Here is a 112,566-nt window from a genome sequence, read left to right on the forward strand (position 1 = left end):
CAGGTCAAGAGCGGGAAGCGGGTGCCGGCCTGGAGCGGGCACCCCTACCCGCTGGGCGCCTCGTTCGACGGCGAGGGCACCAACTTCGCGCTGTTCAGCGAGGTCGCCGAGCGTGTCGAACTCGTGCTGGTCGACGAGCGGGGCGCCCACACCGGCGTCCCGCTGACCGAGGTCGACGGTTTCGTGTGGCACGGCTACGTGCCGGGCGTCGGGCCGGGGCAGCGGTACGGCTATCGGGTGCACGGCCCCTGGCACCCCTCGTTCGGCCACCGGTGCGATCCGGCGAAGCTGCTCCTCGACCCGTACGCCAAGGCGGTGGACGGGCAGGTGGACAGCCACCCCTCGCTGCACACCCCGGAAGCCGACAGCGCCGGGCACACGATGCTCGGCGTGGTCACCGACCCGGCCTTCGACTGGGGCGACGACCGGCCGCCCCGGCGGCCCTACGCCGACAGTGTGATCTACGAGGCCCATGTCCGCGGGCTCTCCCGCACCCACCCTGACGTCCCGCCGGAACTGCGCGGCACCTACGCCGGTCTCGCGCACCCCGCAGTGATCGACCACCTGACCTCGCTCGGCGTCACCGCAGTCGAGCTGATGCCGGTGCACCAGTTCGTGCAGGACGGGGTGCTCCAGGACCGCGGCCTCGCCAACTACTGGGGCTACAACACGATCGGCTTCTTCGCCCCGCACAACGCCTACGCCGCCCACGGCACCCGCGGCCAGCAGGTCACCGAGTTCAAGGCGATGGTGAAGGCGCTGCACGCGGCCGGCCTCGAAGTCATCCTCGACGTCGTCTACAACCACACCGCCGAGGGCAACGAGAAGGGGCCCACGCTCTCCTTCCGGGGCATCGACAACGCCTCGTACTACCGGCTGGTGGACGGCGACTGGGAGCACTACTACGACACCACCGGCACTGGGAACAGCCTGCTGATGCGGCACCCCTACGTGCTCCAGCTGATCATGGACTCGCTCAGGTACTGGGTGACCGAGATGCATGTCGACGGGTTCCGCTTCGACCTCGCGGCCACCCTGGCCCGGCAGTTCCACGAGGTGGACCGGCTGTCGGCGTTCTTCGACCTCATCCAGCAGGACCCGGTGATCAGCCGCGTCAAACTGATCGCCGAGCCGTGGGACGTGGGGGAGGGTGGCTACCAGGTCGGCAACTTCCCGCCGCTGTGGTCGGAGTGGAACGGCAAGTACCGGGACGCCGTACGGGACTTCTGGCGCGGCGAGCCGCACACGCTCGGGGAGTTCGCCTCCCGGCTGACCGGCTCCTCCGACCTGTACCAGCACAGCAGGCGGCGCCCGCGTGCCAGCGTCAACTTCGTGACCGCGCACGACGGTTTCACCCTGCGCGACCTGGTCTCGTACAACGACAAGCACAACGAGGCCAACGGGGAGGACGGTCAGGACGGCGAGAGCACCAACCGGTCCTGGAACTGCGGGGCCGAGGGCGAGACCGACGACCCCGCCGTCCTGGAGCTGCGCGCCCGCCAGCAGCGCAACTTCCTCGCCACCCTGCTGCTCTCCCAGGGCATTCCGATGCTCTGTCACGGCGACGAACTCGGCCGCACGCAGCGCGGGAACAACAACGCCTACTGCCAGGACAACGAAGTGTCCTGGATCGACTGGGAGTTGAGCGCGGAGCAGCGTGAACTGGCCGACTTCACACGGTACGTGATCGGTCTGCGCGCGGCCCATCCGGTGCTGCGCAGGCGCCGGTTCTTCCGGGGCGAGACCGTGACGCATGCGGGGCAGCCGCTGCCCGACCTGGTCTGGCTGCAACCGGACGCCCGCGAGATGGCCGAGGCGGACTGGCAGCGTTCCGACGCGCACGCGGTCGGTGTCTTCCTCAACGGCGACGCCATCGCCGAACCCGACCCGCGGGGAAACCGGGTGGTCGACGACTCGTTCCTGCTGCTGCTGAACGGTCACTGGGAGCCCGTCGACTTCCGGCTGCCGGAGCCGGCCTACGGCGAGCGCTGGACGACCGTGCTGGACACGGCCGAGCCCCAGGGCGCCGACGAGGCCGAACACAAGGCGGGCACGGAGATGACGGTCGAGGCGCGCAGCCTGGTCCTGCTGTCGAGGCCGTCGCGCGCGGGTGCGTGAGGAGGGGGAGTGCGTGAGGAGGGCTGGTGCGTGAGGAGGGCGGGGCTCCGGCCCTTCGCCCTCAGCGCGCGCGGCGCGAGGTCACCGTGAACTGGGCGCCGTCGGGGTCACGCAGCACGGCCTCGGCGGCGCCCTGCGAGAGCACGCTGCCACCGTGGACCTCCGCCGCCTTGGCGCAGGCCGCCACGTCCGCGACCGCGAAGTGGACCTGCCAGTGCGGCCGGATCGCGGGATCGGGGGCCGAGCCCAGCGCCCCCGACTCGATGCGCGCCACCACGTCGCCGCCGCTGCGCAGCACCACCTCGCCGCCCTCGTAGCGGACCTCGCAGCAGTCGGGGCGTTCCGTGGCCCAGTCGAGGACCTCGCCGTAGAAGATGGCCGCGTCGAACGCGTCGCGGGTGTGCAGTCGCACGAAGGCCGGCTGGGCCCGTCGCCACACCTCCCAGTTGGCGATGAGCTCGCCCTCCCAGACCCCGAAGGTCGCTCCGTCGCGGTCGGAGAGCAGGGCCGCCCGGCCGGGCGGGAAGGACAGCGGGCCGACCGCCAGGGTGCCGCCGCGTTCCTGTACCCGGGCCGCCGCCTCGTCCGCGCTGGGCACCGCGAAGTACGGCGTCCAGGCCACCGCCATCTGCCACATCGCCGCCACCGCGGCGATCCCGGCGACCGGCGTGCCGTCCGCCAGCGCGACCCGGAAGCGCTCGCCCAGTTTGAGGGGCTTCCACTCCCAGCCGAGGACGGCCCCGTAGAAGTCCTCCGTGGCCTCCTGGTCGCGACTGGTCAGGCTCACCCAGCAAGGGGCGCCGAACACATGGTGGCTGGAGACGACGTCCGCGGTCGCGGTGGGATGTCTGGAATCGTGGTTCATGGCAGTCGCGTCCTGCTCTCGTCGGCCGGCGGCCACCGGGCGGTCTTCCACCAGTGTCCGTCCGGAACCGCTTCAGGCGCCTGCCGAGTACCCCGGGGGTGACGCCGAAACGGTGGTCCGTTCGCCTCCGCCCGGTGGCGCGGACCCCTCCGGGTGACAGGATGGAGACGTGCCAGTCGTCCCGAACGAACCCGCCGACGAGTCGGACCGGATCTTCGCTCTCCAGGAGGAGATCGGCCAGCTCAAGGAAGCGGTCGCCTCCCACGCGGTCGTGGACCAGGCCATCGGCATGGTCGTCGCGCTCGGCAGGATCACCCCGGACGAGGGCTGGGAAGTCCTGAAGGAGGTCTCCCAGCACACGAACATCAAGCTGCGCTACGTCGCGGAGCTGATCCTTCTCTGGGGACGGTCCGGGGAGATCCCCCCGGAGATCCGTGTGGAGCTCGAGGAGGCCCTCGACCGGTACGGCCCGACGCAGATCCCGGGAGCGCCGCCCGATTGATTCGCCTCGGGGGCTCAGTCGGCCGCGTCGGCCAGAACCTCGTCGCGCAGCTGGGCGAAGCACGTGCTGAGCAGCCGGGAGACATGCATCTGTGAGATGCCGAGTTCCTCGGCTATGCAGCTCTGGGTCATGCCCCGGAAGAAGCGCAGGTACAGGATGGTCCGCTCGCGCTCGGGCAGGGCTTTGAGGCAGGGGCCGACGGCCACACGGTCGACGACCACGTCGTAGCCGGGGTCGGGAACGCCGAGCGCGTCGCCCAGGGCGTAGCCGTCGGTGCCGGGCATCTCCGCCTCCAGCGACAGCGCCGAGAAGCACTCCAGCGCCTCCGCACCGGCGCGCACCTCGTCCTCGGTCAGGTGCGCCCGCTCGGCGATCTCGGCGACGGTCGGCGCCCGGCCGGGGGTCTGCGACAGCTCCTTCGAGGCCTGCCGGACCCGGTTGCGCAGGTCCTGCACCCGGCGCGGCACGTGCAGCGTCCACATGTGGTCGCGGAAGTGCCGCTTGATCTCGCCGGTCACGGTAGGCACCGCGTACGCCTCGAATGCGCTGCCGCGGGCCGGGTCGTAGTGGTCGACGGCCTTGACGAGCCCGAGGGCGGCCACCTGGTAGAGGTCTTCGAGGGACTCCCCGCGGCCCCGGAAGCGGACGGCGATCCGCTCGGCCATGGGCAGCCACAGTTCCACGAGCTCGTCCCGCAGGGCCTTGCGCTCCGTACCGTCGGGCAGCTGCGCCAGGCGCTCGAACGCCGCGTTGGTGTCGGGGGCGTCGTCATGCGGATGCGGCTTCGTTCTGGTGGCGACGGACATGTCGCGCACCTCCCTGAGCGGGTGCTGGGTGGACAGACACCGTGGGAGACGCGAACTCGGGCCCAGGAGAGATCCGGAGCCCTGGCGGGGCTCCCACGGACGTGCCTCCTGTCCGAAGCACTCTGTGTGGATTCCCGCTTCCGGGTGAAATAAAACAAAAGCGCCAATCATCACGAATGTGTTTGACCGGCTCTTGAGTGAGATACCTCTTAAGCAGAGGTAATCTCGGTGGTGTGGACGAAGAGACCTTCCCCGAGGAGCTGGCCGACGCCCTCGTCGGCGTCCAGCGGCTGCTCAGGCGCAGACTGCGCGCCGGACTGACCGTGCCGCGGCTGCGCGGCGCCGAGGTCGAACTGCTGCGCCTGGTCGAGGCACGGCCCGGCATCGGTGTCTCCGAGGCCGCCAAGGAGCTGCACCTGGCCGGCAACTCCGTCTCGACCCTCGTCAACCAGCTGGTCAAGGAGGGGCACCTGGTCCGCGGCACCGACCCCGCCGACCGGCGTGCCGCCCGGCTGCTGCTCACCGAGAAGGCCGAGACCCGGCTCGCGGACTGGAAGCAGCGGCGGGTCGCGCTCGTGAGCCGGCACGTCACCCGGCTGGACGCGGCCGATCAGGAAGCCCTGCGCGCCGCGCTCCCCGCCCTGCGCGCGCTCGCCGTCAATCTGCACGAGGAGGCCGAGGACACATGACATCCGACGCTGTTTCCTGTACGGGGCTGACCTACGCCTTCGGCGACACGAAAGCCGTGGCCGGACTGGACCTGACCGTCGAGGAGGGCGAGGTCTTCGGGCTGCTCGGCCCCAACGGCGCCGGCAAGACCACCGCCATCCGCTGCATCACCACCCTGCTCCCCGTCCCGGCCGGCATGATCCACGTGTTCGGCCGCGACACCGCCGGCGACCCGATGGCCGTACGCCGTCTGCTCGGCTACGTCCCCCAGCAGCTGTCCGCCGACGCGAACCTGACCGGCCGGGAGAACGTCACCCTGTTCGCCCGCGTCTTCGACGTAGCCCGCAAGGAACGCGCCGAACGCGTCGGCCAGGCCCTGGCCGCCGTCGACCTGACCGACGCCGCCGACCGGCTCGCCGGCACCTACTCCGGCGGCATGGTCCGCCGACTGGAGCTGGCCCAGGCCCTGGTCAGCGCTCCCCGGCTGCTCATCCTCGACGAGCCGACCATCGGCCTCGACCCGATCGCGCGCACCGGAGTGTGGGAGCACATCAACGCCGTACGCGAGGCGACCGGCATGACCGTCCTCGTGACCACCCACTACATGGACGAGGCCGACCAGTACTGCGACCGGGTCGGCCTCATGCACCGCGGCCGCGTCCGCGCCCTCGGCACCCCCGGCGAACTGAGGCGGGGACTGGCCGAGCAGCGCGGCACCGGCACCCTGCCGACCCTGGAGGACGTCTTCCGTGACGTCGCCGGCAGCGGACTCGAAGACGAGGGAGGGGATTTCCGCGATGTCCGAAGCACCCGCCGCACCGCGAACCGTGTCGGCTGACATCAGTCTGTTGCTGAAGCCGCCGGAGCCCCGCGCGGGCTGGCGACTGCTGCCCGCCCGGGTCGTGGCGATGTGCGCCGTCGAGCTCCAGAAGCTCCGCCACGACCGCACCGAGCTGTACACCCGCGCCGTCCAGCCCGCCCTGTGGCTGCTGATCTTCGGCCAGACCTTCACCCGCATCAAGGCGATCCCCACCCACGGCATCCCCTACATCGACTACCTGGCGCCCGGCATCATCGCCCAGTCGGCGATGTTCATCGCGATCTTCTACGGCATCCAGATCATCTGGGAACGGGACGCGGGCATCCTCAACAAGCTCCTGGTCACGCCCACCCCGCGCTCGGCACTGACCACCGGGAAGGCCTTTGCGGCCGGAGTGAAGTCGCTGATCCAGGCCGTCGTCGTCATCGTCATCGCCGCCCTGCTCGGCGTGTCCCTGACCTGGAACCCGCTCAGGCTCCTCGGCGTCGGCGCGATCGTGATCCTCGGCTCGGCGTTCTTCTCCTGCCTCTCGATGACCATCGCCGGCATCGTGCTCAGCAGGGACCGCCTGATGGGCATCGGGCAGGCCATCACCATGCCGCTCTTCTTCGGCTCCAACGCCCTGTACCCGCTGTCCGTCATGCCGGGCTGGCTCCAGGCCGTCAGCAAGGTCAACCCGCTCAGCTACGAAGTCGACGCCCTGCGCGGCCTCCTCCTCGGCACGCCCGCCCATCTGGCGCTCGACTTCGCGGTACTCGCCGTGGCCGCCGTGCTCGGCATCACCGCGGCCTCCTCGCTCCTCGGCCGGCTGGCCCGTTGATCATGCGAGGGGAACGTGATGTGCGGCACGCCCGCGGAAGGGTTTTTCCGGCCGTTTGGCGGATTCTTCCTGCGCACGGCTTGATCAGCGATCAAAGGGGGTGAAGTACCTGGCCACAGCGCATTCTGCTCATTTGACAGTGCATTGAGCACACAGATAGGAAGCAGCTCTCTGAGGTCGAAGAGGTGCACTGTGTACGAGCCGAACGTGGTCGGGGACTGGCAGGAGTACGACGAGCATGCCGGTCTGCGTGTCCGCGTCCACCGTCTGGAGGCGGCCGAGCCGCCGCGTGGACGCGACGACGCCGCCGAAGGGCTCACCTATTTCAGCGTCCGTGTGACCGTCGAGAACCGCGGCGCCCTGCATCCGACGGTCCATCTCGAGGACGGTCAGATCGACGTGCGGATCGGCTCCGACGGCGAGAGCGCCTTCATCGACTGGCGCAACTCGCAGTTCATCGAGGGCTTCGACGTCTATCCGCTGCGCCGCGCCACCGCCGTGCTGTTCGCGGCGGGACCGGAGGCGAGCCTCGGCCAGATCGACGTGCAGATCCAGTTGCGGGTCGACGACGAGTGGGCCGACCGCCGACTGTGGGCGGGCGGCATCGGACTCGACGAGCGGGCCGCGCATCCGGGTGTGGGACGTGAGGGTCTGGCCTGTCAGATCAGCAACTTCTTGCGGGACCAGGCCGAAGAGGGCACTGCCTGATCCCGCGCCAGGGTTCAGTGCGGGATGCCGTCGATGATCTCGCGGGCCCCCTGACGCAGCAGCGCCACCGCGACCGAGGTGCCCAGCGTGGCCGGATCGAGCCGGCCCGCCCACTCGTGGGCGTTCAGCCGGGTCTTGCCGTCCGGGGTGAAGACACAGGCCCGCAGGGACAGTTCGTCCCCGTGGTCCACGCGCGCGTACCCCGCGATCGGGCTGTTGCAGTGGCCCTGGAGGACGTGCAGGAACATCCGCTCGGCGGTCGCCTCCCGGTATGTGTCCGGGTCGCCCAGCGCGCTGACCGCGTCGATCAGCTCGGTGTCGCCCTCCCGGCACTGCAGCCCGAGGATGCCCGCGCCGATCGGCGGCATCATCGTCTCGGGGGAGAGGACCTCGCTGATCACGTCCTGGCGGCCGATGCGTTCCAGGCCGGCGACGGCGAGCAGCAGCGCGTCCGCCTCACCCGCCTCCAGCTTCGCCAGCCGCCGGTTGGCGTTGCCGCGGAACGGCACGCACTCCAGGTGCGGGTGGGTGGCCGCCAGCTGGGCCACCCGGCGCACCGAGGAGGTGCCGACACGGGTCCCCTCCGGAAGCTCGTCCAGGGTCAGGCCGCCCGGGTGGATCAGGGCGTCGCGGATGTCGTCCCGCTTCAGGAACGCGGCGAACGTGGTGCCCGCCGGGAGCGGCCGGTCGGCGGGCACGTCCTTGACGCAGTGCACCGCGAGATCGGCCTCGCCGGCCAGCAGCGCGGCGTCGACCTCCTTGGTGAACGCGCCCTTCCCCTCGACCTTGGACAGGTCGCCCATCCACTTGTCACCGGTCGTCCTCACGGGCACGACCTCGGTGCGCACGCCGGGGTACAGGGCTGTCAACTCGCTTCTGACACGCTCCACTTGAGCCAGCGCCATCGGCGAGTCACGGGAGACGATGCGGATCAGTTCCGGGAGGGACATGCGGGACACGATAGACCCTGCGGAGGTTCGGTGTTTGACGCTCAGGGGGCAACGGGTAGGGAGTAGCGCACCTTTTGCCCGGCACGAGCGCCCAACCGGTCGTAGAACCGGATCGCACCGTCGTTCCAGGTGGGCGTCTGCCACTGCACCTCGCCGAGCCCCAGCGCACGGGCCTCGGCGAGCACGGCGTCCATGAGCAGCACGCCGAGTCCGAGACCGCGGTGCCCGGGCAGCAGGAACAGGCAGTCCATGTGCAGGTACTCGCGGCCCTCCCAGGTGGAGAGTTCGGGCGCGCAGGTGGCGTAGCCGACGAGGCGGCCGTCCGGGAGTTCGGCCACCAGGCAGCGCAGGCGGGGTGCGGGGGTGTCGAAGAGGAGCGCGGCCAGTCTGGCAGGCAGGTCGTCCGGAGGCGGTGCCGCCCGCTCGTACTCCGCGTGCCGGGCGGCGAGTTCGGCGACCGCGGGGAGATCGGCGCGCTCGGCGTGCCGGACGAGGGGAGCGTCGCTCATCGGACGTCGCCCGTCACCGTGTCCGCACCCCAGGCCGTGAGACGGTCGGTGAGCGACCCGGTGCCGTCCAGGACGTGCCGGGAGTACGCGTCCCGCTCGTGCGCGAGTACGGCGGCCTCCCACACGCAGGGCGAGAGCCCCGCCCGGCCGGGCCGCAGCGCGTCGGGCTCGCCCACCGGCCCGGCGAAGATCGCCAGGTCCGCCATGTCGCCCTCGATCCAGCTGTGCACCAGGACGTAGTCGCCGTCGCCGCCCGCGTGCACGATCAGGACGGCCAGCCCCAGGGAGCCCCGCAGCGGGCCGAGTTCGAGATGTCGCGCGGCGATCCGCAGCCCGGCCTCGGCCTCCTGGGCGGACACGGTACGGCCGGGCGCCTCCAGCGCGTAGACCTTCACCAGGTGACCGGCGGCCTCCTGGAGGCCCAACGGCCGGGCGGGGCGGGCGTGATGGGTGTCGGCGAGGGCGAGCAGCGCCTCGGTGTCGACCGCCGCGGGCAGTTCCTTGTGAAGATCCATCCGGCCATCATCGGACGCCCGGTTCCGGCCCGTCCACCGTCTCCCGCGCGACGACGGTGTCCGGCCGGGACAGCACCACCAGCGCCACCGCCGTGAGCACCCCGCCGGCCAGGAACGTCCCGGGTGTCCCGGTCAGGGGCAGCAGCACCCCACCGAGCAGGGCGCCGGCGGCCACGCCCACGTTGAACGCCGCCGAGTTGGCCGCCAGGGCCGTCTCGGTACGGCCCGGGGCGACCCGCAGCACCTGGCTCTGCGTCGCCATGAACGCCGGCGCCACCGAGGCACCCAGCAGCATGAGCAGCACGACGGTCGCCACCTGGCTGCCGCCCGCCGCGTACAGCCCGACCAGCGCCACGGCCTGGCCGGCTACCGGCACGGTCAGCGTGGCCCGCGGATACCGGTCCAGCAGCGGTCCGGCCACGGTGACCCCGGCCAGCCCCGCCGCCCCGAACGCCATGAGCACGGCGCTCACCGCGTCCTGGCCGAACCCGCTCACCTCGTCCAGGAAGGCCACCACGTAGGTGAACCCGGTGAACGCCCCCGTCACCGAGAGCGCGGTGGTGGCGAGCACGACCACGAACCGGCGCCGGTCCGGGGCGGCCCCGTACGCCGCATGCCCCTCCTGCGGACGCGAGGTCGGCAGCAGTACGGCCACCGCGACCAGCGATACGACGGCGAGGGCGCCCAGCACCGCGAAGGGCGTCCGCCAGCCGCTGTGGCCGCCCAGCCAGGTCCCCGCCGGCACGCCGGCCACCGTGGCCAGCGAACCGCCCACCGACAGCAGCCCGATGATCCGGCCGCGCCGTTCGGGCGGGAACAGGCCGACCGCGACCGGCCCCATCACCGCCCAGAACAGCGCCTGGGCCAGCGCGGTCGCCACCCGGGCGGCCAGCAGCAGACCGTACGACACGGCGGCGAGCGCCGAGACCCAGCTGGCCAGCGCGAGCACCGCGAGCAGACCGGTCATCAGATACCGGCGCGGCACGGACCGGCTGACGTGCGCCAGCGGCAGCGAGGCGACGGCCACCGCCAGGCCGTAGCCGGTGACCAGCGCGCCCACCGCAGTCAGTGAGACCCGCAGATCGTCCGCCATCAGGGACAGCAGACCCACCGGCAGGTTCTCGGTGGTGTTGAAGGTGAACGCCGCCAGCATCAGCGCCGCGACGACGGCGGCCCTGCGCCAGGGGGCCGGACGTACGCTGCCCATCCAACTGCCTTTCCGGGGTGGGGAAGAGGAACGGCAAGCGTGCTGCGCCGACGCGCCCGGCTCTACTCTTTCGTTCCAGGACGAATCACCGACCGCCCCGGGAGGCCGCCTTGCCGCTGACCCTGCGTCTCGGGACCGATGACCTCGGACGGTGCCGGTTCGCCGTCTCCCCGCTGTGCCAGACCCACGAGGCGCTGCGCATGCTGCGCCGCTCCGCCCGGCACGGCTACCACCGCGCCTGGCTGCGCCGCGCCGCGCCCGCCGTGGCCGGGCTCGACCTGTCCCCGCTGTGGCTGTTCATCCCGCCGGTCGGCGGCTACACCCCCGACTTCCTGGGGCCGCCGCCCGAGGAGCCGTACCCCCGCTTCGAGGACGAGCTGGCCCGCGTACGCGCCACCGACCCCGCCCTCGCCCGCACCGAGATGGCCCGTTCGCTCGCCTGCACGCCGGGGCTCGCCGAGTCGGCGCGGGGGCGGTCCGCGCTCGACGACCCGGCCGCCACCGTGCGGCGCCTCGCCGACCTCACCGAGCAGGCCTGGCGGGCGCTGGTCGCACCGGACTGGGCCCGCCATCGGGCCGTGCTGGAGGCCGACATCGCGCACCGGTCCCGGCAGGTGGCGGACGCCGGGCTCGACGCGTTGTTCACCGGTCTGCACCCGGACGTCGACTGGGCCGGCGGAAGCCTCACCCTTCCCGTGCGCGGCGACCTCAGGGACGCCCAACGCGCCGACGGGCGAGGCGTGCTGCTCATGCCGAGCGTCTTCGTGTGGCCTGACGTGGTGAGCGGCTTCGCCCGGCCCTGGCAGCCGACGGTCATCTATCCGGCGCGCGGCATGGGCGGACTGCACGGCGACGTGGTGCCGCGCCCGTCGGAGGCGCTCGCGCGGCTGCTGGGGCGGCAGCGTGCCGCAGTCCTGGCGGGGCTCGGGGACCCGGCCTCGACGACCGACCTGGCCCGCCGGCACGGCCTCGCCCCCTCGACCGTCTCCGCCCATCTGGCGGTCCTGCGCGAGGCGGGCCTGCTCCGCTCGCGTCGGCAGGGCCACCGGGTGCTGTACGGGCGGACAGCGCTCGGTGACGCGGTGGTGGCGGGCGCCTGAGCCTCCGACGGCCCGGGCCGGATCAGGTGAGCGGTTCGCTGAGTTCGACCGAGCGCAGGGCGGCCGCGAGGGCCTGCTCGTCGCCGATGTCCAGGGCCGTGTCGGTGAGCTTGATGACGTGTTCGTCGCCGTGGGCGAGGGCTCGTTCCACGACCTCCTCCGCGGTGAGGCGCGCGGGAGGGACGTAGGCGACCGGTGCCGGCGGCGCGTACATCGACGTGACCGCCGCGGACGCCGTCCACGCCGCGTGCAGGCTCGGTACCCACTGGTCGCGGGGCAGGGAGTCCAGGGTCCGCAGCACGGCGTTGGGGGCCGTGGCCGCGTGCACGAGCATGGTCGGCTCACCGTGACCGTGGGTGGCGTAGCGGTGAGTGGCGGCGCGCACGAGCTCGGTGAGCCGCTCCTTCGCGGTGTCCGGGTCGGTGACGTCGTGCGCCCACCCGGGCAGGCGGCGTACGGCGGCCAGACGGTTCCGGAACCCCACATGCCCCGGCTCGATGGCCGGTACCACTTCCAGGCTGTCCGCGGCGGTCGGCGCACCCGGCAGCTCCACGAGCCCGGTCACGGGCTGGTGCCGTGCCGCCCAGTAGCCCAGCGCGTGCGCGAGTTCGGTGAGCCTGGGCGCGTTCGCGTGGGCCTCCAGGGCGCGGACGGCGTGGCCGACCCGGATGACGGTGTGCGTGGCACCGCCGTACAGGCCGGGCAGCAGGCGCGGCCACCACTCGGCGAGGACGCTCTTCCAGGGGCGCTCGGCGAGGGAGCGGGAGAAATAGTCGGTCCAGTCCGCCATCCGGCGCGGATCACCCAGTGCCGAGGGCCAGTTGTCGTCCGTCACGGGGGCGATGCGGTCGGGGAAGTCCTCCAGCTTGTCCTGGTACAGGTCCAGCCACCGGTGCACCGAACCGGCCCGCCCGTGCGCCGTGAGCGCCTCGACCACCATGGGGGCGTGGTTGCTCAGCCAGCCCTCGCGCTCCGGGCCGGACGCGTGGACGCGGTCCAGGGCCTCTTCAAGGTGCCCGCTCGTGTAACTCGTATCGGTCGTGTCCATGCACAGGACGCTATGCGGGGGGAGTTCGGCGGGGATCGGGCGCGGGACGGAATCCGGCGGCGCCGGGAGTCCTAGGTCCCGCGCCCTACGGCGCCCGGGAGCGTTGCCGGGTCAGGCGTTGGGGTCGAAGGAGATCCCCGACGGCTTCGCCGACGAGAGGTGCGCGGCGAAGTTGGCGTCCTTGAGACCGAAGTTGGCGCTGCCGAAGTCGTACGCGCTCAGCTTGTCGCGCAGCCCCGACGGGTAGCCGTTCCAGCCGACCAGCGGCGGGTACTGCCAGGTGCCCTTGGCGTTCTCCGGCGGTTCGTCATTGGAGTTGGCCAGCCGGAAGCAGTGGGTGCTGATGCCGTCCTTGTGGTAGACGATCTTCGCGTGCGTGCCGTCGAAGCGGACGGCGGAGGCCGCGCTGACCGTGAACGAGCCGTGGTTGGACGTCGACACGTACTGGACCGCGCCGTTCTGCACCCAGATCACGACGTGCTCCCAGTCGTTGCGGTGCCCGCCGATGCTGCTGTTGGCCACCGCCTGGTCCTTCTCGAAGTACAGGCCGTACATGTAGGCGCACCAGCCGTTGTTGCACTTGTAGCGCGAGTACGTGTTGGTGTTGTCGAGGTCCGAGGCGTCATGGCAGTCGCCGCTGAGCGAACCCGTCGGCTTCAGACCGCCGTTGATGGTGCCGTCGGGGCCGATGGCGGGCGTCGAGTAGCAGCCGTCGGTGTCGTAGTCGAAGGCCGGCTGGTAGGTGTACTCGGCGCTCTCGGCGTTGGCGGGCAGCGCCTTGGGCGGCGCGGCGAACGCCGCGGAAGGAAAGGCGAGGACCAGCGCGGCGGCGCCGGCCAGGCCGGTGAACCACCTCGTGCGGTGCTTCTTGAACGACGGTGACGCCACTGCGTCCTCCTCGTGTTCCGGGCGCAGCCCAACGGCTGTGAGGTTACTGGGGAGTTCAGCTTCCCGACCTTTCATGTCCGTGCCAAGAGGTCGAAGGCGTCGTTCCGGTTACGGGCCGCCCAATTCTCGGATCATGACGGTGCGTCGGGGAGGTCCGCCGAGGAGTCCTCCGGCGCGAGATCCGGCCGCAGCCGCAGCCAGGACGGCTGGCGCAGCAACCCCGCCCGGGTACGGGTGCTGTAGCGGACCTCGCCCACCAGCCGGGGGAGCACCCAGTGCGCACCCGGGACGCGCGGCACGGGATCGAAAGGGCACACATCCGTCGCCGCGGCCGCCAACAGCGAGGCGAGCTCCGTCCGTTCCGACTCGCTCCAACCGGTGCCCACATTGCCGACGTAGCGCAGCCGCCCTCCGCCCCGCTGTCCGACCAGCACGGCGCCCGGCAGGCCTGTGAGCCGGCCCTTGCCGGGGAGCCAGCCGCCCACGACGACGTCCTCGCTGCGCATGTTGCGGATCTTGATCCAGGCTCGGGAGCGCACTCCGGGTTCGTACACCGAGTCGAGCCGCTTGCAGACCAGGCCTTCCAGGCCGTGTTCACGGGTGGCGCGCAGGGCCTGCTCGCCGTGACCGACGAGGGCGGCGGGCGTGGACCAGTGCGGCCCGGACAGCTCCAGGTCGTCCAGTCGCGCCCGCCGCTGCGTGTAGGGGAGGGTCAGGAGCGAGCGCCGCCCGAGGTGCATCAGGTCGAACAGCACGAGGTGGACGGGCGCCTCGGCCGCCCGGCGGGCAGCTCTGGCGGGGGCGTGTGCCAACTGCATGCGCGGTTGCAGCAACTGGAAGTCCGCGCGGCCCTGTTCGTCCAGCGCCAGGATCTCCCCGTCGAGCACCGCGGGTGTGGCGCCGAGCGCACCGCCCAGCGACCGCAGTTCGGGATAGGCGCCGGTGATCTCCTCTCCGGACCGGGCGCGCAGCACCACGTCGCCGTCCCCGGCGAGGTAGGCCACCACCCGCTGGCCGTCCTGCTTGGTCTCGTAGGCCCAGCGCGCGTCCTGGGAGGCGGGCGGCAGGGTGCCGGGGGTGGCGAGCATGGGCGGGATCAGCGGGAGGGTCACGGGTGAGTTGTCGACGCGCGGTGCTGTCGCCACGCGCCCCGCGCTCCGGTTTCCCCTGAACGGGCGGCGCTCGCGGGTCTCCTCGGCCCTCCTGGTGCACGAGCGCCTCCGCGAGCGGGAACTTCACCCTGGAGTTCCGGGTCACCGACGTGGACGCACGCCACGAACTGCTGACCGCCCAGGGCGTCGAGATCCTCAAGCCGCCGACCACCCAGCCGTGGGGCCGCCTGTCGGTGTGGCTGCGGGACCGCCCCAGGAACCTTCCGCCGGGTGGGAAGCAGGGCAGAACGCCACCGGGGACCGTGACCCGAGCGAAGGGCGGCGGTTCGGACAACGACGCTGGGGAGCGGACTCGGGGTCGGCGGGGTCAGATGATGCCGCCGTTGGCCCGCAGTACCTGGCCGTTGACCCAGTGACCGGCGGGGCTCACCAGGAACGACACGACGTTGGCGATGTCCTCGGGCGTGCCCAGCCGCTCCAGCGGGGGCTGGGCCGCCAGGCGGGCGACGGTCTCCTCGTCCTTGCCGTCGAGGAAGAGGTCGGTCGCCGTCGGGCCGGGGGCCACGGCGTTGACCGTGACGTCACGGCCGCGGAGCTCACGGGCGAGGATCAGGGTCACGGCCTCGACCGCGCCCTTGCTGGCCGCGTAGGCGCCGTACCCGGGGAAGGCGAGCCCGACGACCGAGCTGGAGAGGTTGACGAGCGCGCCGCCCGGCCGCAGTCGGCGGGCGGCCTGCTGGTCGACGACGAAGGTGCCGCGGATGTTGGTGCGGTACAGGGCGTCGAGCTCGGCGAGGTCGAGTTCCGCGATCGGGGCCAGTGGCATCCGGCCCGCGGAGTGGACCACCACGTCGACAGCGCCGTACGTGGCCTCCGCCAGGTCGAACACGGCGGCGACCTCGGTCTCGTCGGCGACGTCCGCGCGGGCGGCGCAGGCGGTGCCGCCCGCTTCCTCGATGGCGCGCACGGCGTCATCGGCCGCCTCCTTGTTGCCCGCGTAGCCGACGACGACCGCGAACCCGTCGGCGGCGAGCCGCTGGGCGATCTGCCGTCCGATGCCGCGCGATCCGCCGGTGACGATCGCGACGCGCTGTTCCGTCCGGGGCTGAGTGGTCATGACCGCATCCTCTGTTAGCGCTGCTACGTAAGCTTCGTATCGACGATAACACGAATCGTAGCGTTGGTAAACCATGGGTCGTATCGGCGCTACGAATGTCGTACGGTGGGGGCATGGATGCGAGGGAAAAGATCCTGGAAGCGGCCACCGAGCTGCTGGCCGGTGCGTCGGCCGCCGATGTCTCCACGCGTGCCGTGTGCGAGAAGGCCGGGGTGGGCGCGCCGATGCTCTACCGGCTCTTCGGTGACAAGGCCGGTCTGCTGGCCGCCGTGGTCGACCGGGGATTCGAGCGGTACCTCGCGTCCAAGCGGGCGGCGCGGCCGAGCGAGGATCCCGTCGAGGACCTGAAGAGCGGCTGGGACAACCACATACGCTTCGCGCTGGAGCACCCCAGCCACTACCGCCTGATGTACTCGCCCGAGCTCACCGTGCCCCCGGCAGCGGCCCAGGAGGCGCACGACCTGCTGCACGGCATTCTCGAACGCTGTGCGGCCGAAGGGCGGCTGACGGTGCCACCCGCGCTGGCGACGCAGATGATCATGTCCGCCAACGTCGGGGCGGCCCTGTCGATGCTGACCAGGCCCGAGCAGTACACGGACCCGACGTTCTCGCAGCGGCTGCGCGACGCGGTGCTGGACGCGGTGACCCGGCCCGCCGACACCGACCTACCACGCAAGGACCACTCGGTGCCGGTCGCGGCCGCCACCCTCGCGGCCCGCCTGCGTGCCGACCTGCCGCCCGCACTCACGACCGCGGAGTCGGCCCTGCTGCAGCAGTGGCTGGACAAGCTCTCCGAGAGGTGAGGGTCAGCGTTCCTCGGACGGCGGCGCCTGCACCAGACCCGACTGATAGGCCATCACGACGAGTTGGGCGCGGTCCCGCGCGCCCAGCTTGGTCATCGCACGGTGGACGTGGGTGCGCACGGTCAGGGGGCTGACGAAGAGCTTCTCGGCGATCTTCTCGTTGGAGTGCCCCTCGGCGACCCACGCCATCACCTCGCGTTCCCGGCCGGTGAGACCGGTCAGGTCGTCGGCGGCAGCGAGGCGGGTGCCGAGTCCCGGGGCCGCCAGGAACCGGGTGATCAGGGTGCGGGTGGCGCCGGGGGAGAGCAGGGAGTCGCCGGCCGCGACGGTCCGGATGCCGGCGAGCAGGGCGTCGGCGGTCACGTCCTTGCCGAGGAAACCGCTGGCCCCGGACCGCAGCGCCTGCGCGACGTACTCGTCGATCTCGAAGGTCGTCAGGATCAGCACCCGTGTGTCGGACAGCTCCGGATCCGCGCAGATCACGGAGGTGGCGGCCAGGCCGTCGGTTCCCGGCATGCGGATGTCCATGAGGATCACGTCGGGGCGGTGGACGCGCGCGAGGTCGGCGGCCTCGGCGCCGTCGGTGGCCTCCGCGACCACCTCCATGTCGTCGCACGAGTCGATGAGGATCCGGAAGGTGGCCCGCAGCAGGGCCTGGTCGTCGGCGAGGAGCACGCGGATGGTCATGGGGTCCGTTTCTGGCGTTTCTGGCGTTGCTGGGGTTCCGGGGTGGCGGGGTCGAGCGGCGGCCTGAGGTGACCGCTCGCTTCCGGCAGGTCGGTGCCGGGGCGGACCTCACCCGCCGTTCTCCGTTCGTGTCCTGGCGCCACGGTGGCCGAGTCCCGCCGGGTGCGGCGCCGCGACCGTCCCGGCCGGGTGAGTCACGTGTCCCCGGGAGCGCGGTCCGGAGCGCCAGTCTCTCCGCAACCGGGTCCGCTCGTCGTCGTACCACGGCCGACCATCGCGCCTACGGAGAACGCAGTACGTGCCGGGGCCGGGGTCCTCCCTGGGCAGGACCCGACGGCCGCCGGGCGCTCCCTGGGCAGGACCCGACGGCCGCCGGGCGCTCCCTGGGCAGGACCCGACGGCCGCCGGGCGCTCCCTGGGCAGGACCTGGCGGCCGCCGGGCGCTCCCTGGGCAGGACCTGACGGCCGCCGGGCGCTCCCTGAGCAGGACCTGGCGGCCGCGGGCAGCCGGTCGTCAGGCGGGGGCCGTCGAGTGGGGGACGTCAGTGTCCCGACGCGGTCCCTGCCGAGGTCTCCGCGGCGTCCGGCGCGGGGAGCGCCGTCGGGACCGCCGCGCGCGGGCGCGGGATGAAGGAGGCGATGGCGAAGGCGAGGAGCGCGGCGCCCGCGCCGATCGCCATGACGGTCTTGAAGCCGTTCTCGGACGGCAGGGCGTACCCGCCGAGGTCGATGGTCATCTGGGCGAGGACGACCCCGGCGAGGGCGCTCGCCGTCGACGTACCGATGGACCGCATCAGGGTGTTGAGGCTGTTCGCGGCCGCGGTCTCCGAGGCCGGTACGGCGCCCATGATGAGCGCGGGCATGGAACCGTACGTGAACCCGATGCCGGCGCCGATCACACAGGAGATCAGCACCAGGTGCCAGACCTCGGACATCAGCACGATGTTCAGCCCGTAGCCCGCGGCCACGATCAGTGCGCCGATCATCAGCGTCACCTTCGGGCCCTTCGCCTTGGAGACCGCCGCGGAGACCGGCGCCAGCGCCATCATCACCAGACCGGACGGGGCCATGACCAGGCCGGCAGTCAGCAGCGACCTGCCCAGGCCGTAGCCGGTCTGGGTGGGCAGCTGGAGCAGCTGCGGCAGTACCAGCGACATCGCGAACATCGAGAAGCCGATCGCGATCGACGCGAGGTTGGTGAAGAGCACCTGGCGGCGGGCGGTGGTCCGCAGGTCGACCAGTGGCTGGGCGGTGCGCAGTTCGAAGGAGCCCCAGGCCAGCAGGATGATCACGGCCGCGGCGAACAGGCCGAGGGTGGTGCCGCTGCTCCAGCCCCAGTCGGCGCCCTTGGAGACGGCCAGCAGCAGGCAGACCAGTCCGGCGGCCATGCCGACCGCGCCGACCGCGTCGAAGCGGCCGCCGGTGCGCACCCGGGACTCCGGTACGAACGCCAGGACCAGGACGAGGGCCGCCGCACCCATCGCCGCCGAGGCCCAGAACAGGACGTGCCAGTCGAAGTTGTCCGCGATGAGCGCGGCGGTCGGCAGACCCAGGGCGCCGCCGACGCCGAGGGAGGCGCTCATCAGCGCGGTCGCCCCAGCCAGGCGCTCGGCGGGCAGTTCATCGCGCATGATGCTGATGCCGAGCGGGATGACACCGGAGGACAGGCCCTGCAGGGCACGGCCCACGATCATCGGGACCAGCGCGTCGCTGAGTCCGCAGACCACCGATCCGACCACCAGCATCACCACGCTGACCAGCAGCATCCGGCGCTTGCCGAACATGTCGCCGAGCCGCCCGACGACCGGGGTGGCGACCGCTGCCGCGAGCAGGGTCGCGGTGACCGCCCACGCGGTGTCCGAGGCCGGGGCGTCGAGCAGCTTCGGCAGCTCCGGCACGATCGGGATCACCAGGGTCTGCATCAGCGAGACGACGATTCCGGCGAAGGCCAGCACCGCGACCACGGCGTTCGGCCGTGGCGGGGCCACGGAACCCGCGTCGGCGGAGCTGGCGGGAGTGTCGGACATGACGGGGCCTCCAGGACGGGGGAGCGGGCCGGGAACTCGGCAGAATTTAAGTCAGATGCTTGACTTAGCTTACTGGTGTGCCGAGTGGGGTCGAGAAGGTGCTCCGCTCCGGTGCGGCCGTGTGGTTCGGCATGCCGCGTCACCTGGGCGGGACGCCATATCCGGGGCGGTGCCGATGGCGTCCCGCCGGGTGGCCCGGTCGGCCGGGCCACCGAAAGCCGCGGGTCGGCGATGCCGGCTCCGCACGGTCGTCCGGTGAAATCCGCAGGCCGACGACGCCGGCTCCCGCACGGCCGCTCGACGTGGACCCCCGACCCCTTGTCCGGTGTTCGCCCGATCCGGACTCCCGCCCCCGACGTGGGGTTGCGTAGGCTTTCGGCACTGGAGAGCGCCGCACCGCCGGCGGACCTCAGGCGGTTCGAGGGGCTGGCCGTCGGAGGGCTCGGTGAAGTCCCGGTGCGGTGGTGAGCATGGCCGGCAGGACGGTACGCGAGGAACAGGTGAGCGCGACCCGGGAGCTGATCCTGACCGCGGCCGAGCGGCTCTTCGCCGAGCGCGGTGTCCTGGCGGTGTCCAACCGGCAGGTCAGCGAGGCCGCGGGGCAGGGCAACAACGCCGCGGTGGGCTACCACTTCGGCACCAAGGCCGACCTGGTCCGGGCGATCGCCCGCAGGCACCTCGTCCGCGTCGAGGAGATCCGCGCCCGGCTGCTGGCCGGGGCCCGCGGCTCCACGGACGTACGCGACTGGGTGGACTGCCTGGTCCGGCCCGTGCCCGAACATCTCGCCGCGCTGGGCAGCCCCACCTGGTTCGCCCGGTTCTGCGCACAGGTCATGACCGACCCGGTGCTCCAGCGGATCATGGTCGAGGAGTCGATGTCCTCGCCGTCGCTTCGGCAGATCGTCGAGGGCCTGAACCGCTGTCTGCCCGAGCTGCCCGCCGACGTCCGCGCCGAGCGGTCCGAGATGGCCCGGCATCTGATCGTGCACATGGCCGCCGACCGCGAACGGGCCCTGGCCGAGAACACCCCGACACCCCGCGCGAACTGGCACGACGCCGCCACCGGCCTCGGTGACGTCGTGGTCGCCATGTGGACGGCTCCGGTCACTCCGACCGGCCTCTAGGAACCGTTACTTGCGTTAGTCAAGGAGACGATAGAGTGGGAGAGCGCACCGTCCCCCCACGAACGGTCCTCTCCATGCCCGGCAGCTCCAGCGACCGGCCATCACTCGCCCGCGGTGCCGGTCAGCGTCTCCTGGTCGTCGCCGGCGACTCGGATGTCGCCGAACTGCTCTGCGCCACCCTGGAGTTGGCGGGCTACCGGATCGTCGCCGTCAAGGCGGCCGTCGACGGTGTGGCACGGCTGACCCGGGAACGGTTCGACCTGGTGGTCGTCGACGCCACCCTGCCGGACGTGACCGAACTGGGCCGCACACGGCCGACCCTGGCCCACCGACCGCCGGTGCTGCTGCTGATCGACTACGAGTCCCTGGGCCGGATCGAGCCCGAACTCGGCCTGGGGGAGCGGGACTACGTCACCAGACCGTTCCGCGCGGCCGACGTCCTGACCAGGGTGCAGCTCATGCTGCGCGGCACGGGTGCGGGACCGGTCCGCGGCGGCACGGCGATCGGCCTGCCGCCCAGGGCGATCCGGCAGTGGCGCCAGGCCGTCGCGACCGGAGCGGCCTGGCGTGAGACCGTACGGGCGCGGGCGGGACGGGGACCGTGTAGAGGATGACCGCACATTACTTGAGTTACGCAACGAGAAGGTAAACTGGGGAGTATGCCCTCGCAGCCGCTCCCCGACGTCCCCGCGTCCCCGGAAGTCATCGAGATCGAGCGGGCACTCACCCGCATCACCTACCTGAGCACGCGCGCCCGCCGGCACGACCGGCTGATGTCCCTGGCCGGGGTGCCGCTGGACCGTGCCGCGGTGGCCCTCCTGCGGCAGATCGCCGACACCGAGCCGATGCGTCCGGGGGAGCTGGCCAACCGGCTCGGGGTCGAGGCCTCCCACGTCACCCGCACCGTCCAGCAACTGCAGAAGTCGGGATACGTCACCCGGGTCCCCGACCCCGACGACCGGCGCGCCCAGCGCATCGAGCTCACCGACACGGGCCGGCAGGCCATCGCACGCATCCGGGACGCCGGCGCCCGCGGTATGCAGCTGGCCCTGGCGGACTGGTCGCCGCAGGAACTGCGGCAGCTGGCCGGACTGTTCCACCGTATGGTCGACGACTTCCTCTCGCACGCCGTCGAGGACGAGACCGAGGAGGCGACGCCGGCCGGCAGCGGCTGAGGCTCACCCGGCACGGACGAGCCGCGCGGCGGGATCGGGTTCACGCAGCCCGCGCAGCAGCAGACCGCCCGCCGCGGGCAGGACGATCAACGGCACCAGCGCGGTCCGCAGTGAGGCGGTCTCGGCCAGCGCTCCCGGCCCCGGTGCGGCCGGCCCGCGTGGCCCACCGCTGCGGCCGGTCCTCCGCGAGCGCCTTCGTCGACGTCCTCCGCCGCTCCCTCGGCTGCACCCCGGGCCCCCACAACCGCTGCTCCCCGTAACGACGGAGGCCGCCGAAGGAGGTGCCTGTACCGTCCAGTAATGTGCGCGGCAGCCCCCCGAAGGAGGAACCGTGCCACGGTCCCCACGTTCGCCCCTGCTGCTCGCCGGTCTGCTGGCCACCGCGGGTGTCGCCCACTTCGCCGCGCCGCGCTCGTTCGACGCGACCATCCCGAAGGCCCTGCCCGGCAAGCCCAGGACCTGGACCTACGCGAGCGGCGCCGTGGAGCTCGCGCTCGCCGCCGGTCTGGTGCTGCCGAAGACCCGGCGGACCGCCGCGCTCGCCAGCGCCGCCTTCTTCGTCGGGGTGTTCCCCGCCAACGTCAAGATGGCCGCCGACTGGCGCCACCGCCCGACACCGCAGAAGGCGGCCGCCCTCGGACGGCTGCCGCTGCAGGTGCCGCTCGTGCTGTGGGCACGCGGCATCGCGAAGAACGGGGAGGGCCAGGCATGAGCAAGGCGATAGAGACCGGCGACACCGTCGAGGACTTCGAGCTCCCCGACGAGACCGGCACCAACCGCAAGCTGTCCGAGCTGCTCGCCGACGGCCCGGTCGTCCTCTTCTTCTACCCCGCCGCCCTGACCGCCGGCTGCACCGCTGAGGCCTGCCACTTCCGCGATCTGGCCGCCGAGTTCGCCGCCGCCGGCGCCCAGCCGGTCGGCATCAGTGGCGACACCGTCGAGCGCCAGCAGGAGTTCGCCGGACGCCACACCCTCGGCATGCCCCTCCTGTCCGACGCCGACGGGAAAATACGCGAGCTGTTCGGCGTCAAACGCGGCTTCTCCCTGGCACCCACCAAGCGGGTCACCTTCGTCATCGCCGAGGACCGCACCGTGCTGGAGGTCGTCCGCAGCGAACTGCGCATGAACACCCACGCCGACCGCGCCCTCGCCGCTCTGCGCGAACACGGAAAGTGACGGCCGCAGGACACAGAAGCCCCGCAGTCCTCCGTTTCGGTTGAAGCGGACGGACAAAAGAACGATCCTGAACAAATGGTGCACGGCTCTGCTGCGGCGATCGTCGATACCCGAGGTGTGGTGCGGGGCTGGAGCGAGGGCGCCCGCCAACTGACGGGATACCCGGCCGACGAGGTCGTGGGCCGCCCGGCCCGCGACCTGCTCACCGAGGTCCCGTCGGCCGATGCCGTCGCGGATCTGGTCGGCACCGTCGTGCTGCGCCGCCACGACGGCTCGTCCGTCGCGCTGCTGCTCACCGCCTGTGCCGTGCTCGGTGAGGACGGAGAACGCTCCGGCTACATGATCACCGCCGAGGCCCCCGGTGGCCCCGAACCGACCCTGGCGGGCCAGGCCTTCCAGCAGGCGTCCCTGGCCATGTCGGTCTTCGACGCGCGTCAGCACTACCTGCGGCTGAACGACACGGCCTGCCGGATCATGGGCGTACCGCAGGAGGCGCTGCTGGGGCAGCACTTCCCGGAGAGCGTGGAGGACCACTCGGCGCATCGCGGCTGGCTTGCCCATCTGCGCCAGGTCGTCGACACCGGCCGTCCGGTCCGCTACGAGAGCTTCACCGGGGCTCCCGCGCTGAACCGGGAGCACGCCTGGACCACCGACATGTGGCCCCTGCGGGACGGCGACGGTGAGGTCCACGCAGTGGCCATCGCGTCGTTCGACAGCACCGAGCAGTACTGGGCCCGGCAGCGACTCCTCCTGCTCAACGAGGCCGCGGCCACCATCGGCACCACTCTCGACGTGGTGCGCACCGCCGAGGAACTCGTCGGGCTTCTCGTGCCCCGCTACGCCGACTTCGCCAGCGTCGACCTCCTCGAATGGGTCCTCGGCGCGGACGAACCGCACACCCTCCCGGAAGGCGACATCGCTCTGCGCCGCGTCGCCCACGGCTCCGGCCACGAGGGCACCCCGGAGGCCGCCGTCCACCTAGGTGAGAAGGACATCTACCACGCCTCCTCCCCACCCGCGCGGGCGGTGCGGGAGGGGCGGGCCGCCCTCAGCCAGGCAGGCGAGCCCGACTTCATGCGCTGGGTCGCCGAGCGCAACTCCCGCGCCCCGGCCGGCAGCTCCTACCGCAAGGGCGTCCACTCCCTGCTCGCCGTGCCGCTCAGGGCCCGCGGCACCACCCTCGGAGTCGCGGTCGCCGTCCGTATCGCCCACCCCGACGACTTCGGCGGCGACGACGCCGTCCTCGGCGAGGAACTCGCCAGCCGGGCCGCCGTCTGCATCGACAACGCCCGCCGCTTCGCCCGTGAGCGCACCACCGCCCTCGCCCTGCAGAACAGCCTGCTGCCGCGCGGCCTGCCCGGACAGGCCGTGGTCGAGGTCGCCCACCGCTATCTGCCCTGCGGCTCGCTCGCCGGCATCGGCGGCGACTGGTTCGACGTCATCCCGCTCTCCGGCAGCCGCGTCGCCCTTGTCGTCGGCGACGTCGTCGGACACGGCATCCCGTCCTCGGCGACCATGGGCCGCCTGTGCACGGCGGTGCGCACCCTCGCCGACGTCGACCTGCCGCCCGACGAGCTCCTCACCCACCTCGACGACCTGGTCACCCACCTCGCCTCGGACGACCGCGACGCCGAGGCCGCCGAACTGGGCGCCACCTGCCTCTACGCCGTCTACGACCCCGTCTCGCGCCGCCTCACCACGGCCGCCGCCGGCCACCCGCCGCCCGCCGTCGTCCTGCCCGACGGCACCGTGAACCTCGTCCCCCTGAGCGCGGGGCCTCCGCTCGGCGTCGGCGGACTGCCCTTCGAGGCCACGGAGATCGAACTGCCCGAGGGAGCCGTCGTCGCCCTCTACACCGACGGGCTCATCGAGGACCGGGACCGCGACGTCGACCACGCCACCGAGGAACTGTGCCGCGCGCTCACCGCGAGGACCGAGACCCTCGATGACCTGTGCGATACGGTCCTGAAGGCCGTACTGCCCGAAGAACCCGGCGACGACGTGGCCCTGCTGCTGGCCCGGACCCGGGCTCTCGGCGCGGACCGGGTCGCCACCTGGGACGTCGAACCCGACCCCGCGCACGTGGCCGCGACCCGACAGGCCGCCACCGAGCAACTGGCCGCCTGGGGACTGGAGGAAGCCTCCTTCGTCACCGAACTCGTCGTCAGTGAACTGGTCACCAACGCCATCCGCTACGGCGAACCGCCCATCCAGCTGCGCCTGATCCGGGACCGCACCCTCATCTGCGAGGTCTTCGACGGCAGTTCCACCTCACCGCACCTGCGGCGCGCCCACGTCTTCGACGAGGGCGGCCGCGGGCTGTTGCTGGTCGCCCAGCTCACCCAGCGCTGGGGGAGCAGGCAGACCGGCAGCGGCAAGACGATCTGGGCCGAACAGTCCCTGGAACCGCCTGACTTCTGATCGCCGCGCTCACTGGAAGGAGCAGCCGGGGTTCGGCACGTCCTCCGAGTACGGCGAGCCGTGCGGGAGGACGTACAGCACCTCCAGGACGAGCGGGGTGTCCCCTTCGTTGCGGCCGAGATGGACGTCGCCGGGTCCGCCCGGCTCGCGCACCACGGTGCCCTGCCGGTAGACGCCGTCACTGGCGCAGTCGGAGTGGTAGTGACTGAGGGTGCCCTGCTTGACGTACCCGTAGACGGGTCCGTCGTGGTAGTGCCAGCCGGTCGCCTGGCCCGGCGGGACGGTGATCTCTCTGAGGACGTAGTCGGTGTCGCCCACCGTCTTCTGGGCGATCAGCGTGCCGACCACGCCGGGGCCGGGCGGGGTCGCCTGTGCGGCGCCGCCGGCGAAGACGGTGGCGGTGACGACCGCGCCGGATATGGCGGTACGGAGCGCGATGCGCATACGGAAGGCCTCCTGGCTCATGAGCGTGAGCGACGACGTGTCGCGGTGGACGTCGTTGTGAACATAGAGGCCCGCACGGGTGGCCGGCGCGGTGTTCGGCGGATCTTCCCGCTCAGTTCTCCTCGGCGGCGACCTGCGCCAGGGTCCGGCCGGTCCGGACCGAGCGTGCTCGGCGCGGATCCGGCGTGCCGTGCCCGCGCGCCGCCCGTCCCTCGGCGGTCTTCACCAGCAGCCAGTTGTCCGCACGGAAGCGGGTGAGTGCGTACTGGCCGCGCAGCTTCGTCCCGTGCAGCCGGAAGGTGGCGTGCCCGCGCTCCAGCGACTCGGCGAAGTCGACGGGACGCCCCTGGCGGTCGTGGCTCAGGGGTTCGTAGGTGCCGCGGTCCCAGACGATCACCGTGCCGCCGCCGTACTCGCCCTCGGGGATCACGCCCTCGAATTCCTCGTATTCCAGCGGATGGTCCTCCGTGGGCACGGCGAGGCGTTTGTCCTTGGGCACGTCGGAGGGCCCCTTCGGGATCGACCAGGACTTCAGCACGTCGCCGACCTGGAGCCGGAAGTCGAAGTGCATCGTGCTCGCGTCGTGGATCTGCACGACGAACCGGGGCGCGGCACCCCTGGGGGCCTGCCGCCCTTCCGGCTCACGGGTCCGTCCGAAGTCCCGCTTGCCGTGGTAGTCCCTCAGCCGCTCACTCACCTGAGGCTCCTTTCGGAGCCTCCCGGGTACCCCTCCGGGTGTTCAGAACTCCTCGTGCACCTCAGGGTCCCCGCCGAGGCGCCGGTGCTCACGGTCGCCGATCGCGGCCATTTCGGCCTCGCTCAGCTCGAAGCCGAACACGTCGAGGTTGGCGCGCTGCCGCTCGGGGTCACCGGACTTCGGGATGGGCAGGGCGCCGAGCTGGACGTGCCAGCGCAGGATCACCTGGCCGGGCGTGACCCCGTGCGCCTCGGCGGCGCTCGCCACGGCCGGGTCGTCCAGGAGGTCCGAGCCCCGGCCCAGCGGGCTCCAGCTCTCGGTGACGATGCCCTTGCCGGCGTGGAAGGCGCGCAGCTCGTCCTGCGGGAGCAAGGGGTGCAGCTCGATCTGGTTGACGGACGGCAGGACCCCGGTCTCCTTCTCCAGCCGCTCGATGTGCGAGGGGGTGAAGTTGGAGACCCCGATGGACCGTACGAGGCCGTCCTCGCGGAGTTTGATCATGGCCTTCCACGAGTCGACGTACTTGTCGACGCGCGGGAGCGGCCAGTGGATCAGATACAGGTCCACGTACTCCACCCCGAGACGGGCGCGGGACTCCTCGAAGGAGGCCAGGGTCTCCTCGTAGCCGTGATGCCGGCCGGGCAGCTTGGTCGTCACGAGGATCTCCTCGCGCGGCACGCCGGCGGCGGCCACACCGCGGCCGACACCGGTCTCGTTGCGGTAGTTCGTCGCCGTGTCGACGAGCCGGTAGCCGCTCTCCAGGGCGGCGGCGACGGCCCGCTCCGCCTCGGCGTCGTCCATCGGCCAGGTGCCCAGACCGAGTGCGGGGATCCTCGTACCGTCGTTGAGCGGATGCGTCGGGATGCTGATCACGTGCGGACCTTCCCTTGACTGTGTCGTCCCCCCAGCCTCACGGATAGGGTGAGCAATGATCAACCGGACGGGCGGGGACGAGGTCGGCGGACGGCATGGACGGCACCGAGGAGAAGCGGTCGGCGGGATCCGGGCGTCCCACGTCGCGGGACGTCGCCCGGCTCGCCGGCGTGTCGCACACCGCCGTCTCCTTCGTGTTCAACGGCCGCGCCGAGGGCAACCTCTCGCCCGCCACCCAGGAACGCATCCGGCAGGCGGCCGCCCAGCTCGGCTACCGCCCCGACCCCGTCGCGCGCGGCCTGCGCAGCCGCCGTACGGCCGTGATCGGCCTGGTCACCGACGAGATCGCCTCCTCGCCCTTCGCCGGCCGGCTGCTGCGCGGCGCCATGGAGACGGCCTGGGACAGCGACCACCTCGTCCTCACCGTCGACTCCGGCGGCGACCGCGCCAAGGAGGACGCGGCCGTCGCCGAACTCCTCGACCGGCGCGTCGACGGGATCATCTACGCGGCCATGTCCCTGCGCCGCGTCCGCGTCCCCGAAGGGCTGCACCGCACCCACTCGGTCCTCGCCAACTGCCTGCCCGAGGACGACTCCCTGCCCTGCGTGGTCCCCGCCGAGCGGGCCGGAGGCCGTACGGCGGCCCGGTTGCTCCTGGACCAGGGGCACCGCAGGATCGCGCTGGTCGGCGGGGAGCAGGACATCGCCTCCGTCGAACGGCTCCGTGGCTTCAGGGACGCCCTGCGCGCGGAGGGCGTCAACCTGCCCAAGGAGTGGGTGGTGCGCACCGGCGGCGAGATCTCCAGCGGCTACCAGGGCGCGACCCGCCTGCTCGACGGTGTCCCCGCCGAGCAGCGCCCGACCGGGATCTTCTGCTACAACGACCGGGTCGCGGCGGGCGCCCTGCACTGCGCGGCACGTCTCGGCATCACGGTGCCCGGCGAACTGTCCGTGGTGGGCTACGACGACCAGGAGCACATGGCCGCCCATCTGTTCCCGCCCCTCACCACCGTCGCGCTGCCGCACCGGGAGATGGGAGAGACCGCCACCCGTCTCCTCCTCGACGCCATCGACACCGGCCGCACCCCGCCGCCCACCGTGCGGCGCCTCGCCTGCCCGGTGGTCGGCCGCGGCTCGGTGGGTCCAGCGCCGACGGGGTGAGGGCGGGAGGGGCGGGCTGCTGCGGGGGAGACGGTGAGCCGCGACCGGTGCGGTCCGTCAACACGGGGGGGTCCTGGCTGTGCCACACCGCCCGGGCGGTCCGGGTGGGTTCGTGTCGTGCGGACTCGCCGTCAGGCGGGCTGGGTGGGCCCGGGGGCAGTTCCTCGGCGTGTCAGGTGGGAGACGGGTACGTGTCCCGGTCGGGAGATCTGTGGCGCGCGACCACGCCCACGAGCAGCCCGCCTGTGCTCATCCCGCACATCCTCCCGGCCGGGTCCTCAAGCCTCGGGCACGAGAGGCCGGCACTCCACCTCGATTCCGTCCCCCGACACGGTCAGCTCGGCGGTGTCCCCGGGGCGCCGGTACACCCGCTCGGTGACCGTCGCCCGTTCCCCGGCGAAGAGTTCGAGCAGGGAGCCGTCGACGAGGACGCGCACGGTCAGTGGTCCTTCGGGGAGTCGCACGACCAGTGGAGCCGATCCGTCGGACCGCGACCGGGGCCACCCCGAGCGGTCCAGCGTCACCGTGCCCGCCGCGGGATCCAGCCGCACCGTGAGCTCGGCTCCCGAGGCCGCCCGCAGCAGGCTCACGGTGGCGGGCGATCGCGCGGTCACCGTCAGGTCGTACGCGTCGGGGAGCGGTCCCGGCCCCAACAGGGCGGTGGAGCGTAGCAGTTCGAGCTCCGGCGCCGGCGTCACCCGCAGTGAGCCGTCCTCGTGCACGTCCACGACTCGGGGCGCCGTGAGGACCCCGGCCCAGCCCGCCCGGTCGACATCCTGCTGCGGACGTGCCTCCCAGGACCAGCCCCACAGCAACGCCCGGTCCCGCTCGGTGTCCTGGAGGACGGAGGGGGCGTAGAAGTCACGGCCATGGTCGAGGCGGCCGCCGTGCCGGGGGACGAACCTCGGTTCGCCGCCCGGCAGTTGGGTCAGCCGGCCCGTCACATACGCCGTCCCCCGCGGGTCGCCGTCCCACAGCGCCACCGCCAGCAGCCACTCGCCCCCGGGCGTCCGCGCCAGCTGCGGGCACTCCCACCCCGTCGCCCCCGGCCCGAAGGCCTCGGCCGTCAGCGGATCCCGGCCCTCCAGCAACACCCCGGCGAACCGCCAGTCGTGGAGGTCCTCGCAGTCGTACACCAGCACCGACGGTGTGCCGTCCGCGTGCCCGGCGCCCACCAGCGCCCAACGCCGTCCGCCGAAGCGGAAGACGAACGGGTCACGGAACATCGTCACGTCCAGGCCCGCCGGCGGATCGGACACCACCGGTACCGGGAGCGGCTTCCACGCCACGAGATCGTCGTCCTCAGCCACCGCGAGGCAGATCGAGCCCAGTCCCGAGTGGGTGCGGTCCACCCCCGTGTACACGGCCGTCGGCACCCCGTCGTCGTCCACCACGCACCCCGACCAGCAGCCCGCCTCGTCCGGGCCGCCGGGCGTCGGGGTGAGCGCGATCGGATGGTGCTCCCAGTGGGCGAGGTCGGGGCTGGAGGCATGGCCCCAGTGGACATTCGCGTGCACCGGGGCATCCGGGTTGTGCTGGTAGAAGAGGTGGTAGCGGCCGCGCCAACGGAAGGGGCCGTTCGGGTCGTTGATCCAGTGGACGGGGGGACGGACCCGGAAACGCGGGGCGTCGGGGTCAGGGCTCAACGGTTGACTCCTGCGGAGGTGATGCCCTCGCGGAGAGGGCGCTGGCCGACGAGGAACACGGCCACGGCGGGGATCATGGAGAGCACGACACCGGCGAGAACCACCGAGATGGAGCCGGTGCCGAGGTTGCCCTGGAGCGAGACCAGGCCCAGCGGCAGGGTGTAGTTCTGTCCGGAGGTCTCCAGGATCAGCGGCCGGAAGAACTCGTTCCAGTGGTAGTTGAAGGCGAGGACGCCGACGATCGCGAGCCCGGGCGTGGCCAGTGGCGCGTACACGGACCGGAAGGTCCGCCAGGGCCCCGCGCCGTCCAGCATCGCCGCCTCGCCCAGGTCCTTCGGCATGCCCAGGAAGTACTGGCGCATGAGGAACGTGCCGAAGGCGGTGGGGAACGCCGGGATGATGAGGCCGAGCAGGGTGTCGGTCAGGCTCAGCGACTTGAGCACGAGGAACACCGGCACGATCGTGACCTGCAGGGGGACCATCATGGTCGCGAGGACCAGGGCGAACAGCGACTTCTTGAAACGGAAGTCGAGCCGCGCGAACGCATACCCGGCGAGGCCCGCGGTGACCATCTGGCCGACCGCGATCAGGGCCGTCACCAGCGTGGAGTTGAGGGCGAGCAGCCACACGTCGATCTGGTCGAAGACCCCGCGGTAGGACTCGGCCGTGGGGTGCGTCGGGATGATCTTCGGGGGCAGGTCGAAGGACTCGGCCGGAGTGCGCAGGGACGTGGAGACCGTCCAGATGACCGGGCCGAGGGTCAGCAGCGCACAGGCCGCGAGGCCGGCGATCCGCGCCCAGGGGGCGAGCGAGTGCCGCGCACGGCTGATGGACAGGGGCGCGGGGCTGGTCTTCAGGGTCGCTTGGCTCAAGGGACTCACCCGGCTCACTGGTAGTGGACGAAACGCCGGCTGAGCCGGAACTGGAGGGCGGTGACCGCCATGATCAGCACGAACAGCAGCACGCCCACCGCGGACGCCTCGCCGAAGCGCAGCTGCTCGAACGCCGACTCGTAGATGACCATCACGACGGTCCGGGTGGAGTCGCCGGGCCCCCCGTTGGTCAGGACGTACGGCTGCTCGAAGACCTGGAGTGCGTTGATGACCCCGACCACGGTCGCCACCAGCAGGGTCGGCGACAGCAGCGGCAGCGTCACGTGCAGGTGCTTGCGCAGCCCGGTCGCCCCGTCCAGGGAGGCGGCCTCGTGGATCTCCTTGGGAATGTTGTTCAGGCCGCCCACGAACAGCAGGAACGAGAACCCGAACTGCTGCCAGACGTAGACCAGGATCACCGCCGCCATCGCCGAGTTCTCCGACGTCAGCCACGGCACCGGGGCTATCCCGACCTGCCCGAGCACCCAGTTGACGACTCCGAAGTCCTGGTTGAAGAGGTACTTCATCACCACCGAGATCGACGCCGCCGACAGCACCAGCGGGAAGAAGAACGCCGACCGGAACACCGAGCGCAGCCACATGGGCATCCGCCGGTTCACCGCGAGCGCCAGGACCAGGGCGATCAGGAGCTGGAGGGCCACCGCGAGCACCATGAAGACGAGCGTGTTGCGGAAGGAGACCAGGACGGTCGAATCGGTGAAGACCTCACGGTAGTTGGCGGTCCCGGCCCAGCTCGGCGAGTCGATCACGTTCCAGTGGAAGAGGCTCAGCACGACCGAGCCGACGATCGGTACGACCGTGAAGACCACGATGCCGACGATGGTGGGCGCCAGGAACAGTGTGGCCAGCAGCCGGGTGCCACGGTCACGGACCGACGGCTGTGCGGCTCCGGTGACGGGCGCGGCTGCGGGCCGTGAGGGTCGTACCGCGGGAATCTGAGTGTTCGTCATACGTCACGCTCCATGGCCTTCTCCAGGTCGCTCTGCATCCGGCGCAGCGCGGGGGCCACCGAACGCCGGGAGGCCAGAGCGGTCCCGGTGTGCTTCAGCAGCACCTGCTCGACCTCGGCCACCTGCGGCGGCGCCGGGATCGGCCCGGTGTCGGGAAACTTGTCGAGGGTGTCGTAGAAGACCTGCCAGTGGCGGGGGCCGGTCTCCCGGTAGCGGTCCGCGGACAGCATCGAACGGCGGGCCGGGGTCGTCTGGTTGGTCTCGAAGAGCCGCATCAGGGTGTCCCTGCGGGCCGCGAACTTGATGAACTCCCATGCCTCGTCCTGCCTCTTCGAGGTGCGCAGCAGCGCGTAGCCGGCGGCGCCGAACTGCATGCGCTGAGTGCGCCAGCGGGGGAAGTACTGCACGTCGAAGCTGCCCGGCTGCATCCCGGCGAGGTGCAGACCGCCCGCCCAGAAGCCGCCGGCCGGGGTCACACCGACCCGACCGGTGGAGAACACCCCGATGAGGTTCTGGCCGTTGCCGCCCTCGGGGCGGGTGCACAGGTCCTCCTGGATCAGGGAGGCGAGATAGTCGTACGACTCCTCGACCCGCGCGTCCGTGGCCTGCGGGGTCGTCCACCGGAAGCCGCCTCCACGACCCTGGCGCTCGGCGCCGGGGTAGAAGCCGTCCCACAGCCACGCGCCGCCCGGCGCCTTCGACTCGGCGAGCAGGTTGGTGCCGTTGGCGAACAGCCACGGGACGACCCCGCCCCACAGGCGGTTGGTCCAGAAGTAGGGCGTGAACTGGGAGCCGCTGGACTTCTTCATGTCCCGCAGCAGATCGGTGAAGTCGTCGCGGGTCCAGTCGGCCGCCGGGAAGCCCGCGCCCGCCCGCCTCAGCACCTGGCTGTTCAGGTACATGTCGGCCGCGTTGAACTCCACCGGCAGCTGATAGAGGCTGCCCTCGTACATCATCGACTCCACCAGCGAGGGGTGGACGTCGGCGAAGTACTCGCGCAGCTCGGCCGCGTCCCGCTTGACCCACTTGTCGAGGGCCACGCCGAGGCGCTGCGCGAAGAGCTGGACGCCCTCGGTCGCGACGTAGACGAGGTCGGGGGCGGTGCCCGCCGCGATCTGGGTGAGGATCTTCGCGAAAAAGTCCGACCAGTCCGTGGCCTGCACCGCGTTGATCCGCAGCTTGATGTCGGGGTGGAGCTTCTTGAAGCCCTCGGTGAGCGTGCGGATCGCCTCCGGGCCGTAGGCGGGTCCGAGGGTGGCGACGACGAGGGAGCCGTCGTCGCGGCCGGGGATGTCGGCTCCGGTGAGCCGGTCCCAGCTCGCGGCGGTACCGGCGAGCGCGGCGGCGCCCGCGCCGTAGGCGCCGTACCGCAGCAGGGTGCGACGGGTGAGGTGCGAGTCGGTCATCCAGCGTGCCTAACTCGTGTTAGCTCAAGGTTGACGCCCAGATGATGGTGAGGCCGTCACGGCCCTGTCAAGGGTGGTGCACGCCTTGACCTTTAACGGGTTAGGTCAGAGGGTGTGGGCCGTGCCGCCCTCGGCGGCGAGGAACCAGAGGTGGAGGTGGGCGGCGCCGTCGCCTCAGCGGTTGACGTGGACGCGGGCGAAGCCGTCGAGGCCGGGGACCGCCCGCTCCACCCGCCAGGAGGGGGCCGAGCTCGGCCGCCTGCGCGGCGGGCAGGGCGCGGAGGTCGTAGTGGCCGCGCGGTTGCAGCATCACGACCGCCGGGAGCCGGGACTCGGTGCCGACCGCGTCGAGCCGCCAGTGCTCGTCGGCCCGGAGGGCCTCCGTCACCGGCTTGCGGCAGGTGTGGGGAGACGCCGTACGAAGGCACGGGGCTCCTGGGGAGTTGAGGCAACGGCCACGCTGGGCAGTCAACCTGGGTGACGTGCCCGTGGGGCACGGAATGCGGACGGACGCCGGCGATCAACGGAGCACGCATGACGACGGACAAGGGCACGGCGGAGCGGGACGCGGGCATCGAGGTGAACCCGGTGGCCGGGCACATCGGAGCCGAGATCACCGGTGTCGACCTGGCCGGCGACCTCGACGACCGGGTGGTCGGCGCGATCCGCGCCGCGGTGCTGCGCTGGAAGGTGGTGTTCTTCCGGGGGCAGAAGCTCGACCACGCAGGGCACGTCGCGTTCGCCCGCAGGTTCGGCGAGCCCGTCGTTCTGCGCAAGCGCGGCAGCGCCTCGCCCGCACAGTTCCCGGAGGTCGAGACGACCGCGGACCGGCTGGAACTGGGCGAAAAATTCGGCATGGAGCACGAGGAGTGGCTGCAACGCCGACGGCACACCCTGCTGCGCGGCTGGCACTGCGATCACGGCGCCCGCGTCGACCCGCCCGCGGCGACGATTCTGCGCGCCGAGACCGTCCCTCCGTACGGCGGCGACACCACCTGGTCCAACCTCGCGGCCGCCTACGCCGGACTGTCCGCCCCGGTGCGGGCGTTCGTCGACGGCCTGCGCGTGGAGCACCGGCTCGGCGTCGGCTACCAGCCCCGGCCCGGCGACGACGCCTACGTCCGTCACCTTCTGGACCACCAGGTGGCCTCCCTGCACCCGCTGGTACGGGTCCATCCCGAGACCGGGGAGCGGATCCTCTACGTCAACGGCTACTACGTCGAGCAGATCGCGGACCTCTCCCGCGCCGAGAGCCGGGCGATCCTGGACATGCTCCTCGAACAGGCGGTCAGGCCCGAGTACACGGTCCGCTTCCGCTGGGAGCCGGGCAGCGTGGCCTTCTGGGACAACCGCGCAACCATTCACCTGGCCCCCGCCGACAACGCCCACCTCGGGTTCCCCCGGACCATGCACCGGGTGATGTTGGCGGGGGATGTGCCGGTGGGAGTGGACGGGGAGCGGTCGGAGGGGATCACCGGGACGGGAGTCGGGCGCTGGTGAGGTGAGGGGCGTGGGGTGAGCCGGCCGGGGCGGGGGCCGATGGCTTGGAGCGGTCGGGTCGCTGAGTGGGTGGCGTGGGTGGGGGCACCAGGTCCGCGGTCTGCCGGGGCGCCGGGGATCTGGCCCTGGTGGGCCGGTGGGCCGGTGGGCCGTGGGTCGGCGGGCCGGGCGGAGACGGGGCATGGGAAGGCCGTTGGTCAGGGCCAGGGCGGGGCGCCGATGGCCCGGCCCGCTCGAACGGCTGAATATGAGGCTTCCTCAGCAGCCGGAGTCTGGGTCGCGTCGGTTGCTGGTCTGCGGTCAGCCCGGGGCACCAGCGTCGCTGCCCGTTTCTGCGGGCGGTGTTTTGGGCCGCGCGGGCCGTCGCCCCAGCCCGGTGTGCGGTGACGGCGCGCGCGGGGCTCTGTGGACGCGGCTGCCCGCTTCTGCGGGTGGTGTTCCGGACATCCGGGCCGTCGCCCCCCCCGACCCCGTGCGCGGCGACGGCGTCCACCTCGTGGCATGGCGAGCTCGCCGGCGCAGGGACCGTACAGGGCCGCGTGTCGTGCGGTCGGCCGGAGTGCAGGTGGGTGCCACGCAAGCCCTGGCCGGAGTTGCTGCCGTCTCCGGCGGCACGTGGTCGGGTGGCGGCAGGGTGGGAAGAGCTACCCGCCCGGTCGCCACCCCAGCGCCGGACCCAGCTTGACCGCCATGTCGGTGAGGATCTGGACGTAGTCCTCGTGCTCGAAGGTGAACGGCAGGGCGAACGCCACCTCGTCCACCTCACGGAACGCGGCGTGTGCGTGCAGCCGCTCGGCGATCTCCTCCGACGTGCCGACGATGTCCGGCGCGAACATCAATCGCGCCGGACCCTGCGGTGACGCGGTACGGGGGGTGCGCCGGGCCGCGTACTCCTCGTACTTCGCGCGCTGCTCCGGTGCGGCCGAGTCGGTGGGGATGACGACGAGCCCCTGGGACACGCGGGCCTCCTCGCCGTCCGGGTGGGCGGCACGGAAGGAGCGGATGTGCGAGAGCTGGATCTCCGCGAAGTCGTACGGCCCTTCCCGGTCCTCCGCCTTGACCACGCTGCTGGTCAGGAAGTTCATGCCGTGTTCGCCGGCCCAGCGGGCGGAGCTCAGACTGCCGCCGCCGTACCAGAGACGTCGGCCGAGGCCGGGAGAGTGCGGCTGCACCCGGTCCGAGAAGACCTCGAAGCCCTGCACCCCGCTGAAGTCGCTGGCGGGCTCGCCCCGCACGAGGTCCAGCAGCCGCCGTACCCGCTCGTAGGAGAAGTCCTCGACGTCGGCCGTGTCCGGGTACAGCGCCCCCTTGACCTCGTCGAAGTGCATCGGCGGACCCACGCTCACGCCGGGGTTGACCCGCCCGCCGGACAGGATGTCGACGGTCGCCAGGTCCTCGGCCAGCCGCAGCGGGTTCTCCCAGCCGAGCGGGATCACCGCCGTGCCGAGCTCGATCCGGCTGGTGCGCTGGGAGGCCGCCGCCATGACGGCGACGGGGGAGGAGATGCCGTACTGGAGATGCCGGTGGCGCAGCCACGCGCTGTCGAAGCCGAGCCGCTCGCCCAGCTCGATGATCTCCAGCGTGGACTCGTGGCCGCGCCGCGGATCCGCCTCGTCGAACAGGCCGATGGCCAGGAAGCCCAGCTTGCGCAGGGGGCGGGGGGTCGACGGCACGGGCTCCTCCGGGTTGTTTGACGTATCAAGTAGTACGGCAGTGCCAACCCGGCCCTGTCACGTGATGTTCCCGACCGCCGGGCCCCTCGGGTCAAGATCGGGTAAGGGGAATGATCACCTCGTCCTCGACCGGCGGGTCGATCTCCTGGGCCAGGTTGCCGGTGGCCGCGAAGCAGCGCAGACGCACCGCCTCCGGGGTGACGTCCAGCCGCAGGAAGCACTTGAAGAACGGCGGGCTGTACGTCGCCGAGCTCGGCGAGAACAGCTGTGTGTAGATCTTGCGCACCGGGAGGCGGAACCGCGAGGTGCGGTCGGGCCGGCGGCCCGCGCCCAGGAGACTGGCGACCAGACGGATGCGGAACGTGATGCGGGGTGCCTCGCCCGGTACGCGGGTGGGCGGGATGCCGAGGCGCTCGGCGATCACCGCGGTGGCCTCGGCCTCGGTGAGGGTGAAGAAGCGGCGCAGGTGCAGCCGGCGGCCGTACAGCCTGCTGTAGAAGGCCAGGGAGTCGCCGCGCAGCGGATAGCAGCGGAAGTCCTTCTCGGTGACGTTCGCGACCGAGACGTGCGGGATGGTGTGCGTGGCGTGCATGAACGCGCCGCCGCCCCCCGAGACGACGTACTGGATGGTGCGGCCGGCCACGTCGACCGGATAGCGCTGGTAGTTGTGGATGTCGCCGCCTATCGCCGCGACGTAGTGGTGCTCCGGGTCGCGCACGATGTCGTCGACCGTGCCGCCGCCCTCGATGGCGCACGGGTGGTGCTCGCCGTCCACGTACAGGGGCGAACCCGTGATGAGGATCTTCGGGCGCGGGCCCCGGGAGACCTCGCGCAGCCAGCCGCCCTGTTCGGCGTCGAGGGCGCCGAGCAGCCCGGTGTCTATGCCGATGATCCGCAACGGTCCGGCGTCGACGGCCCAGTACGGGCCCGGCTGGACGGCCTGTTGGGTGGGCTCCGCCCGCAACCGGCGTGCCTCGTCGAGGTGTTGACCGTCGTTCGCGCGCGGTCGGTGCCACAGCAGGGAACGCAGCCAGGCACGGGTCAGGGGGCGGGGCGCGGGCTCGGGGTCCAGGGGCGGGGCGTCGTCGCAGAAGACGCGCATGAAGGCGCCGAGATCCTCGTACCAGTCGTGGTTGCCGGGTATCGCGTAGATCGGCGCCGGATAGTCCTGGTACGGCCGGAAGAACTTCGTGCCGTAGTCGTCCGCGCTGCCCACCGGGTAGATCACATCACTGGCGACGACCGCGAACCTGGTGTCCTGGCTGACCCTCAGAAATCCCGGCACGACGGCGTACTGGGGATCGTCGCCCTCGCCGGTGTCGCCGATGACCATGAACGAGAACCGCTCCGGATCCGCCCGCCGGATCACCTTGTCGGCGGGGGCGCCGGCCGCCGCGCGCTGCGCGACCCAGCGGCTTCGGGTACGGCCCGTGGGGTCCCCGAACCAGGAGGCGAGCACGCCGTTGCGGGCGGCCCACAGCGTCCTCGGGTTCAGCCAGGAGATCTTCTCGACCTTGGGCGGCATCAGCCGCTTGTACTCGCCGAGTCGAGCGGAGCCCCAGCCGGCGCCTTCGGCGGTATCGCGTGAGGAGTCAGACACCGGTGCACCGTAACAACGATCTAGAACCGGCCGGGAAGGGGGAGTGGTCTACGGCGGCCTGTCTTCTGGGACATCACCGGATCCGTGGGGCTCCAGGCGCGTGACTCTCACCTCTGCGGGCCGTGTGGTGCGGCCCAGTGCGGATCCTGCGGTGCGCGGGCGTGGATCACCCTGGGCTCCTGATCCTCGAAGGGCGGGTCGGACGGCCGTGCGGTGGGCGCGGTCGAGGCGGAGGCGCGGTTCCAGTCGCCGTCGCCGAGCACCAGGAGCGGGTCGAACATGACCACCACTCCGGCCAGCAGCAGAAAGATCGCCGGTCCCAGGAGCATGGGCAGCAGCAGCGAGGAGGGGGAACCACCGGCCCACGACCCGCCGGTCCCGTCGTGCACATGGACGCTGACCGCGGCCATGCCCGTGTAGTGCATCCCCGTCACGGCCACGCCCATGATCAGGCTGGCCCCGAGGCTCGTCAGGAAACCGCGGATCGTGACGGCCGCCCACAGTGCCGCGGTCGCCGCGACGATCGCGATGACCACGGAGAGCGCGACGACGGCCGCGTCGTACCGGATCGTTCCGTTGAGGTGCAGTGCCGCCATGCCCAGGTAGTGCATCGCGGCTACGCCGAGGCCGGTGACCGCGCCCGCGAAGGACAGGTTCAGGGGGCTGGCGCCGCGATAGCCGACGATGAACACACCGATGCCCACGACGACGACGGCCACGGCGAGACTGAGGACCGTGAGCCCGGCGTCGTAGCGGATCCGGGTCTCCACGACCTGGAAACCGATCATGGCGATGAAGTGCATCGTCCAGATGCCGCAGCCGATGGAGGCGGCGCCCAGTGCCAGCCAGCCCGCCTTCCACGACTGGGCGCTGAGCAGGGTGCGCACGATGCAGCGCAGCCCCAGAGCCCCTCCGAGGCACGCCATGAGATAGGCGGCGACCGGGGTCACCGCACCGTAGCGGAACCCGTCGACCGTGCCTTCCATAAGCCAACTCCCCCCAGAGTTCTGGCCGGTTGTGGAGGAAGGGTTACGGCTGGGGATCGGGTAAAGCAAGGCATTACCGGGGGTAAGCAATGAACTGCCGAGGAGCGCTGTTGAACTCTAGTCATATGAGGGCGAGTTCCGGCCAAGTGTGCTCCAGGGCCTCGCGAGTGTGCCAGAGTTGAGCACTTTTCAGCATTTCGGGGCGGGTGATCCCGTTCGACGAGGAAAAGCGGTTGCCGGGCCGCCGCCGTTCGTGAACGATCCCGCCCCGTGACCCCTCGCACCCAACAGCCGCCCCCCGTCCCCCGTCCCCTCGCCCTGATCACCGGCGTGGGCCGCACGGTCGGCATCGGCGCCGGGATCGCGCGGCGGCTGGCGGCCTCGGGGTGGGACATCGCGTTCACCCACTGGAACCCGTACGACGCCCGCATGCCCTGGGGCGCCGAGCCCGGCGCTCCGGAGACGATCGAGGCGAGTCTGTCCGAGCGGGGCGCGGCCGGCGCCGCCATCGAGGCGGACCTCGCCGACCCCGAGACGCCGGCCCGCGTCTTCGACGAGACGGAGCGGCGGCTCGGCCCCGTCACCGCGCTGGTGCTGAGCCACTGCGAGTCGGTCGACTCCGGCCTGCTCGACACCACCGTCGAGAGCTTCGACCGGCACTTCGCCGTCAACACGCGCGCGACCTGGCTGCTCATCCGTGAGTTCGGCCGCCGCTTCAGCGCGGAGCGCGGTACCGGGCGGATCGTCAGCCTCACCAGCGACCACACCGTCGGGAACCTGCCCTACGGGGCGAGCAAGGGGGCCATGGACCGCATCACCCTGGCCGCCGCCCACGAGCTCGCCCACCTCGGCGTGACCGCCAACGTCGTCAACCCCGGGCCCGTCGACACCGGTTGGATGACCGAGGAGTTCCGCGCGCACTGCCTCGACGCCACACCGCTCGGCCGCCTCGGCACCCCGCAGGACACCGCCCACCTGGTGGATTTCCTGTGCTCGCGGGAGGGGCAGTGGGTCAACGGGCAGCTGCTGAAGAGCAACGGGGGCTTGGACTAAGGCCGTTCTGCTTGCTTGTATGCCTGTCGGTGGTCACGCGAAGAACTGGCCCAGCAGGGGAAGCAACAGGGACGTCCGCTGCATGAGGGTCATGTGGGTGGTGGCCGGAAGGACGGCCAATTGTGCCTCGGGGATCAGCTGTTGCATCTCGGCCGCGTGCTCCACGCGCACGAAGTCGCGGTCGCCGACGAGCAGCAGTGTGGGCATCCGCAGTCCGCGCAGGTCGTCGGCTGTCCAGGGCAGCGGGGCGTGCGCGGCCGCCGAGACCTTGGCGAGGAAGTCCTGGAAGTGCCCGGGGTGGGGTGCGGTGACCGCGTAGGCGTCGGCCATCCCCTGGAAGTCGTCCTGGCTGGGCAGCCGGGGCGAGCCGTAGTCCGGGACGCGGACGTCGTCGTGGACCCCGTCCTGGGTGTACATGGTGGCGGCGAGCGCGAGCCGTCCCACGCGCTCCGGGTGCCGGACCGCGATCTCCAACGCGACCAGACCGCCGAGGCTGAACCCCAGGAAGTCGGCCTGCCGAATGCCGAGTTCGTCGAGCAGCCCCACCACGTCCGCGGCCAGATACGGCACCGTCATCTCGCGGTCGGTGTCGGCGGTGTGGCCGTGCCCTTGCAGCTCGGGAGCCACCACGGGCCGGTCGGCGGCCAGGGCGGGCAGTACGGCGGAGAACGTCAGGCCGACAGTGAGGGCACCGCCGTGCAGCAGCACCAGCGGGCGGCCTTGGCCGGGTCCGGTGCCGTGGGTCTCGTAGTACATCTCCAGGCCGTTGACCTTGGCGTATGCGGAACTGTTCGGCACGGTCATCACATCCGTTCTGCGGAAGTCGTATGCGAGGAAGACCTTGCGCGGACGCCGAAGTCATCGGTCCGGTGTCACCCGGGCGGGGCGGGTACCGACCGCAGCACCATCAGGGCGCCTTCGCGACGCGCGACCATGGCGAACGGAAACCGGTCGGCCTCCAGGCAGAGGCGGACGTCGTCCTGGTGGACCCCAGGCAGTCCGCGCCGCGCATCCTGCGCCAGCTCGGCCGCCCAGCGGGAGTCGCGCGCACGATGGAGATACGGTTCCGCGTCCACCTCGGCGGACTCCACGCGCCGCCCGATGTACTCGGCGCACGCGCGATCCTCCTCGGCCCGCCCCTCCTCGCCGGTGACGACGAACGTCACCTCCTCCGCGCCGTGCTCCCGCAGCAGCCGCGCGGTCGCGCCGGCCACGACGAAACTCGCGCACAGCAGCAGCCGGGCGTCGGCCACCGCCAGGGCGCCCACGGTCCCCGAGGTCGTCTTCTGCACGATCGTGCGGCCGGGGAGGTCGTGCGTCGCCAGCATGGCCGGGGAGTTGAACGCGTCGAAGCCGGGTGCGGGCGCACCGTCCTTGAGGGCCAGCCAGCCCGGGTGACGGGCCTTCAGCTCCAGGGTCTCGTTTTCCGAGGAGGCCAGGACGATCTTCTCGGCGCCCCCGGCGAAGGCCCATGCGGCCACCGAGAACGCGCGGAGGACATCGATGACGACGGCGACGGCAGGAGTCCGCGTCAACTCCGGTATGCCAAGGAAGTGAGAGCGCATCCGGCACATGGTGCACCAGCGCGGCCGTACTCGTCGGGGATTTTCGCAGCGCCGCCCAGCACTGTCGACAGCGCATCCGTCGTCCGGTGAGCGAGGTCAGCGCCCGGGCTCGCCGACCGAAAGGCGAGCTGGGCCTTTGTCACGGGATCCGGTCGCCGTGTCTTCCCGTCACGGCTTGCGGGCCAGGCCGCCGTGCTCGGCCACGACGTCCGGGGTGGGGGAGCCGGGGTCCGGACGCCACCGTGTGACCGGGACGACGCCGGGGGCGACGAGTTCCAGGCCGTCGACGTACGGGACGGCGCCGCTGTTGTTGTAGGCGTCCGGGGCCTGCTCGAAGACGGGTCGACGCCCAGCGAGCCGTCGTTGAGGCAGAGGTGACTGCCCGAGGGCAGGGCGCCCATGAGCCGGGTGACGATCGAACGGGCGTGGGTGTTCTGCGCGGTCGGCAGACCGGTGCCGACGTCGAGGAACTGCCTTGTGCCCGCCTCGGAGACCAGATGCCACGGGCGATCGTGACGATGCCGGGGAAGACGGCGGTGTAGGCGTCGCCGGCCGACCTGTCGACGGGGTGGTTGTCCGTGCCGCCGAGCCAGTAGTTCCAGATGCGCGCGGAGTGCGGCACCGAGGTGTCGATCTCCGGACGGCCCGTCGGCTCGGGCGTCGTCACCGGGTCGGTCATGAGGCGGGTCCGTCCTTCAGCCGAGGCGTTGATCCTGCACGCCACAACTTATGTCCCGGCACATCCAGTACGCGCCGACGCGGGCCAACGGGTGTCAGCCGCCGCGACGTACCTGGGCCGCCCTCCGGGCTTCGGCGAGCTTGCGGGCCTCACCGGCCTTGCGGGACTTGCCGCCGGTGCCGCGGGCGGTGTCCTTGCTGGTGCCCAGCCCGCGGAAGGGGGCGTTGGTGTTCTTGGGCCGGGGCACGGCGGGTCCGCCGTCGAGCGGGGTGCCGGAGGGAGCCTTGGCCCCGGTGATCCGGCTCAGCTCCGCCTCGCCCGAGCGCACCTTGGTGACGGTCGGCTCGATGCCGGCCTCGGCCATCAGGCGGCTCGTCTCACGGCGCTGGCCCGACAGCACCAGGGTGACGACCCGTCCGGACTCACCCGCCCGGGCGGTTCGGCCCGCGCGGTGCAGATAGTCCTTGGCGTCGGTGGGCGGATCGACGTTCACCACGAGGTCCAGGTCGTCGACGTGCAGGCCACGGGCGGCGACGTTGGTGGCGACCAGGACGGTGACCTGCCCGTTCTTGAACTGGGCGAGAGTGCGGGTGCGCTGCGGCTGGGACTTGCCGCTGTGCAGGGCCGCGGCGTGCACTCCGCTGCCCCGCAGATGCCGGGTGAGCTGGTCGACACCGTGCTTCGTGTCCAGGAACAGCAGCACGCGGCCGTCGCGGGCGGCGATCTCCGTCGTGACGGCGTACCGGTCGGGGCCGTGGACGACCAGGACATGGTGATCCATCGTCGTGACGGCGCCCGCGGACGGGTCGACCGAGTGGACGACGGGATCGTGGAGGTAGCGGCTGACCAGCTGGTCGACATCGCGGTCCAGGGTGGCCGAGAACAGCATCCGCTGACCCTCGGGCCGCACCTGGTCGAGGACCTCCGTGACCTGCGGCAGGAAGCCCAGATCGCACATCTGGTCGGCCTCGTCGAGGACGGTGATCCGCACCCGCCCCAGGCGGCAGGCCTTGCGTTCGACGAGGTCGTGCAGGCGGCCGGGGGTGGCGACGACGACCTCGGCCCCGTCCCGCAGCGCGGCGATCTGCCGGCCGATCGACATGCCGCCGACGACCGCGGCCATGCGCAACCCGAGTGCCTCGGCATACGGCGCCAGTGCCTCGCTGACCTGTTGGGCGAGCTCCCGGGTGGGCACCAGGATCAGCGCGAGGGGCTGCTTCGCCTCCGCGCGCTGCCCGGCCGTCCGGACGAGCAGCGGCAGGCCGAACGCGAGCGTCTTGCCCGATCCGGTGCGCCCGCGCCCCAGGACGTCGCGTCCCGCGAGGGCGTCGGGCAGCGTGGCCGCCTGGATCGGGAAGGGCTCGCGCACCCCGTGCTCGCCGAGGGTGCGCAGCACCGGGGCCGGGAGCGCCAGGTCGGCGAAGGAGGCGGCCGGGGAGTCTGAGCCGCGACGGTCGGGGTGATCGGAGTGATCGGAGTGATCCGGGAGGTCGGGGTGGTCCATGAAGAGCCTTCCGCAGAGGGGACGTACCGAGGAAGGCCCGGCAGGAAGTCATGAGCGCGCAAACGTTAGACGGTAACACAAAGTGATGGGCGTCCAGGCGTGACGAAGGTGCAGCCCTGGTCGACAGCCCGGGCCGCACCGACGCGTTCCTAGAACGTGCGCTTGAGCAGATCGAGCAGCGCGGCCCAGTGCCGCTCGTCGCCCTCGCGGTGGTACGAGGCGGTGTCGGCCTGGGTGAAACCGTGCGGGGCGCCGTCGTAGACCTCGCACCGGTGGCGGACCCCGGCCTCGGTCAGCGCGGTGGCGAGACGCTCGATCTGCTCGGGAGGCAGCGACGGGTCGCCGTCGGCGTGACCGAAGTACAGCTCGGCGGTGATGCGCCCGGCCACCAGGTGCGGGCTGTCCGGAGCGTCGGTCGCCAGGCGCCCGCCGTGGAATCCGGCCGCCGCGGCCACCCGGTCCGGATAGGTGCCGGCGGTGAGCAGGGACAGCCGTGCGCCCATGCAGTAGCCGGTGAGGGCGACCGGGCCGTCGGTGGCCTCGGGACGGTCGGCCAGCCAGCGCAGGTACGCCCCGGCGTCCCGCATGGCGAGCTCGGGCGTCAGCGCCTGTATGACCGGCCCGATCTTCTCGAAGATCTCCGGCCGCGCGCCGGGATCGATGAACTCCGGCAGCTCGAAGACCGGTGCGCGCCCGTGACGGTAGAAGACGTTGGGGACGAGGACGGTGTAGCCGGCCTCGGCGAGCCGGTCGGCCATGGACCTCAGCTGGGGGCGCAGCCCGAAGGCGTCCTGGAAGAGCAGAACGGCCGGCCGGGGCACACCGTCACCCGGGTGGGCCAGATAGGCGTCGGCGACGCCGTCCTCGGTGGGGACGTCGACGGCGGTTCCCTGTACGGAGGTCATGGGGGTTACCTCTCTGCGCGTGCGACGGCGAGCAGGTCGCCGACCCGGTGGCGGAACCGGGCCGGCCACATCGTTGCACGCGCCATCCAACCGGCCGCCGTGGCCCCCTCGCGCTTGAGCGCCGCTTTACTCGAACCGGCTGGTATCACCCGCACCGTGTCGCACGATCTCCGCCTCGCCGCCCGAGAAGTCGATCACCGTCGTCGGTTCGGTGCCGCAGTCGCCGGAGTCGACGACGCCGTCCAGGACGTGGTCGAGTCGGTCCTTGATCTCCCAGCCCTGGGTCATCGGCTCCTCCTCGTCGGGCAGGAGCAGGGTGCTCGACAAGAGCGGCTCCCCGAGCTCGGCGAGCAGCGCCTGGGTGACGACATGGTCGGGGATGCGCACGCCGACCGTCTTCTTCTTCGGGTGCTGGAGCATGCGCGGCACCTCCTTCGTCGCCGGGAGGATGAAGGTGTAGCTGCCGGGCGTCGACGCCTTGATCGCGCGGAACACGTCCTTGTCGACCCGTACGAACTGGCCGAGCTGCGCGAAGTCCTGGCAGACGAGAGTGAAGTGGTGCCGGTCGTCCAGATGACGGATGGTCCGGATCCGGTCGATGCCGTCACGGCTGCCCAGCCGGCACCCGAGCGCGTAGCAGGAGTCGGTCGGATACGCGATCAGCGCGTCCGACCGGATGCTCTCGGCGATCTGGGAGATGGTGCGGGGCTGCGGGTTGTCGGGGTGCACGTCGAAGTACTTCGCCATCCGTCGAGCTTATGCCGTCGGTGCGCGGCGGCGACGCAGGCCGGGGTGGCGCCGAGCGGCGACGGGGAGGCTCGCGCCCCCTGCCACTCCTTTCGCGTGCGCCCGGGTTGAGTCTCCCGCAAGGGGAGACCGCAGGATGAGGTCATGGACGACGGCGGCACGCTCCACTCGATCGGTGACCTGGCCCGGCAGACCGGGCTGACAGTGAAGACGATCCGTTTCTGGTCCGACGAGGGCATCGTGCCCCCCGCCGACCGCACCCACGCCGGCTACCGCCGCTACGGCCCCGAGGCCGTCGCCCGGCTCGCCTTCGTACGGACGCTGCGCGAACTCGGCCTCGGTCTCGACGCCATCCGGCAGATCCTCGACCGTGAACTGGCCCTCGACGAGGTCGCCGCACAGCACGCCGCGGCGCTGGACGCCCAGATCGGCATCCTGCGGCTGAGACGGGCCGTGCTGACCGCCGTGGCGCGACGCGGACCCACACCCGAGGAGACCCACCGCATGCACGAACTGGCCCGACTGTCCGAGACCGAACGCCGACGCCTGATCGACGACTTCCTCGATGCCGTGTTCCCGAACCCCGGCAACGCGGCCGGCCGCCGCTCCATGACCCCGGAACTCCCCGACCGGCCCACGGAAGGACAGCTGGAGGCGTGGATCGAGCTGGCCGAACTCACCCATGACCCGGACTTCCGCGCCGGGCTGCGGCGCATCGCTGAGGCTCACCGCTCCGACGTCTTCACGCCGCCGAGCCCCGACGTCGTGGCTCTGGCCCGGGACCACGCGGAACCCGCCCTCGACGCAGGGATCGCGCCGGAGTCCCCCGAGGCCGACCCCGTCGTCACGGCGCTCTGCGCACACTGCGCCCGCACCCTGGACCGCCCCGACGACACCGCCCTGCGCCGCCATCTGCTGAGCCGCCTGGAATCCGCCCACGATCCGCGCAGGGACCGCTACTTGGAACTCCTCGCCCTCATCAACGCATGGCCCCCGCCGATCCCCCTCACCCCGGCCCTCGTCTGGTTCACGACGGCGCTCCGGGTGCGGACGGCGTAGTGCGCGGGGTGTGGGCGGAGGCACGGGGTTCGTTTCCCGGACCGGCTGTCTTCGACGTACACCTCCAGATCCGCACCCTCTCCAGCCACCCCGGGCGGGTGGGGGCCAGGCGGAACGGGGTGCCGGAGCCCCGACGTGGGCGGAGACCGTGGACGCCACGGCCGCGCTCCAGGACGCCAGCGGAACCCTCGTCGCCGGAACGCCCATGGCGCCGAACCCGTCCTCGAACGCCGACCGGCGAACTCGATCACCCCGCCTTGCTCCGGGACGATCCGGGCTATCCGGACGTACCTGCGCACGGGTGAGCCCTGTGTCGCGCTCAGCGGGCATCGACGCGATTCACAAGGGTGCGCAGGTCACGTAGGTTCGACGGACCGCGGGGGGAACGACCGGAACGGGGGACCGGTCGCGCCCCCCTGCGACGTTTCTCCGCGTGACCCGCCCCCGGTCGGCACGAGTCGTCGATCTCCTGGCTGATTTTCCGCCCGGGTGGGGACTGACCTGCGGACGGCGGGTACTCGTCCGGCTCCGGAACGGCTACCGCTGGAGGAGGCCGGAATGACCAGCAGCACGGAGACCGGCAGCGCGACAGGCACGCCGGACAAGGACTACAACCTGATCTGGTACGTGGAAGCGTGCCTGAGCAACGCGCTGCGCCTGGAGAGCTACATCCAGGACGCGGAGCGCGGCAAGGACACCGAGGTCGCCGACCTGTTCCGCAAGGCTCAGGCGGACAGCCGCAAGGGTGCCGAGATCGGCAAGAAGCTGCTGCGCGCCCGCCTGAACGGCGGTTGACCCGGTAGGTGCGGAAGGGCCGGACAGACGGGTGTCCGGCCCTTCCGTCATGCACGGACACCGCGTTGCCCCGGGGACTGTGAAGGGCACGTCGTGGGTTCCGCCGGGCGCGCCCCCGGCGGAACCCACACCGTCAGACGGCGAGCGCGGAGACCTCGCCCCGGGCCGGCCTCGGTTCGAGGACCCGCTCGGCCAGGTAGCCGAACAGCAGCCCGAACGCCGCCCACAGGACGGCCTGGACGCCGAGGGAGGCCAGGCGGAACTCCCACAGGGCGGTGGCCGGGAAGCCCTTCGGGGTGTTGTCCCCGGCGGGCAGGACGACCATCGCCACCGCCACCGCGGTGACGAAGGCCACGGCGGCCGCGGTGGAGGCGTTCCAGTTGCCCCAGGCCGGGGCCAGCCTGCGGCCCAGCAGGACCGCGCCGATCCCGAGGAGCACGCTGAGCGCGATCATCAGGACGAACAGGGCGGTCCGCTGGTCGATGGTGTCCGGGTCACCCACCGCGGGAGGATTCGCCGGGTACTTGAGGATCGGCACGAGGTAGACGGTGAGGAATCCGCCGAGCGCCGCCAGACCCGCCGTCGCCCGTGCGCCGAACCGGCCGATCCGGCCCAGCGCGAAGCAGAACGCCAGCGCCATGAGGCCGCCGATGGCGACCCCGAAGACGAGGACCCCGGTGGCCAGTCCGGCCGTCGACTGCAAGGAACGGCTGACGAGTTCCTCGCCGTGCTCGTGGGAGCCGGACTCCTCGAAGGCGATGGCCGCGTCCACCGGACCCTCGCCGACCAGGTAGGCGAAGACGAAGGCCAGGACCCCCGCGCCGAGCCCGGCGAGCATGCCGCGCGCCAACAGGGCGCGTACGACTGTGGAGTTCATGATGGTCCGCCCCGCCTCAGTGGCACGGGAAGCCGAGCAGGTGGCGTGCGTCGTGCACCCACTCGTGGACGCCCTCGCCGGAGACGAGTGCGGTGGCGCCCTGTTCGGCGCCGACGAAGTACAGCAGGACCAGCATCAGGACGCCGAAGAAGACGGCCCAGGGGACGAGCGCGCGCACCGGCAACGGTGTGAGGGCAGGGGTGGTGGGCGTGGGGGCGGCAGTGGACTGCGCCATGGCGAGACCTCCTCGGGAACAACGCGTCCCGCATCGTGTGGAGCACTAGACGACGGCGTGGGGTCTGACTCACCACCACCTCGTCGCCGAGGGGTGGCACACAGTGGCGCGACCGTGCCGGGCTTGCACCGGACTTCCGTGGCGCCGTCGTCCTTGTCGTCCCAGATGGTAGGGGCAATGCCGGCGTCGGCCAACATGGCGTACGCCACCTACGATGAACCACCCCCGGCGACTCGACGAAAGGGCCCGCATGACCGTCCGGCTCACCCTGCTGTGCGCGGCCGCCCGTACGGAACGCGACGTCCGCTTCGGCGACGCGCCCCTCGACGAGCGGGCACTGCACCGGGTGCGGGCCGTCGCCGGAACTCTCCCGCGGGCCGCCACCCGCTGCTCGGCGCCCTCCCGGCGCTGCACGGAGACGGCCCGGACCCTCGGCTGGGAGTCCGTCCCACCGCAACCGGCGTTGCGGGACCTCGACATGGGGTCCTGGTACGGCCGCACCCTCGACGAGGTCGCGGCAACCGACCCGTCGGGACTGGCCAGTTGGCTCGCCGACCCGGGGGCGGCGCCGCACGGCGGGGAGAGCGTGACGCGGATCTGCGACCGGGTCGCCGTATGGCTGGACGCTCTGCCGCCCGACGCGGGGCGCGTGCTGGCGGTGGTGGAACAGGCCGCGGCGCGCGCCGCGGTGGTGCACGCGCTCGGAGCGCCTCACCAGGCGTTCTGGAGAATCGACGTCCCGCCGCTGTCCACCGTGGAACTCACCGGCCGCAGTGGCCGCTGGAATCTGCGGATGGCCGAGCTGCCGCTCGGTCCTCGCCCACCACGATGAGCTCGTCCCTGAGGGCCGCGCGAACCGGACCGAGATGTTCGCGGGTCACTCTCCCCGCAGCATGAGTTCCCGCAGGGCCTTCGCCACGTCCGCCGGTGCCTCCTCCGCCATGAAGTGACCGCAGGAGACGGTCGTATGGCGCAGGTCGTCGGCCCAGGCCTGCCACAGCGCGGTGGCCTCGTAGCCGAGCGCGGCCCCCCAGTCCTGCTGGAGCACGGTCACCGGCATGCCCAGACGGTTCTCCGCGGCCCGGTCGGCCTCGTCGTGCTCGACGTCGACGCCGGCGGAGGCGCGGTAGTCGGCGACGATCGACGGCACCGCCTCGCGGCAGGCCCGCAGATACTCGGCACGGACCTGGGGCGGGATCGCGTCGGGCCGGTTCGCCCACACGTCGAGGAAGTGGCCGAAGAACGCGTCCGCGCTCGCGGAGATCATCCGCTCGGCGAGTCCGGGCGGCTGGGCCATGAGGTAGAGGTGGAAGGCCACCGCCGCCGATGTGCCGTGCAGGGCGTTCCACATGTCGAGCGTCGGCAGGATGTCCAGACAGGCCAGGTGGGAGACCGCGTCCGGGTGGTCGAGGCCCGCGCGGAAGGCCACCAGCGCGCCCCGGTCGTGCCCGGCCAGCGCGAACCGGGGGTGCCCGAGCCGGCGGGCGAGGGTGACGACATCGGCCGCCATGGTCCGCTTGGAGTACGTGTCGGGGCTGTCCTCCCGGGGCTTGTCGCTGTCGCCGTAACCGCGCAGGTCGGGGCAGATCACGGCGTGGTCGACCGCGAGGTCCGCCGCGACATGGCGCCACATCAGATGCGTCTGCGGGAAGCCGTGCAGCAGGACGACGGGCGTGCCGGTCCCTCCCACGGCCACCTGGAGAGACACGTCCTCGGCGACGGGAACGCGCTGGTACTCGAATCCGGCGATGGTGGGTTTCACGATGCGGCTCTCTCAGGTCGGCGGTTCAGGGGAGGCGACCGGGCCCGGAGTCGCCGCTGCCCTCAGGATCCGGGGAGCGAATGAGCAACGGATGAACGCGTGTACGTTGAGGTGTGTGCGCGTGGTCGAGTTCGGGGTCCTGGGGTCCGTGGCCGCCTGGGACGAGACCGGGGAGCCGATCGCCCTGAAGGGCCCGAGGCATCGCGCCGTACTCGCCCGGCTCCTCGTCGCCCGCCGCAGGGTCGTGCCCGTTCCCCGCCTGGTGGAGGACCTGTGGGCCGGGGACCCGCCGGCGGACGCGGTGGGCACCGTCCGGACCTTCGTCGCCGGGCTGCGACGCGCGCTGGAACCCGAGCGCCCCCGTCGGACGCCTTCCCGCCTCCTCGTCACCGAGGGCCCCGGCTACGCCCTGCGCCCCGAACCGGCCCAGGTCGACGCCTGGCGGTTCGAGCACACCGTCGCGGCCGCGGCGGACCTGCCTCCCGCGCAGGCGGTGCCCCGGCTCACCGAGGCTCTGGAGCTGTGGCGCGGCCCCGCCTACGCCGACCTCGCCGAGGCACCCTGGGCGCGTGCGGAACGCTCCCGGCTCACCGGGCTCCGCCTGGCCGCCGTGGAACGCCGTGCCGAGGCCCAGCTCGCCCTCGGCGCCGCCGCCGACGCGGCCGCGGACCTCGACGCCCACGTGGCCGAGCACCCCTGGCGGGAGGACGGCTGGCAGCTGCTCGCCCTCGCCCTGTACCGCTCCGGACGCCAGGCCGACGCCCTGTCCGTCCTGCGGCGCGCCCGACAGCTGCTGCGCGAGCACCTCGGCGTGGAGCCGGGCCCGCGGCTGCACCGCACCGAACAGGACATCCTGCGGCACGCCGAGCACCTGGACCCGGGCCCCTCGGACACGGCCGCACAGGTGTGGGCCGAGGCCACCGCGGCGTACGAGAGCATGGTCCCGCTGCGGGCACGCACCCGTCTGGAGTCGACCGCGGTGCTCATGCGCGACCTCGCCGTCACCGGGGGCGGCGGACTGGAGGCGGCACGACGGCACCGCGCGGCGGCCGTGGCGGCGGCCGAGCAGCTGGGTGATCCGGAGCTGACGGCCCGCGTCATCGGCGTCTACGACGTCCCCGCCGTCTGGACCCGCTGTGACGATCCGGCCCAGGCCGACCGGCTGGTCGCCACCGCGGAACGCACCCTGCGCCTCCTGCCGCCGGGCGCGCACGAGGCGGCCAGGGCACGGCTCCTGGCCACCGTGGCGGTGGAGTCCCGCGGCACCCTTCCCGACGGGAAGCGCGCCCTCCAGGCGGCCTACCAGGCAGTGGAGAGCGCACGACGACTCGAAGACGCCGACCTGCTCGTGTTCGCCCTCAACGGCCTGTTCATGCAGAGCTTCGAACGGACCGGACTCGCCGCCCGCCGGGACGGGATCGGCGCGGAGATCACCGAAGTGGCCGCACGGCACGGCCTGTTCACCTACGAGGTCCTCGGCCGGCTGATCCGGCTGCAAGCCCACTGCGCCACCGCCGACTTCACGGCCGCCGAGCGGCACGCGGCCGCCGCCGACGCGCTCGCCGCCCGCCACGAACTGCCTCTCGTCGCCGTCTTCACCGCGTGGTACCGAGCCCTGCGCACCGCGGCGACGGAGCCCCCGCACGTCGGCGAGGCCGCGTACCGGGAGGCCGCCAAGTCCCTTGACGGCGCTGGCATGCCCGGCCTGGAACAGGGGCTGCTGCCCCTTGCCCTGCTGTGCCTCAGCCTGCACCACGGGCTTCCCGTCACCGCCGACCCGCACACCGACTGGGGTTCCTACGAACCGTGGGTGCGCCCCCTGTTGCTGCTCGCCGAAGGACGCGACCGGGACGCCGTACGCCTGTTGGCCGACGTCTCTTCCCCGCCCGGTGACCTGCTGTGCGAGGCGCTGTGGTGCCTGCTCGCCCGCGCGGCGATCCAGGTGGGCGACCGTGCGCTGATGCGGCGCGCCCGGAGCGCGCTCGAACCCGCCCGGGGCGAACTCGCGGGCGCCGCGAGCGGACTGCTCACCGCGGGTCCGGTCGCGGACCATCTGGACGCACTGGCCGCCGCGTTCACCGTGGCGCCCACGTGACAGACGATGATCGTCGCGCTGGGACGGCCGGTACCTGGACGACACGCCTGTCCCAGGGCCGCACCGTCACCACCAGGACCCCCGCAGTGCCCGCGCCGATCACCCCGGCCCGCTGGGAGCTGGACGTCGAGGACTGGTACCCGGGCCTGGCCGACCGGCTCCACCCCGTCGTGGACCTCGGCTCCTGCCTACGACGCGGTGCGAACACCGTCGAGATCGAGGTGGCGACCCCGCTGATCAACCGGCTCCGGGTCGTGCAGCCCACCGTGTTCGGCGGGGTCGCCCGCCAGGACCACGGTCTGGTGGGGCCGGTGCGGCTGGTGCCGTATGCGCAGGTGGCCGTGCGCTGACCTGCGAAGGGCGCGCCCGTCCGTGCCGGGCGCGCCCTTGGTCACTCAGAAAGCCGGCAGTACAGGAACAGATGCGGTTCGGTGGCGCCTTCGGGATGGTCCGGGGTGAACTCCACGGCCTGCTCGTGCTCCACGGCCAGACCCGCGTCGCGCACTACGGCCACCACATCCTCCGCGGCGAAACTCGTGGCCCGGACCGGCTGGCCCATGAACTCGACCGCCAGGTTCTCCACGTCCACGGGCACGGTGGCGAGCACCAGGCTGCCGCCCGGCCGCAGAGCCCGCGTCAGCCGCCCCAGCACCTCCGACTGCTCCGCTCGGGTCATCTGGAGCAGCGAGAAGTACACGCACACCGCGTCGAACGAGGCATTCTCCAACGGCAGTTCACGGATGTCCGCGTGGCGGAACTCGGCCTGCGGCACCTGCCGGGTGGCCAGGTCGACCATGACCGGGGAGACATCCACTCCCAGTACCTCGTGGCCCGCGGCCACCAGCGTCGACGCCGTGGGACGGCCGGTTCCGCTGCCGACGTCCAGGACCCGGCTCCCGGGGCCGAGCCTCCCGAGCAACCACTCCAGGGACGCCAGGTGAGCCTCCGAACGCGCGAAGGCCTTCTCGTACGTCAGCCCCAGCGCGTCGAAGACCGCTGCTGCCCGCTGCCCTTTGTCTGCCACGACCTGCTCCCCCCTCGCGGTGTCCGGGCATCGTAGCCCGGCAGTACCCGTCCCCGGCCCGGCTTGCGGGCGAAAGCCGAGGCAGGGCAGGGTTCGACCGTGGCCACCTTGCTGATCGTGCATCACACGCCCTCGCCCAACTGCCAGGCGATGTTCGAAGCCGTCGTCTCCGGGGCCACGGCGCCGGAGATCGAGGACGTCCGTGTCGTACGGCGCGCGGCCCTGTCCGCCACCGCCTCGGACGTGCTGGAGGCGGACGGCTACCTGCTCGGCACCCCCGCCAACCTCGGTTACATGTCCGGCGCCCTCAAGCACTTCTTCGACCAGATCTACTACCCGTGTCTCGACGAGACGCGCGGCCGTCCCTTCGGCTGCTACGTCCACGGCGGCAACGACGTCACCGGCGCCCTGCGCGGCATCGAGTCGATCACGACAGGTCTCGGCTGGCGTCGTACGGCCGAACCGGTGACCGTCACCGGTGAACCGGCCAAGGCCGACATCGAGGCGTGCTGGGAGCTGGGGGCGACCGTCGCGGCCGGGCTGATGTCCTAGAGGGCGGTCTCCGTGGTGCCGCCCGGAGTGATGAGGCCGCTCTCGTAGGCGAGGACGACCGCCTGGACACGGTCGCGCAGCTCCAGCTTCGACAGGATCCGGCCGATGTGCGTCTTCACCGTCGTGGGACTGAGGAACAGCCGCTCCGCGAGCTCGGCGTTGCTGAGCCCGGTCGCCAGCAGCCGCAGCACCTCCAGCTCGCGTGGGGTCAGCCCGGACAGGTCGCGGTGCACATCGGCCGAGGGCACCGCTTCCTCCCGCTGGGCGAAGCGCTCGATCAGGCGGCGGGTGATCGTGGGCGCCAACAGGGCGTCCCCGGACCGCACCAGCCGTACGGCGGCCACCAGGTGCTCGGGGGTGACGTCCTTGAGGAGGAAACCGCTGGCCCCTGCGGTGAGCGCGGCGTACACGTAGTGGTCGAGGTCGTACGTGGTCAGGATGATCACGCGGATCTCGCCCGCGGTGTCGTCGGCGAGGATCCGCCGGGTGGCCTCGATGCCGTCCATGCCCGGCATCCGGATGTCCATGAGGACGACGTCGGGGCGGGTCCGCCGGACCGCGGCGACCGCCTCCGCCCCGTCCGCCGCCTCCGCGGTCACCTCGATGCCGTCCGCGGTCAGGATCATCCCGAACCCGGTCCGTACGAGAGCCTGGTCGTCGGCGATGACGACCCGAAGTCTGTCGCCGTTCAGGTTGTTCACGCCGTCCGCCACGGCACCTCCGCCCTGATGCGGAACCCGCCGGCCAGGGTCGGGCCGGCAGTCAGCTCGCCGCCGTAGACCGCGAGGCGTTCGCGCAGGCCGATCAGCCCGCGGCCGTTCCCGTCCGCCGGCACCCCGTCGCGGACCGCGCCGGTGTCCATGACCTCGATCTCCAGCCGGTCGCCTGACCAGCCGACGGTGACGACGGCCTCGGCGCCGGGCGCGTGCTTGATGGTGTTCGTCAGTGCCTCCTGGACCACCCGGTACGCCGTGAGGTCCACACCGGGCGGCAGCGGCTCCGCGGGCAGGGAGACCGCGACGCCGACCGGGGTCCCGGCGGCCCGCACCCGGTCGATCAGGGCGGCCAACTGCCCGAGGCCCGGCTGCGGTTCGAGGCCGTCGGCGGGGGAGTCCGGACGGCCGGTGTCCGACGCGGCCAACAGGCCCATCACGTGCCGGAGTTCGGCCATCGCGGCCCGGCCGCCGGCCTCGACCGCGAGCAGGGCCTCCTTGGACCGCTCGGGAGCCGCGTCCATGACCTTGCGCGCGGCGCCCGCCTGGATGACCATCACGCTCACATTGTGGGTCACGACGTCGTGCAACTCCGCGGCGATGCGCGCCCGTTCCTCCGCCACGGCCCTGCGCGTCGTCTCCTCGTGCGTGCGCTCCAGCGCAGCGAACCGGTCCCGGCTCGCCGCGAGGCGCCGCCGCCCGTACCGGACCACGCTGGCCAGCACCCCCGCCACCAGCAGCACCACCCCGGGACTCGACCACCCGGGCAGCACCGGCTGGGTCGACCGGAAGGCCACACCGGCAAGGACGGCGGCGACGGCGAGCCCGGCCATCGCGCCCACCCGGTGCCGGCTGTGCATCACCGCGCTGTACGTGCCGATGACGCAGGTCAGAACGTTGATCCAGGAGGCGTCGTCGCCGATGGCCAGCCCCGCGCAGAGCACCACCGCGAACACGGTCAGCGGAAACCGCCGACGCGCCGCCAGCGGCAGTGCCGACAGCACGACCAGAACCCAGGGCGGTGCGGAGACCGGTTCCTCGATCCGCGCGCCCGGGAGCACGGGAGGCCGGGGCGGCACCGGCACGCCGTACTCGAACCTCGACACCCGCACCGGCCCGTCGCCGGGGTAACGCGACGCGACCACCAGCGCGACCACCGTCAGCAGCACGGCCAGCAGCACGTCGAACCACACCGACCGCCGTGACAGCGCGGCGCCCTTCGCCTCCGGCCGCAGCGCGACACGCACCTGCCGACGCCATCCCCGCAGGTACTCCGTCTCCATGCGCTCATTGTCGCGGCCGCCGGGCCCGGGGCGCGTCCGTCTGCACGACCAAGGCGCCCTCCGGTGGGCGTACTTCGCAGGGATGACCCCGTCTGCGAGTCCTCCGCACGGAGGGCCGTATCTCGGTGCTCCGGCCGACGCGCCCGCGACCCGTCCTTCCCTACCTTCACCAGGCCGGCAAGGACACGACCCGACGACCGACAGGACGGGCACCTCCCATGACAGCAGTGATCGAACTGAAGGGCGTGGCCAAGCGCTACGACCACGCCGGCGCACCCGCGCTCGGACCGCTCGACCTCTCCGTCGCCCAGGGCGAGGCCCTCGCCGTGACCGGTCCCTCCGGCAGCGGCAAGTCCACGCTGCTGAACCTCGTCGCGGGGCTCGACAAGCCGACCGAGGGCACCGTGACCGTCGCCGGGGAGCAGGTCGACCGGCTCGGCGAGCACGCCCTGGCCCGGTTCCGCCGTGAACGCATCGGCATGGTCTTCCAGTTCTTCAACCTCCTCGACGACCTCACCGTCCTGGACAACATCCAGCTTCCCGCCCAGCTCACCGGAACCTCACGGCGCAAGACGCAGGGGCGGGCGCAGGAGCTCATGGCGGTCCTGGGCATCGAGAAGCACGCCCGCGCCTACCCCGGCCGGCTCTCCGGCGGCGAACGCCAACGCGTCGCCGTCGCCCGGGCGTTGGTGAACCGGCCCGCGCTGCTGCTCGCCGACGAACCGACCGGGGCCCTCGACAGCGCCTCGGGCCAGGACGTCCGGGACCTCCTGGTCGACCTGCACCGCGGCGGACAGACCATCGTGCTCGTCACCCACGACCCGGCCCTCGCCGAGGTCTGCGCGAGCCGCACCGTCCACCTCGTCGACGGCCATGTCGCCCTCGACTCCCGCACCGAGGCCGCGCGATGACCGGCCCGCTCGTCCGCGTCGTACGCTCCGGGGTGGGCCGGCGCCGGGTGCAGACGGTCGTCATCGCCATCGCCACGATGATGGCCGTGGCGGCGGCCGTGGTCGCCGGTTCCCTCATGGTCGTCTCGAACGCGCCCTTCGACCACGCCTTCGCCCAGCAGAACGGCCCCCACGTCACCGCCGAGTTCGACCCGGCCAAGGTCGGTGCCGAACGGCTCGGCGACACGGGCACGGTGGACGGTGTCACGGCGAGCGCGGGACCGTATCCCACCACGATCCTCCGGGCGACCGACTCGTCCGGCCGCCGGCCTCCGGCCATGACCCTGGTCGGACGCACCGGTCCGCACGCAGACGTGGACGACCTGGACCTCACGTCCGGCCGGTGGGCGAGGAAACCGGGCGAGATCGTGCTGAGCTCCTCCTACGAGGGGCCCGCCTTCACGGTGGGCGACACCCTGACGGCCTCCGGCACCACGCTCACGGTCGTCGGCTTCGCCACGTCGGCCGGCAGAACCGCCGACGTGTGGGCAACTCCCGCACAGGTCAGGGCACTCGCCTCCAAGGACACCCCGGTCACCAGCCAGATGCTCTACCGCTTCGACTCGGCGGGCTCGAAGGGCGCCATCGCCGCGGACCGCAAGAAGCTCCTCGCCGCCGTCCCGTCCGGGGCGCTCCTCGGCACCCGGTCCTACCTCGACACCAAACGCGCCGCCGACCAGGGAGCGGCCCCGACCATCCCCTTCCTCGTCGCCTTCGGGGTCCTCGGCATCGTCATGTCGGTGATCATCGTCGGCAGCGTCATCAGCGGCGCGGTCGGCACCAGCCTGCGCAGGATCGGCATCCTCAAGGCCCTCGGCTTCACCCCGCGCGAGGTCGTCCTCGCCTACGTGGCCCAGGCGCTCGTCCCGGCGGGCGTGGGCATCGCGCTCGGAGTCGTCCTCGGCAACCTACTGGCCGTACCCCTCCTCGACGACACCGAGCAGGCGTACGGCACCGCCACCCTGTCCATCGCCTGGTGGGTGGACGTCGTGGTCCCCGCCGGCGCGCTGCTGGTCGTCGGCATCGCGGCTTTCGTCCCCGCGCTGCGGGCCGGGCGGCTGCGCACGGTCGAGGCCATCGCCGTCGGCAGAGCCCCCCGCACCGGACGCGGCTGGGGGCACCCCCTCTGGGGGAGGGCGCACCGCGCGGCAGGGCGGCTTCCACTGCCCCGGGCGGTGACCTACGGCCTGGCCAGCCCCTTCGCCCATCCGGTCCGTACCCTCGCCATGCTGCTCGCGGTGGCCTTCGGCACGATCGCGGCGACCTTCGCCGTCGGACTCACCTCCTCACTGAACGAGGTCAACGCGATCCAGGACCCCGAGAACCGTTCCGCGGTCACCGTCTTCACCGGCGGTCCGGGCATCGCGGGCGGCGAGCACGTCCCGGCGCCGGGCACCCCGGAGCCCGAACCGGCCGACCCGGCGAAGGTGAGCGCCGCCATCAAGGCACAGCCGGGTACCGCCTCGTCCTACGGGATGGGCCGGCAGGACGCCACCGTGGCAGGGGTCTCCGGAACCGTCCGGGCGACCCTCTACCAGGGAGACTCCACGCGGGGCGGTTACGCCATGATCTCCGGGCACTGGCTCACCGGCGCGGGCCAGGTCGTCGTGCCCGGCCAGTTCCTGGAGTCCACCGGCACCGAGATCGGCGACACCGTCCGCGTGACCGTCGGAAAGCAGACGGCCACCCTGCGGATCGTCGGGGAGGCCTTCGGCACCTCGGACGACGAACTGGAGATCCAGGCGAACATCGCGGACTTCCCGGGGATCAGGCCCCAGGTGTTCCTCGTCGACGTGAACCCGGGTGTCTCCGCCGTGACGTACGCCGAGAAGCTCGCCGCGGCGATCGAGCCCCTCGGCGCCGACGCCCGGGCCAACTCCCCTTCCGAGCACGGAAACTTCGTGTACATCCTGAACACCATGGCCGCGCTCCTCACCCTGATGCTCGTCTCCGTGGCAGGCCTCGGCGTCCTCAACTCCGTCGTCCTGGACACCCGCGAACGCGTCCATGACCTGGGCGTGTGCAAGGCGCTCGGCATGTCACCCCGGCAGACCGTGAGCCTCGTCCTCGCCTCGGTGGCCGGTATCGGCGTGTTCGGCGGTCTCGTCGGTGTGCCCGCCGGATACGCGCTGCACGGCTTCGTCCTCCCGGTGATGGGACACGCGGCGGGCACCGACCTGCCCAGGTCCGTCCTCGACGTGTACGACCCCCCGCAACTGATGCTGCTGGGCCTGGCCGGTCTCGTCATCGCCCTGCTGGGCGCGATGCTCCCGGCGGGCTGGGCGGCCAGGGCCCGGACCGTGACGGCGCTGCGCACGGAGTAGCCGTCACCCCTCCGGGCGCAGGCCGTCCACCAGGTCGCGGGGCAGGCCGTGGGTGTCGTGGAGGTAGTCGTAGTCCTCCCCGCTCAGCGGTCCCCGGTACCGCGGCCCGGACAGCAGCCGGCGACCGCGCTCCAACAGCCTGTCGAACCGGCGTTCCTCCTCCACCAGCACGTCCCGGACGAGATCCGTCCCGCAGGACTGCCGGAAGTGCTCCAGCGTGTACTGGACAAGCTCGACCGGTAGGTCGCAGAGGGTGCGGGACGGGTCGTCGCGCCGCAGGGTGGTCAGCAGCCGGCGGACGATGCGGCGCAGGACGTAACCGCGGCCGGTGTTGGACGGCCGTACCCCGTCGCCGATCACGACGACAGCGGAGCGCAGATGGTCGCAGACCAGACGCAGCGACGGTTCGTCGAGCTCCCACAGGGGCCGCAGCAGGCGCCTCCAGGGCTCGAACAGATCGGTGTCGTGGACCGAGTCGCGGCCCTGGAGGACGGTGACCAGGCGCTCCAGCCCCATGCCGGTGTCGATGCCGGGGCGTCGCAGGGGCTGGAGCGAGCCGTCCTCGTGGCGCCGGTAGCGCATGACCACGTGGTTCCAGATCTCCACCCAGCGCGGGTCGGTGGTGGGGGTCCCCCGGGGCGGGGTGCCGCCGGTCCACACGAAGATCTCCGAGTCGGGGCCGCACGGGCCGACCGGGCCGTTGGACCACCAGTTGTCCTCCCGGGTGAGCTCCACGGGGACCTCCAGCTCCTCCCAGGTGCGCAGGGACTCCAGGTCGGGGCCCACCTGCCCGTCACCGCCGAAGACCGTGACGTGGAGCTGTTCGTGCGGGACACCGAAACCGTCCCGGAGCAGCTCGTACCCCCAGCGAAGGCTCTGCGGGTGGCCGTAGTCGCCGAGCGACCACGACCCGAGCATCTCGAACACCGTCAGGTGTGTGGAGTCACCGACCTCATCGAGATCGGTCGTCCGCAGACAGCGCTGCACATTGACGAGACGGCGGCCCCGCGGATGCGGGCGGCCCTCCAGAAAGGGGGTGAGCGGATGCATGCCCGAGGTGGTGAACAGCACCGGGTCGCCCGGCGGCGGCAGCAGCGTGCTGCCCGTGATCAGGTGATGTCCGCGCTCGCGGTAGAAGTCGGTGAAGACGCGTACGGTCCGGTCCGTGTCCATGGTGGTGGTCCTTCGGTCTCATGGGACCGGAAACGACCACGGGAACAGCGCGACCAGAGGCCCCGCACCGGCGGTCCGTTTCCGGCCGCCGGGGGAGAGGGGGAGGTCAGGCGTCGGCAGCCGGCGAGCTGGTCGCTCGCGCGGCTGCGGTGTGGGTACGGCTGCTGACCTCCATGCGATCAACGGTACGCACGGGGTCCTGGGCCCGTCACTCCGTTTTCCCGGAAGGGGCGGCGCCTCAGCACTCGCACCGCTGTTCCGGGCGTACGAGCGCCCGGCCCCCGTGTGCCGCGTGCGCCTCGGCCAGCGCCCTGCGCAACGCCCGCCGGATCTCCGCGGGCAGAGCGCCGACATGGGGCCAGCGCACGACGTGCTGGGCGACGTCCCGCAGTTTGGTGTTGGTGTGCTGGGACACGGTCTTGAGGACCTCCCACCCCTGCTCGGGGCGGAGACCGCTGAGGGCCAGGACTACGCCGATCGCCTGATCGACGACGGCGTGCGAGACAAGGGCCTGCCGGAGCTGAGCGGTTTCCGCCTGAAGTTCCTCGATCTTCTCAACCAGCTCTTCGTGTTGCGTCATGCACCGCCCCGTCGCCCTCTCCCCCTCTTGCCCGGCGACTCCTGCGGACGCCGTCCTTCCAGCCTGCACGCCTAGTACCGTCCCTGACGAGCCGGTGGACGCACGCCCTGTGACCTGGCAGGACAGAAAACGAAACACGACCCGCAGCATCGCGACATTCGCGGGTATGTGCGAATGATGAGCAGAGAACGGGAGGCTTCGGCGCGATGGAGACGCTGACGTTCGACAGCGACGATCTGGACCGGACGGAGGAGTTCCTCAGTCGCGCCTACGCGAAGATGCGCATCGGCAACGGCACCCCGGACAGCAGCCGGGCGCGGATCCACCGCAGCGCCATCGACTCGGTCAGCGTCGACGAGCTCGCCCTGGACTTCGACATGAGCTACGCCGTCACCCCGCTGGGGCGGATCTGCCTGTGCGTGGTCCACGAGGGCACCATCGAGGACCACGTCTACCAAGGCGTCTCGGACTCCTTCGGCCCCGGCGACGTGGTGTCCTTCGCCCCGCCCGAGCTGTCCTACGCGGGCCGTGTCCACGCGGCCCGCTACAACATCACCATGCTGGACCCCGACCTGCTCACCCAGGTCGCGGCGACCGCGGACACCCGGCGCCCCGAACCGGTCCGGCTCACCGGGCACCGGCCGCTGAGCCCCGCCGCGGGGGACCGGCTGCGGACCACGATCCGCTATATGCAGGACCACGTCCTCGCGGACGCCGCCGTCGCCGACCAGCCCCTGGTGGCCTCCACGGCCGCCCAGCACCTGGCCGCGACCGTCCTGGCCACCTTCCCCAACACCGCGTCCACCGACCCCACCGGTCCCGACCGCCAGGACGCCCACCCCGCCGCCCTGCGCCGCGCCCTCGCCCACATCGACGACCACGCCGACCGGCCCCTCACCGTCGCCCAGATCGCGGAGGCGGCCCACATCAGCGTCCGCGCGCTCCAGTACGCCTTCCGCCGTCACCTGGACAGCACCCCGCTCGCGTACCTGCGCCAGGTCCGCCTGTCCCACGCCCACGACGAGCTGGCGGCCGCCGACCCCGAGGACGGCAGCACGGTCACCGACATCGCCGCCCGCTGGGGCTTCTACCACCCGGGCCGCTTCGCCACCCTGTACCGGCACGCCTACGACCGCTCACCGCGCCGTACTCTGCGCGACGGCTGACGTCCGCTCTGCGGCTGGTGACAAAGCGCCCGCCGGGCCCTGCGTTCTTGTGAGCAACCCCCGAGGGCGTGGCCCGCGCCGACCTACGGTCCCAGCATGAACACGAGTCGCAGCACAGGAAGCAGAGGGCGTGCCGCCGCGCTGGCGGTGCTGCTCACCACCGGGGCGCTCACCGTGTCGTCCCCCGACGCCCAGGGAGACAGCGCGAGAACCGAGACGGCCGTGGCCACGAGCGCCGGCGTCACCGAGAGCGTGGTGCGGGTGAAAGCCCCCCTGCCGGCGTCCTTCGGTGCCCGGCCCGCGGCGTGCGACTGGCTGTCGTACCTGCGCTACCGGTCCTCGTCGGGTCCCGTCGCCTCGGCCGACGCCGACCGGGTCCTGGTCGCCCAGCCGGGCATCCTGGAGGGCGCCGGAGCCTTCGACAGCGTCGCCCGCAACACCGTGACGCGCGCCGCCGAGCAGGGCCGGCACATCGAGTTCTGGGCCCTGGACCGGCGCTCCAACTGCCTGGAGGACCGCACCGGAATCGCCTCCGGCGACCAGCACACCGCCGTCGACTACTACTACCGCGGCAAGAAGGTCGAAGGGCGCACCTTCGCCGGGTTCGTCGGCAACGACAAGCTCGGCTGGATGGCGAAGCTCGGCATCGAGCAGACCGTACGCGACGAGTACGACCTGCTCGCCGCCGAGCTGCCCGACCAGGGCGTCCGCAAGAACAAGGTGCTGTGCGGAGGCCACTCGCTCGGCGGTGTCATCACCGGCTACTTCGCCGCCGCCGACTTCGACGGCGACCCCGCCACCACCGCCGACGCCGGACACAGCCAGTGCGCCGGCTACTTCGCCCTCGACACCACCGTCTCCACCTCGCTCGGCGACCTGAGCGGCAGCATCCCCGACGACACCAACCTGCCCGACGTGGGCCTCGGTTACGGCGTCGTCCAGGCCGGACTCGACAGCGGAGTGCTCCCGCGCTCGCTGTCCGCGCCCGTCCTGCTCAACCCCGAGACCATGACCCTGCTCGCCATCGCGGGCGTGGGCGCCCTCCAGGATCCGGGCGGCGAGGCGGACCTGCCGAGTTATCTGCCCGCCAACACCAACATCGAGGCCACCAACCGCTTCCTGTTCTCCAAGGACACCGCCACCTTCCTCACCGGCTCACCCGCGGTGAAGGACTTCCGGCTCACCAACCAGGCGGTGCTCGGCTCGCTGATGGACGACCAGTCCGTGCCGCTCGCCTTCCTCCAGAGCAGCGTGGGCTTCTTCGACGGCGGGCCGATCACCGACAAGAACTTCCCCGCGGCCAACGGGAGTTCGTCGCAGCCCGGCCTCTTCGGCACCGAGTACAAGGCCATCCCGGCCGTGCCCCACGGTCCGCTCTACACCTGGCGCGACTACGACCGTGTCGGCGACCCGGACGACCCCGGGTACCGGTCCTCGGACGGGACGCCGTTCACCGCCGCGGGCAAGGAGGTCACCGACATCCAGGAGCTGGCGCGCAGCATGGCCGCACAGCCGCTGGACTTCACCGAGCAGTACTTCCCGACCAAACTCGTCACCGACCTCGAACTGTCCACCTCCCCGCAGGTGAAGCGGCTCGTCGTGCACCCGGACGGGCTCACCGCCCACCCGACGCTCACGGTCCTCGCGGGCGACGGACTGCTCGCCGGCCGGGCCCCCGCCGATCTGCACCCCGTGATCGCGGACGGCTACCAGCACCTCGACGTGCTGACGGCGGCACCGGTGCAGAACAACGGCCTGCCCGAGCCGGTGTCCACCGCCCTCACGGAGTTCGCCCGCACACCTCGATAGCCCGACCGCAGGGGGAAGGGCCCGGGAGACGAACTCCTCCCGGGCCCTTCCCCGCGCCGTCGCTCAGACCTTGCCCGCGGCGAAGGTGGCCGCCGCGTCGGCGTTCGCCGTGTAACCGAGGTGCGCAAGCGTGTCGTTGCCGCCCGCCTCGCACACCGGGTCACCCTTGGCGCAGAAGTCGATGGTGCGGCTCTGGTACGTGCCGGTGACGCTCTTGCCGATCGCCCGGATCGGGTTCCCGAACAGCAGGACCGCGGCCACCCGTGACTCCAGCGCCGCCGGAATGGTCGCCACGATGGGGCTGCCGACCACCGCACCGGCACTGCTGATGCCGATGGAGTTGTCGACCACGTTCGCGCCCTGCGAATAGCCGACCAGAATGAAACGCTGATTCGGACAGGCAGCGGCCTGGCTGTTCACGTGGTTCACCAGATCGGCGTTGCCCTGCGCGGCCGAAGTGAGGGAGAGGTCCGCGGGGTAGTTCACCTTGTAGCTGGTCAGACTCCGGCCCGTGATTTTCCTCTGCAGGGCGGAGTACACCGGGTCGCCGACGATCAGACCGAGCGTGCCCGGCTCGAACGTGCCGCGAGCGGCGACGACGTCGATGTCCGAGCAGGCCGCGGCGGACGCCTGGGGTGCCGTGACGGTGGCCACTCCCGCCCCGCCGATCAGCGAGAGCGCGGCGAGGTACAAGCGAATACGCATGGGGGGATCCTTTGCGGGTGGGGCGTGTGAAACGCCTGTGGAAAGGATGTCCCGAAGGTATTCGCTTGACCAAGCACGGTGTTATGGACGGGAATTCAGGAATTCCTCGTTCTTTTGTGCGGTGGTGAGTGCCAGAATGAGATCCAGACGGGAGCCGGGATCGTGCAGGGCCGCGCCGAAGACTTTCTCCAACTGACGCAGCCGATAACGCACCGTCTGCGGATGGACATGGAGACGGGCGGCGACGTCGGGCACGTTGCTACCGCTGAGCAGCCACGCCAGCAGCGTCTCGGCGAGCCGCTCGCGCTGCCCCTCCGACACCGTGTCGAGGGGCGCGAGGGCCCGCGCCCGCAGCTGGTCGAGCATCGGCTCGTCGCTGTGCAGCAGCAGGGTCGACAGGTGGTCCGCGCAGCGCACCACCCCCTGCCGGGGGAGGATCCCGCGGCCCATCAACCCCAGTGCCCGGGTGGCCCAGCGCAGCGACCGGGCGGCCTCCTCGAGCGGCACCGTCGGCCCGATCGCGGCCGGCCGCCCGCGCAGGGCGAGGCTGAACGCCCGCCCCCCGAAACGCCCTGAGCCGTCCGGGTCGGGTATCAGCATCCGCGGCGGCCGGGACTCCATGTCCACCAGTGCCCCCGCGGCGGCCAGCGGCCGGTCCTCCTCCCGCTGGTCCGGGGTGGCCGCGAGTGCGACCACCGCGACCTGCTTAGGCACCGACCACCGCGCGCCGTGCGCCAGGTCCTGCACGGCGGCCGGCGCGACCGGCACGTCCCCGAGCAGCAGGTCCAGCAGGCGTCTGCGCCGCCGTTCCAGCTCGTCCGTGTCCTTCGAGCGGGCCTCCGCATACCCGGCCGCCGCCGCCTCGGCGACCTCGTGAACGGTACGGAACGCGATTTCGCCCAGAGCCGACACCACCGCCGAGTCGAGGCCGAGCTCCTCCGCCGTACGGCCCATCCGCCGCCAGGCGTGCAGCCCGCCCACACGCAGCGCGGACTGCAACGCGTCGAGGCTGCGCCCCTCCAGGGCCTCGCCGCGTCCGAGTTCGTAGTACGTCGCCGCGATCTCGTCCCCACGCCTGCGCGGGTCGGCGATGTGGTCGACGAACAGGGTCAGCGCCTGCACCACCCCGGCTCTGAGGTGTTCGCGGTAGGTTCCGTCGGCCGGGCGCGCGTACTCGGGCACCTGACGGCGGACCTCCTCCTCCACCTCGTCTGCGACGTCCGGCAGGTCGCCACGCAGGAGTTCGGCCAGGTCCGGCGGCACGGAGGCGGCCCCGAGGTCCTCCGGAAGACCGCGTGGTGTGGGGGTGGCCAAGGGGGACCCTCCTTTCACCCGGAAGCGGCTCACCCGCGGGCCGTTGCCCGTGGGACGAGGGGTAAGTCCTGTGTTGGACGGACGTCCCCTGCGTTGCGTTCCGTGCCCCGACGGTACCGACATCACTGCGGCACCCCCAGCCCCCGCGCAAGCATTGGCCACGACGCGGTGAACTCCTGCTTCCAGTAGGCCCAGCTGTGCCCTCCTCCTGCGTAGAAGTGCGTGGTGACCGGGATGCGCAGCAGCGCGAGCGTGTCGGTGAAGCTGTGAGCGGAGGGCCACAGGGCGCTCTCCAGTGCCTCGGGGAGCCAGTCGCCCGTGCCGCCCACCAGCCCGCTGCCGCTGGAGACGTACAGGGCGGTGCCGCGCAGCCCCGCCGCGCGGTCCCGCGGGTTGAAGTCGCGCCAGGTGAGCAGGTTCAGGAAGGGATTGCCCCACAGCGAGGTGGGTGCCAGGTTCTCGCGGGCCACGATGGCGTCCACGAGGGCGGGCACACCGGGTGCCATGGTGTCGAGGATCCCGCTGTAGGAGGCGGCCGCGGTGAACGTGCCGGGGTGCCGTGCCGCGTGCGCCATGGCACCGTAGCCGCCGGTGGACACCCCCGCGACGACCCGTACGCCGGAGGCCCGGTAGTCGCGGGCCAGCAGTGCCGGAACCTCCTTCAGCTGGAAGGTCTCGTAGTCCGGGCCGCCGCGCCAGGCGGTGGGAATGCCGGTGGGCCCCGCGTCGGGCATCGCCACGATCAGGTTCCGGCCCTCGGTGAAGGCCTCGATGTCCGTCTCGCGTGTCCAGGACGTGTAGTCGTCGTGGGCGCCGTGCAGCAGATACAGCACGGGGTAGGTGCGGGTGGGCTCCGCGTCGAACCCCGACGGCAGGATCAGCCGCACCGGTGCGCTGCGGCCCAGCGCGGCGGAGGGCACGGACACGTCGACGGTGCGTGACCCGAGCGCGGCGGCGGTCCGGGCGCCGAACAGGACGGCCAGACCGGCACCGGCCGCGGCCTTGGTGACGGTACGTCGGGACACTGCGGTGGTGCGACGGTGCATGGCGGCTCTCCTCGGATCACGTTCAGTGGGTCCCTGCGGCGAGTTCCTGGCCCAGGTGGGCGGCGATCTCGTCGACGTGCGGCGGGTCGAGCAGCGACAGGTGGTGTCCCGCGACCGGTACGACGGTCAGGCGCGGGCACACCTCGTCCCAGCCCAGCGCCTGGTCGTCGCGCTCGTAGGCGGGGTCACGCACGGTGTGCGGGGCAGGCTCGGTGGCCCGGTACAGGACCACCCGCCCGTCGTAACGGCCCGGCCGGTGGGCCTCGCCGATCCTCAGGTCCAGGTAGGAGGAGCGCTGGTGCTCCAGGGCGGCGGGCGGTACGTCGACGGACCCGCGCAGGATCTCCAGCACGGTGTCGATGCGCTCACCGTCGTCCTCCATCGCGACGAGGGCGTCGTACGGCAGGTCCAGCGGGACCCCGTAGGCGTCGCGGACGTGGCGGGCGAACCCCTCGAAGTGGGCGCGGAGCCGGTCGGCCGGTGTGCGGTCCGGCTGGGGTAGGGGGCGTACGGAGTCGATGAGGACCACGAGCTCCACCTCCCGTCCCGCGGCGGTGAGGTGCCGTGCGGTCTCCTGGGCGACGAAGCCGCCGAAGGACCAACCGCCCAGCAGACAGGGCCCGTCGGGGTGGACGGCTGTGACGGCCTCGGCGTAGCGGCGCGCCTTCTCGGTGACTGTCGGCGCGTCTTCGAGACGTTCGAGGCCGTACACGGGCCGCTCGTCGCCCAGACGTTCGGCAAGTGCCCGGTAGACGTCGGTCGTTCCGCCGGCGGCGTGCACGAGGAAGACCGGGGGACGGTTGCCGGTGGCGCGCAGCGGGCGTACCGGGCCCGTCCGGAGACGGTCGGCCACCTCCTGGACCGTGGAGGCGCCGAGCAGGTCGCGCAGCGGCAGCTCGATGGCGAACTCGCGCTCCAGGGCGGTGCGGACACGGACGGCCATCAGCGAGTCGAGCCCGAGGTCGGCCAGCGCGGTGGCGGGGGTGACCCGGCCGGCGGGGTGGCCGGTGACGGTGGCGATGTGATGGCACAGGCGGCCGGCGACGGAGGTGTCCTCAGGGGCCTCGGGTACCTGCGTACGGATCTCCGGGCGCACCTGCGTCGGCGCCTTCGTGGGCGAGGCCCCCCGGCCGTCCGTCCACCAGTGCCGCACATGCTTCCAGCGGGGCGCGGGCAGGTCGACGACCCGTCCCGGTGGCAGCGGCAGCCGCTCGCCCGCGCAGTACAGGGCTCCCATCTGGGTGAGGAAGCCGGCGCATCCGTCGGCGTCCCGCCGCAGCGTGCCGATCGCGAGGGCGCCGGGCACGTTGTCGGTGAGGGCCCGGGCGAGGACCGGGTGGGGGGAGATCTCGACGAAGGCCCTGTGGCCGTCGGCCGCGGCCGCGGCGACGGCCCGGTCCAGTCGTACGGGCCGTCGCAGGTTCGCGGCCCAGTGGGCGGAGTCGAAGAGACAGTCGCCGCGCGGGTCGTCCAGGACGGTGGAGTAGACGGGCACCCGAGGTGCTCTGCCGCCGACATCGGTCAGGGACTCGGTCAACTCGGCCAGCAGCGGCTCGACCTGGGGCGAGTGTCCGGCCCCGACGACCCGCATGGACCGGGCCGCCCGCCCCTGCTCCTCCAGCCACCGCACGAGCCGCGCCACCGCCGGTTCCTCACCGGTGACGACCTTCTGCCCCGGCGAGGAGTGAACGGCGACATGCACACCGGGGAAGTCCCGTGCCAGGGCGTCGAGTTCACCGTCGTCGAGGTCGACGACCGCCATCGCCCCGCCCCGCAGCCGGCTGAGCAGCCGGGCCCGTTCGGCGACGATCCGGGCGCCCTCCGCCACGTCCAGGGCGCCCGCGCACACGGCGGCGGCCACCTCGCCCAGGGAGTGGCCGATGACGGCGGCGGGTTCGACGCCGTAGGAACGCCACAACTCGGCCAGCGCCACCTGGAGTCCGAACAGGACGGGCTGGGCCACCTCCAGGCTGTCCAGCTCGCTCCCGGACGCGAGACGGTCGTGCAGGGACAGGCCGCACTCCGCGTCGATCTTCTCCACGGCGGCGGCGAAGGCGGGTTCCTCGGCCAGCAACCGGCGTCCCATGCCGGCCCACTGGCTGCCGTACCCGGAGAAGACCCACACCGGTCCCGGCCCCACGAGATCACGCTCACCGGTCACGACCCGGCCGTGCGGGCGGCCCTGCGCCAACGCGGCCAGTCCGTCCGCGAGTTCGTCCCGGTCCCCGGCGACCACGGCCGCGCGGACGCCTCCGCGGCCCGTCCGTCCGGCCAGTGTGCGGGCCACGTCGGCGGGGTGCGCGGTCGCTGTCCCGAGCCAGTCGGCGAGCCGGGCCGCGGTGTCCCGCAGCCGCTCCCCGTCCACGTCGGACAGGAGATGCAGCCGGGCGCCGGGTTCCTCGGCCGGGCGCGCGGGCAGGATGCCGGGCCGCCATTCCTCCAGTACCGCATGGGCGTTGGTGCCGCCGAACCCGAACCCGGAGACGCCCGCGGTGGCCGTACCGGCGTAGCGCGGCCAGGGCTCGCCCTCGGTGACCACCCGCAGTCGTACGTCGTCCAGGGCGCTGCCCTCGGCGCAGTGCAGGGACGGCGGGATGACGTCGTGGTGCAGGGCGAGCACGGTCTTCACCAGCCCGGTGACGCCCGCGGCGGACTCCAGGTGCCCCAGGTTCGACTTCACGGAACCGAGCAGCAGCGGCTGGTCGGGGTCGCGGTCCGCGCCGAGCACCGCCCCGAGCGCGCCGGCCTCGATCGGGTCGCCGAGCGGGGTGCCGGTGCCGTGCGCCTCGACGTAGTCGACGTGGGCGGGGGTGAGTCCGGCCCGTGCGTACGCGGTGGTCAAAAGGGCCTGCTGAGCCGCCGGGTTGGGGGCGAGGAGGCCGTTGGAGCGGCCGTCGGAGTTGACGGCCGTGGCGCGGATGACGGCGAGCACGCGATCGCCGTCCCGCTCGGCGTCGGACAGCCGCTTCAGGATGACGGCCGCGCAGCCCTCGCCGCGTCCGATGCCGTTCGCGTCCGGCGAGAACGGCTTGCACCGCCCGTCCGGGGCGAGGGCGCCCGCCCGCCGGAACGCCATGCTGACGACAGGGGAGAGCAGCAGGTTGACGCCCGCGGCGATCGCCGTGTCGCTCTCGCCGGTGCGCAGACTCACGCAGGCGTGGTGCACCGCGACCAGCGAGGAGGAGCAGGCGGTGTCCACGGCCATGCTCGGCCCACGGGTGTCCAGCACGTACGCCAGCCGGCCCGCGGTCACGCTGAGCGCACCGCCCGCCGGGGCCCAGGGGTCGACGGCCGCCGGGTCGGCGCCGGTGAGCGAGCCGTACTCCGGGGCGGAGACCCCGACGAAGACACCGGTGGCGGTGCCCGTGAGGGACGCGGCGGGGACGGCGGCGTGCCCGAGCGCCTCGTGGACCACCTCCAGGAGGATCCGCTGCTGCGGGTCCATCACGGTCGCCTCGCGCGGGGTGATCCGGAAGAAGTCCGCGTCGAACCCGGCGATGTCGTCGAGATAGCCGCCGTACGGGGGCGCGTCCTCGGGCGGGAAGGGGGTGAAGTCGCGCCAGCGGTCTGCGGGGACCCGTCTGATCGCGTCGACGCCGTCGGTCAGCAGCCGCCAGTAGTCCGCGGGGCCCTGCACCCCGCCGGGGAGACGGCAGCCGACCCCTATGACGGCGACGGGCTCCGAGGGAGGAGCGACCGTGGCGGGCGCAGGCGGCGCACTCGGCGTCGGCATTCGGCACAGATGCGCGGCCAGAGCCTCTGCGGTGGGTGCCTCCCACAGCAACGTCGGCGGCAGCTCCCGTCCCGCCAGCCGGGCGAGATCCCCGGCCAGCGCGACCGCGTCCCGCGAGGACATCCCGAGGTCGGCCAGCGGGCGGTCCATCGGAACGTCCTCGACGGCCGTGCCGGTCCACCCGGCGACACGCTCCGCGACCAGCCGGCGCACCGCGCCCGCGTCCACGGCCCTCACGCGGCGCCGCCCGCCGCGTAGACGCCCGCCAGATAACGCTCACGTGTCAACGCCCGCGACACCTTGCCGCTGGACGTCCGCGGCACCGTGCCCGGCGGGACGAGGAGCACATCGGCGAGCCGCAGCCCGTGCCGCCCGGATACGGCCGCACGCACGGCCCGTGCCAGTTCCGGTACGTCGATCTCGGCGAGGCTCGTGGTCCGGGCGTGTTCGGCCACCACGACCACCCGCTCACCGGAGCCGCCCGCCACCCCGAACGCGGCGAGCCGGTCGCGCCGTACCGCCGGATGCGCGTCCTGGACGGTGGCCTCCAGGTCCTGCGGATAGTGGTTGCGTCCGTCGACGACGATGAGGTCCTTCAGCCGGCCGGTGACGATCAGCTGCCCGTCCAGGACCGTCCCCAGGTCACCGGTGCGCAGCCGTCCGTCCCTGCCGAAGACGCGCCGGGTCTGTTCGTCCCGGTTCCAGTAGCCGCGGCCCACGTTGGGACCCCGCACCTGGATCTCGCCGACCTCGCCCTCGGACAGGTGGGCGCCGGAGAGCGGATCGACGATGAGGACCTCCTGGCCCACCGGAGTACCGCAGCCCGCCAGCAGCACGGCCCGGGGATCGTCCGGCCGGGCGGGCAGCGCCTTCCCCTCCGCGAGCGCGTCCCGGCCGAGGGCGAACCGGCGCACCGGCTCCCCGGGCCGGGCCGCGCTGACGAACACGGTCGCCTCGGCGAGGCCGTACGACGGACAGTGCGTCGTGGGTCCGAGACCCTGAGCGGCGAAGGCGGCCTGGAACCTGTCGGCCGTGGTGGGACGGACCGGCTCGCTGCCGTTGATCAGCGCCATGACTCCGTCGAGCCGCAGATCCGCCTTCTGGTCCTCGGTCACCGTCGAGGCGCAGTAGTCGTAGGCGAAGTTGGGCGCCGCGCTCAGCGCCCGCGGATGGGCGGACAGCAGCCGCAGCCAGCGCGCGGGTTCGTGCAGGAAGGCGACCGGGTCCATGAGCACCGACAGCAGCCCGCGCACCACCGGGGCGGCGACGCTGAGGACGAGGCCCATGTCGTGGTAGAGCGGCAGCCAGCCCACACAGGTCACGGGATGGACGTCGGCGCCGTAGGCGCCCAGCGCCTGGCGGGCGTTGGCGACGACGTTGGCGTGCCCGATCTCCACACCCGCCGGGGTGCGCGTCGACCCGGAGGTGTACTGGAGGTAGGCGACCTCACCGCCGGGAGGCGGCAGTTCCGCCGCGGCGGCGTCGGGCACCTGGTCGACGGCGACGACCCGTGCTCCCGAGCCGCCGCACAAGTCCCCTACCTGGTCCAGAACCTGACTTGTCGTCAGCAACACGGCCGGTTGTGCGTCGGCCAGGACGGCCGCCAGCCGGTCACCGTGCCCGGGCAGGCCGGGCGGATACATCGGCACGGCGACCATGCCGGCCGCGAGCGCTCCGAGGAAGCCGGTGACGTACTCCAGCCCCTGGGGGCACAGCACCGCGACCCGGGCCCCGGGTTCGGTCTCCTCGGCGAGCCGGGCGGCCACCGCCCGTACCCGCACGTCCAGCCGGCGCCAGGTCAGGGTGCGGTGCACACCGCGCGAGTGCGGGGCTGGATGGTCGACGAAGGTGAACGCGCGGCGCTCCGGGGTGGCCCCGGCCCAGTGGCGTACGTACTCCGGCAGACTCCGGAACGCGGGGGCGAGCGGGGGACGGCGGATGTCCATCGGGCAGGTCTCCTCGCGAGGCAGGTCAGAGCGGGATGTTGCCGTGCCGGCGTTCCGGCATCGGGGCGCGCTTGCCGCGCAGCGCGCGCAGGGCACGGCAGATGTGGGCACGGGTGTCGCGCGGGGCGATGACGGCGTCGACGTAGCCGCGTTCGGCGGCGAGATAGGGCGTCCCGTGGGTGCTCTCGTAGGCGTCCACGAGACGGGCCCGCAACGCTTCGGGGTCGTCGGCGGCGGCCAGTTCGCGCCGGTGCAGCACGCCCACCGCGCCCTCGGCGCCCATCACCGCGATCCGCGCGGTGGGCCAGGCGAGGTTGATGTCGGCGCCCAGGTGCTTGGAGCCCATCACCGCGTACCCGCCGCCGTACGCCTTGCGCACCACCACCGTCACCTTCGGCACGGTCGCCTCGGCGTACGCGTACAGCAGCTTGGCACCCCGCCGGATGATCCCGGCCTGCTCCTGCCGGACCCCGGAGAGATAGCCCGGCACGTCGGCGAAGGTCAGCAGGGGAATGCCGAAGGCGTCGCAGAACCGTACGAACCGTGCGGCCTTCTCGGAGGCGTCGATGTCCAGGACCCCGGCCGCGTGCAGCGGCTGGTTGGCGACGACCCCGACGGAGGTGCCCTCGACGAGGGCCAGCGCGCAGATGATGTTCGGCGCGAACAGCTCCTGGACCTCCAGGAGTTCACCGTCGTCGACGACCGCGCGCAGGATGTCCCGCATGTCGTAGGCCTGCCCGAGCCGGTCCGGCACGAGCTCGTCGAGCGGCACGCCGTCGGGCGGTGGCAGCGGGGCGTACTGCGGTGGCCGCTCCAGGTTGTTGACGGGCAGGTACGACAGCAGCTCCCGTACCGTGTCCAGGGCCTCGGTCTCGTCGGCTGCGAGGAAGTGGGCGTTGCCGTTGAGGGAGTTGCTGGTGCGGGCGCCGCCCAGCTCCTCGGCGCTGGTGCGCTCCCCGGTGACCGCCTCGATGACGTCGGGCCCGGTGACGAACATGTGCGAGGCGCCGTCCACCATCACGGTGAAGTCGGTGATGGCGGGTGAGTAGGCGGCCCCTCCGGCACACGGGCCGAGGACGACGGAGATCTGCGGGATCACCCCGGACGCCTGGACGTTGCGGCGCACCAGCTCGGCGTAGAGGGCGAGCGAGACGACGCCCTCCTGGATGCGGGCGCCGCCGCCGTCGTTGAGCCCGATGACCGGGCAACCGGTCCTGAGGGCGAGATCCATCAGGGCCACGGTCTTCTCGCCGAAGGCCTCGCCCATGCTGCCGCCGAAGACCGTGGAGTCCTGGGAGAACACGCAGACGGGGCGCCCGTCGACCGTGCCGTAGCCGGTGATCACACCGTCCCCGTAAGGGCGGTGGGCGTTGTCCCCGGTCGGCCGGGCTCGGACGAACAGACCGGTCTCGGTGAACGAGCCGGAATCCAGCAGCAGGTCGATCCGCTCCCGGGCGCCGAACGTGCCGCGTCTTCTCGGCCTGTTCCCGGCCACGGCCTGCGCCCGGCGGGCTTCGAGCGCGAGGACGCGGTCGGCGGTGCGGTCGGGCAGACGTGTCGTCGTCACCTCTAGTGTCACAGCCACCTCCGAAGTGGCCTTCGAATATGGCAGCGCCTCCGGCGCGGGCCGAGCCCAACGCCGGTCTGTTTGCGCGAGGTGAGTCCCGGGCGGCCGGCCTTAGTCCGTCAGTGACAAGGGCCCGTGCCGACGGAGGGCGCCCCTGTGCACTGCATTTGAGACAACCTGGCCTCGGCAAAGGTGCAGACCTATTTCGGGGGGAGGCCTTTTCGCAGGCCGTCGGATGCCGGGCGGATGAATCGAAGCACGTGAATGAGTCAGTTCTCCGATTCGGTTCGACCGGCCCGTTGATAGTTCAACGGAGGCGCTGCGACAATCCCGGTCCTGGCCTCGTCGTCGCCACCTCCCCGACCCCCAGGCAGACCGCCCTACAGGCTTGTTGCCCAGCGCGCAATTCGCATCACGTGAATTCCGCATTCACGCATCCCCCACAAATCCGCACTGGACATGACTCCGGCGTGCCTTGAGGACACGACCGGCCGGCAGCGAAGAAGGTGCATGTGTCACGGCACTCCATGGGGCTCGGCGGGCCGCCGACCCCCTACGAAGCGGGCCCCGAACCGGCGGACCCGCACTCGGTGTCCCGCCGGCCCGCGTATCAGACGCTGCGCCGAAGCCACCGGCGCTTCGGTGTCCGGGCCACGGCTGTCGCCGTCGGCGGGTTCCTGCTGTACGTCCTGCTGTCCAGCTTCGCGCCCGGCCTGATGAACACCCCCCTGAGCGGCCATCTCACGCTCGGACTGGCGCTGGGGCTCGGGCAGTTCGTGCTGATGGGCGTCGTCGTGTGGTGCTACCTCGTGCACATGCGCACCCAGGTCACCCCGGTGGTCCGCGGTCTGCGCGGACTGGTCCGCCACCAGGAGACCGCGGCACGCGAACGCGCCGCCTTCGAGGCGCGCACGGCCTCGCGCGAGCAGGAGTTCCGCTCATGGTGACGCTCGGCGCCTCCGTCGTGGACCGCGTCAGCCTCCAGCTGACGCTCGTGCTCTTCCTGTCCGTGGTCGTCGTGACCCTGTTCACCGCGTTGCTGACCGCACCCCAACGCGACGAGATCGGCGAGTTCTACCTCGGCAACCGGGCCATGTCCCCGCTGCGCAACGGGCTGGCGATGTGCGGCGACTACGTGTCGGCCGCGACCCTCCTGGGCAGCACCGGACTGGTCGCCCTGACCGGCTACGACGGACTGCTCTACCTGTGCGGCACCGCGGTCGCCTGGATGATGGTCCTGCTGCTGATCGCCGAACCCCTGCGCAACACCGGCAAGTTCACCCTCGGCGACACCCTGGCGATACGCCTGACCCGCCTGCAGCGGCCGGTCCGTCTCGCCCTGGCGCTGTGCACACTGGCCGTCACCACCCTCTACCTGGTGGCCCAACTCGTCGGCAGCGTCGCCCTGCTGACCCAGTTCACCGGCGAACCCAGCCCCGCCACCCGGACCCTGTGCGTCATCGTCATCGGCACCGTCGTCATCGTCTACGCCGCCATCGGAGGCATGCCCGGCGCCACCTTCATCCAGGTCGTCAAGGCGGTCATGCTCATCTGCGGTGTCACCGTCGCCGGGGTGATGGTGATGCACCGCTTCGACTGGAACGTCGAGAACCTGCTGGCCGCCGCCGCGGACAACAGCGGACAGGGTGCGCGGTTCCTGGAGCCCGGGCTGCGTTACGGGGGCAGCGTCACCAGCAAACTCGACTTCCTCAGCCTCCAGTTGGCCATCGTGCTCGGCCTCGCCGCCCTCCCGCACGTGATGATGCGCCTGCTCGCCCCGAAGTCGGTGGACGTCCTGCGCACCTCGGTGGTGTGGGCCATGGGCCTGGTCAGCCTCGTCTGTCTGGCGGCCGGCGTCCTGGGCCTCGGCGCCACCGCCGTCCTGGGCAGCGACACCATCGCGGACAACGACCGCACGGGGAACGCGGCCGTCCTGCTGCTGGCACACGAACTGGGCGGCGCCGTCCTGACCGCCCTGCTGTCCTGCCTCGCCTTCGTCACCCTCCTCGCGGTCGCCGCCGGCCTCACCCTGGCCGCCGCCTCCTCGCTCGCCCACGACCTCTACGGCGCGGTGATCCGCAAGGGCCGCGCGACGGAGACGGAAGAACTCGCCGTGGCCCGGCTCGCGGCGGCCGTCATCGGCGTTCTCGGTATGCTGCTCGCCCTGGTCTCCTGGGGCGCCAACTCCGCGACCCTGGCCTTCCTCGCCTTCGCCATCGCCGCGTCCGCCATCCTGCCGACCCTCGTCTACAGCCTCTTCTGGCGGCGGTTCACCGCGCAGGGCGCACTCCTCAGTCTCTGCGGGGGCCTGCTCACCTCGGTCCTTCTCGTCGTCCTGTCACCGGTCGTCTCCTCCGCTCCCGCCTCGTTCTACCCGGACGCCGATTTCGCCTGGTTTCCCTTGCAGAATCCCGGAATCGTCTCGATCCCGGCCGGCTTCCTCCTCGGCTGGCTGGGTTCGATACTCGGCCCTCCGGAAGCAAAAGAGACATACGAGGACTTCGAAGTGCGCACCCTTGTCGGAGCCGACTAGGCGTTTTCTTCCCACTTTTCCGGGAACGGTGTGGCGGACACGTGGATATTTCGTCGACAGCGGAGCACGGCTTGCGGCAACAACGCCCGTGCAGTAATTAGGTGATGTATGAACTTGTTCAACCGTGGCACCATGTTCCGCCGCACGGACCGCGCGGAAACCGCCGACGATTCCCAGTCCCCCACCGGGTCGTCGGGTACTGCCACAGCCGTCCTTCCCGACCCCGGACTGGCGGCCCTGACCGGGGAGTGGGCCATCGACCCCGCACACAGCAGGATCGGCTTCTCCGTACGCCATGCCATGGTGACCACCGTGCGCGGGGCGTTCCTGGAGTACCAGAGCCGCCTCTACTTCGACGGCCGCGATCCGTCCCGTTCGAAGGCGGAGATCATCATCTCCACCGGCAGCGTCGACACCGGAGTGGAACAGCGCGACGGCCACCTCGTGGGGCGGGACTTCCTGGACGCCGCGACCTACCCGCGCATGCGGTTCGTCAGCACCGCCGTGGACGTGGTCGGCCCGGACGTGTACCGGATGACCGGCGACCTCACCATCAAGGCGACCACCCGTCCCGTGGTCCTGGAACTCACCTACATAGGCCATGTCACCGACCCGTTCGGCTACCAGCGGGCCGGCTTCGACGGCACCACCACCATCAACCGCTCCGAGTGGGGCCTGACCTACAGCACCCGGCTCGCCGAGGGCGGTGCCATGGTCAGCGAGAAGGTACGCCTGCAGTTCGACATCGCCGCGATCCGCACGCCTCCGGTCGGCTGACCCGGGACCCGACGCTCGGAACGGGCCACGGACTCGGACGAGTTCGTGGCCCGCTCCCGTGCTCAGGGGCTGTCAGCGCCCGCGCACCAGCCCGGCCAGATAGCGCCACAGCGACGAGCGCGGCCGTCCGGCGGCCTCGTCGGCCGGGGCGGCGCCGGCCGCCGCGGGCAGGGGCGGGGGAGGAGGCACGGGCTGGGCCGGCGTGCCCGAGACCGTGTACCGCACCGGGAGCGACCGCAGACCGCGCATGAACGGCGACGAGCGCCACGGCAGTTGGTCGACCGGCAACGACAACTCCAGCCCCGAGAGGCGCTCGAAGAGCCTGCTCACACCGATCGCCGCCGCGCCCCCGGCCAGTTCCCGGGCCGGGCACTGCCGCGGGCCGGCACCCCAGGACAGATGGGCCCGCGTGCTGATCGTCGACTCGGGGCAGACCTTCCCCGCGAAGGCGGGATCCGCGTGCGCGGCGCCGACCGACACCCACACCGGATCGCCCGCCGCGACGGTGTAGTTGCCCAGCCGCATGTCCTTCAGCGGGAACCGCGGCACGAAGTTGATCAGCGGCGGCTTCTGCATCACCACCCGGTTCATGGTCTCCCTGATCAGCCCCGCCGACAGGCTGGCGCTCGCGGGGAGGTTGCCGGTGATGACCTCGACGACCGTGTTGGAGATCAGGATGCCGACATGGTCCGAGGTCATCCCGAGCAGCATCATCAGCTCGCGCGACAACTCCTCGACGCTCAGGCCGGGATGGGAGGCCAGCAGATAGGAGGGGAAGTCGTCGCCGGGCTCCTTCATCTTCCACGCGCCGAGCTCCGACAGCGTGGCCAGCAGGCGCTCCAGGGCGGGCCCCGCGTCCGGACCGGCGTCCAGCACCCGCCACATGTCCATCAGCGCGTCGTCGTGCTGCGAACCGGGGAAGCCGAGGAGATGACTGGCGACCATGAGCGGCAGCGGCCGCGAGAACTGCGCGGACAGATCCGCCCATCCGGTACGGCCGCCCTGGGTGAACAGGGAGATCAGTTCGTCGGCGTCACGGGTGATCTGCGCCTTGAGCCGCTTGGCCACCGGGTGCCGGGGGTCCTGGAAGGGCCGCAGGGCGGTGTCCCAGGCCACCTTCAGTTCCCGGTAGCCCTCACCGCCCTGGATCAGCACATGGTTGACGTCCAGCGACGGCGCGAGCGGCCAGTCCTCGGGCAGCCGCCCCTCGCGCCGCGCCCGCCAGTTCTCGAGCCCCTTGGGCCAGGCGTGGTCGTCACGGAGGACCTCGTAGGCCTCCTCGTAGCCCAGCACGAGCCAGACGGGCACTCCCAGCAGGTCGACCGGCGCGACCGGGCCGTGTGCCTGGCGCAGCCGCTCGTACACGATCGCCGGGTCCCGTTCGTAGTCCCGGGTCATGAGCGGTTCGAGGCTCATCGACTCCAGCGACTCGTGGCCGGCCGCCGATCCGCTGTCCAGTTGAACCCCCATGACTTCCTTCCCTCGGTCAGGCGCTACGCAAGAGTAATGTGACCGCCTGCGCTGTATCCATGGCGGGGGGTGATTATTGATGCCTCGCTTCGGGAAGCCGGGGGCACGACGAACGGCACCGTCCGAGGACGGTGCCGCTCCGGTGCGAAGTCGTCCCCTACGGGGTCCACTTGATGTTCGGGTTCACATGGCCGGTCCAGTTGAAGACGGCCATGTTGTCCCAGCCGTTGCCGCTGTTGTTGACGTCGGCCGGGTCCCAGCCGTTGCCGGTCACGGCGTACCAGGTGGGCTCCCAGTAGAAGACCCCTATCGCGCCGTTGCTGCGGGCCGCGTTCTGCACGGCGGTGAAGTTGTCCGCCTGGCCCTGCCAGCTGAGCGGGTAGCCCGAGCAGCCCGTCGTGATGGAGTTGGCGGTGCTGTCCGCGTTGGCCGAGGTGAACGGGTAGGCCGTCTCGGCGATGACCACGTCCTTGCCGTACCGGGACTTCATGTCGGCGACGACACTGCCCATGTTGGCGATCGTGCCGTGCCACGGGCAGTAGTAGGACAGCCCGGTGATGTCCCAGTTGACGCCCTTGGCCTTGATGCCGTCGTAGAACCAGCGGGCGTTGGCATCACTGTCGGCGTCGGCGGTGTGGATGATCACCTGGGTGGCGCTGTTGCACGCCTTGGTCGCGTTGTAGCCCGACTTGAGCAGCAGACTGAGGTTGGTGAAGTCGTTGTTGACGACCTTGCCCTCGTTCCACAGCATGCCGACGTTGATCTCGTTGCCGATCTGCACGCTGTCCGGGGTGGTGCCCTGCGACTTGAGGCTGTTGCAGACGTCGTACGTGTAGTTGTAGACGTCGGTCTGCAACTGGCCGATCGTGTGGCCGGCCCAGGCCGCGGGCTTGTTCTGGTTGCCCGGGTCCGCCCAGGTGTCCGAGTAGTGGAAGTCGACCAGCAGCTTCAGCCCCTTGGCCTTCACCTGCTTCGCGTACGACAGCACCTTGGCCTTGTTGTTGTAGCCGCTGGCGGGGTTGTTCCACACCCGCAGGCGGACGTAGTTGACGCCGAGGCCCTTGAGGATGTCCAGCGGGTCCTTGGCGGTGCCGCTCGCGTCGTAGTACTTGGCACCGAGGTCGAGGGCGCGCTGGGCGGTCGACACATCGGCACCGCGCATGGTGAGCGTCCCGGCGGCGGAGGCGCTGGTGGACGTGGTGAGCAGGGATGCGGGCAGGGCGAGTGCCGCCAGGAGCATGGCGGTCCTCGCGAGGCGGCGCGGACCTGTGACGGTCATCCCGACCTCCTTGTCTGACATGACCATGTGGATGACGTCTGGGAACGCTCACAGTAGGAGTCGGCGTCAGGGTTGTAAATACATGCGTCGGGCGCATTTCTACGTGGTTAAAGAGGTGCTGGCCGAGCGTCTTTCATGTGTACGTACACAGACTGAGTGCGTACGCCCGCTGCCCTCTATGCGTGTCGCGCATACGCGGTGCGTCCGGAGTGGTAGGTTCCACGCCATGCGGATGACGCTCGACGAGCGGGTGCGGTCGGCGGTGGCCGCCCTCCTGTACGCGACCGGTGAGTCGCAGACGGAACTGGCCTGCGCGCTGGGGGTGAGCCAGGCACAGGTGAGCCGTCGTCAGTCCGGCACCGCCGCCTGGAGCCTGGCCGACTGCGACGCGGTGGCCGCGCACTACGGCATCGACCCGCTGGACCTCCTGGCCGGTCCGACCCGGGCCACCGAGACACTGCCCGCCCAGCGGCGCCGCGTCCCCGGCCGTGTCGTACGCCCCGCGGCCGCTCCGGACGGGGGAGTGCGATGACCGACTTCGACGCGATCGACGCGCTGCTCGCCGAGGCGAAGCAGGAGGTCCCGCTGCCACCGGCCGAGGAACGGCGCGCCCTGCGCGAGGAACTGAACGTCTCGCGCACCCAGCTCGCGAAGGTCCTGGACGTCAGCGCCTCGACGGTGGGCGGCTGGGAGTCGGGACGGGAGCCGAGCGGGGAAGTGCGGGAGAAGTACGCGTACTTCCTGGAGGGGGCACGGACGAAGCTGACGGCCGCGGGGTCCGCGGACCAGGTGGACCCCGTGGACGACGTGGCGGACGGCGAGGTGGAGGCGGGCCTCGACGACGTCGACGTGCTGTCCGAGCCGCGGCCCTGCGTCCTGTGCGGTCGGCCGGCCCGTCACCAGGTCGAAGGCTTTCCCCAGCACCTGGACGCCGCGGACTGCGCAGGGGGCGACCCCGCGCGACCGGTGCCCTCCGCGCCCGAGGGAGCGCCGAGCGGTCCCGCCGCCGCCACCGCCCGCGGAGTGAAGGTCGTGCCCGTCGGACGCCGGGTGCAGCCCGCCGACCCCCCGGACCTGATCGCCTCCGCCGTGGCGGCCGCGCTCGACCAGCACTCCGGTGACGTGGAGGCGGCGACCGCCGCGCTGGTCAAGCGGGCGATCCCGGACGCGATGGCGCTCCTCGACCACAGCCGCAAGGGCGGCCGGTACGATGTCGTCGCCCACCCCTGGCTGCCGGACATCCTGCGCAAGCAGACCGCGCGCGGTGCCGACCAGATCTGGGAGGCCCGCCCCAAGTGGACCCGGCCCGAACTCCCGCCCGGCGAGCACGAGGTGACCGCGCTCGACGTCAACGGCGCCTACCTGTCCGCCCTCAAGACCCACCTGCCGCTCGGCCAGTTGGAGCACTCCACCGGCGGCGACCACGACCGCCGTCGCGCCGGCGTCCACCTGATCACGCCGCCCGGCTGGGACCACGACGCCTACCTGCCGAACCCGCTGGGCAGCCGGGACGAGCCGGGCCCGGTGTGGGTGACCGAGCCGTCCCTGCGTCTGCTGCTGCGCCTGTCGGGCCCGAAGTACGGGCTGTGCGACCCTCCGGAGATCCACGAGTCCTGGACCTCCGGTGCCACCGAGAACCTCCTGGAGAAGTTCCGCATCGCCCTCAAGGACGCCCGCGACCGGGCGATCGCCGAGGACGACGAGGTGACGCTCGAGTACGTGAAGGCCATGTACAGCAAGTTCGTCTCCACGATGGGGGAGTCGAACTACAACCGGGAGCTGTACCGCGCCGACTGGATGCATCTCATCCGCTCCCAGGCCTTCGTGAACCTGTGGTGGAAGGCGCACCGGGCCTACGACGAGGGTCTGACGGTCGTCCGCGCGATGGGAACCGACGAGCTGCACGTGGCCGGTGACTGGCGTGCGGTGTTCGCCGAGGGGCGCGGTGTCACCGAGGTGAAGGTGAAGGACGTCTACGCCGTCGGCACCGAGCCGTCGAACGGATCAGGGTGAGGGACGGTAGCCTCTGGACGTTCTGTGGTGCAGGTCGGAGAGCGTCTCGATCGGCGGCGGGCGTAAGGAGACAGGGTGCCGGAGAGGAACATCGAGTTCGGGAAGTACGGGGCTCGGGGCATCAGGGGACACGAGGCCGTGGCCCGGCAGCTCGACGCGCTCGCCACCTTCATCGCCACCCCGATCACCACCCGGCGTGGCCTGCTGGCCCGGCTGCACTACCTCACCCGTACCGAACACGCCCGGGCCACCGCCCGCGAGGCCGGCCTCACGGTCACCGATCGCACGCTGAAGGCGTGGCTGGAAGAGCGCCGCAGCCCCTCGAAGCGCAACCTGGAGAAGATCGAGAGCGCGTACCGCACCGTGCGCCGGCAGAACGTCGCGCGGTATCTGCTCCTGCGCCTGACCCGTGAAGGCCGCGGCACCCGGGTCGAGTTCCACCCGCTCAACCAGAGCCAGGTGCCCCGCACCCGCCAACGGGCCGTCGAGTACCGGACGCTGAACGTCCGTCACTGGGACCGCGTCGTACGGGCGTGGGCCGCGGGCGACGACGCCGCGCTCGACGAGGCATGGGTCAACGACGTCGTGGTCGATCTCGGCAGCCAGTGGGGCGAGTACGAGTTCGTGACCGCAATCGGGTTCGCGGCCTGAGACATCACCCGGACAGAATGACCACCATGGTCAACGGCCCGCGCCCCTTCCACGACCGTCTCGTCGCACAGCCGCGCCCCACCGGCCTGGCCCTCGCGCCCGACGGCACCCGCCTGATCCTGTCCGTGCAGGCCCTCGACGACGAGGGAACCCGGTACATGTCGGAGCTGTGGGAGGTGGATCCGGCGGGCGACCGCGCCCCTCGCAGGGTGCCCGGCTCCCGACAGGGCGACTCCGCCCCCGCGTTCGCCGCCGATGGCACCCTGCTGTTCCTCGCCGACCGCGAGAGCGGCGAGTGCGACGAAGAGCCGGGACCGTCCCTGTGGTCGCTCACCGACGGCGATGCGGCCGAGCGGATCGCCCACCACCCGGGCGGGACAACGGCGTTCACCGCCGCCGCCCGCGCGGACGCACTCGCCTGTACGGCCGCTCTGCTGCCCGGCGCGAAAGACCTCCGGACCCACGCCGACCTCCTCCGACGGCGTCGCCGCGCCGGCGTCAACGCCGCCAACCGGACGGCCACGCGCACCGACCGCTTCCGGGCGCTGGTCTCCCACGCCGGACTGTGGAACCTGGAGTCCTTCCAGGGCGCCACCGACATGCACGCGTACTTCCGGAAGATCTTCGGTGACCCGCGGAGCCGGCGGGAGCGCTACGAGGCCGACTCGCCCCACCTCGACGCGGCGAGACTGACGACACCGATGCTGATCGTGCACGGCGGCCAGGACTCCCGGGTTCCCGAGAGCCAGTCCCGGGAGCTCCACCACGACCTCCGACGCCAGAACGTGCCCACCGGGTTCCTGTACTTCCCGGACGAGTCCCACGGCGTCGAAGCCCCGAACCACCTGCGCCTCCTCTACGAGACGGTCCTGGGCTTCCTCGACCACCACGTCCTGGGCGAGGAGTGGAGACGCCCGGAGCTCCTGTGACCCCTGGGGTCTCAGACGGTGGGGATGCCCAGATCCGAGGCGACCGAGTCCGCGCGGACGAAGACGGACACCGGGTACTGCTCGTCGCAGTACTTGTTGCCGGACGACACGATTCCCACGACCTTGCCACCGCTGATCAGCGGCCCGCCGGAATCTCCGGGGCAGATGCTGTCGGTGGTGCCGGGGCGGGGCATCCCGCACAGCATCGCGGCGGGGTCGGTCTCGGGGTCGGTGTACGGGCGGCAGTCGGCGACGGGGGAGAGGACGAGCTTGGTCTGCTTGAGGCGGGTTCCGCTGACACCGGGCCCGGTGCGTCCCCAGCCGAGCACGGTGGCCTTGCGGCCGTCGGCCATCAGCTTGCCGTCCTGGGGGCCGGCCACCGGGATCGTCCGGTACGGCATCGGCCGGTCCAGGGTGAGGACCGCGGCGTCGTGGGCGTAACCGGGGCCGCCGTAACGCGAGTCCAGCCGGGCCGACGTGACCGCCCGCTCCGTGCCGTCGGTGCCGTCCACCCGGGTGCGGCCGCCGATGACCGTCAGCGTGGACACATCGCCGGCGCTCTCCACGCAGTGGGCGGCCGTGAGCACCTTCCTGGGCGCGACGAGGGTGCCACCGCAGAACTGCCTGCCCTCGAACTCGATCAACATCGCGTACGGCCGTGCCTTCGTGGTGGCCGGGCTGCCGCCCTTGATCGCGGAGGCGGGAGCGGCGGTGGCCCAGAGCGCGGCAGCGGCGAGCACGGCGGTGGTGACGACGGCGGCCGTGCGCGTTCCGGGACGGGTGTTTCTGGCAGCGTGAATCGACATTGCGGTTTCCCCCTGAAGTGTGGTCGGTGGGGAGGACGAGCGTCGGGGGCCCATCGGTTTCGCGGAACGCCGTGTTGCGGGCCGTGCCCGTCTGATGGGGGCCCTGGTCGCGACCGGGTCCAACTCGTCGTTATCGCCTACCGGACAGGTCTGGCCCGAGCCACCTCCGACGGCGGAACCGACCGCAGGCCGTAGCCCCCTCCACCTCCTCCCTCCCCTCAGGTCAGGTTCAGGCCGCCGTCCAGCACGATGACCTCACCGGTCAGATAGCCGCTGCCGATCACCGACGCCACCAGGTCGGCCACGTCGGCGGGTCGGGCCGGGCGGTGCATCGGTGCGCGGTCCCGCCACAGCTCGTGCGCCTGTGCCCAGTCCTTCGTCATCGGCGTGTCCACGAGACCCGGCGCCACCGCGTTCACCCGCACGTCGGGCCCGAGCGCGGCCGCGAGCAACCGGGTCACGTGGTTGAGCGCGGCCTTGCTCGCCGCGTACGGCACCGAGGAACCCTTGGGCCGTACCCCGGCGTGGCTGGTGATGTTGACGATGCTGCCGCCCCCGGGGGACCGCCGTAGCGCCGGAAGAGCCGCGGTGCACAGCACCCAGGGCGCGATGAGGTTGACCTCCAGCAGCTCCCGCCAGTCCGCCGGAGTCGCCGCCGCAAGGTCCGCGTGCGGGATGGGCCGGCTGATGCCCGCGTTGTTCACCAGCACGTCCAGTCGCCCGAACCGGTCCAGCGCGCTCTCGACCAGCCCCCGGGCCTCGTCCTCGACGCCGAGGTCCGCCTGTACGTAGGCCCCGCCGAGCTCCGCCGCCAGCGCCCGTCCGGCCTCCGCGCTACGTCGCGAGTGCACGACGACCCGCGTCCCGTCCGCCGCGAGCCGCCGTACGACGGCCTCGCCGATCCCCGACGTGGACCCGGTGACCAGGGCGACGGGCCGGTCTCCTGCTTCGATGCTCATGACAGTGGATCTTGTCACGGCGCGCCCGAGGCAGGTCCACGGACAACGGTCAGCAGCTGGGCCCCCGGACCTGCGCGGCGGTCGAGCGACCGCGGCCCCAGGCGGCCAGCGGCCGGAGCGCGTCCTTGAGGCGCTCGCAAGAGCAGGGCGTCAGCCCGGAACTCATCCGTCCCTACTTCGAGTTGATGCGCCGCCGGCTGGCCGGGGGCGGCGGGGAGGAAGACCTGACGGGCGTGATCGACCTGCTGGTGCGCTGACGGCCGCGCGCCGCCTGAGCCGCCCCGGTGCCCGGCCGTGCGGGTGCGGGCAGGCGTCCGCACGGCCGGGCACCGGGTCACGGCTTGATGCCCACCCCGGTCCACAGGCTGACCTCGGCGTCCGAGGCGGTCGGCTCCTTGTCCGGGCGCCAGCGATGACCGACCGAGACGCCCGGGTCGAGCAGGTCCAGGCCCTCGAAGAAGCGGGCCACGTCGGTCCGTGAGCGGAACTGCACCGGGGTACCGGCGTTGGTGTAGATGTCCGTGACCTTCTGCCACGTGTCCGGATCGAAGTCGGGTGTGCAGTGGCTCAGGGCCAGCGCGCTGCCCGAGGGAAGCTCGGCCAGCAGCCGGCTCACGATGCCGTACGGGTCCTGCGCGTCGGTGACGAAGTGCATGAGGGCGTTGAGGGACAGCGCCACCGGCCGGTCGGTGTCCAGCGCCTCGGCCAGCTCGGGCGCGTTCAGCAGCGCGCCCGGATCGTTGACGTCGGCCTCGATGTACGCGGTGCGGCCCTGGGGCGTGTTGCGCATCAGGCGCTCGGCGTACTTGAGGACCAGGGGGTCGTTGTCGGCGTAGACCACCCGGGCGTCGGGCACCACCGACTGCGCGACCTGGTGGAGGTTCGGCTCGGTGGGAATGCCGGTGCCGACGTCCAGCCACTGGCGGATGCCGTGCTCCTTCGCGAGCACCCGGGTGGCGCGGTGCATGAACGCGCGGTTCTCCCGGGCGCACGTGAAGATCCCGGGGTAGACCGACGCGACGGCCTCGGCCGCCTGCTTGTCGACGTCGAAGTGGTCCTTGCCGCCGAGGTAGTAGTCGTACATCCGGGCGGAGTGGGGCCGGCTGGTGTCGATCTCCCGCGCGGCGTGGGAGTGGGTCATCCTGTCCCTTTCAAGTGGTGTGCGTGGGGGTGTCGGGCAGGTCGCTGCCGGGGCAGGTCCGGCTCGGGTCGTGGGTCAGCCGGCCGTGAGATGGTCGGCGAGGCCCCGCTTGACGCCCGCGACGAACGCGGCGATCTCCTGCGGGGTGTAGATCAGGGCGGGTCCGGCCGGATCGGTCGACTGCCGCAGCGCCACCCGGCCGTCGGCCAGGAGTTTGGTCTGCACGCACTGGCCGCCGTTGGGACCGCTCCACGGGGACTCCCAGCCCTGCTCGCCGAGGTCGGTGGCGGGCATCCCGTTGTAGACGTGACAGTCGGTGCTGGTCATGAGTACTCCTTGCGCATGCGGTTCAGGAGTGCCTTGCTGTCCGCGCCCGAGGTCAGCAGGGACATGCGGTTGTGCGCCTCCAGATGCGCCGACACGTCCGAGCGCTGATCGAGGTACATCGCGCCGGAGAGGACCTCGGTGTAGACGATGTCCGGCAGCTCCGGTTCCTCGAAGCGGAAGTAGGTGAACGGGGCGCACGCCCCCACGTGGGCGCCGGCGGTGAACGGCACCACGTCGACGCTGACGTGCTCCAGCTCCGAGACCTCCAGAAGCCGTTCGATCTGCTCCCGCATGACCTCGGGGCCGCCCACCACCCGGTGCAGTACGGCCTCTTCCATCACCACCCACAGCGTGGGCGCGTCGGGTCCGGCCAGCAGGCTCTGGCGGCGCAGTCGCAGGTCCACTCGCCGCCCGAGGTCCTCGTCGGCCTCGTTGGGGAAGCCCCCGCGCAGCACTCCGCGCGCGTACGCGTGGGTCTGCAGCAGCCCCGTGACGTAGTGGGGCTCGTAGGTGCGCAGGGTCCTGGCCCCAGCCTCCAGGCTGACGTAGGCGCTGAACCAGTTGGGCAGGACGTCCCGGTAGGTGTGCCACCAGCCGGGCTCGTTGGCCCGCTCGGCGAGGGCGACGAACTCGTCGATCTCCTGCTGGTCGGCCCCGTAGGTCTCCAGCAGCTTCTCCACGTAGAGCGGCTTGAGGGAGACCTCGGCCTTCTCCAGGCGGCGTATGGTCAGGGACGTCACCCGCAGGGCCTTGGCCGCATCCTCCAGCGAGGCCCCCGCGCCCTGCCGCCGCTCCTGAAGGCGCCGGCCCAGGATCATGCGCAGCACGGTGGGAGCACTGGTACCACCGGTGCCCGTACGGCCTTCGCTCACGTCCTGACCTCCTGAAGGGGTGTCACCGGCACGAGTCTGACAGCGACTTGCTGACGCCACCAGGCGGATATCGGCTTTCTGAAATTATCAGGGAGCTGGTTGCAGGTTGAACTTGGGTGCGAGCATAGTGACTTGTGCGAACCGTGCCGCCGAACGCGCGCCCGGTGCCGCCAACCGCCCACACCCATGGGTGGCTTGGCATTTCCCTGCCCCCGATGCGTCTCGCCCGGCCGCGCCGCCGCCCCCACGGAAGGCCAACACCGTGTCCCCCCACACGACCTCGTCCCCTCAGCTCTTAGACGCCGTGGACCAGGAACGAACCCACTGGATCGAACTTCCCGCGCACCGCTCCAGCATCGGGGTCGCCCGTCGCTCCGTAGGCACCCGGCTCAAGGCCTGGAGCCTGCCGGGCGAGCTGTGCTCGGACGCGGTGCTGCTCCTGTCCGAACTGGCCACCAATGCCGTGTGCCACACCTTCAGCGCACGCATCCTGTGCGGCATCGGACTGGTCGGCGACGGGATCCTCCGGCTGGAGGTGCATGACCACGACCGCTCGGGCCCCAGGCTCCGCCGGTGCCGTGCGGGCCTCGACGACGAGGGCGGGCGTGGCCTGTTCCTGGTGGAGGAACTCGCGGACACCTGGGGGGTGGACCGGTCGAGACTCACCGGCGGCAACGCCGTGTGGGCGAATCTGCGGGCCTGAACTAGCCCTTGGAGGGCATGAGTTCGGCCAGCAGCAGGGTCCGGTCGTCCGCTCCGGCCGGATCGGAGGGGGCGTGCAGCAGCCGTCGGCACAGCGAGGGAAGCGGGTCGTGATCGACGGCCGCCGCGTCGAGCGCCCGGGCGAGGCGGGCGATCTGGTGGTCTATGTCGGTGTCCCGGGACTCGACCAGACCGTCGCTGTAGAGCACGAGCAGTGACGGGTCGTCGATGGTCAGCACGGTCGGCTCGTAGGTGCCCGCGGCGAGGCCGAGCGGCAGTCCCGCGCCGACCAGCGTGACCGGAGCGGTCCGGCCGTCCGGGCCGCGCAGCAGCGGGGGCGGGTGACCGGCGCCCACGAGCGTGCAAGTGCGCTGCCGGGGGTCCCACTCGGCGTAGATGCAGGTCGCGAAGGAGGCGCCCGGGGTGTCGCTGGCGAGTGCGTCGAGCCGTCGTATGAGGTCGGCGGCGGGGATGTCGAGGCCGGCCAGGGTGCGTACGGCGGTGCGCAGCTGGATCATCGCCACGGCGGACTCCGGGCCGTGCCCCATGGCGTCCCCGACGATGAGACTGACCCGGTCGCCGGGCCTTCTGAGCACATCGAACCAGTCACCGCCGATGATCGAGCCCTGACCGGCGGGCAGGGACCCGTGGGCGATGCGGCAGCCCTCGACCTCCTGGATCGTGCCGGGCAGCAGACTGCCCCGGATGGCCAGGGCGGTACGGCGCTCGTGCTCGTAGCGGCGCGCGTTGTCCAGGGCGACGGCGGCCCGCGCGGCCAGCGACTCCACGGCGGCGGTCTCCGCGGTCAGGAACGGCCCGCGGTCCGGTCCGCGTGAGCAGGCCACGAACCCGATCGCCCCGCCGCGCAGCCGTAGCGGCACCACCAGGAAGGACCGCGACTTGAGGAGTTCGTCGACCCGCGCGTCCCGGCCGGCGGAGGCGGCGAGCCGCTCGGCCGTGTGGTCGTCGACGGAGTCGAGCAACTGCGCGTGTCCGTTCACCAGCGCGCGGGCGTACGGCGTCTCGCGGGGAAAGACGATCACTTCGCCGACCGGCAGGACGCCCTCCCAGGACTCGGGCGCGTCCGTGCCCACCCGCAGGGCCAGCCGGCGTGCCTCGATCTGGGCGGGATCCGCGCCGGCGTACGTGGTCTCCTCGCGGCGCCACCGCTCCAGCAGATAGAGGGAGGCCGCGTCGCAGAAGCCGGGCGTCAGCGCGTGCACGACATGACTGCCGGTCAGCCCCAGGTCGAGCTCCGAGCCGATGACGTCGGCCGCGGGGGAGAAGAAGGACCGCCGGGGCGGGGGCACGGCGGTGGGGATGTCGTCGGAGCGGCTGTGCGGTTCGTTCCGCAGGGTCGTGGGGCCTTTCCAGGTGGGGGTCCGGGCGCCCGGCAGGGACAACTTGATCGCCAGGCGTCGACGGCAACTATATGATGAGGCGTCAAGTACCTTGTTGGGAAAGGACGTTCTGGTGAACGACACGGATGCTCTGCCGCCAGGGGCCGATCCGGACAAGGCGAGCGTAGCCCGGATGTACGACGCGTTGCTGGGCGGGGAGCACAACTTCGCCATCGACCGGGAGGCGGTGGCGGCCGTCACCGGCATCGACCCCCAGGTGCGGGCGCTGGCCCGGGCCAACCGCGCTTTCCTCGGACGGGCCGTACGGTTCCTGGTCGGGTCCGGCGTCCGCCAGTTCATCGACCTCGGCTCGGGAATCCCGACGCAGGGCAACGTCCACGAGGTGGCCCAGGCGGCGAACCCGCAGGCCCGGGTGGTCTACGTGGACAAGGACCCGGTGGCCGTCGCCCACAGCACCACCCTGCTGGCCGACAACCCGCTCGCCGACATCGTCGACGCGGACATCCGGCGGCCGGCCGACGTCCTCGCCTCGCCGCAGGTGCGTGAGCTGATCGACTTCGACGAGCCGGTCGCCGTGCTGATGGTCGCGATCCTGCACTTCGTCGCCCCCGAGGAGAACCCGGCCGGCATCGTCGCCGCCTTCCGGGACGCCCTGCCCCAGGGCAGCTGGCTGGCGCTGTCCCACGCCACGAACGAGGACCGTCCGGACACGGCCGCCGCGGTCACCCAGCTGTACCGCTCCCGGGCCACCTCACCCGTCACCGCCCGCTCCCACGACGAGATCCAGGGCCTCTTCGCCGGGTTCGAGCTGACGGAGCCCGGCCTGGTCCATGTCCCGCTGTGGCGCCCGGACGAGGGCGAGGACATCCCGGAGAAGCCGTCTGAGTACTGGGTGTACGCGGGAGTCGGCCGCAAGAGCGGGTGACAGCGGGGGAGCGACGCCGCCCGCTGTACCGGACCTACCCCGCGATGGAGTCCAGCTGTTCCGCCGCCGGGCGCAGGGCCCACAGGTCGCCGCCGGGCGGCGCCTCCAGTGCCGGAACGGCCCTGCGCGCCCTTGCGTCCCCGGCGTCCGCGGCCGCGTGCACGACGTCGGTCGCCGCGTACCGCAGGAACTCCAGCTCCGGATGGGGCCAGGCGGCGGCCCCGGTGGCGGCGGGCAACAGGTAGTCCACCGCCCTGAACAGGCTCTGCCCGTCCGGCCCTCGGTAGGCCCACAGGTCGATGCCCACGTGCCGGCCGATGGCCGCGAGCCTGGTGTAGGCGACCAGGTCGAAGGTCGAGTAGTGCCAGCTCCGGGTGCGGGTCAGTTCCTGGGGCTGGCTTCCGTCGGCCGCGATCTGCGGCGCGATGCGCTTGCTCCGGGCGTCCAGGACCGTACGGCGGGCCAGTGCCCTGTCGCCGGTCGCGTACGCGAGACCGGCGAGCAGCAGGTCGTAGAAGGTGCCGTGGTTGTTGGCCGCGGCGCCCTCCTGCCTGCCGAAGTCGCTGTCCTTGAGCCAGCCGAGGAAGTCGGCGTTCCACCGCGCCATGCCGGTGCGGTCCTTCCCGCTCCAGCCGGGTGCGCCGGTGTCCAGGAGGGCGAGCGCGTCGACGACGCTGGTGTACGACTGGGAGAAGTCGATGATGCCGATGGCCCGGCCGTCGTACTTGCAGGGGATGAACTGCGCGTGGTCCAGGTTCGGGTTCATCCTCGTGGCAGGGTCGAGGAACCAGGTGCGCAGTACCTGCCCGGCCTTGCGCGCGTACCGGTCGTCGCCGGTGTAGTACCAGGCCAGGGAGAGATCGTAGGCGGAGTCGAAGGTCTTCTCGACGTCCTGGCGGTCGGTGCCGGAGTCGACCTCGGGATTGCGCTCGCCGTCTCGCTGGACGTACGGGCAGCCCCAGGGGTTGTCGGCGGTGGGGGTCCGGGAGGGCCACCAGTAAGGGGCCTGGCTGAGGTAGTCGTGGACGTCACCACCGGGAGCGGGTCTCGGCTTGTCGACGACGGTCCAGGGGCCCTGGTCCAGCCACTTGTCCGCGCGGGCGGTCAACACCCGTACCGCTCGCCGGAGTTGCGGGTCCCCCCGGTCGAGGCGGACCTTCGTCTGCTGCAGGCGGGGGCCGTCGAGCACCGCGGTGTGCGGGACGGTGGTCCGCGCTGCCACCGGTGCGGCGAACCCCGTGGTGAACGCGGCCAGGGCGGTCAGAAGAGCGACGCACAGGCGGGAGCGGGCGCTCATCGGTTCACTCCGTTCAGCCGCCGCTGGGCCTCGAACAGGTTCCGTGGCCGCACCGCGCCCGAACTGCCGTACAGCTCAAGGCGGGTGTGCAGATCGCCGGTGAAGTCGGGGACGTCGATCTGGTCGAACTCCCGGACCTCGTCGATGCCGACGGTCGCGGAGTACGGCGCCAGGCCGTCGATCTTGACCAGCCCGGCGCGGCCGTTGGTGACACGGATGTTCCAGTGGGTGAACCGGGCGCCGAACAGGGGGCCCGCGCTCGCGTCACCGCCGTGGCGGCCGTTGTTGTTCACGGTGATGTCGGTGCGGACATTGGCGAAGGGCAGACCGCGATGGCTGTCGAAGGTCCCCATCCGCATGTCACCGCGCGACCAGACGTTGTACGACGACAACCCCTCGACGTTGATGCCGTGCAGCTGGGTGTTCGCGGGCGCGGGGCGGGTGCGCTCCTCGATCGTGAAGTCCTCGATGAGGTTGTCGTGCGAGCCCTCGCGGCAGAAGTAGGGATGATGGGAGCCGCGCCCCGCCACCCGCGTACGGCGCAGGGTGCACGCGGAGGCGGCCACCAGACCGAAGCCGTTGTCGACATGACGCACCGTCACGTCGTCCACCCAGCAGTCGTACGCGCACTGGAGCACGACGCCGTTGTGGCCCTTGTCCAGCAGGTGCGGCTGCTGGGGGGTCTCGGGCGCCTCCAGGGTCAGGCCCTCGACGCCCGAGCCGCTCAACTCCGATACGTGCGTGGTCAGTTGCGGGGACCACTCCGGGCGCAGGTCGAGCGGGAGCGGCCGTTCGAGGGTGACCTTGCGGCCGTGGACGCGGGCGATGCGGACGGGCCACTCGTAGGGCACGTACGACGTCAGCTTCGTCTTGTCGTCCCAGAAGTAGGCCTCGGGGCCGGGCCCGCCCCCGCACATGTGCTCCAGGAGGGTGTGGTCGGCGTCGTCCGCGAGCCGGAGGAGGACCAGGGCGCCCGGGCGCAGCGCGCCTGCGTCGGCGACCGTCACCGTCCAGGAACCCTGCCGCGCGGGGGCGACCGCGGTGAGCGTCCGCCATTCGTCGCGCCGGTTGCCCGTCCAGCCCTCGAAGGGCCACGCCCTGGCTCTGATCGCTGCGACGAGCGACTCCCAACGGGCCCGCGGCGCGAGCCAGATCAGCCCGCCCGCCCATGACCAGGACGACTTGTCCCCGCCGTAACGGGAGCCGTACGTCCCGATGAGCTCGGTGAGGTTCTTGGTCGCGTACACCGTCGTACGGCCGCTGCCGGCGCCCTTGAGGACCACGTTCGAGTGGCCCACGCGGATGACGTCGTCGACGCGGAACGTGCCCGGCGGGATGGTGACCGTGCCACCGCCGGCCCGTCCGGCGGCGGCGAGGGCACGGTTGATCGCGGGAGCGGAGTCGGTCGTACCGTCCGCCACGGCGCCGAAGTCGCGTACGTCGGCGACGACTCGGCGGCGCGGAAAGTCGGTCGCGCCGCCGTGGCAGCCGGCGCGACCGACGTACGGGATCTGCGGATGGGTGAAGGGTGCGCGGCTGAACTCCCGCCACAGTGGTGCTGCTTCGGCCGCCGACGCGGCCCCGGCACCCAGGGCGACGGTGACGGCGCTTCCCAGCAGCGATCGTCTGGTCATGCCCATGACAGTTCGGTGGCTCATGGCGGATCGCCCTTTCCATGGACTTTCATGGATATGAACGTCGTTCATAAGTACGTTGAGCGGTGAGGATGCCATGTCGCCGTGCGGTGCGAAAGAGGTTGCGCAGGGATTGCTGGGTCATGTCCCTGAACCAGGACACACGCCGAGCCCCGTCGACAGGGTGGTTGTCGACGGGGCTCGGCGTGGGTGGAACTATCGGCGGCTGCTGCCGACGGCGATGATGCCGGTGACCTTAGAGCCGGTCAGGTTGTCGTAGACGACCTCACCGCCGGACTTCTTCCAGATCCTGAGGCGGAAGGTGTCCGGGCCGTCGGTGGCGGTGACGCGGAAGCCGTAGCCGCTCTTCCCGTCGACCGTGCCGGATCCCTGGTAGACGGCCTGGGAGCCGGTGACCACGAACCAGTCGGAGCCGCTCGAACGGAACTTCAGTCCGGCCCGGCCGAAGTCGAAGGACGCCTCGCCGACAGGGGTGACGGCCCCCGGCAGGTAGGCCGCGGCGAAGGAGAAGGCGGCCTTGCCCGTCAGGTCCGGCTTGGCGGGGTAGGCGCCGGCCGGGGAGGCGAGGACACCGGCGCCGAGCACAGGACCGGCGGAGCGGTCGTAGACGATCAGCTCGGGAAGCGTCCTGCTGTCCGAGGCGCCGTCGTCGTCGGTGACGGTGATCACCGGACGCCGGATTCCGGCCTTGGCGTAGGTGTGTTCGGCGCGGCAGCCGGACGCGGTGACCGTGCCGGACTGCGGCGCGCTTCCGTCCTTCCAGTCGACCGTGCAGGTGTGGGTGTCGCTCGTGCCCGGGTCGGTGAACACGGCCGTGACGACCACGCGCTTGCCGAGCGAGACCGGGGACTGCGGACCCGTGGCCGAGACCAGGACCGGCGCCGCGTTGGCCACCTTCACCGTCGCCGTGTCCCTGCTGCGGCCGCCCGTGAGGGTGACCGTGTAGGTGCCGTCGTCGGTGCAGGTGAGCGTCGTCGCGGCCGAACCGGGGTCGGCGAAGGAGCAGGGTGCTCCCGCCTCGACGGTCCACTTCGGGCTGCCCGCACCGGAGAGGGCGCCGTGCAGCGCGATCGCGTCGCCCTCCTTCCCGCCGACGTCCTCGCCGGCGTGCACGATGCTCACCGGGTCGACGCCGGTCAGGGTGGGCACGACCTTCTTGATCAGGCCGTCGGCGTCGAACTCCAGCTTGTCGATGGTCGTTTCACGATGCATGCCGTCACCGCCGGGCATGGCGAACCGGTGGTAGGCGATGTACCAGTCGTCGGTGTTCGGCACGTGGACGACCGAGTGGTGACCGGGACCCCTGATGCCGAGCGAGAGGTCCTTCTCCAGGATCACGCCCCGCTTGGTCCAGGGGCCGGTGGGGGAGGGGCCGGTGGCGTAGGCGACGCGGTAGTTCTCGTCGCGCGTGTCGTTCTCCGACCACATGAGGTAGTAGGTGCCGCCCCGCTTGATGACGAACGAGCCCTCGTTGTAGCCGCTGGGCGTGATGTCCTTCATCTTCGTGAGGTCGAGGGACGTCATGTCGGCGTTCAGCGGGGCCACGTAGGCGTGCCCGTTGCCCCAGTAGAGGTACGACTGCCCGTCGTCGTCGGTGAACACGGCCGGGTCGATCATCTGGCCGCTGAACTGGCCCGCCTTCAGCAGGGGTTGGCCCAGCGCGTCCTTGAACGGACCGGCCGGCGAGTCGGAGACGGCGACACCGATGTTGGCGTCGGCGCAGAAGTAGAAGTAGTACTTCCCGTCCTTCTCGGCGATCGTCGGCGCCCAGGCCCGGCTGTCCGCCCACGAGATGTCCGGACCGAGGTCGAGAATGACGCCGTGGTCCTTCCAGTGGACCAGGTCGGTGGAGGAGTACGCCTTGAACTGCGTGCCGCTCCAGCCCTCGAAGCCGTCGGTCGTCGGATAGATGTAGAAGGTGTCGCCGAAGCGCACGATGTTCGGGTCGGCGTTGAGCCCCGGCAGAACCGGGCTCCTCATGATCAGCGCCGAGACCGTCCAGGTGCGCTTCTTGCCGTCGGAGCCGGTCACCTCGTACGTCACCGGCTTGCTGAAGTCGTGCACGCTGCCGGAGGCGGGGCTGATCGCCGCACCGTGGGCCAGGGTGAACTCCGGTGCCAGCGCGGTGAGATCGGTGCCCTCCTTCATCGGCAGGGTGACCTTGCTGTCCGCGTTGTCGACGATGGCGTCGACCTTCAGCGCCGGGTGCGTGGCCTTGGCGATGCCCGCGGTGTTGCCGCTGAGCTCCATGGCCTCCGCGGCGGACAGAGCCCGGTCGTAGACGCGGAAGTCGTCGACCTCGCCGCCGAAGGCGGGGTCGCCCGCGTACAGGGACCTGCCGATGTAGCCGCTGTAGTCCTTGTTAGCGTCATACAGCTCGGACGGCTTGATGGAGGTCGTCGTACGGGCCGCCTCGACGCCGTCGACGTAGAGGACCATCGTGCCGGTCGCCCCGTCGAGGGTGACGGTGACGTGCCGCCACTCGCCCGGTGTGAGCTGCGAGCCCGCCGTCAGCTTCGACTCCGCCGACCAACTCGCCTTCGTGATGGCCGAGTAGAGGCTGTTGCCGCCGTTGGAGGGTGTGGCGAACAGGTACTTGTTGCTGTCCGGACCGAGCCCGAACAGCCACTGGAAGCTGCTGCCGCCCTTCCACTTGGCGTACGTCGACACGGTCACGCTGTCGGCGTTCTTCAGCACACCGTTCGGGATCCTGACGTACGGCGACCCCGTCGCGTCGCCCGACATCTTGAAGGAGCCGCCCTGCACACCGGTGCCGAAGGCGGGCGTACCGGCATAGGTGCCGTGGTAGCCGTGGCCGCTGGAGTCGACCGCGATGTTGCCGCCCGTCTCGTCGAAGCCGTAGTGCAGGAGCAGGTCGGCCGGGACGTCGGGGCCCTCCTGCGAGACGGTGACCTCGGCCTGGAGCGGGATCGCCGCGCCGTCGGGCAGACTGCCGGTGACCGTGAAGGTGCCCGCCTGGGCGTACTTCGACGCCGGGACGTCCTCCCAGGTGACCGCGACGGGGCGCTTGACGCCGTCGGCGTAGGTGGCGATCACGGTGGCCGGCAGGACCGGAGCCTGGCCGGTCCGCGTCTTCACGGAGATGCTCTCGACGCTCGCGACGAGCTGGTCCGGCTGGTAGGAGCGCAGCAGCCGGTCGTACTCGGCCTGGGTGACCGGCAGGACGGTGCCGTGGCGCGGCCTGGCCGGCAGGTCGTAGTCGGCGACCGGGGTCCAGTTGCCGGAATCGAGGTCGGTGGTCTCGAAGGGGATGTATCCGCGGCCCCCGAACTCGTCGAGGAACGCGTACCACTTCTCCTCGGTGTTCGACTTGAAGACCAGGGGGCCCTCGGCGGCGTTCATCGCGCCCTTGCCGATGCCCTCCGCGACCGCCGTCCAGTTCGGGTTCAGGATCGAGTCGCTCTTCTCCTCGAAGATGAACTTGCTGTTGGGCGTCGAGGAGGTGTTGTTCCGCTCGTCCTTCGACAGGCGGTAGTAGGTGCCGTTGTTCTGGATCATCGTGGAGTCGATGACCGAGTAGCCGCGGTCGATCCAGACCTTGGGCTCGCTGAAGGTGTAGAAGTCGCGGGTGGTCGCATACATCATGCGGTTGTACGTGTCGCCGGAGTGCGCCGCGTTGTCGTACAGCTTCGACGCCCAGAAGACGACGTACTCGCCGAGCTTGGCGTCGTAGAACGCCTCCGGCGCCCAGGTGTTGCCCGCGCTGTCGGGCGAGACCTTGACGAGCCGCTGGTTCGTCCAGTGGACCAGGTCGGTGGACTCCCAGACCATGACGGACTTGCTGCCGGTGCGCTGGGAGGCGTCCCAGTCGCCGTTGCCGTAGATCCTGAGGTCGGTGGCGATCTGGTAGAACTTGTCGCCCTCGGGGGAGCGGATGATGAACGGGTCGCGCAGGCCCTTCTCGCCGAGCGTGGAGGTCAGGACCGGCTTGCCGTCGTTCAGCTCCCGCCACTTCATGGGGTCGTCGCCCTTGCTGAGCGCGGCGTAGAGCTGCTCGCCGTCCGAGGTGCCCTCACCCGTGAAGTAGCTGAACATGTAGCCCTTGAGGGCTTGTTTCGCGGGGAGTTCGGGGACCTTGGCGGTGAAGAGGCGGGTGGCCTTCGCGTCCCCCTTGGAGACGGTGGCGGTCAGCTCGACGGTCGTGGCGCCGTCGCCGTGCGCGGGGCGGTGGACCACGCCGTCGGCCCCGATGACGTCCTCGTCGGCGGAGGCCCAGGAGACGGTGGTGCCGTAGTCGCCCGCGGCCGGGAGGGTGAGGTTGCCGCGCACGTCGTCGAGGTTGTGGACGCTGAGCGCCTCGGCGGCCTGCCGGGTGGCGGTCTGGTCGTCGAAGTCGGGCAGGACCGTGACGTCGAAGCTCTTGGTGTCGGTCACGGGACCCTTTTTCAGGGTGGCCGTGAGCGTGGCGTGGCCCTCCGGTTCACCGGCGGCGGGGCGGGTCACCTTGCCGGAGCCGCTCACCACGTCCGGGTGGTCGCTGGCCCAGGTGAGGGTGGAGCCGCCGGCCGTGCCGGTCTTCGGGAGGTCCAGGTCGGCCGTGACCGCGCTGGTGTCGCCGAGGCTCAGGGCGGCCTTGTCGTCGGCGACGCCCTCGGTGGCGACGGGGAGGGAGAGTTGCTCGACCTCGGAGGCGGCGAGGGCCCGGTTGTAGACGCGGAAGTCGCGGATGCGGCCCTTGAACAGCTTGTCGCCGGAGTAGACCGACTTGCCGATGTAGTTGGCGGTGGTGGTTCCGGAGCCGATGGCGCCGGGCGTGATGGTGACCGCCGTGTTGCGGCCGACCTCGACGCCGTCCTCGTACAGGACACCGGTGGTGCCGGTCTGGGTGTAGGTGAGCTGCTTCCACACCGCGCGGGCCAGGTTGTGGCCGTCGGAGGGCTTCGTGGTCTGCTCTGTCGACCAGTTGCCGGTCGCGATCGAGGTGCGCAGGGAGTTGCCGGTGGCGAACAGGTATCCGTTGCCGTTGGCGCCGCTGGAGTTGCCGAAGCCGTAGAGGAAGTACGGAGTGCTCTGGGCGGAGTCGATCAGCACGTCCGTGGAGACGGTGATCGAGTCCATGCCCTTCATGACGTCGTCCGGCACCTTGACGGAGGTGTCCGTGCCGTTGAAGGCGAGCCCCTGCGTGGGGTCGGACCAGTCGGCGGTTCCGTTCACCGTGCCGTCGCGGCCGTTGCCGGAGGCGTCGGTGACGGTACGGCCCGAGGCGCCGTCCAGCTTGTACCAGAGGGCCAGTCCATCGGTGACGTCCACCGTGTCCGCCGCCCGGGCGGAGAGCGCGGGCGCGGCGAGGCCCAGGAGCAGTGACGCGGCGGTCAGACCGGCGAGGCGGGCCGCCCGGCGTCTTGCGCGGGTGCGCGGACGTGCGAAGTACGTCATGTGGGGTTCCTCTGCTGAGGCGTGGCGGGGCCTCGGCGGGGGCACCCTGCCGTTTCGGCTGTGTGACGACGTGTTGCGAGAGTGTCAATCGCGTCCTACGGGGACGTCAAGAGGTTTCGAACGATGTCCGACTGGTCGAACGTCACGTTCTCCCCACATGTATGGGGGAGTTGGGGGCATGCGGGTGGTACCCAGCGTGACTACCCCAGACAATCGAAGGGACGGGCACCATGCTCGCCATCATCTCCGCGGTCCTGTTCTTCATCTCCTTTCTGATCAACGCTGCGGACATCTCGACGAACGACACCTTCAGCTCGACGAACATCATGCTGCTCGGTCTCATGGTGCTCGCCCTGCATGTGGCCGGCATCGGAAGCGGGTGGTCCGTGGGCAGCCGCCGGCGGTGAGACCCGTCAGATGGGGGGCAGCCCCCAGCGGGGCGCGTCCTCGTTCGGACGCACGGGGGTGACCGTCGGTTCGGGACGGTCACCCCGGGCGGTGATGAGCGCCGACTCCCCCTTGCACAGGGCGACTTGGACGGCACCGCCGCCGACGTCCATGTGATGGAGAGGGCGTCCCCGTCCGTCGCGTATGTCGACGGGACCCGCGATTCCGTGCCCTACGACGCAGGGCGCACCCGCCTCGCTCACCCGGTGATCCCGTCATGGTGCGCGACCTGGGCGGGCGGATTGCCCTGGTAGCCGTCCGGCAAGGGCTTGAACGCGGCGCGTGGGCGATCGCGTCCGCCGGGTGGAACACCCAGCGGAAGTCGCGTTCCCCCTCGCTCGGGGTCACTTCGACGGCGAGGACCGAGCGCTCGGTGTGGACCAGGGCGCGCAGGACCAGGGTGCCCCGGTCGGTGGTGAGTGTGCCGGTCAACTCGGCCTTGCGCAGGGACAGTCGCCAGTCGAGGCCGGTGATCGCGCCCACCGGCTCCAGTGTGAAGTGCCCGGACCACCGACCCGAGTTCGGCTCCCTCTTCGGTCTCGCCCGGCTGCCGATCGGGGTGGCGCCCGGTTCGGCGTAGACCCCGGAGCCGAGGAAGCCGTTCCCGAGGAAGGGGCCTTCGTGCCAAGCCGTCGGCATCCGCTGCCAGACGAGGTCGGCGTCGTCGAGAACCGTGCGCCAGGGGTCGCCCGATGCCGGGACGGACGCCGGGGCCGATGCGACCGGGTCGGCCGCCGCCGGGGTGGCCTCGGCACGGTCGGCCGCCGACGCCTGGGTGGTGGTCAGGGCCGATGTCAGGAGCTCGCCACTGAGGGCGGACCCTGCAGCCAGGCCCGGGTGCCGAACGAGGCACACGCCCGTGAGGCCACCGCCGCCGCGGAGCGCAGCGCCTCCGTGAAGCCGTACGGGGTCACGTGGCCCTGAGTGGCGAGGCGATGGGTGAGTGCCCCGTGGAGGACGTCACCCGCGCCGAGTGTGTCCGCGACCCGGACGGCAGGCACGTCCACCGTGCCCGTGCTCTCGGGGCCCGCCCACTCGATGGGCCGGCCCCCGCGACTCACCGCCGACCAGACCACGCCGTGCTCCTGGAGGAACCGCAGGACGTCCGCAGGGGTGTCGGTGCCCGGCGGCCGGAAGTCGTCCGAGCAGACGGCCACGTCGATCGACGGCAGCAGGTTCTCCGTACCGGGCTTCCAACTGCCCCCGTCGAGAACGGTTCTACGGCCCGCGGCCCGCGCGAGACGGGCGGTCGCCGTCGCCAGCTCCATGTGGTGGCCGTCGAACTCGACGACGTCGCAGGCGGCGACCAACGCGTCGAGACCGTCCGGTGGCGTGAGCCGGTACCCGGCCGCGTTGGTCGACGCGACGGCGCGGTCCCCGCTCGACTCGGTGACCAGAATGGAGGACACGGCGGGCGGATTCGTCGACTCGGCCGCCAGGTCGGAGACATGCACGCCCAGCCCGCGCAGGTCCGCCGCGACCGCCGCTCCCAGCGGATGGGAGCCGATGCCGGTCAGCAGCCTGGCCGTGCCGCCCAGGTGGCTGAAGGTCACAGCCGCGTTCGCCGCCGGGCCGCCCGCGGCCACCACCTGCTCACGGGCCGTCAGCTTCTCGTCGGAGCCCGGCACATGGTCCACCAGCTGAATGACGTCGAGCGTGCACAGGCCGACGAACAGCCCTTCGGGACGTCGGGTGTCCGTCGGCCTGTGCATCGTTCGCCTCCAGTTGCCGCTCGCGGCCTTCAGCCCGCCGCCCTCTTCACGAGCTCGCCGATCCGCGCCTCGTCGGCGGCCGTCAGCTTCGTGAGCGCGAACGCGGTCGGCCACATGGTGCCCTCGTCGAGGTTCGCCTTGTCGTTGAAGCCGAAGGTCGCGTACCGCGCGTGGAACTTTTCGGCGCTCTGGAAGAAACAGACGACCTTGCCGTCCTTGGCGTAGGCGGGCATCCCGTACCAGAGCTTCGGCGCCAGGTCCGGGGCACTGGCCTTGACGACGGAGTGGATCCGTTCGGCCATGACCCGGTCCGCGTCCTGCATCTCGGCGATCTTCGCTACCACGGCGGCCTCGTCCTCCGCCGCCTTGTCGGCACGCGAGCTGCGGCGCGCCGACGCCTTGACCTCCTGGGCGCGCTCCTTCATCGCGGCGCGCTCCTCGTCGGTGAACGTCTCGGTCCTCTTCGGCGTCCTGCGGGTGCTCGTCATGTCGGTTCCTCCTGGTCTGCGGACGGTCAGGGACAGCTTCTGCGGACGGTCAGGGACATCTTCGCGCCGAACCATGCCATGCCGTTCAGCCCCACGCGCAGGCGATCTGCCGAGTCGTGGTGTTGAGCCGGTTGAACAGGTTCGTGACGCCGATCATCAGGACGATCGCGGCGAGCAGTTTCTCGTCAAGGTAGGTGGCGGCCGTGTTCCGGACCTCGTCGCTCACCCCGTCGGGACGGTCGGCAAGGCGCGTCGCCACCTCGACCGGCGCCGGCGCCGGCGCCGCCCGCTCCTCCTCGGTGAAGTGGGGGGCCTCACTCCAGGCGGCGACCGTGGCCAGCCGCTCGTCGCTCACTCCCGCCTTGCGAGCCGTCCTGGCGCCCGTCGACACCCGCGCTGCATCCGTTGATCTGACTGACCCGCAGATGCATCAGCTCAAGTCAGGACGACGGTCGTGGGACGAGACCGCCCCGACGGCGGCGGCCGAGCACCGGGCGGCGGGCCGGGCCGCTCTGCCTGAGCCCGGCCAAGGGGTCTGAGACGCCCAAGCTCCCGACGTGTCCGTCCGTGCGACGAGCACCGACAGCGGCCCACTGCGCTCTCTTCCGCCTTGCCAAAGTGGAACTCTGTTCCGTATCGTTTACGGAACGAGGTTCCGTTTTGCCGTCACGGCCGTGCGGGGCCTCCGCAGCCGGGCCGCGCCATGCCGCCGCACGGTCTCATCTCCCATGGAGGAACACGCTCATGCAGTACCGCACCTTGGGCCGCACCGGTGTGCAGGTCAGCTCCCTCGCGCTCGGCGCCATGAACTTCGGCAGGATCGGCCGCACCACTCAGGACGAGGCCACCGCGATCGTCGACGTCGCTCTGGAGGCCGGCGTCAACGTCATCGACACCGCCGACATGTACGGCGACGGCGAGTCGGAGGAGATGGTCGGCAAGGCCATCGCCGGCCGCCGCGACGACATCGTGCTGGCCACCAAGGCCGGCCTGCCCATCGGCGAGGAACGCAACCACCAGGGCAGTTCGCGCCGCTGGCTGGTCACCGAACTGGAGGCCAGCCAGCGCCGCCTCGGCGTCGACCACGTCGACCTGTACCAGATCCACCGCTGGGACCCGAACACCGGCGACGAGGAGACGCTGTCGGCCCTGACCGACCTGCAACGCGCCGGAAAGATCCGCTACTTCGGCTCCTCCACCTTCCCCGCCTACCGCATCGTGCAGGCCCAGTGGGCCGCCCGCGAGCACCGGCTGAGCCGCTACGTCACCGAACAGCCCAGCTACTCCGTCCTCCAGCGCGGCATCGAGGCCCACGTCCTGCCCGTCACGCAGGAGTACGGCCTCGGCGTACTGGTGTGGAGCCCGCTGGCCTCGGGCTGGCTCTCGGGTGCGATCCGCGAGGGCCGGGACATCACCACCCACCGCTCGGCGTTCCTGCCCGAGCGCTTCGACACGGCACTCCCCGCCAACCGGACCAGACTCGACGCAGTGGAGCGACTGGCCAAGGTCGCCGAGGACGCGGGCCTCACCCTCATCCAGCTCGCGCTCGGTTTCGTGACCGCACACCCCGGCGTGACCAGTGCCCTCGTAGGCCCCCGCACGGTCGACCACCTGCACGCCCAACTCGCCGCCGCCGACACGGTCCTGACCCCCGATGTACTCGACGCGATCGACGAGATCGTCGCCCCCGGTACCGACCTGGCCCCCCACGAGAACCACGACACCCCGCCCGCGCTCCTGGCCCCGTCACTGCGCCGCCGCTGACCGGCCGGGGGAGACCCGGGCTGAAGGTGACCCACGGTCCGTGCCGGGTGGGTCACCGGATCGCCCAACTCGCCGCCCCCGGCACTGACCTGTTGGCCGGTGTGCTCGACGCGAGCGTCACCCCCGGCGTGGTCCCGCTCGGTCGGCCAACCGCATGCCCGACTCGCCACCGCGGGCACCGACCTGGCCCCGCAGGAGAACCAACACACTTTGCCCCTGGGGGCCGGGGGAAAGACCCCGTACGACCAGCAACCGCTTCCGGCCGCCCGCGATGCTGGCCAAGATCGCCACGACCGTCGACGTCGTCTCCGGCGGCGGGCTCGACTTCGGTATCGCGGCCGGCTCGACTTCGGTATCGGTGTCGGCTCCCGCCCCGACCACCCCCTGGCCAGGCGCGAGTACGAGGCCCACGGCCTGCCCTTCCGCGACTCCGCGCACGCCGTGGCGAGCCTCGCTGAGGCCTGCACGGTGATCAAGCGGCTGTGGACCGAGGAGAAGCCCTTCGACCACCACGGCACCCACCACCACCTCACCGGCGCCTTCGCCAACCCCAAACCGGTCCAGCGCCGACATCGACGACGTGACCCGTCGCAGCGCCCTGCTGGACCGCTACTGCGAGGAGATCGGCCGCGACCCGGCCGCCTCGCTGATCGCCTCGCGGGTGGCGCCCGGGCGGTCGTAGGAGACCGGCAGGTGGATTGAGCGGGTGATCTCGACCGACGCGGGCTTCACCCACATCGTGCTCGGCCTGCCGTCGCCCTACCCGGACCACGTCGCCCGGTGGTTCGCCGACGAACTCATCGGCCCCTCGGCCCGACCGGTCATTTCCAGCCGTACGCGTACGCCGCCACCCACGTGATGTCGAGCTGTGCGCTGCTGCCCGGCGCCGCCCCCGGGCCCTCCAGAGCGCTCTCGTTCTGCAGCACCCAGGACAGGGGAAGGTCCGGCACGTCACGGGTGTCATGACCCGTCTGCCGGCCGTCGACGAAGAACCGCACGTGGCCCGGCGTCCACTCGGTGGACACGGTGTGCCACCGCGTCCAGTCGTCGCTCCCCGGGAACCAGCCCTGCTCACCGCCGCCGCAGGGGTGGTGGAAGGAGCTGAGCGAGCCGGTCCACTCGCCCTCGGGGTGGTCCATCTCGCAGCCCCCGCCGTAGTGCAGCCACGCGGACTTGTACCCGGGAGCCAGCTTCGTGACCTTGATGCGCGCGCTGTACTTGCCGTACTTCATCTGCATCACCGCACGCGGCACCACCGCCGCGGCATGCACGGGGCCGCCGTCCGCGGGCCGCCACATCCGGATCGACATCCGGCCGTCGCCGTTCGCCGCGGGACCGACGCTCACGGTGTCCTCCGGGTGGTAGACACCCACCACCTGCCGCCCCCGGTCGGCGGCCGTGTCGGGCCAACCCGTCGGATACGCCCACCAGTTGTCCCGGTACTTTCCCTTCAGGCCCCCGCAGTGGGCCGCGGAGGTGTCGACGTCGTGCTCGCAGTCGCTGAACGACCCCAGCGGCACCCGGTCGCCGTTGAAGTCCTCGGCGAGGACCTGCCAGAAGGGTCCGCAGTCACCACGGGGAAGGTGCGCGGCGGTGGTCCGGCAGGCGTCGGCGGGAGCGGGGGCCCCGTCGGCCCGGGGGAGGCCGAGGAGGCCGCCGCCCACGAGCAGGAGGCTCGCGGCTGTCACCAACATCCGCTTGTGGTGGTGCGGCGCTGCGTGTGAACCCATCCCGAGGCTCCTTCAGGCGGCCGACGCCGTCCGCCCGTGCCGCGCAGAGCACCGGAAGGCCATGAACCGCGGCGGAGCGGACCGCACTTCGCGAAGGAACATCCTCGCCCCCCGCACCGCGCGGCGCCATCCCCAGGACGCGCCGCGAACCGGAAGGCCCGCTCCGCCGGCCGCCTCAGAACTCGCTGTCGATGCCGGTCACGACCGCCGGCCCCAACGGGGCGTCCTCCTCTGCCAGGCCGCTGTCCCGCAGGGCTCCGGAGACCAGCCGTACCGCTTCGGCCTCCGCCTGCAACCGGTCCGGGGCCTCGACCTCGACCCGGGCGGCGAACATGCCGTCCTCCTCCACGGACAGCACACTCAGCTCCTCGCTCTCCCCGAGATCGGTGTTCCTGGGATCCTGAGGCCGAAGCCTTCGTCCGATGTCCGAGCGGACGCTGTCGGGCACTCCCCGCAGGAACGTGCCGGGGACGGTGATGACGTAGGTGGTCACGGGGACTCCTTTCTGACGTCCTACCCGGTTCCCCGTGAGACCGATCGGAACCGAGGGCGCAGGGCTCCGGATGTGGAGGAGGCGTGTCGTCCACGGCGGTTTTCTGAAACCGTCCCCGCATGGTCACGCCGGTCGGGGGTATGCGCGGCCAGAACACTGCATCTCGAGATGGGCGGACGATGACGACGTCGGTGACGGCTGGCACGGGCAGGGCGGAGCTGGAGGGGGAGGAGCCCGCACGGGGCGGCGTCGAGCTCGGCCACGCCCTGCGTGACACCGACGGCCCCCTGCCCGTCCCCCTGGCCCTCGCGAGGAACTGACCGGGGAGTGAAGATCGTTTACGAGGAACAGGACTGCCGAGGCGGCCGTACGGCCCCGCCTCAGGACCGGCCCACGGGTGGACGCGCTGTCCACCGCCGTGGGCGACGGGTGAACATCGGATCGTCGCTCTGACCGTGTTCCCGGCGTTGTCCTGGGCAACGGCCGGCGGCAGGCGACAGGTATGGAGTGGGGAGGCCGGGACGAGAGTGATCTCGGGGACTGAGGCTGCCGAGCTGGTGTCGACGGCGGCAGCCGCCGCCGAGACGGCGTGGGAGCACTGGGAGCCGTCGGTTCTCCTCGTGGAGGACGATCCCGGCGACGCGATGCTCGTGGAGGAACTGGTCGTCGACGGCGCCGTGAAGATGCGGTTGCGATGGGTGCGGTCGATGACCGAGGCCACCGAGGCGCTCGCCACCGAGACGCCCGACTGCGTCCTGCTCGATCTGCACCTGCCGGACGCCCAGGGGCTTGAGGCGGTCTCGCAGGTCCAGGGGCTGGCCGAGCAGGTCGCCATCGTGGTCCTCACCGGGCTCGCCGAGGAGCAGACCGGCCTCGCCGCGGTCGCGGCCGGCGCACAGGACTACCTGGTCAAGGGCCGGGTCGAGCCCGAGCTGTTCGGGCGGGCGGTGCGCTACGCGATCCAGCGCAAGCAGACCGAGCAGGCGGCGGTGGCCCTCCACGCCGGCGCGCTCCAGGCACAGGAGAACGCCCGCCTGGAGCGTGGCCTGCTGCCCCGCCCGCTGCTGCGCGCCGAAGGCGTCCAAGTGGTGGCCCGTTACCGGCCCGGACGTGCCCAGACACTGCTGGGCGGTGACTTCTACGACATCGTCCAGAGCGCCGACGGCACCCTCCACGCCCTCATCGGGGACGTCTCCGGGCACGGCCCGGACGAGGCGGCCCTGGGAGTCGCCCTGCGCATCGCCTGGCGCACCCTCGTCCTCAGCGGGATCACCGGCGCGCAGCAGATGGCCCGCCTGGAGGAACTGCTGATGGCCGAGCGGGCCCGTGACGAGGTCTTCGCGACCCTCGTGACCCTGGCCGCCGTCCCGGGAGAGCAACAGGCCCACATCGTCCGAGCCGGTCATCACGGCCTGCTCCGGCGCAGCGGGACGGACGTGGAGTGGGTGGAGGTGCCCGGCGGACCGGCCCTGGGCATGGTCCCGGGCGGCGCGAGGTGGCCGACCGCGGAACTGGCGGTGCCTGCGGGCACGTCGGTGGTGCTCTTCACCGACGGCCTCTTCGAGGGGCACGTGAGCCGTGGCACGGAACGCCTCGGCGAGGAAGGACTACTGGCCCTCGCCCGGGAGGGAGCCGCACTGGAGCCGGAGGCCTTCGTGGACCGGCTGATAGAGAAGGCCGAGAGCCTCGCCGAAGCACGGGGCGGCCTGGCCGACGACGTGGCCGTCGTCCATCTGAACTGGAACTGAGTGAGTGGGAGCACGGTGTCGGACCGCATGGTGAGGCGAGGGACGGGCGCGGTGTGGAAGGGGCGTCGGCTGACGGTGCAGGGGTGGTTCTACCTGCTGCTGGCCGTCATGACGCTGCTGGTGGTGGTCGGCAGCGTGGTCGGCGCCGGTCTGCTCAGCCGGACGGCGGAGGTGAGCGACCAGCTGCTGCGCCGTATCCAGCCCGCCCAGACCGAGGCGTACCGGCTGCAGGCGGCGCTGGCCAACCAGGAGACGGGTGTCCGCGGTTACGCGATCTCCGCCGACCGGCAGTTCCTCGCCCCGTACACCCAGGGCAAACGCGACGAGGCGAGCTCGGCCGCCCGGTTGCGCGGGTTCATCGGCGACCGGCCCGAACTGCTTGCCGACCTGAGGGCCATCGAAACGCAGGCGGCCGACTGGCGCCGCACCTACGCCGAACCGCTCGCCGCCTCGGTCACACCGGGGCGTCCGAAGCCGCTGGACCAGCAGAAGGCCGATCAGGGCAAGAAGGAGTTCGACCGGCTGCGCGCCCTGTGGGCCCAGCAGAACACCGACCTGGCGAAGGCCGTGGAGAAGGGCCGTGCCCATCTCATCCACGAACGGCACGTGCGCGACTCGGTTCTGGCGGGCATGGTCGCGTTCTTCCTGCTGGTCGGAGTCGCCTGCGCCGTCCTGGTCCGGGTCCTGGTGACCCGCCCGCTCGAGGCGCTGACCACGGCGTCCCGGCGGGTGGCGGGCGGCGACTTCTCGTACGTCATCACCGGTGGCGGCCCGGCTGATCTGACGGCGGTGGCCAATGCCGTCGAGGGCATGCGCTGGCATGTCGTGGCCGAACTCGAGGCATCCCGCGCCCAGGAGCAGGAGCTGACCAGGCAGGCCGCCGACCTGGACGCCCAGACCGAGGAACTGCGCCGCTCCAACGCGGAACTGGAGCAGTTCGCCTACGTCGCCTCCCACGATCTGCAGGAGCCGCTGCGCAAGGTCGCCTCGTTCTGCCAGCTGCTGGAGAAGCGTTACGGCGACGTCCTCGACGACCGGGGCCGGCAGTACGTCGACTTCGCCGTCGACGGGGCCCGGCGCATGCAGGTCCTCATCAACGACCTGCTGACCTTCTCCCGGGTCGGGCGGGTCAACGACGCCCGGGTGCCGGTCGGTCTCGACCAGGCGCTGGACAAGGCGCTGGCCAACCTCGGGACGGCCGTCGAGGAGTCCGGCGCCCGCGTCGACCGCCCGGAGCAGCTGCCCCAGGTCGTCGGGGACCCCACCCTGCTGGCCATGCTCTGGCAGAACCTGGTCGGCAACGCCCTCAAGTTCCGCCACCCCGACCGCACCCCGCACGTGTCCATCACCTGCGGAACGGACCCCGACGAACCCGACAGCCTGCTCGTGTGCGTCACGGACAACGGCATCGGCATTCCCGAGCAGTTCACCGAGAAGGTGTTCGTGATCTTCCAGCGGCTGCACGGCCGGGACGCCTACGGTGGTACCGGCATCGGTCTGGCACTGTGCAAGAAGATCGTGGAACAACATGGTGGCAAGATCTGGATCGACACCGCACACACGGACGGCACGCGCTTCTGCTTCACCCTTCCGTCCATCGCCGAGATCCCGGAGGCGTCCGGTATCGGCACCGAGGAGAAGGCCCTTATATGACCACCCCCGACGCCAGCCCCATCGACGTGCTCCTCGTCGAGGACGACCCCGGCGACGAGCTGATGACCCGTGAGGCGTTCGAGGACAACAAGATCGGCAACACGCTCCATGTGGTTCGGGACGGCGAGGAGGCACTCGACTTCCTCTACCGGCGCGGCGACCACACGGACGCGCCTGAGCCCGATCTGATCCTGCTCGACCTCAACCTGCCCAAGTACGACGGGCGTCAGGTCCTGGAGAAGATCAAGTCCGACCCGGAGCTGGCCCACATCCCGGTCGTCGTCCTCACCACCTCCGCGGCCGAGGAGGACATCCTGCGCAGCTACAAGCTGCACGCCAACGCCTATGTCACCAAGCCGGTGGACCTGGACCAGTTCATCGCCGCGGTCCGTCAGATCGACGACTTCTTCGTCCAGGTCGTCCGTCTGCCACGCCACTTCTGAAACCGCTGCCCGACCGGTGGGCCGTAAGGGAACCGTCCCTGCCCCGCCCGGTCGGCGACGCGGATCTCATCCGCGCTCGCTGAGGTACGCGTCCAGCTCCGCGGCCCCGGCCGGCATCGCCCGGCCCCGAACGGAGAGCCGGCTCCGCCAGTCGCGCAGCGCGTCCTCCAGCGGCTCCAGTCCGCCGGCCTCCCGCAACTGGGCGATCAGTGGGGCGACCTGCTCCAGCGGACAGCCGCCCCGCCGGAGTTGACGGGTCAGCAGTCAGCGCGTCACGGTGCGGCCGCACCAGCCCGGCACGCTCCCATGTGCGCAGCGTCGCGGGCCGGATCCCCGAGCCGCCTCGACGACCGGCGGACCCTCCAGGCCGTGGAGCGGCCACTGCGCGACCTGGCCCCCAGCTCGGCGTGGCTCTCGTCGACGAGCCGGAACGCGTCCTCGACGGCGCCCTCGTTCACCGCCCGCATGATCGCCGTGGCCGTCCGGTGCCCGTGGCCCGGCAGCAGGGCGAGGAAGGTGCGCGGGGCGCACGCGTGCAGCGGCGCGTAGACGCGGTAGCCGTGCGGTCCCTGGGCGGAGAGACAGACCGTACCCGTGCGCCAGGTCGGCCGACCTGAGGCGCCCAGCGCGGGGAGTGGACGCACCCCCCGTGCCCCGCGTGTCCCCGTGGTTCGGGGACGCCCCGCTCGTCCCGAGGAGCTAGTCGCCGCCACCCTCAGGTCGTCGAACTCACGTCTCACTGACCGTTGTTTGTTCGAACCTACGAAGTTCCCACGTAGTGGGTTACTGATCGCGCCGCGCACTGGTAGGAAACATTCCTAACAATCAGGTCTGGACCAACTTCCCACCCCCCACCTCCACTTGGAGCCCCCGTGGAACCTGACACAGTGCACCCGGCCGCCCACCCGTCCCGCCGCACCTTGCTCGCTCTCATGGGAGCGGCGACCTGCGCCGGAATGCTCGGCTCCGTGCCCGCCGCGGCGGCGTCCGCGGCCGCACCGGGCCTCGACGACCCCGCGAAGAAGGAGATCGCCATGAAGCTGGTGTCGAGCGCGGAGAACTCCTCGCTCGACTGGAAGGCGCAGTACCGGTACATCGAGGACATCGGTGACGGCCGCGGGTACACCGCCGGCATCATCGGCTTCTGCTCCGGCACCGGCGACATGCTCGACCTCGTCCAGCTCTACACCGACCGCAAGCCCGGCAATGTCCTCGCCAGGTATCTGCCGGCGCTGCGCCGCGTCAACGGCACCGACTCCCACTCCGGCCTGGACCCGAACTTCCCCGCCGACTGGCGCAAGGCCGCCCAGGACACGGCGTTCCAGCAGGCGCAGAACGACGAACGCGACCGTGTGTACTTCAACCCCGCCGTCAGGCAGGGCAAGACGGACGGGCTGCGCGCACTCGGCCAGTTCGCCTACTACGACGCCATCGTCATGCACGGCGACGGCGGCGACGCGACCAGCTTCAGCAGCATCCGCCGCCGGGCCCTGCGCCAGGCCAAGCCCCCGGCCCAGGGCGGCAACGAGACGACGTACCTCAACGCCTTCCTCGACGCACGCGTGTGGGCGATGAAACAGGAGGAGGCACACAGCGACACCAGCCGGGTCGACACCGCCCAACGCGTCTTCCTGCGCCAGGGCAACCTCGACCTGAACCCGCCCCTGGACTGGAAGGTCTACGGCGACAGTTACCACATCGGCTGACGCAGAAGAGACGACGGCCCGGTGCGCCACAGCACCGGGCCGTCGCCGCTCCCGGAAAGCGCGCCGACCACGCCATGCCGTGAAAACCCTCTCGGCACAGCGTGTTTGCCGTCGAAGCAAGCGGTAACGCGATGTCCATGAGTGAATCGAACGAGCAGACGAACCAAGATTCCGCGAACACTCGGACCGCGGCGGCCAAGGCGCGTGGTACCACGGCGAAGGCGACCGCCCCGGCCACCAAGGCGGCGAACAAGGCCGCCTCGAAGACGGATGACGTCGCGTCGGCGGGCAAGGAGGCGGCGGAGCGCACGGCCAAGACGGTGAGCGGGGCCGCGCAGACCGCGGCGAAGAGCGTCGAGTCCGGCCGCCAGACCGTCATCGCCGCCTCCGGGCAGGCAGCGGCCGTCGCCAAGACGGCCTGGACGGTGATCGCCCAGCGCAGGCTCATCGCGGCGGGCGTGGGTGCGGGCCTGACCGCGCTGACCGCCACGTCCTACGCCGTCGGCCGACGTGCAGGACGTCACACGCACGGTCCGATCACCCGCCTGACCGGCGGTCGGATCTGACGCGGCAGGAGCGGGCCCGGGGGCATTCCTTCGCGGCGCGGGCGTACCGACTTCCTCTCACCGCTCCTGCGACAGCAGGTCGTTGAGCCGGGCGCCCGCCGCCCACCGCCGCAGAGCGGACCCGTCCAGGAGACGGATCGTCCGCTCCCTGTGGGCCCACCGTAAGTCGCGGTCGGTGAAGACACCGCGATGCACGACCAGACGCAGCGGCGACACCTGGTCCCCGCGGTGCGGGTGGGGATGCGGCATGTCCTCGTCGGGCAGGGGTTCCGCCACCGGCCGGAAGGCCACGTCGATGCGACGCCCGGCCGCGTCCCGGGCGCACAGGCGCGGCCGGTCCGGGGCGGGCACCAGCCGCACCCGCCACCCGTCCCGGCGCAGCATCCGTGCCACCGCCAACGCGAGTTCCTGGGTGTCGAGTTCGAGCAGCTCGTCCTCGGTGTAGAAGCCCAGACGGCGGCGCGCGCCGGGGCGCGCGTGCCGTATCGCGGCCGTGACGACCACGGTCAGCACGACGACACCGGCGACCGGGACGCCGATCCCGGCGGCGCGGTACCCCGCGGCGA

Annotated in this window: 102 protein-coding genes and 6 pseudogenes (1 of these 108 running past the window's edge); 47 read left to right on the top strand and 61 right to left on the bottom strand. The window is 71.6% G+C overall.

Annotation, left to right across the window (positions count from 1 at the left end; genetic code table 11):
• Positions 1 to 21 precede the first annotated feature (21 nt).
• The gene (glgX, locus tag D1369_RS39035; protein ID WP_118083180.1) at positions 22 to 2,118 is read left to right on the top strand and encodes a glycogen debranching protein GlgX; all 2,097 of its coding nucleotides are present in this window, start codon (positions 22 to 24) and stop codon (positions 2,116 to 2,118) included.
• Between the two features lie 61 nt (positions 2,119 to 2,179).
• Here glgX and D1369_RS39040 read toward each other — a convergent pair whose 3' ends face one another.
• Positions 2,180 to 2,983, bottom strand: coding sequence for a VOC family protein (locus D1369_RS39040; RefSeq protein ID WP_037898780.1), 804 nt, complete (start codon positions 2,981 to 2,983; stop codon positions 2,180 to 2,182).
• Between the two features lie 169 nt (positions 2,984 to 3,152).
• Between D1369_RS39040 and D1369_RS39045 the strand changes: the two genes are divergently transcribed.
• Positions 3,153 to 3,485 carry an ANTAR domain-containing protein gene (locus tag D1369_RS39045; RefSeq protein WP_007379717.1) on the top strand — a complete coding sequence of 111 codons (333 nt, stop codon included), beginning with the start codon at positions 3,153 to 3,155 and terminating at the stop codon, positions 3,483 to 3,485.
• Positions 3,486 to 3,499: 14 nt separating this feature from the next.
• Here the strand turns inward: D1369_RS39045 and D1369_RS39050 are convergent, their stop codons facing one another.
• The gene (locus tag D1369_RS39050) at positions 3,500 to 4,291 is read right to left on the bottom strand and encodes an RNA polymerase sigma factor SigF (protein ID WP_007379716.1); all 792 of its coding nucleotides are present in this window, start codon (positions 4,289 to 4,291) and stop codon (positions 3,500 to 3,502) included.
• 233 nt (positions 4,292 to 4,524) lie between these two features.
• On the opposite strand from D1369_RS39050, the gene D1369_RS39055 reads away from it, so the two are divergent.
• The 4 genes from D1369_RS39055 (at position 4,525) to D1369_RS39070 (ending at position 7,308) form a co-directional block, all read left to right on the top strand.
• The gene (locus D1369_RS39055) at positions 4,525 to 4,980 is read left to right on the top strand and encodes a MarR family winged helix-turn-helix transcriptional regulator (RefSeq protein WP_037898778.1); all 456 of its coding nucleotides are present in this window, start codon (positions 4,525 to 4,527) and stop codon (positions 4,978 to 4,980) included.
• The gene (locus D1369_RS39060) at positions 4,977 to 5,798 is read left to right on the top strand and encodes an ATP-binding cassette domain-containing protein (RefSeq protein WP_007379714.1); all 822 of its coding nucleotides are present in this window, start codon (positions 4,977 to 4,979) and stop codon (positions 5,796 to 5,798) included. Before D1369_RS39055 ends, D1369_RS39060 begins: the two co-directional genes overlap by 4 nt.
• The gene (locus tag D1369_RS39065; RefSeq protein WP_037898775.1) at positions 5,758 to 6,600 is read left to right on the top strand and encodes an ABC transporter permease; all 843 of its coding nucleotides are present in this window, start codon (positions 5,758 to 5,760) and stop codon (positions 6,598 to 6,600) included. The genes D1369_RS39060 and D1369_RS39065 overlap by 41 nt, the downstream gene beginning before the upstream one ends.
• 192 nt (positions 6,601 to 6,792) lie before the next feature.
• A complete protein-coding gene (locus D1369_RS39070) occupies positions 6,793 to 7,308 on the top strand; it encodes a hypothetical protein (protein ID WP_007379712.1) in 516 nt (171 codons plus the stop codon).
• 14 nt (positions 7,309 to 7,322) lie between these two features.
• Here the strand turns inward: D1369_RS39070 and hemC are convergent, their stop codons facing one another.
• Genes hemC through D1369_RS39090 form a run of 4 tightly spaced genes read right to left on the bottom strand, consistent with a single transcriptional unit; the run spans position 7,323 to position 10,489 of the window.
• Complete coding sequence (gene hemC / locus D1369_RS39075; protein WP_037898774.1) at positions 7,323 to 8,258, bottom strand: hydroxymethylbilane synthase; 936 nt, start codon at positions 8,256 to 8,258, stop codon at positions 7,323 to 7,325.
• 41 nt (positions 8,259 to 8,299) lie between these two features.
• Positions 8,300 to 8,767: a GNAT family N-acetyltransferase gene (locus D1369_RS39080; protein ID WP_007379710.1), complete on the bottom strand. Its 468-nt coding sequence runs from the start codon at positions 8,765 to 8,767 to the stop codon at positions 8,300 to 8,302.
• A complete protein-coding gene (locus D1369_RS39085; protein WP_007379709.1) occupies positions 8,764 to 9,282 on the bottom strand; it encodes a hypothetical protein in 519 nt (172 codons plus the stop codon). The genes D1369_RS39080 and D1369_RS39085 overlap by 4 nt, the downstream gene beginning before the upstream one ends.
• Positions 9,283 to 9,289: 7 nt before the next feature.
• Positions 9,290 to 10,489 (bottom strand): MFS transporter, encoded by a 1,200-nt coding sequence (locus D1369_RS39090; protein ID WP_007379708.1) that lies wholly within the window; start codon positions 10,487 to 10,489, stop codon positions 9,290 to 9,292.
• A 110-nt stretch (positions 10,490 to 10,599) separates the two neighbouring features.
• Between D1369_RS39090 and D1369_RS39095 the strand changes: the two genes are divergently transcribed.
• A complete protein-coding gene (locus D1369_RS39095; RefSeq protein ID WP_118082983.1) occupies positions 10,600 to 11,589 on the top strand; it encodes a DUF5937 family protein in 990 nt (329 codons plus the stop codon).
• A gap of 22 nt (positions 11,590 to 11,611) precedes the next feature.
• Here D1369_RS39095 and D1369_RS39100 read toward each other — a convergent pair whose 3' ends face one another.
• The 4 genes from D1369_RS39100 to D1369_RS39115 form a co-directional block, all read right to left on the bottom strand.
• Positions 11,612 to 12,637, bottom strand: coding sequence for a questin oxidase family protein (locus D1369_RS39100; RefSeq protein ID WP_037898770.1), 1,026 nt, complete (start codon positions 12,635 to 12,637; stop codon positions 11,612 to 11,614).
• A gap of 111 nt (positions 12,638 to 12,748) precedes the next feature.
• Complete coding sequence (locus D1369_RS39105) at positions 12,749 to 13,525, bottom strand: NPP1 family protein (protein ID WP_007379704.1); 777 nt, start codon at positions 13,523 to 13,525, stop codon at positions 12,749 to 12,751.
• 131 nt (positions 13,526 to 13,656) lie between these two features.
• A complete protein-coding gene (gene ligD, locus D1369_RS39110; RefSeq protein WP_007379703.1) occupies positions 13,657 to 14,637 on the bottom strand; it encodes a non-homologous end-joining DNA ligase in 981 nt (326 codons plus the stop codon).
• 367 nt (positions 14,638 to 15,004) lie between these two features.
• The gene (locus D1369_RS39115) at positions 15,005 to 15,754 is read right to left on the bottom strand and encodes an SDR family oxidoreductase (protein ID WP_118082984.1); all 750 of its coding nucleotides are present in this window, start codon (positions 15,752 to 15,754) and stop codon (positions 15,005 to 15,007) included.
• 113 nt (positions 15,755 to 15,867) lie between these two features.
• Between D1369_RS39115 and D1369_RS39120 the strand changes: the two genes are divergently transcribed.
• Positions 15,868 to 16,557, top strand: coding sequence for a TetR/AcrR family transcriptional regulator (locus D1369_RS39120; protein ID WP_037898768.1), 690 nt, complete (start codon positions 15,868 to 15,870; stop codon positions 16,555 to 16,557).
• Between the two features lie 3 nt (positions 16,558 to 16,560).
• On the opposite strand, the gene D1369_RS39125 is transcribed toward D1369_RS39120, so the two are convergent.
• Together D1369_RS39125 and D1369_RS39130 are read right to left on the bottom strand one after the other, a co-directional pair.
• On the bottom strand, positions 16,561 to 17,244 hold the full coding sequence (locus D1369_RS39125; RefSeq protein WP_007379700.1) for a response regulator transcription factor: 684 nt from the start codon (positions 17,242 to 17,244) through the stop codon (positions 16,561 to 16,563).
• A gap of 542 nt (positions 17,245 to 17,786) precedes the next feature.
• Positions 17,787 to 19,271 carry an MFS transporter gene (locus D1369_RS39130; RefSeq protein WP_118082986.1) on the bottom strand — a complete coding sequence of 495 codons (1,485 nt, stop codon included), beginning with the start codon at positions 19,269 to 19,271 and terminating at the stop codon, positions 17,787 to 17,789.
• Between the two features lie 470 nt (positions 19,272 to 19,741).
• Between D1369_RS39130 and D1369_RS39135 the strand changes: the two genes are divergently transcribed.
• From D1369_RS39135 to D1369_RS39165, 6 genes are all read left to right on the top strand, one after another.
• The gene (locus tag D1369_RS39135; RefSeq protein WP_037898764.1) at positions 19,742 to 20,395 is read left to right on the top strand and encodes a TetR/AcrR family transcriptional regulator; all 654 of its coding nucleotides are present in this window, start codon (positions 19,742 to 19,744) and stop codon (positions 20,393 to 20,395) included.
• 74 nt (positions 20,396 to 20,469) lie between these two features.
• On the top strand, positions 20,470 to 21,009 hold the full coding sequence (locus D1369_RS39140) for a response regulator (RefSeq protein WP_050789662.1): 540 nt from the start codon (positions 20,470 to 20,472) through the stop codon (positions 21,007 to 21,009).
• 45 nt (positions 21,010 to 21,054) lie between these two features.
• Positions 21,055 to 21,570 (top strand): MarR family transcriptional regulator, encoded by a 516-nt coding sequence (locus D1369_RS39145; protein ID WP_037898763.1) that lies wholly within the window; start codon positions 21,055 to 21,057, stop codon positions 21,568 to 21,570.
• Positions 21,571 to 21,901: 331 nt separating this feature from the next.
• The gene (locus D1369_RS39155; protein WP_007379694.1) at positions 21,902 to 22,282 is read left to right on the top strand and encodes a MauE/DoxX family redox-associated membrane protein; all 381 of its coding nucleotides are present in this window, start codon (positions 21,902 to 21,904) and stop codon (positions 22,280 to 22,282) included.
• Positions 22,279 to 22,746 (top strand): peroxiredoxin, encoded by a 468-nt coding sequence (locus D1369_RS39160; protein WP_007379693.1) that lies wholly within the window; start codon positions 22,279 to 22,281, stop codon positions 22,744 to 22,746. The genes D1369_RS39155 and D1369_RS39160 overlap by 4 nt, the downstream gene beginning before the upstream one ends.
• Positions 22,747 to 22,821: 75 nt before the next feature.
• Positions 22,822 to 25,167, top strand: coding sequence for a SpoIIE family protein phosphatase (locus D1369_RS39165; protein ID WP_118082988.1), 2,346 nt, complete (start codon positions 22,822 to 22,824; stop codon positions 25,165 to 25,167).
• A 9-nt stretch (positions 25,168 to 25,176) separates the two neighbouring features.
• Here the strand turns inward: D1369_RS39165 and D1369_RS39170 are convergent, their stop codons facing one another.
• The 3 genes from D1369_RS39170 to D1369_RS39180 form a co-directional block, all read right to left on the bottom strand.
• Complete coding sequence (locus D1369_RS39170) at positions 25,177 to 25,611, bottom strand: cupin domain-containing protein (RefSeq protein WP_007379692.1); 435 nt, start codon at positions 25,609 to 25,611, stop codon at positions 25,177 to 25,179.
• 112 nt (positions 25,612 to 25,723) lie between these two features.
• The gene (locus tag D1369_RS39175) at positions 25,724 to 26,308 is read right to left on the bottom strand and encodes a DNA polymerase ligase N-terminal domain-containing protein (protein WP_007379691.1); all 585 of its coding nucleotides are present in this window, start codon (positions 26,306 to 26,308) and stop codon (positions 25,724 to 25,726) included.
• 42 nt (positions 26,309 to 26,350) lie between these two features.
• Positions 26,351 to 27,181: an aldo/keto reductase gene (locus D1369_RS39180; RefSeq protein WP_007379690.1), complete on the bottom strand. Its 831-nt coding sequence runs from the start codon at positions 27,179 to 27,181 to the stop codon at positions 26,351 to 26,353.
• Between the two features lie 95 nt (positions 27,182 to 27,276).
• Here D1369_RS39180 and D1369_RS39185 point away from each other — a divergent pair, with 95 nt between their 5' ends.
• The gene (locus tag D1369_RS39185; RefSeq protein ID WP_007379689.1) at positions 27,277 to 28,341 is read left to right on the top strand and encodes a LacI family DNA-binding transcriptional regulator; all 1,065 of its coding nucleotides are present in this window, start codon (positions 27,277 to 27,279) and stop codon (positions 28,339 to 28,341) included.
• Between the two features lie 278 nt (positions 28,342 to 28,619).
• Here the strand turns inward: D1369_RS39185 and D1369_RS39190 are convergent, their stop codons facing one another.
• The 4 genes from D1369_RS39190 to D1369_RS39205 are packed head-to-tail and all read right to left on the bottom strand — an operon-like array spanning position 28,620 to position 33,236.
• On the bottom strand, positions 28,620 to 29,987 hold the full coding sequence (locus D1369_RS39190) for a glycoside hydrolase family 32 protein (RefSeq protein WP_118082989.1): 1,368 nt from the start codon (positions 29,985 to 29,987) through the stop codon (positions 28,620 to 28,622).
• Positions 29,984 to 30,859 (bottom strand): carbohydrate ABC transporter permease, encoded by an 876-nt coding sequence (locus tag D1369_RS39195; RefSeq protein ID WP_202476909.1) that lies wholly within the window; start codon positions 30,857 to 30,859, stop codon positions 29,984 to 29,986. Before D1369_RS39195 ends, D1369_RS39190 begins: the two co-directional genes overlap by 4 nt.
• Positions 30,860 to 30,873: 14 nt before the next feature.
• Entirely contained in the window at positions 30,874 to 31,830 is a 957-nt protein-coding gene (locus D1369_RS39200) for a sugar ABC transporter permease (RefSeq protein WP_007379687.1), read from the bottom strand.
• Positions 31,827 to 33,236 carry an extracellular solute-binding protein gene (locus tag D1369_RS39205; RefSeq protein ID WP_007379686.1) on the bottom strand — a complete coding sequence of 470 codons (1,410 nt, stop codon included), beginning with the start codon at positions 33,234 to 33,236 and terminating at the stop codon, positions 31,827 to 31,829. The genes D1369_RS39200 and D1369_RS39205 overlap by 4 nt, the downstream gene beginning before the upstream one ends.
• Positions 33,237 to 33,770: 534 nt before the next feature.
• Here D1369_RS39205 and D1369_RS39215 point away from each other — a divergent pair.
• Entirely contained in the window at positions 33,771 to 34,736 is a 966-nt protein-coding gene (locus D1369_RS39215; RefSeq protein WP_118082991.1) for a TauD/TfdA family dioxygenase, read from the top strand.
• 644 nt (positions 34,737 to 35,380) lie between these two features.
• Here D1369_RS39215 and D1369_RS39220 read toward each other — a convergent pair.
• The 3 genes from D1369_RS39220 to D1369_RS39230 form a co-directional block, all read right to left on the bottom strand.
• Entirely contained in the window at positions 35,381 to 36,409 is a 1,029-nt protein-coding gene (locus tag D1369_RS39220; RefSeq protein WP_007379684.1) for an LLM class flavin-dependent oxidoreductase, read from the bottom strand.
• Positions 36,410 to 36,500: 91 nt separating this feature from the next.
• Positions 36,501 to 38,009: a metallophosphoesterase gene (locus D1369_RS39225; protein ID WP_007379683.1), complete on the bottom strand. Its 1,509-nt coding sequence runs from the start codon at positions 38,007 to 38,009 to the stop codon at positions 36,501 to 36,503.
• Positions 38,010 to 38,116: 107 nt separating this feature from the next.
• Complete coding sequence (locus D1369_RS39230) at positions 38,117 to 38,995, bottom strand: MHYT domain-containing protein (protein ID WP_007379682.1); 879 nt, start codon at positions 38,993 to 38,995, stop codon at positions 38,117 to 38,119.
• A gap of 270 nt (positions 38,996 to 39,265) precedes the next feature.
• Between D1369_RS39230 and D1369_RS39235 the strand changes: the two genes are divergently transcribed.
• Positions 39,266 to 40,048 carry an SDR family oxidoreductase gene (locus tag D1369_RS39235; protein WP_007379681.1) on the top strand — a complete coding sequence of 261 codons (783 nt, stop codon included), beginning with the start codon at positions 39,266 to 39,268 and terminating at the stop codon, positions 40,046 to 40,048.
• 33 nt (positions 40,049 to 40,081) lie between these two features.
• Here D1369_RS39235 and D1369_RS39240 read toward each other — a convergent pair whose 3' ends face one another.
• The 6 genes and pseudogenes from D1369_RS39240 to D1369_RS39265 form a co-directional block, all read right to left on the bottom strand.
• Positions 40,082 to 40,852: an alpha/beta fold hydrolase gene (locus D1369_RS39240; protein WP_037898758.1), complete on the bottom strand. Its 771-nt coding sequence runs from the start codon at positions 40,850 to 40,852 to the stop codon at positions 40,082 to 40,084.
• A gap of 68 nt (positions 40,853 to 40,920) precedes the next feature.
• Positions 40,921 to 41,613, bottom strand: coding sequence for a 2-phosphosulfolactate phosphatase (locus D1369_RS39245; protein ID WP_037898756.1), 693 nt, complete (start codon positions 41,611 to 41,613; stop codon positions 40,921 to 40,923).
• 168 nt (positions 41,614 to 41,781) lie between these two features.
• A pseudogene (locus D1369_RS39250) lies at positions 41,782 to 42,292 on the bottom strand (SAM-dependent methyltransferase).
• Positions 42,293 to 42,386: 94 nt separating this feature from the next.
• Positions 42,387 to 43,796, bottom strand: a complete 1,410-nt coding sequence (locus D1369_RS39255; protein ID WP_007379678.1) for a DEAD/DEAH box helicase — start codon at positions 43,794 to 43,796, stop codon at positions 42,387 to 42,389.
• 149 nt (positions 43,797 to 43,945) lie between these two features.
• Positions 43,946 to 44,701 carry a dienelactone hydrolase family protein gene (locus D1369_RS39260; protein ID WP_007379677.1) on the bottom strand — a complete coding sequence of 252 codons (756 nt, stop codon included), beginning with the start codon at positions 44,699 to 44,701 and terminating at the stop codon, positions 43,946 to 43,948.
• Positions 44,702 to 44,827: 126 nt separating this feature from the next.
• Positions 44,828 to 45,448 carry an L-threonylcarbamoyladenylate synthase gene (locus D1369_RS39265; RefSeq protein ID WP_020120131.1) on the bottom strand — a complete coding sequence of 207 codons (621 nt, stop codon included), beginning with the start codon at positions 45,446 to 45,448 and terminating at the stop codon, positions 44,828 to 44,830.
• A 144-nt stretch (positions 45,449 to 45,592) separates the two neighbouring features.
• Here D1369_RS39265 and D1369_RS39270 point away from each other — a divergent pair, with 144 nt between their 5' ends.
• The gene (locus tag D1369_RS39270) at positions 45,593 to 46,507 is read left to right on the top strand and encodes a MerR family transcriptional regulator (protein ID WP_007379675.1); all 915 of its coding nucleotides are present in this window, start codon (positions 45,593 to 45,595) and stop codon (positions 46,505 to 46,507) included.
• Positions 46,508 to 47,065: 558 nt separating this feature from the next.
• Entirely contained in the window at positions 47,066 to 47,302 is a 237-nt protein-coding gene (locus D1369_RS39275; protein ID WP_007379674.1) for a hypothetical protein, read from the top strand.
• 133 nt (positions 47,303 to 47,435) lie between these two features.
• Here D1369_RS39275 and D1369_RS39280 read toward each other — a convergent pair whose 3' ends face one another.
• Both D1369_RS39280 and D1369_RS39285 read right to left on the bottom strand, forming a co-directional pair.
• Positions 47,436 to 48,179, bottom strand: coding sequence for a CbtA family protein (locus tag D1369_RS39280; protein ID WP_007379673.1), 744 nt, complete (start codon positions 48,177 to 48,179; stop codon positions 47,436 to 47,438).
• Between the two features lie 16 nt (positions 48,180 to 48,195).
• Positions 48,196 to 48,414: a CbtB-domain containing protein gene (locus D1369_RS39285; RefSeq protein ID WP_007379672.1), complete on the bottom strand. Its 219-nt coding sequence runs from the start codon at positions 48,412 to 48,414 to the stop codon at positions 48,196 to 48,198.
• A gap of 214 nt (positions 48,415 to 48,628) precedes the next feature.
• Between D1369_RS39285 and D1369_RS39290 the strand changes: the two genes are divergently transcribed.
• Positions 48,629 to 49,246, top strand: a complete 618-nt coding sequence (locus tag D1369_RS39290) for a histidine phosphatase family protein (protein WP_007379671.1) — start codon at positions 48,629 to 48,631, stop codon at positions 49,244 to 49,246.
• 45 nt (positions 49,247 to 49,291) lie between these two features.
• Here D1369_RS39290 and D1369_RS39295 read toward each other — a convergent pair whose 3' ends face one another.
• Entirely contained in the window at positions 49,292 to 50,176 is an 885-nt protein-coding gene (locus D1369_RS39295) for an alpha/beta hydrolase (protein WP_007379670.1), read from the bottom strand.
• A gap of 115 nt (positions 50,177 to 50,291) precedes the next feature.
• On the opposite strand from D1369_RS39295, the gene D1369_RS39300 reads away from it, so the two are divergent.
• Positions 50,292 to 52,271: an AfsR/SARP family transcriptional regulator gene (locus D1369_RS39300; RefSeq protein WP_118082992.1), complete on the top strand. Its 1,980-nt coding sequence runs from the start codon at positions 50,292 to 50,294 to the stop codon at positions 52,269 to 52,271.
• Positions 52,272 to 52,285: 14 nt separating this feature from the next.
• Positions 52,286 to 52,621: pseudogene (locus tag D1369_RS39305) on the top strand (alpha-L-rhamnosidase); the annotation flags it as partial.
• A gap of 41 nt (positions 52,622 to 52,662) precedes the next feature.
• On the opposite strand, the gene D1369_RS39310 reads toward D1369_RS39305, so the two are convergent.
• Positions 52,663 to 53,295, bottom strand: coding sequence for a class I SAM-dependent methyltransferase (locus D1369_RS39310; RefSeq protein ID WP_037898745.1), 633 nt, complete (start codon positions 53,293 to 53,295; stop codon positions 52,663 to 52,665).
• A gap of 99 nt (positions 53,296 to 53,394) precedes the next feature.
• Between D1369_RS39310 and D1369_RS39315 the strand changes: the two genes are divergently transcribed.
• The gene (locus D1369_RS39315; protein ID WP_020120140.1) at positions 53,395 to 53,847 is read left to right on the top strand and encodes an NAD(P)H-dependent oxidoreductase; all 453 of its coding nucleotides are present in this window, start codon (positions 53,395 to 53,397) and stop codon (positions 53,845 to 53,847) included.
• On the opposite strand, the gene D1369_RS39320 is transcribed toward D1369_RS39315, so the two are convergent.
• Together D1369_RS39320 and D1369_RS39325 are read right to left on the bottom strand one after the other, a co-directional pair.
• Complete coding sequence (locus D1369_RS39320; protein WP_118082994.1) at positions 53,844 to 54,560, bottom strand: response regulator transcription factor; 717 nt, start codon at positions 54,558 to 54,560, stop codon at positions 53,844 to 53,846. The two genes, D1369_RS39315 and D1369_RS39320, sit on opposite strands and share 4 nt — an antisense overlap.
• Positions 54,545 to 55,843 (bottom strand): histidine kinase, encoded by a 1,299-nt coding sequence (locus D1369_RS39325; RefSeq protein WP_118082996.1) that lies wholly within the window; start codon positions 55,841 to 55,843, stop codon positions 54,545 to 54,547. Before D1369_RS39325 ends, D1369_RS39320 begins: the two co-directional genes overlap by 16 nt.
• Positions 55,844 to 56,061: 218 nt before the next feature.
• On the opposite strand from D1369_RS39325, the gene D1369_RS39330 reads away from it, so the two are divergent.
• Positions 56,062 to 56,754 (top strand): ABC transporter ATP-binding protein, encoded by a 693-nt coding sequence (locus D1369_RS39330; RefSeq protein WP_037898738.1) that lies wholly within the window; start codon positions 56,062 to 56,064, stop codon positions 56,752 to 56,754.
• On the top strand, positions 56,751 to 59,117 hold the full coding sequence (locus D1369_RS39335; protein ID WP_118082997.1) for an FtsX-like permease family protein: 2,367 nt from the start codon (positions 56,751 to 56,753) through the stop codon (positions 59,115 to 59,117). The genes D1369_RS39330 and D1369_RS39335 overlap by 4 nt, the downstream gene beginning before the upstream one ends.
• A 3-nt stretch (positions 59,118 to 59,120) precedes the next feature.
• On the opposite strand, the gene D1369_RS39340 is transcribed toward D1369_RS39335, so the two are convergent.
• Both D1369_RS39340 and D1369_RS39345 read right to left on the bottom strand, forming a co-directional pair.
• Positions 59,121 to 60,290, bottom strand: a complete 1,170-nt coding sequence (locus D1369_RS39340; protein ID WP_007379663.1) for an alanine--tRNA ligase-related protein — start codon at positions 60,288 to 60,290, stop codon at positions 59,121 to 59,123.
• A gap of 238 nt (positions 60,291 to 60,528) precedes the next feature.
• Complete coding sequence (locus tag D1369_RS39345) at positions 60,529 to 60,870, bottom strand: ANTAR domain-containing protein (RefSeq protein WP_007379662.1); 342 nt, start codon at positions 60,868 to 60,870, stop codon at positions 60,529 to 60,531.
• A gap of 206 nt (positions 60,871 to 61,076) precedes the next feature.
• On the opposite strand from D1369_RS39345, the gene D1369_RS39350 reads away from it, so the two are divergent.
• Together D1369_RS39350 and D1369_RS39355 are read left to right on the top strand one after the other, a co-directional pair.
• Positions 61,077 to 62,036, top strand: a complete 960-nt coding sequence (locus D1369_RS39350; RefSeq protein WP_118082999.1) for an AraC family transcriptional regulator — start codon at positions 61,077 to 61,079, stop codon at positions 62,034 to 62,036.
• A gap of 96 nt (positions 62,037 to 62,132) precedes the next feature.
• Complete coding sequence (locus D1369_RS39355; protein WP_050789661.1) at positions 62,133 to 63,845, top strand: hypothetical protein; 1,713 nt, start codon at positions 62,133 to 62,135, stop codon at positions 63,843 to 63,845.
• Between the two features lie 63 nt (positions 63,846 to 63,908).
• On the opposite strand, the gene D1369_RS39360 is transcribed toward D1369_RS39355, so the two are convergent.
• The 6 genes from D1369_RS39360 to D1369_RS39385 all read right to left on the bottom strand — a co-directional run bounded on the left by D1369_RS39360 (position 63,909) and on the right by D1369_RS39385 (position 74,156).
• On the bottom strand, positions 63,909 to 64,550 hold the full coding sequence (locus D1369_RS39360) for a cutinase family protein (RefSeq protein ID WP_118083000.1): 642 nt from the start codon (positions 64,548 to 64,550) through the stop codon (positions 63,909 to 63,911).
• Positions 64,551 to 64,631: 81 nt separating this feature from the next.
• Entirely contained in the window at positions 64,632 to 65,864 is a 1,233-nt protein-coding gene (locus D1369_RS39365) for a PucR family transcriptional regulator (protein WP_007379659.1), read from the bottom strand.
• Between the two features lie 122 nt (positions 65,865 to 65,986).
• Entirely contained in the window at positions 65,987 to 66,910 is a 924-nt protein-coding gene (locus D1369_RS39370) for an alpha/beta hydrolase family protein (RefSeq protein ID WP_007379658.1), read from the bottom strand.
• 22 nt (positions 66,911 to 66,932) lie between these two features.
• Positions 66,933 to 70,880, bottom strand: a complete 3,948-nt coding sequence (locus D1369_RS39375) for a type I polyketide synthase (protein WP_118083002.1) — start codon at positions 70,878 to 70,880, stop codon at positions 66,933 to 66,935.
• On the bottom strand, positions 70,877 to 72,589 hold the full coding sequence (locus D1369_RS39380) for a fatty acyl-AMP ligase (RefSeq protein ID WP_118083004.1): 1,713 nt from the start codon (positions 72,587 to 72,589) through the stop codon (positions 70,877 to 70,879). Before D1369_RS39380 ends, D1369_RS39375 begins: the two co-directional genes overlap by 4 nt.
• A gap of 25 nt (positions 72,590 to 72,614) precedes the next feature.
• Entirely contained in the window at positions 72,615 to 74,156 is a 1,542-nt protein-coding gene (locus D1369_RS39385; RefSeq protein ID WP_118083006.1) for an acyl-CoA carboxylase subunit beta, read from the bottom strand.
• 512 nt (positions 74,157 to 74,668) lie between these two features.
• Here D1369_RS39385 and D1369_RS39390 point away from each other — a divergent pair.
• The 3 genes from D1369_RS39390 (at position 74,669) to D1369_RS39400 (ending at position 77,466) form a co-directional block, all read left to right on the top strand.
• Positions 74,669 to 75,103: a DUF485 domain-containing protein gene (locus D1369_RS39390; protein ID WP_240436130.1), complete on the top strand. Its 435-nt coding sequence runs from the start codon at positions 74,669 to 74,671 to the stop codon at positions 75,101 to 75,103.
• A complete protein-coding gene (locus D1369_RS39395) occupies positions 75,097 to 76,689 on the top strand; it encodes a cation acetate symporter (RefSeq protein ID WP_007379653.1) in 1,593 nt (530 codons plus the stop codon). Before D1369_RS39390 ends, D1369_RS39395 begins: the two co-directional genes overlap by 7 nt.
• Before the next feature lie 108 nt (positions 76,690 to 76,797).
• Entirely contained in the window at positions 76,798 to 77,466 is a 669-nt protein-coding gene (locus D1369_RS39400) for a YceI family protein (RefSeq protein WP_007379652.1), read from the top strand.
• Positions 77,467 to 77,538: 72 nt separating this feature from the next.
• On the opposite strand, the gene D1369_RS39405 is transcribed toward D1369_RS39400, so the two are convergent.
• Together D1369_RS39405 and D1369_RS39410 are read right to left on the bottom strand one after the other, a co-directional pair.
• On the bottom strand, positions 77,539 to 78,936 hold the full coding sequence (locus D1369_RS39405) for a cytochrome P450 (RefSeq protein WP_118083008.1): 1,398 nt from the start codon (positions 78,934 to 78,936) through the stop codon (positions 77,539 to 77,541).
• Positions 78,937 to 79,093: 157 nt separating this feature from the next.
• Positions 79,094 to 80,215, bottom strand: a complete 1,122-nt coding sequence (locus D1369_RS39410) for a glycosyl hydrolase 53 family protein (RefSeq protein WP_037898733.1) — start codon at positions 80,213 to 80,215, stop codon at positions 79,094 to 79,096.
• A gap of 226 nt (positions 80,216 to 80,441) precedes the next feature.
• On the opposite strand from D1369_RS39410, the gene D1369_RS39415 reads away from it, so the two are divergent.
• From D1369_RS39415 to D1369_RS39430, 4 genes are all read left to right on the top strand, one after another.
• A complete protein-coding gene (locus D1369_RS39415) occupies positions 80,442 to 80,747 on the top strand; it encodes a helix-turn-helix transcriptional regulator (RefSeq protein ID WP_082319347.1) in 306 nt (101 codons plus the stop codon).
• A complete protein-coding gene (locus D1369_RS39420; protein ID WP_007379648.1) occupies positions 80,744 to 82,228 on the top strand; it encodes a helix-turn-helix domain-containing protein in 1,485 nt (494 codons plus the stop codon). Before D1369_RS39415 ends, D1369_RS39420 begins: the two co-directional genes overlap by 4 nt.
• Positions 82,229 to 82,303: 75 nt before the next feature.
• Positions 82,304 to 82,879 (top strand): hypothetical protein, encoded by a 576-nt coding sequence (locus D1369_RS39425; RefSeq protein WP_007379647.1) that lies wholly within the window; start codon positions 82,304 to 82,306, stop codon positions 82,877 to 82,879.
• Between the two features lie 17 nt (positions 82,880 to 82,896).
• Positions 82,897 to 83,808, top strand: a complete 912-nt coding sequence (locus tag D1369_RS39430) for a prolyl oligopeptidase family serine peptidase (protein WP_037898731.1) — start codon at positions 82,897 to 82,899, stop codon at positions 83,806 to 83,808.
• An 11-nt stretch (positions 83,809 to 83,819) separates the two neighbouring features.
• On the opposite strand, the gene D1369_RS39435 is transcribed toward D1369_RS39430, so the two are convergent.
• Together D1369_RS39435 and D1369_RS39440 are read right to left on the bottom strand one after the other, a co-directional pair.
• The gene (locus tag D1369_RS39435) at positions 83,820 to 84,614 is read right to left on the bottom strand and encodes a serine protease (RefSeq protein WP_007379645.1); all 795 of its coding nucleotides are present in this window, start codon (positions 84,612 to 84,614) and stop codon (positions 83,820 to 83,822) included.
• Between the two features lie 218 nt (positions 84,615 to 84,832).
• Entirely contained in the window at positions 84,833 to 85,573 is a 741-nt protein-coding gene (locus D1369_RS39440) for an SDR family oxidoreductase (protein ID WP_037898729.1), read from the bottom strand.
• Positions 85,574 to 85,707: 134 nt separating this feature from the next.
• Between D1369_RS39440 and D1369_RS39445 the strand changes: the two are divergent.
• Positions 85,708 to 85,830, top strand: a pseudogene (locus D1369_RS39445) (dehydrogenase); the annotation flags it as partial.
• A 77-nt stretch (positions 85,831 to 85,907) separates the two neighbouring features.
• On the opposite strand, the gene D1369_RS39450 reads toward D1369_RS39445, so the two are convergent.
• The 3 genes from D1369_RS39450 to D1369_RS39460 all read right to left on the bottom strand — a co-directional run bounded on the left by D1369_RS39450 (position 85,908) and on the right by D1369_RS39460 (position 87,913).
• Positions 85,908 to 86,714 carry an SAM-dependent methyltransferase gene (locus tag D1369_RS39450; RefSeq protein WP_007379643.1) on the bottom strand — a complete coding sequence of 269 codons (807 nt, stop codon included), beginning with the start codon at positions 86,712 to 86,714 and terminating at the stop codon, positions 85,908 to 85,910.
• Between the two features lie 75 nt (positions 86,715 to 86,789).
• A complete protein-coding gene (locus tag D1369_RS39455) occupies positions 86,790 to 87,041 on the bottom strand; it encodes a DUF397 domain-containing protein (protein ID WP_007379642.1) in 252 nt (83 codons plus the stop codon).
• Complete coding sequence (locus D1369_RS39460; RefSeq protein WP_007379641.1) at positions 87,038 to 87,913, bottom strand: helix-turn-helix transcriptional regulator; 876 nt, start codon at positions 87,911 to 87,913, stop codon at positions 87,038 to 87,040. The genes D1369_RS39455 and D1369_RS39460 overlap by 4 nt, the downstream gene beginning before the upstream one ends.
• A 304-nt stretch (positions 87,914 to 88,217) precedes the next feature.
• Between D1369_RS39460 and D1369_RS39465 the strand changes: the two genes are divergently transcribed.
• Positions 88,218 to 88,616: an ATP-binding protein gene (locus tag D1369_RS39465; RefSeq protein ID WP_037898726.1), complete on the top strand. Its 399-nt coding sequence runs from the start codon at positions 88,218 to 88,220 to the stop codon at positions 88,614 to 88,616.
• 1 nt (position 88,617) lies between these two features.
• Here the strand turns inward: D1369_RS39465 and D1369_RS39470 are convergent, their stop codons facing one another.
• On the bottom strand, positions 88,618 to 90,018 hold the full coding sequence (locus D1369_RS39470) for a SpoIIE family protein phosphatase (protein ID WP_037898723.1): 1,401 nt from the start codon (positions 90,016 to 90,018) through the stop codon (positions 88,618 to 88,620).
• A gap of 70 nt (positions 90,019 to 90,088) precedes the next feature.
• On the opposite strand from D1369_RS39470, the gene D1369_RS39475 reads away from it, so the two are divergent.
• Positions 90,089 to 90,901, top strand: coding sequence for an SAM-dependent methyltransferase (locus tag D1369_RS39475; protein ID WP_118083009.1), 813 nt, complete (start codon positions 90,089 to 90,091; stop codon positions 90,899 to 90,901).
• A 34-nt stretch (positions 90,902 to 90,935) separates the two neighbouring features.
• Here D1369_RS39475 and D1369_RS39480 read toward each other — a convergent pair whose 3' ends face one another.
• The 3 genes from D1369_RS39480 to D1369_RS39490 all read right to left on the bottom strand — a co-directional run bounded on the left by D1369_RS39480 (position 90,936) and on the right by D1369_RS39490 (position 99,250).
• Complete coding sequence (locus tag D1369_RS39480) at positions 90,936 to 92,198, bottom strand: alginate lyase family protein (RefSeq protein ID WP_007379637.1); 1,263 nt, start codon at positions 92,196 to 92,198, stop codon at positions 90,936 to 90,938.
• Positions 92,195 to 93,838, bottom strand: a complete 1,644-nt coding sequence (locus tag D1369_RS39485) for a glycosyl hydrolase family 28-related protein (RefSeq protein ID WP_118083011.1) — start codon at positions 93,836 to 93,838, stop codon at positions 92,195 to 92,197. The genes D1369_RS39480 and D1369_RS39485 overlap by 4 nt, the downstream gene beginning before the upstream one ends.
• Before the next feature lie 210 nt (positions 93,839 to 94,048).
• Positions 94,049 to 99,250 carry a family 43 glycosylhydrolase gene (locus tag D1369_RS39490; protein ID WP_118083013.1) on the bottom strand — a complete coding sequence of 1,734 codons (5,202 nt, stop codon included), beginning with the start codon at positions 99,248 to 99,250 and terminating at the stop codon, positions 94,049 to 94,051.
• A gap of 230 nt (positions 99,251 to 99,480) precedes the next feature.
• Here D1369_RS39490 and D1369_RS43215 point away from each other — a divergent pair, with 230 nt between their 5' ends.
• Positions 99,481 to 99,657 carry a hypothetical protein gene (locus tag D1369_RS43215; RefSeq protein WP_007379634.1) on the top strand — a complete coding sequence of 59 codons (177 nt, stop codon included), beginning with the start codon at positions 99,481 to 99,483 and terminating at the stop codon, positions 99,655 to 99,657.
• 6 nt (positions 99,658 to 99,663) lie between these two features.
• Here D1369_RS43215 and D1369_RS43220 read toward each other — a convergent pair whose 3' ends face one another.
• Positions 99,664 to 99,810 carry a hypothetical protein gene (locus tag D1369_RS43220; protein ID WP_158680105.1) on the bottom strand — a complete coding sequence of 49 codons (147 nt, stop codon included), beginning with the start codon at positions 99,808 to 99,810 and terminating at the stop codon, positions 99,664 to 99,666.
• A 104-nt stretch (positions 99,811 to 99,914) separates the two neighbouring features.
• Here D1369_RS43220 and D1369_RS44805 point away from each other — a divergent pair, with 104 nt between their 5' ends.
• Positions 99,915 to 100,277, top strand: a complete 363-nt coding sequence (locus tag D1369_RS44805) for a hypothetical protein (protein WP_037898719.1) — start codon at positions 99,915 to 99,917, stop codon at positions 100,275 to 100,277.
• 214 nt (positions 100,278 to 100,491) lie between these two features.
• Here D1369_RS44805 and D1369_RS39500 read toward each other — a convergent pair whose 3' ends face one another.
• From D1369_RS39500 to D1369_RS39510, 3 genes and pseudogenes are all read right to left on the bottom strand, one after another.
• The gene (locus D1369_RS39500; protein ID WP_007379631.1) at positions 100,492 to 101,409 is read right to left on the bottom strand and encodes a PfkB family carbohydrate kinase; all 918 of its coding nucleotides are present in this window, start codon (positions 101,407 to 101,409) and stop codon (positions 100,492 to 100,494) included.
• Between the two features lie 29 nt (positions 101,410 to 101,438).
• Positions 101,439 to 101,897, bottom strand: a complete 459-nt coding sequence (locus D1369_RS39505) for a DUF1801 domain-containing protein (RefSeq protein WP_007379630.1) — start codon at positions 101,895 to 101,897, stop codon at positions 101,439 to 101,441.
• An 85-nt stretch (positions 101,898 to 101,982) separates the two neighbouring features.
• A pseudogene (locus tag D1369_RS39510) lies at positions 101,983 to 102,388 on the bottom strand (carboxymuconolactone decarboxylase family protein).
• A gap of 253 nt (positions 102,389 to 102,641) precedes the next feature.
• Between D1369_RS39510 and D1369_RS39515 the strand changes: the two are divergent.
• Positions 102,642 to 103,661 (top strand): aldo/keto reductase, encoded by a 1,020-nt coding sequence (locus tag D1369_RS39515; RefSeq protein ID WP_007379627.1) that lies wholly within the window; start codon positions 102,642 to 102,644, stop codon positions 103,659 to 103,661.
• 244 nt (positions 103,662 to 103,905) lie between these two features.
• Positions 103,906 to 104,520 (top strand): annotated as a pseudogene (locus D1369_RS39520) (LLM class flavin-dependent oxidoreductase); the annotation flags it as partial.
• On the opposite strand, the gene D1369_RS39525 reads toward D1369_RS39520, so the two are convergent.
• Together D1369_RS39525 and D1369_RS39530 are read right to left on the bottom strand one after the other, a co-directional pair.
• Complete coding sequence (locus D1369_RS39525) at positions 104,483 to 105,391, bottom strand: glycoside hydrolase family 16 protein (protein WP_007379626.1); 909 nt, start codon at positions 105,389 to 105,391, stop codon at positions 104,483 to 104,485. The pseudogene D1369_RS39520 and the gene D1369_RS39525 sit on opposite strands and share 38 nt — an antisense overlap.
• Positions 105,392 to 105,566: 175 nt before the next feature.
• Entirely contained in the window at positions 105,567 to 105,884 is a 318-nt protein-coding gene (locus D1369_RS39530) for a hypothetical protein (protein WP_007379625.1), read from the bottom strand.
• Between the two features lie 179 nt (positions 105,885 to 106,063).
• On the opposite strand from D1369_RS39530, the gene D1369_RS43230 reads away from it, so the two are divergent.
• The 4 genes from D1369_RS43230 (at position 106,064) to D1369_RS39545 (ending at position 109,728) form a co-directional block, all read left to right on the top strand.
• Positions 106,064 to 106,204 (top strand): hypothetical protein, encoded by a 141-nt coding sequence (locus tag D1369_RS43230; protein ID WP_158680104.1) that lies wholly within the window; start codon positions 106,064 to 106,066, stop codon positions 106,202 to 106,204.
• A gap of 234 nt (positions 106,205 to 106,438) precedes the next feature.
• Positions 106,439 to 107,632, top strand: a complete 1,194-nt coding sequence (locus tag D1369_RS39535; RefSeq protein ID WP_037902944.1) for a fused response regulator/phosphatase — start codon at positions 106,439 to 106,441, stop codon at positions 107,630 to 107,632.
• 27 nt (positions 107,633 to 107,659) lie between these two features.
• Positions 107,660 to 109,285, top strand: coding sequence for a sensor histidine kinase (locus D1369_RS39540; RefSeq protein WP_037902942.1), 1,626 nt, complete (start codon positions 107,660 to 107,662; stop codon positions 109,283 to 109,285).
• Positions 109,282 to 109,728 (top strand): response regulator, encoded by a 447-nt coding sequence (locus tag D1369_RS39545; protein ID WP_007379621.1) that lies wholly within the window; start codon positions 109,282 to 109,284, stop codon positions 109,726 to 109,728. Before D1369_RS39540 ends, D1369_RS39545 begins: the two co-directional genes overlap by 4 nt.
• A gap of 66 nt (positions 109,729 to 109,794) precedes the next feature.
• Here D1369_RS39545 and D1369_RS39550 read toward each other — a convergent pair.
• Positions 109,795 to 110,331: pseudogene (locus D1369_RS39550) on the bottom strand (MerR family transcriptional regulator).
• 329 nt (positions 110,332 to 110,660) lie between these two features.
• Here D1369_RS39550 and D1369_RS39555 point away from each other — a divergent pair.
• Entirely contained in the window at positions 110,661 to 111,434 is a 774-nt protein-coding gene (locus D1369_RS39555) for a chitosanase (protein ID WP_237557761.1), read from the top strand.
• Between the two features lie 131 nt (positions 111,435 to 111,565).
• Complete coding sequence (locus tag D1369_RS39560; protein WP_037898712.1) at positions 111,566 to 112,000, top strand: hypothetical protein; 435 nt, start codon at positions 111,566 to 111,568, stop codon at positions 111,998 to 112,000.
• Between the two features lie 57 nt (positions 112,001 to 112,057).
• Here the strand turns inward: D1369_RS39560 and D1369_RS39565 are convergent, their stop codons facing one another.
• Positions 112,058 to 112,566, bottom strand: partial view of a hypothetical protein gene (locus D1369_RS39565; protein ID WP_346426747.1) — the 3' portion only. It continues 55 nt past the right edge of the window; only the last 509 of its 564 coding nucleotides appear in the window; its start codon lies beyond the right edge, outside the window; it ends in the stop codon at positions 112,058 to 112,060.

This window comes from Streptomyces sp. CC0208 (genome assembly GCF_003443735.1).
Taxonomy (GTDB): Bacteria; Actinomycetota; Actinomycetes; order Streptomycetales; family Streptomycetaceae; genus Streptomyces; species Streptomyces sviceus.

Bases quoted from the DNA above. Each gene is read 5' to 3' on its own strand.
- D1369_RS39140 (WP_050789662.1), top strand. From the start codon at position 20,470: ATGCCCGGCAGCTCCAGCGACCGGCCATCACTCGCCCGCGGTGCCGGT.
- D1369_RS39555 (WP_237557761.1), top strand. From the start codon at position 110,661: ATGGGAGCGGCGACCTGCGCCGGAATGCTCGGCTCCGTGCCCGCCGCG.
- D1369_RS39400 (WP_007379652.1), top strand. From the start codon at position 76,798: ATGAACTTGTTCAACCGTGGCACCATGTTCCGCCGCACGGACCGCGCG.
- D1369_RS39360 (WP_118083000.1), bottom strand. From the start codon at position 64,550: ATGCGTATTCGCTTGTACCTCGCCGCGCTCTCGCTGATCGGCGGGGCG.
- D1369_RS39280 (WP_007379673.1), bottom strand. From the start codon at position 48,179: ATGAACTCCACAGTCGTACGCGCCCTGTTGGCGCGCGGCATGCTCGCC.
- D1369_RS39480 (WP_007379637.1), bottom strand. From the start codon at position 92,198: ATGAGCGCCCGCTCCCGCCTGTGCGTCGCTCTTCTGACCGCCCTGGCC.
- D1369_RS39090 (WP_007379708.1), bottom strand. From the start codon at position 10,489: ATGGGCAGCGTACGTCCGGCCCCCTGGCGCAGGGCCGCCGTCGTCGCG.
- D1369_RS39215 (WP_118082991.1), top strand. From the start codon at position 33,771: ATGACGACGGACAAGGGCACGGCGGAGCGGGACGCGGGCATCGAGGTG.
- D1369_RS39490 (WP_118083013.1), bottom strand. From the start codon at position 99,250: ATGACGTACTTCGCACGTCCGCGCACCCGCGCAAGACGCCGGGCGGCC.
- D1369_RS39330 (WP_037898738.1), top strand. From the start codon at position 56,062: ATGACAGCAGTGATCGAACTGAAGGGCGTGGCCAAGCGCTACGACCAC.
- D1369_RS39060 (WP_007379714.1), top strand. From the start codon at position 4,977: ATGACATCCGACGCTGTTTCCTGTACGGGGCTGACCTACGCCTTCGGC.
- hemC (WP_037898774.1), bottom strand. From the start codon at position 8,258: ATGTCCCTCCCGGAACTGATCCGCATCGTCTCCCGTGACTCGCCGATG.
- D1369_RS39255 (WP_007379678.1), bottom strand. From the start codon at position 43,796: ATGGACCACCCCGACCTCCCGGATCACTCCGATCACTCCGATCACCCC.
- D1369_RS39200 (WP_007379687.1), bottom strand. From the start codon at position 31,830: ATGACGAACACTCAGATTCCCGCGGTACGACCCTCACGGCCCGCAGCC.
- D1369_RS39170 (WP_007379692.1), bottom strand. From the start codon at position 25,611: ATGCGCATCGCGCTCCGTACCGCCATATCCGGCGCGGTCGTCACCGCC.
- D1369_RS39355 (WP_050789661.1), top strand. From the start codon at position 62,133: ATGAACACGAGTCGCAGCACAGGAAGCAGAGGGCGTGCCGCCGCGCTG.
- D1369_RS39540 (WP_037902942.1), top strand. From the start codon at position 107,660: ATGGTGAGGCGAGGGACGGGCGCGGTGTGGAAGGGGCGTCGGCTGACG.
- D1369_RS39450 (WP_007379643.1), bottom strand. From the start codon at position 86,714: ATGACCCACTCCCACGCCGCGCGGGAGATCGACACCAGCCGGCCCCAC.
- D1369_RS39245 (WP_037898756.1), bottom strand. From the start codon at position 41,613: ATGCGCTCTCACTTCCTTGGCATACCGGAGTTGACGCGGACTCCTGCC.
- D1369_RS39325 (WP_118082996.1), bottom strand. From the start codon at position 55,843: ATGGAGACGGAGTACCTGCGGGGATGGCGTCGGCAGGTGCGTGTCGCG.
- D1369_RS39455 (WP_007379642.1), bottom strand. From the start codon at position 87,041: ATGACCAGCACCGACTGTCACGTCTACAACGGGATGCCCGCCACCGAC.
- D1369_RS39065 (WP_037898775.1), top strand. From the start codon at position 5,758: ATGTCCGAAGCACCCGCCGCACCGCGAACCGTGTCGGCTGACATCAGT.
- D1369_RS44805 (WP_037898719.1), top strand. From the start codon at position 99,915: ATGGTGCGCGACCTGGGCGGGCGGATTGCCCTGGTAGCCGTCCGGCAA.
- D1369_RS43215 (WP_007379634.1), top strand. From the start codon at position 99,481: ATGCTCGCCATCATCTCCGCGGTCCTGTTCTTCATCTCCTTTCTGATC.
- D1369_RS39500 (WP_007379631.1), bottom strand. From the start codon at position 101,409: ATGCACAGGCCGACGGACACCCGACGTCCCGAAGGGCTGTTCGTCGGC.
- D1369_RS39420 (WP_007379648.1), top strand. From the start codon at position 80,744: ATGACCGACTTCGACGCGATCGACGCGCTGCTCGCCGAGGCGAAGCAG.
- D1369_RS39270 (WP_007379675.1), top strand. From the start codon at position 45,593: ATGGACGACGGCGGCACGCTCCACTCGATCGGTGACCTGGCCCGGCAG.
- D1369_RS39080 (WP_007379710.1), bottom strand. From the start codon at position 8,767: ATGAGCGACGCTCCCCTCGTCCGGCACGCCGAGCGCGCCGATCTCCCC.
- D1369_RS39205 (WP_007379686.1), bottom strand. From the start codon at position 33,236: ATGACCGACTCGCACCTCACCCGTCGCACCCTGCTGCGGTACGGCGCC.
- D1369_RS39100 (WP_037898770.1), bottom strand. From the start codon at position 12,637: ATGGACACGACCGATACGAGTTACACGAGCGGGCACCTTGAAGAGGCC.
- D1369_RS43220 (WP_158680105.1), bottom strand. From the start codon at position 99,810: ATGGACGTCGGCGGCGGTGCCGTCCAAGTCGCCCTGTGCAAGGGGGAG.
- D1369_RS39370 (WP_007379658.1), bottom strand. From the start codon at position 66,910: ATGCACCGTCGCACCACCGCAGTGTCCCGACGTACCGTCACCAAGGCC.
- D1369_RS39260 (WP_007379677.1), bottom strand. From the start codon at position 44,701: ATGACCTCCGTACAGGGAACCGCCGTCGACGTCCCCACCGAGGACGGC.
- D1369_RS39515 (WP_007379627.1), top strand. From the start codon at position 102,642: ATGCAGTACCGCACCTTGGGCCGCACCGGTGTGCAGGTCAGCTCCCTC.
- D1369_RS39085 (WP_007379709.1), bottom strand. From the start codon at position 9,282: ATGGATCTTCACAAGGAACTGCCCGCGGCGGTCGACACCGAGGCGCTG.
- D1369_RS39290 (WP_007379671.1), top strand. From the start codon at position 48,629: ATGAACCACCCCCGGCGACTCGACGAAAGGGCCCGCATGACCGTCCGG.
- D1369_RS39560 (WP_037898712.1), top strand. From the start codon at position 111,566: ATGTCCATGAGTGAATCGAACGAGCAGACGAACCAAGATTCCGCGAAC.
- D1369_RS39165 (WP_118082988.1), top strand. From the start codon at position 22,822: ATGGTGCACGGCTCTGCTGCGGCGATCGTCGATACCCGAGGTGTGGTG.
- D1369_RS39230 (WP_007379682.1), bottom strand. From the start codon at position 38,995: ATGGAAGGCACGGTCGACGGGTTCCGCTACGGTGCGGTGACCCCGGTC.
- D1369_RS39185 (WP_007379689.1), top strand. From the start codon at position 27,277: ATGGACGGCACCGAGGAGAAGCGGTCGGCGGGATCCGGGCGTCCCACG.
- D1369_RS39415 (WP_082319347.1), top strand. From the start codon at position 80,442: ATGCGGATGACGCTCGACGAGCGGGTGCGGTCGGCGGTGGCCGCCCTC.
- D1369_RS39135 (WP_037898764.1), top strand. From the start codon at position 19,742: ATGGCCGGCAGGACGGTACGCGAGGAACAGGTGAGCGCGACCCGGGAG.
- D1369_RS39395 (WP_007379653.1), top strand. From the start codon at position 75,097: ATGGTGACGCTCGGCGCCTCCGTCGTGGACCGCGTCAGCCTCCAGCTG.
- D1369_RS39525 (WP_007379626.1), bottom strand. From the start codon at position 105,391: ATGGGTTCACACGCAGCGCCGCACCACCACAAGCGGATGTTGGTGACA.
- D1369_RS39440 (WP_037898729.1), bottom strand. From the start codon at position 85,573: ATGAGCATCGAAGCAGGAGACCGGCCCGTCGCCCTGGTCACCGGGTCC.
- D1369_RS39340 (WP_007379663.1), bottom strand. From the start codon at position 60,290: ATGGACACGGACCGGACCGTACGCGTCTTCACCGACTTCTACCGCGAG.
- D1369_RS39120 (WP_037898768.1), top strand. From the start codon at position 15,868: ATGGATGCGAGGGAAAAGATCCTGGAAGCGGCCACCGAGCTGCTGGCC.
- D1369_RS43230 (WP_158680104.1), top strand. From the start codon at position 106,064: ATGACGACGTCGGTGACGGCTGGCACGGGCAGGGCGGAGCTGGAGGGG.
- D1369_RS39275 (WP_007379674.1), top strand. From the start codon at position 47,066: ATGACCAGCAGCACGGAGACCGGCAGCGCGACAGGCACGCCGGACAAG.
- D1369_RS39505 (WP_007379630.1), bottom strand. From the start codon at position 101,897: ATGACGAGCACCCGCAGGACGCCGAAGAGGACCGAGACGTTCACCGAC.
- D1369_RS39430 (WP_037898731.1), top strand. From the start codon at position 82,897: ATGACCACCATGGTCAACGGCCCGCGCCCCTTCCACGACCGTCTCGTC.
- D1369_RS39125 (WP_007379700.1), bottom strand. From the start codon at position 17,244: ATGACCATCCGCGTGCTCCTCGCCGACGACCAGGCCCTGCTGCGGGCC.
- D1369_RS39265 (WP_020120131.1), bottom strand. From the start codon at position 45,448: ATGGCGAAGTACTTCGACGTGCACCCCGACAACCCGCAGCCCCGCACC.
- D1369_RS39485 (WP_118083011.1), bottom strand. From the start codon at position 93,838: ATGGGCATGACCAGACGATCGCTGCTGGGAAGCGCCGTCACCGTCGCC.
- D1369_RS39380 (WP_118083004.1), bottom strand. From the start codon at position 72,589: ATGGACATCCGCCGTCCCCCGCTCGCCCCCGCGTTCCGGAGTCTGCCG.
- D1369_RS39285 (WP_007379672.1), bottom strand. From the start codon at position 48,414: ATGGCGCAGTCCACTGCCGCCCCCACGCCCACCACCCCTGCCCTCACA.
- D1369_RS39050 (WP_007379716.1), bottom strand. From the start codon at position 4,291: ATGTCCGTCGCCACCAGAACGAAGCCGCATCCGCATGACGACGCCCCC.
- D1369_RS39435 (WP_007379645.1), bottom strand. From the start codon at position 84,614: ATGTCGATTCACGCTGCCAGAAACACCCGTCCCGGAACGCGCACGGCC.
- D1369_RS39350 (WP_118082999.1), top strand. From the start codon at position 61,077: ATGGAGACGCTGACGTTCGACAGCGACGATCTGGACCGGACGGAGGAG.
- D1369_RS39345 (WP_007379662.1), bottom strand. From the start codon at position 60,870: ATGACGCAACACGAAGAGCTGGTTGAGAAGATCGAGGAACTTCAGGCG.
- D1369_RS39240 (WP_037898758.1), bottom strand. From the start codon at position 40,852: ATGACCGTGCCGAACAGTTCCGCATACGCCAAGGTCAACGGCCTGGAG.
- D1369_RS39115 (WP_118082984.1), bottom strand. From the start codon at position 15,754: ATGACCACTCAGCCCCGGACGGAACAGCGCGTCGCGATCGTCACCGGC.
- D1369_RS39040 (WP_037898780.1), bottom strand. From the start codon at position 2,983: ATGAACCACGATTCCAGACATCCCACCGCGACCGCGGACGTCGTCTCC.
- D1369_RS39145 (WP_037898763.1), top strand. From the start codon at position 21,055: ATGCCCTCGCAGCCGCTCCCCGACGTCCCCGCGTCCCCGGAAGTCATC.
- D1369_RS39410 (WP_037898733.1), bottom strand. From the start codon at position 80,215: ATGACCGTCACAGGTCCGCGCCGCCTCGCGAGGACCGCCATGCTCCTG.
- D1369_RS39405 (WP_118083008.1), bottom strand. From the start codon at position 78,936: ATGGGGGTTCAACTGGACAGCGGATCGGCGGCCGGCCACGAGTCGCTG.
- D1369_RS39335 (WP_118082997.1), top strand. From the start codon at position 56,751: ATGACCGGCCCGCTCGTCCGCGTCGTACGCTCCGGGGTGGGCCGGCGC.
- D1369_RS39130 (WP_118082986.1), bottom strand. From the start codon at position 19,271: ATGTCCGACACTCCCGCCAGCTCCGCCGACGCGGGTTCCGTGGCCCCG.
- D1369_RS39545 (WP_007379621.1), top strand. From the start codon at position 109,282: ATGACCACCCCCGACGCCAGCCCCATCGACGTGCTCCTCGTCGAGGAC.
- D1369_RS39160 (WP_007379693.1), top strand. From the start codon at position 22,279: ATGAGCAAGGCGATAGAGACCGGCGACACCGTCGAGGACTTCGAGCTC.